Source organism: Rhizobium tibeticum (assembly GCF_900110205.1).
In the GTDB taxonomy this organism is placed as follows: Bacteria; Pseudomonadota; Alphaproteobacteria; order Rhizobiales; family Rhizobiaceae; genus Rhizobium; species Rhizobium tibeticum.
On record NZ_FOCV01000006.1, the window covers coordinates 1 to 115,343 of the forward strand.

Consider the following 115,343-nt stretch of genomic DNA (forward strand, 5'->3'; position numbering starts at 1 on the left):
TGGCTGAGCGCGAGCGTCAGAAAGACCCCCGACGGCAGCGTCCTTGTCTTCATCCACGGTTTCAACAACAGGTTCGAGGATGCCGTCTACCGCTTTGCGCAGATCGTCCATGACTCCGGCGTCCATAGTGCCCCCGTCCTGGTGACATGGCCGTCGCGCGGCAGTCTGCTTGCCTACGGCTATGACCGCGAAAGCACCAACTACACCCGCAACGCATTGGAGACACTCTTCCAGTATCTGGCAAAAGACCCCGAGGTGAAGGAGGTCTCGATCCTCGCGCATTCGATGGGCAACTGGCTGGCGCTGGAATCCTTGCGCCAGATGGCCATCCGCAACGGCCGCCTACCGGAGAAGTTCAAGAACGTCATGCTGGCCGCTCCCGACGTCGACGTCGACGTGTTCCGCCAGCAGATCGCCGACATGGGCAAGCAGCACCCGCAGTTCACCCTGTTTGTCTCCCGTGATGACAAGGCGCTGGCCTTCTCGCGCCGGGTCTGGGGCGACGTCTCCCGGCTGGGTGCCATCGATCCGGAGCAGGCCCCGTACAAGAAAGAGCTCGAGGACAACAAGATCATCGTGATCGACCTCACCAAGATCAAATCCGGCGACAGCATGAACCACGGCAAGTTCGCGGAGTCGCCGCAGATCGTGCAGCTCATTGGCCAGCGTATCTCCGAGGGGCAGACGCTCACCGACAGCAGGGTCGGCTTTGGCGACCAGATCCTCGTCGCGACGACGGGTGCCGCGGCGGCGGCTGGCAACGTCGCCGGTCTGGTTCTCGCCGCGCCGGTTGCTGTGGTCGATCAGGACACGCGTGACAACTACGCGACCCATGTCGGAGGCCTCGCGGGCGTAAACAACACACAGCCGGCTGCGGTCAAGGACTGCGATCAGACCAGACCGACGCCGAGCTGCAAACGTTGATTTCGCGGACAGATGCTACTGTAACATACATAGGCATGACCAGCTTTTGCGGCATTATTCGATCGGCACAGCGAGACGGCGATTGGGCGATTCCGTCGCAAGCAGATTATGAGGGAATGCATGCGGGTTCTATTGGTACAGGCCGCCGTCTTGTGCGCCGGCCTAGGCGTTGCGTCCTCAGCATATACGGCCGACATCGCGCCGGGCGTTCCGGAAGCCAAGGTGGTCGAGAGCGAAAGCGGCTGGACCTATACGGCAGCTCCCTATTTCTGGGCCGCCGGGCTATCCGGGGACATGGCCCAGTTCGGTCTTCCTGAAGTCCACATCGACTCCAGCTTCGGCGACATATTGGAGAACCTCGACTTCGCCTTCATGGCGGCCGGCGAAGCCCGGTACGACCGTTTCAGCATCTTCGCCGACATCATGTACACCAAGCTCGGAGCGGATGCGCACACGAGAGACGGAATTCTGGCGGACAGCGTCGATGTGACGTCGAAGACCTTCGCTGGATTGCTCGGTGCCGGATATTCCGTGCTCGAGAACCAGGCTGGTCATCTCGACCTTGTCGGCGGCGTCCGCGTGTGGTCGGTCGACACCACGATCCGGTTCAACGGCGGCCTGCTCGACGGACGGGAAGCGGACGACGGGGCGACCTGGGTCGACGCCCTTGCAGGTGTCAGGGGGAACTACTTATTCACCCCGGAAATCTACGTGACTGGCTGGGGTCTCGTCGGCGGCGGAGGAGCCGATCTCGATTGGGATGTCGCTCTGACGCTCGGCTACAAGTTCACCGACACGATCTCGGCGGTTGCGGGCTACCGGGCGGTCGGCGTGGACTACAACAACGACGGTTTTGTCTTCGATGTCGTCGAGCAGGGTCCGATCATCGGCGTCGCGTTCCGCTTCTAGGCGGCAGTCTACGTGATATCTGGGTTCAATGGAGACGGTATCAATGAACGGCATGACGTATCGGGCGGCGGTTGCCCTCGTGGCACTCGGGCTCGGCGCAGGATTTGCATACGCCCAGTCGAACGAGGATCTGGCAAAGAAGCTCTCCAACCCGATAGCGTCGCTCATCAGCGTCCCCTTTCAGTTCAACTACGACCATGGCTACGGACCCGACGACGGCGACAAGGCGACGCTGAACATCCAGCCTGTCATTCCCATCGAGATCAACGAGGACTGGAACGTCATCTCGCGCACCATTCTTCCAGTGACATGGCAAAACGACATCGCCGGGCCCTCAGGAACGCAGTTCGGTCTCGGTGACATCACCCAGAGCTTCTTCTTCTCGCCTTCGAAGCCGACCGCGAGCGGGATCGTCTGGGGCGTCGGTCCCGCTTTTCTCATTCCAACGGCGACGGACGAATTTCTCGGCACCGGCAAGTGGGGTGCCGGGCCGACGGCGGTCGTTCTCAAGCAAGAAGGTCCCTGGACGGTCGGAATGCTGGGAAACCACATCTGGTCGTTCGCCGGCCAGAGCGACCGTCCGGACGTGAGTTCGACGTTCCTCCAACCGTTCATCGCCTACACGACCAAAGACGCCTGGACGTTCTCCCTGAATACGGAATCCACCTATGACTGGGAAACGAAGGACTGGTCCGTCCCGATCAACTTCACGGTGGCCAAGCTGATCACCGTCAACAAGCAGCCGATCAGCCTGACGGCCGGGATCCGCTACTGGGCGGACGCCCCGGACAACGGCCCGAATGGTCTCGGCTTCCGGGTGGCGCTGACGTTCCTGTTCCCCAAGTAAGTCCTGCTGTCGTGGAGGTCTAACGCCCCCCGCAGCCGTCAAGGAGACTACCAATGAACTTCCTCAAGACGACCGCCAACATCCTTGCGACGATCTCGGTTCTAATGCTGATTTCCACACCGATACTCGGTCCGTCGCCGGCCGAAGCAAGGCGGGCGGCAGCGGCGTGCGGCCCGAGAGGCTGTGCTGCGGCCGGGTGTGGGCCGCGTGGTTGCGCGGCCGGAGCTGTTGGCCATCCCCCGGGTTATCGTCCGGTCCCGGTCCCGCGTCGTGGCGTGGTCGTTGTCGCTCCGCATCGCTACTGGAGGCCGGGTGGTGCGATCGCCGCCGGTGCCGCGATCGGCTTCATTGCCGGGGCGACGGCCGCCTCGATTGCTGGCACGCCGCCAAAGCCAGGCTATTGCTGGTACTATACCACTCCAGCCAAGACGACCGGCTTCTGGGATGTATGCCCCTCGTGAACGGCCAGGCGGAGGTTGAGATGACGACGTCGCGGGCGCGATATTCGTGGCTGCTGACGATGCAGGCGATTGGCTCGGCATCCTTGCTGAGTCAATGCTATCCCCTATACTCCCGATTGCTGGATGATCCAGGGCATGTGCAAGTGTACGCTGATATGCCGATAGTCACGGTTCTCGGGCTCGGCATCGCGCTGGTGCAGAGCGCGCACTGGTATCGGGTTTTCAAGGTTGCTTTGCCGGTCAGAGACGCGCACGTGGTCCTTGGTCAGCTTGTCCTATTCACCAGCCGCCTCGCCTTCATCATCGCAAGCGCCCTGTTTTCCCTCGTGCTATTCCGACATCTGCCGGAAATAGATTTCGGCCAGCACTGGGGCGGCTATGTCTGGCGCGGCCTGCTCCTTCTGGCGGTTTTGTTTTCCGTTTTCTGCTTCACCACCGAATTGGAACGCCTCGGGCTGGCGCTCCGCGGACAGGAGAGAACCCCAGACGATTGACGAGGCCAGGCGTCGTCGTTTTGCAGCGTTCGATTTCGGCCTGCGCCGCCTACTTCGCCAGCTCGATTTCGCCGGGAGGCTAGGTCTCGTTGACCCATGGCTCGAGGGTTCCGTACATCCGGAAGATCGTGAAGCAGCTTTCCAGGAACTGTCTGGAGCCCGTCGCCCTCTTCGCTTTGGGCCTTCGGCGCGAAGTAGATGTCGTACGACCCGCCCAGTTCTTCTCCATACCCTTGCACTGGCTGTCGGAAACTTTCGGCTGGTGGTCTGAAGCTGCGAGCCCCGCTCGTTCACAGGAACGCCGCAGATGGCGCCTGTACACCTTCGAGCCGTCAAACGGCTGTTTTCTTGCCCGCGCGAGTGGCGATCGCAGACGGAGGCCGGCACCCGGAGCCGTGAAGGGCCATGCGAAGTAGCGTTCGGTCACGCTCCAACGACGGATCTTTCGTGGAAACGCTCTAGGGTTCTTGCGGGTAAATTGTAACTGGAGCGTCTCGTATCATACCCCCGGCCTCGGGCGATTTAGCATGACGACTTCATGGCGGCGGCCGATCGGCGAGCGCTCAATCGAGCACCATCCACAACAGAACATACCAGATGTTACGGGCGTTCGGCAGCGCAATCGCATAGATTCGTGAGCACTTAGACAAAGGAGAAGTCATGAAGCGCCTGATCATAGCCATCGCCGCATTCGCGGCAGCCGCCGCCGTCGCATATGCACAAGATCCGATTGTTGGAACCTGGAAGACCGAGCTTGGAGATAGCGCCGCCATCGATTCCTGCGGCAGCGGCTATTGCATCACCCTGAAATCAGGCAAGCACGCCGGCAAGCAGATTGGCACCTTCAGAGGCAAGGACGGCAGCTACGAAGGCAAGATCACCGATCCCGACGCCAACAAGACCTACGACGGCACCGTGACAGTCTCGGGCAACGCACTGAGGCTAAGGGGCTGCGTCATGAAGGTCTTGTGTGAATCGCAGACTTGGCCTCGCCTCTGAGTCCATAGACCGCCACCGCAAGGTGAGCGGTGTGCCGATGCCCAGAAAACCGAGCTAGAGGCGGCCATGAAGAAGGCCAACGACCAATGACACCGGTCGCCGCCACCGGCGGCGGCACCGGCCGAGCGAATAGCTCAGGCAGCCCGGACTAGTCCAACGGCAAGCCCGTCTGCGGTTAGGTAGCGGGAACACAAGATAGTGGGCGAAAGGCACGCGACCGAACGGGGTGGCCACGATGAGGGCGAGTTTTCTTGAGAAGATGTTGCTTTGCCTGTACTTCTTGCTGTTGGTTGCACCGGCAAGCAGTTACGCGCAGACTGTTCAGGGCAGTCCGCCTTCCTCAACGGTCACACTCTCGAAAGAGCAGCTAGAGCAACTCGTCGACGAAGTTAGCAACGCTGTGATCCGCAGGCTGGCAGAGAAACCAATTGCTCAGGCGCCTGAATCCCACCCTCCAGTCCTTCCGGAGAAATCTGCAAGTATTCTGGAGCAAGATTTGGGCACAGGAACAAGCCGGTTCTTCCACCGCCTGGTTGCCGTTGTCACCGCACTTCCGCAACTGCCTCCGGTGTTTTCCAGTGCTTTTGATCAACTCGATGCGGCGAACTCGGGTGGCCGGGATGCCGGGGACTTCCTGCTGCTGGTCTTGTTCACTGCGGGCACCGCCATCTTCCTGCAATTCGTGGTTATCAAGTTCGGTGACCGGGTTTTGAGTCACAGGCTTTCCGCGGAAGAGGCTCCGACGCTTGTGACGGTCTGCTTGGCGGCGCTCGTCAATATCTTGGCGTTCGGGACAGCATGGGTCGTCTGCGACCTTGCGAAGGGCACCTGGTTTGCAGGAGCTGGAACTCAGGCGAGCGTTGGCAATCTGCTTCTCAATGTCGTGCTTGAATTGAGCTTCTATGTGCAGGTGATAGCGATCTGGTTCCGGCCACGAAGACCGGCCCTGCGGATTGTTGAACTCGATGACGATACGAACCGTGCGACATCTTGCTTTTTGGTTATGAACATCACAGCGAACGCGTTGCGGAAATGGATCTTGGTGCCCATGGCGGCGGGCGTTTCTTCCGAAGCCATTGCGGCCGGTCTCCTGATCAACGCGCTGCTGTTTGCCGCGATCCTCACATGGTCGGCCATTCATTGGCGTCGGGCGATCGGGAAATTGATCGTGACGAGCCTTGGATGGTGGAAGAGCGGTGAAGAGCGGGAACGGATCGTCGACGGCTGGCTAATTGTCGGACTGCCCCTGATCATCCTGCGGACCTTCGTGGATGCCTACGGTGGCGTGCAAGGCCACCATGTCGAGATGACCGCAATCAACGTGGTCGTCGGGGTCATCCTTGCCGAGTCCCTGTTCAAGTTTTCCCAGCGCAGGTTCGCGGCGAGAACCGCTGCGGGGTCCGGGGAGGCGCCGTCACCGCGCCTTTCCGGCATTCTCATGCGCGCCGCGCGTCTTGTTATCATCACCAGCGCGATAGTCTATCTCTTGCACATATGGCTCGGAGAGGCGTTGGGCATCTTTACGACGGCGCAGTGGAGCAATTGGAAGGATGCATTGGTCAGGGCCGGTGTCGTCGCGCTCGGCGCATATATCACCTGGGAGGCGATGAGGTTCATTGTCGACAAATATATGGCCACGGCAACGCTTCCACCACAGACAGCCGACGCACGCATTTCGGCTTCGGAGCGCACAAGGGCGTCCCGCATACGGACGCTTATGCCTGTCGTGCGGGTGAGCCTGAGTGTGCTGATCATCGTTGTCACGGTGCTGATGATCCTTTCAGAACTTGGGATCAACACGGCCCCTCTGATTGCGAGCGCTTCGATATTTGGTCTCGCCCTGTCATTTGGCAGCCAATCCTTAGTGCGCGACGTCGTTTCAGGAATTTTCTACCTTGCAGACGACGCTTTCCGGGTTGGAGAGTATATCGATTGCAACAAAGTGCGGGGAACAGTCGAAGGCTTTACATTGCGCTCGGTTCGCCTCCGTCATCAAAGTGGCCAGCTCCATACCGTCCCGTTCGGACAGCTTGGCCAGATCACCAATTTCAGCCGCGACTGGTCCACAGTCAAATTCCAGCTCAATTTCGCCCGTCACACGGACCTGGAGAGACTTCGGAAGATCACCAAGAGTGTGGGAGTCGAGCTGATGGACAGTCCTGACTACAAGGATGCCATCCTTGAGCCCCTCAAGTTAAAAGGCATCTCCGACATTACCGAGAACGCCCTCGTCGTCAGTTTCAAACTTGTCATTCGCGTCGACAGCGCGAGTGGTATCGACGCTGACGCCAAGTGGCGCATCCTCGAGGCCTGCCGCAGAGAGGGAATAGAACTATCCTCTTCGCTGCCGAGTTCGGCTCAACTCAAGCTCGACTTACCCGATGACCGATCAATGGCTGTCGCAACCCAGCAGCCGAGCGAAACCGATGTGACCCCTGTATCGGGCCGACCGCGCGCCCCATCATAAGCCCTCGTCGGATGGCGCTGGCTGTTTGAGCGCGGGAGGCGAGGGCATTGAGGAAGAGACGAACCAACCGAAAGCCCGGCGACAATGTAAGGCGCGGCGCGCCGACCACGCCTCCCCCGGCCGGGCCCACACGCCGAACGCCTGCAACGATTGCCACCGCCGCCATTGACGGCTGGTTCGGGCCGCATCGCAAAGGGTTCCAGAATTACGCCGAGGCCAGTGGCACAACGCCGCGGCGTGCGTTGCAAGGCATGCGAGACATCCTGGACATTCCGGAAGAAGGATTGTGATCTGCGCCAGACTCAGACGGGCGGCTGCGCGATCGTGTGACCGGAAGAAAAGGCAATAGAAGAGCAAAGGGACGAAAGCGGCCGCGGCGACGGGTGAACATGATCCAGCGAAACGAACGCATGGGCGATCCTGCGATGAGCAAGTCAAAGATGTCGCGCGGCCTCGCTTCGATCTGGCTGCGCATGCAGCAGATAAGATCTTTAGCCTGCGGATCAAGCCGTCGTGACGAGGGCGCCGTTTGCCGATTTCGCTGGCGAATTATCATTCCAGCCCGTACTTAATGGTTAGGCGTGTGCTGCGTGCGCCGGGGATCCCCCTGATCGACGGAGACTATGATCAACCCTTCCACCGAGGGAGCGAACCCATGTCGAGCACCGTCCAAAGCCATATCAGGTCAACTCTGCGCCAGTTCCTCGACAGCGAGGCCTCCGGCGGCCTGATCCTCATGGCCGTGGCCGCACTTGCGATCGTCGTCGCGAATTCTCCCGTCGCCGAGACATACTTCCACGCGCTGCATGTCTATCTAGGACCGCTCAGCATCCAGCACTGGATAAACGACGCTCTGATGAGCGTCTTCTTCCTGCTCGTCGGTCTCGAAATTAAGCGGGAGATGCTCGACGGGCAACTGTCGAGCTGGAGCCGGCGGATTCTTCCAGGCGCCGCTGCCGCAGGAGGGATGGCGGTGCCCGCGCTCATCTACATCGGCTTCAATCTCGGCGATCCGTCGACCTTGCGAGGGTGGGCAATCCCCACTGCGACGGACATCGCCTTCGCCCTCGGGGTCCTGTCATTGCTCGGCGACAGGGTGCCGACCTCGCTGAAGATCTTCCTGGCAGCACTTGCGATCATCGACGACCTCGGCGCCGTCATCGTCATCGCCGCGTTCTACACCGCCAACGTCAACTTCCTAGCGCTTGCCGCGGCGGCCGTCGTGATCGGCAACCTCATCATCCTGAACCGGGCCGGCGTGAAGAATATCTGGGCATATCTCGGGCTAGGCGTTCTTCTGTGGATCGCGGTCTTCCTGTCTGGGATTCACGCGACGCTTGCCGGCGTCGTGTTGGCGCTCGCCATTCCGCTGAAAGTCACCCCGGCGCGCCGCAGGCGTCGGATGAGGAATCGCCGCTACACAGACTGGAGCATGCGCTTCAGAAGCCCGTCGCATTCTTTATCGTGCCGTTGTTCGGCTTCGCAAACGCCGGCGTCTCCTTCGCGAGCACGCCCGTAGCGTTCTCGTGGAGGCGGTGACTGTCGGCATCGCCGCTGGACTCCTTCGAATACTCAAGGAATGTAGGCGCTAGCGCGTCTAGTCTCATAATCCGAAGCATGATCATACCCCTTACCGACATTGTTTCCGAAATCGCTCGCAGCGAGGATCGCACGGCGCTTCTTTTCGGAAGCGGACGGAGCCTTTCATATGCGGAGCTCGACGAGCAAACGCGACACTTCGCAAACCGCCTGGGTCTGGGCAAAAAGCGGCTCGTGGCCATTGCTGCAGAAGCCTCGGAGCATGCGATCGTCGCCTATCTCGCAGCACTGCGGGCGGGACACGCGGTTGCCATGCTGCCGTCCTGTGATGAGAGACCGTGGGATGATTTTCTTTGCGCCTTCCAACCGGATTTCATCTTCCGTCCAGCGGATGGCCGCTGGTGTCTGATCGAGGAGGTCCGGTCTGGCGACAGCCCGGCGATCCACCCCGATCTCACCCTGCTGCTCATGACATCAGGCAGTTCGGGCACGGCCAAAGCAGTGCGTCTCTCCTATACGAATCTCGACGCCAATTCACGTTCGATGGCGGCCTATCTCGAGCTCGCGTCCACCGACCGTGCCGCCTTGGTCCTGCCCCTCCACTATTCTTACGGACTGTCGGTTCTCAATTCCCATCTGATTGCGGGCGGTAGCATTTTCTTTCCAGGCACCTCTGTGATGGACGGCGACTTCGCCCGCATCATCGACGAGAACGGCTGCACAAATCTTTCCGGCGTACCCTATTCCTATGAACTCCTGGAAAGGTCGAACTTCCGCGCCGCGGAGATTAAGGCGCTGCGTGTCATGACGGTAGCGGGCGGCAAGCTCAACGCCGATCTGATCCGCCTTTTCCGAGACCATATGCGTACGACAGGCGGTCGCTTTTTCGTCATGTACGGCCAAACCGAGGCGACGGCGCGCATCGCTTTCGTTCCGCCGGAAAGCTTATCCGACGAGGAGGAGCGCATCGGGATTGCCATACCCGGGGGTAACCTCACCCTCGTCGATGATGAAGGTAAGTCGATTGCCCAATCAGGCATTGCAGGAGACCTCATCTATCGGGGCCCGAACGTAATGATGGGCTACGGCATGCGGCGTAGCGACCTTGCGCGCGGTGCCGAGATCGAAGCGCTGAACACCGGCGACATGGCCGTGCAAGAAGAGCAAGGCTTCTTCCGTATCGTTGGGCGAAAGAGCCGTTTTGCCAAGATTGCAGGCCACAGGATCGGCTTCGACATGATGGAACAGGCGTTGCTGCGCGAGGGCATTGCGGCCGCGGTAATCGGCGACGATGCGGGGTTGCAGGCCTACGTGATCGATGCGAACTCTGTGAAAAGAGCACGGCGCATCCTGGCGGAGGCCAGCCATCTTCCGGCCAATCTGATTTCCGCGGCAGCTCGCGACAGTTTTCCAAGGCTTGCGTCTGGCAAGACTACGCCTGCCTCCAGCAGGACGCGCAGAAAAGGCGGACGCAACCCCGCGTGGTGTCGGGCAATGTGCTGGATGCCTATGCCCGTGTATTCTTCCCCTCGCCGTCAGTCGCAAGGATACCTTCGTCTCACTCGGTGGAGATTCACTCCGTTTTCTGCAGTTGGTCATGGAGCTCGAACACCTTTGTGTCGATGTTCCTGACGGCTGGGAACACATAACAATCGCGGAGCTTGGCAAGCACCATCCGGCGGTGTTTTCGTCGAAGCGCAACGGAGCAAGCGGGTTGCCGACCGACTTGGTGCTAAGAGCAATTGCAATCCTGCTGGTGGTAATTCAGCATGAGACGCTCTGGCCTGTTCCCGGCGGCTCCGGCGTGATGATGCTGCTGGTCGGCTTTAGCCTGGCGCGCTTTCAATCGAGCAATTTGCTTGCCGGCCGGCTTAGCCTGGCCCTGAGACCCGCAATAAATGTCGTGATCCCATATTTCTTGATCGTCACCACTTATGCAGTCACCTGGCAGACGATTCCCTGGGCTTCGATCACGCTGACCGGCAATTTCGGCTATGCCGAGCCGGAGCGCCACGAGATGATCCCTTATCTCTACTGGTTCATCGAAGCCTATGCGCAGGTCCTTCTTGCCTTCTCGTTTATCTTCGCCGTGCCGGCTGCACGCAGGTTCGCGCAGACGCGGCCCTTCGCCTTCTCGCTCGGCCTGTTGGGTTTTGCTATTGCGGCGCGCTTTTCGCTGCCGCTGTTCATTGAAATCGGTCGGCGCCAGATCTTCGCAATCTATTGGGTCTTCCACCTCTGTGTTTTCGGTTGGTGCGCGGGCTTCGCCGACAGCCCGGCAAAGAGGCTGGTTTTGACAGCGTTAGCTGCTCTGGTGCTAGGCTATCTCGCCTTCTGGGAGACAGTCTGGACCGGGACGACGGTCAAATATTTGACAATCTTTGCAGCGCTTCTTGCTCTCGTTTATATGCCGCGCATTCGATTGCCGGCAGGGACAGCACGTCTCGTGACGCTGATTGCCACATTTCCCATCCACCTGTTGCACCGTTTCGTCCCGGAATTACTGATGGCGCGTGCGGCAGGCATTTTACCTGTTGCGGCCTCTCATCTCATGGCGATCGCAGGCGGCGTCCTGGCCGGCATTGCGGCCAACTACGCGCTGGCAGCGCTTCGCAAGCTGCTCAGCAGATATGAGATCGAGCGCCAAACGGAGTTCCGTTCAGCCTAGTTCCCGGCTGGCTTTGGCTAAAGCTCATCCTGTCGCAGGGCTGTGTGGCGACAGGAACAAGTTGCCAAGTGGCACACCGGACAGGGAGTGCCTCTTGCTTCCGCGCAATATTTCGACCCCTCTGCAACTTATAGGAGTACCGTAGGGGCAAGTATGCCGCGGCGCCGCGGTTCAAGATCCGGGCCTAAAGTGGGTCCATCTACTCTTCTTGTCGTGCTTCTGGGGGCAGTCTTCTTTCGCTCTTTAGCAAGGAAGCGCCTCCGGTCGTTCCTGCAAGCAACAGCGCCCAAACAAACCCACCGCTACCTCAAGCCATCGGTCCGGCAGAGCAATCGTCAACTATACAAAACAATGGCCGGGCAGAGCGCGAGGTCTTGCCGATGGCCCCGAGCAACAAACCACCATCGCGGTTTGTGAAAGGGCGAATGGTCGCGCTGCGAGGCGGACCGGGAAAGCAGTTTGGCATTGTCGATCGCTACGATACTGGCCGGCAAGTCGAGTTGCTGAATACGTGGGGCGAATGGTCGGAAGTGAGGGACACGTTTAGCCAACGCACTGGTTGGATATCGACGAGGCTCCTGGCTGAGAGGAAACCTGAGGAGGACGCACAGCGGGAAGACCCGACTCCGAAAGAAGGCATTTCCAAGCCCGCTCTTCCTCCTGCCCTGATTTCAGATACCGTCATCATTCAGCGCCTGATCGCAGAATCGATCTCCATGTATCCGGGTCTTGCGCGTGCCCCAACAATACCGACCGAGGCGGTCGCCGCTGTGGGAAGCGAAGCGCTTACAACGGGGTGGCGGCTATGCGCCGATCTGCTTTCCGGGCGACGTCTCCAGGGAAATGATCGCGTCCTTCCGCCAAAAAGACGGCCGGTGGGGGGCATCCCGCGCAACGAGAGCAACAGGCGATTTCGTCATGGCCTTCTCGATGGACAAACGCCCGAGATGAAGGCGCTGGATCTAGGTTTCGAGCTAGTCATCAGGGAAAGCAGCTAGTACCATCACAAGATTGAGGCGGCCCAGCCAACGAGCATAGCACTCGCCGGTCAGTTGGCTGAGCGAAGACGAGCGCTGAAGAGAGGGCGGTGGATCTCTTGTTGGAAGGTCAGTCGGCCCGCCAAAGCGTTACTTCTTCCGCTTGTGGATAGGATAGCACGATCGTCGAAATGCGATTTGTCGGCGAGTTACCCTCGGATCGAGAGCGAATATGGCGGGCAAATTCGCTGCCCGACACGGCGAGGTTGAGCGGAAACGTGCCCAATCTCGACGGGGACGATTGAAGCGCATCGCCGGTGGACACAGATCATCCTCTTACCGACTGCCGTCACTCAACGTCTTGCGCGCTGTAGTGCAGCCAACACTGCCCTCTCCGACTTGATGAGGTATGCCTCAAGCTGCGAAATCGCGGCGGCGGTGTCGCCTAGTTCGAGGGCGGCGACAAGTGATGCATTCAATTCGATATATGGCTCGTGGAGATGCGCTGAGTCTTCCAACTGCCCAAAGACAAGTCGGAGTTCAGCAAGCACCAGGTCGAAGCAGGCGCTGAGGCGTGGGCTGTCGCAGAGTTCCACCATTGTGCGATGGAACTCCATGTTGATGGTTCCTACTTGCCGCCAATCGCCGGTTCGAGCAAGCTCCCTCCCCTGCTCGGCCAATCTTCGCATGCGAATAAGCGTAGGGTGTGCTTTAGCGACGGCCTGCACGGCGCCCCGCTGAAGAACAAAGCGCACCCTGTAGATATCAATCACCGCTGCTTCATCGGGTGCTGCGACGAAAACGCCACGGTTGGGAATGTAGGTTAGCAGTCGTTGACTTGTGAGCAGTCGAAAGACTTCCCGGAGCGTGTTGCGAGAGATTCCAAAGTGTGCTGAGACCTGGTGCTCCGAGAGCTTCTGTCCCGGCGAAAACTCACCGGCAATCAGCAGTTGGCGGATGCGATCGGCCACCGCCTCAGTGAGGGATAGATCATCAGTGTGCAAGTTTTTTTCGTCCGCCATCAATCACCTACGAATCGCAAGCCGCCATATCGAAGATACATATTGTTGAACAATATTACTTATGTTATTCTACAATCGTAACCATTCAGGCGGACAAAATACGACATGGCCTATATCGACCTCAATAGCGATCTCGGTGAAAGTTTCGGGCCTTGGTCTATGGGCGACGATGTATCGATGCTGTCGATCGTCACCAGCGCCAACATAGCCTGCGGCTTCCACGCCGGCGATCCGGCCGCCATTCTTGGGGTCTTGAAGGAGGCGGCACGACGAAGTGTTTCGGTTGGGGCACATGTCGGTTATCGCGACCTGGTCGGCTTTGGCCGGCGCAACATGGATCCGTCCAGCGAAGAGCTCATTGGCGACACCATCTATCAGATCGGCGCACTGCAAGGGCTTGCCAAAGTGGCCCGTACGAGGGTGCGCTACGTAAAGCCGCATGGCGCGCTTTATAATACGATCGCCAATGACGCTCGGCAGGCAGCCGATGTGATCGCGGCCATCCAAGCCGTCGATTCGTCACTTATTCTAATGGCGCTTGCCGGCGCTCCCGTTGTCGCGCAAGCCCGCTCCTCGGGACTGACGGTTATTTGCGAGGCCTTTGCCGATCGCGCCTACAATGCCGACGGCAGCCTTGTAAACAGGCGACTGCCGGGCGCCGTCATCCATGATCCTGAGGTTGTGGCAGCGCGGATGTTGCGTCTCGTCACCGAGGGCCTCATAACCGCAATCGACGGTACGGAGATTGAGCTGGAGGCGCAATCGATCTGCGTCCATGGCGACACGCCGGCGGCCGTTTCGATCGCTCGAACGGTGCGGGACACGCTGGTCGTTGGCGGTATCGAGCTGAAGAGTTTCACCGATGGCTGAACGACTGCGCTTCCTGCCCGCTGGCAGCGACGCCTTCCTTATCGAACTCGATGACCTGGAGACGACGTTGACGCTGTTCGACGTCCTAGGGGTCGCGCGGCCCGAGGGCGTGATCGACCTTGTGCCAGCCGCCCGCACGATTCTGGTGCGTTTCGACCCGCACGCCACCGCTCGCGCCACGTTGGTTGAAGCGATCTCCAGTCTCGACCTTTCCGTTCGCAGCACCAGACAAGGCGAAACCCTCGAGATACCGGTTACCTACGACGGTGAGGACTTGGACGATGTTGCAGCTTTTCTCGGCTGGACGGTGGAGGAGTTGATCCGCCGCCACACGGAGGCGACCTATACCGTTGCCTTCACGGGCTTCGCGCCAGGCTTCGCCTACATGTCCTGCGACGATCCTGCCTTCGACATACCGCGTCGCAAGACTCCGCGTATGCGCATCCCGGCAGGCTCCGTCGCGCTCGGCGGCAAGTTTGGCGGTATTTATCCCTCTGACAGCCCCGGCGGGTGGCAGCTTCTCGGACGCACGCCATTGAAGATGTGGGATACGCGCCGGCCCCGTGCGGCGCTGCTTGCCCCCGGCGACCGGGTATGCTTCCGCGACATAGCCAAAGGAGCGACGGTTCCAGTTTCCACAATGCCGGACGAAACAACGGAGACAACAGGCAGTCGGGCGGGTCTCTTGGTGATCCGAGCCGACCGCCCTGCTCTCTATCAGGATCTTGGTCGTCGCGGCCAGGCAGGCCAAGGGGTGGCTGAATCCGGTGCGCTTGATCGCGCAAGCCTCATCGAAGCCAATCTCTGTGTCGGCAATCCACGCAGTGCCGCGGCCATCGAGATCGCTTATGGCGGATTTGCCCTTAAGGCGGATCGGCCGGTGACGCTTGCGCTCACAGGTGCGCCAGCGCCGGTGGCGATCGTTACCGTCGACGGGCGCAGGCTCAAGGCACCGTTCTACCAAGCTGTAGCCCTAGACGCCGGCGACGAGTTGACGCTTGAATATCCACCGGAAGGCACACGCAGCTATCTGGCGCTGCGCGGAGGGTTCGCCGTCGAGACGCTTGTCGCCTCGGCGGCAACAGACACTTTGGCGAAGGTAGGACCTGCGCCGATCATTGCAGGTGATATTCTCGTGCCGGCGAACGAGCCGGTCTCCGCCGTCAATCCACATCGACCCTCGCCGAGAAAGCTACCGAGAGCTGGTGATACCGTGAGGCTCGATGTGGTGCTCGGGCCTCGCACGGACTGGTTCAAGCAAGACGCGCTTGCATTGCTGCTCTCTCAGGAATGGCAGGTAACGGCACAATCAAGCCGTGTGGGCGCCCGACTTGCAGGAGCCCGGCCATTGGAAAAGTTGGACGCCACTGAACTCCCGTCTGAAGGCACACCGATCGGCTCCATCCAGGTACCCCACAACGGCCAGCCGGTGCTCTTCCTTGCCGACCATCCGCTGACTGGCGGCTATCCGGTGATCGGCGTCGTCGCACGCCATCATCTCGACCTCGCGGGCCAAATACCAATCGGCGCGAACATCCGCTTCGACGCAGTCACCGCTTTCGACCCGCTTATCAGGGAGACCCGATGAAGAACCTTCTGATCGCCAATCGCAGCGAAGTCGCCATTCGTATCGCGCGCGCGGCCCGTGACTATGGCATCGCCTCAGTTGCAGTTTATTCCGATGCCGATGCTGGTTCGCTCCATGTCGAATTTGCCGACGAAGCCTATGGTCTGGGCGCAGGTCGCCCGGCTGATACCTATCTGAATATTGCAAAGATCCTGGATACCGCCCGCAAGGCGGGCGCAGATGCCATTCACCCTGGCTATGGTTTCCTATCGGAGCGTGCCGAGTTTGCGCAGGCAGTCATCGATGCCGGCCTCACCTGGGTTGGTCCCGCACCGCATATCATTGCCGCGCTTGGCGACAAGGTCGAAGCGCGGCGGATCGCGGCCAAGGTTGGCGCGCCGCTGGTGAAGGGTTCGGATGGGCCGCTTGCCTCGGCGGCAGAGGCCATCGCCTTCGCAAAGCAGGTCGGCTTGCCGCTCGCAATCAAGGCTGCCTTTGGTGGTGGCGGCCGCGGAATGAAAGTCGCGAGAACCATGGAAGAAGTCGGCGAGCTTTTCGAATCCGCCGTGCGTGAGGCGACCGAAGCCTTCGGTCGAGGAGAATGCTATGCGGAGCAGTTCCTTGACAAGCCGCGCCACATCGAGGCGCAGGTCATTGCCGACAACCACGGAAACACCGTCGTTCTGGGAACGCGGGATTGCTCGCTGCAGCGGCGCAATCAAAAGCTCGTCGAGGAAGCCCCTGCTCCGTTCATTACCGAGGATCAGCGCACGTGCATCCATGACGCCGCAAAAGCGATCTGTATCGAAGCCGGCTACACCGGCGCCGGTACCGTAGAGTTCCTGCTGTCCGAGAACGATGTCATTTCCTTCCTCGAGGTTAACACACGCCTTCAGGTCGAACACCCGGTAACTGAGGAGACTACCGGCATTGACATCGTCATCGAGCAGTTGCGCATTGCGGACGGCCTGCCGCTTTCGCTAAAGGAGACGCCGGCACCGCGTGGGCACGCCTTCGAGTTTCGCATCAATGCCGAAGATCCCGGCCGCGGCTTCCTGCCAACCCCGGGCCTGATCACGCGCTTCCGCGCGCCATCCGGTCCCGGCATACGGCTCGACTCCGGCGTCGAAACCGGCTCAGAGATTCCTGGCCTCTATGATTCCATGATGGCCAAACTAATCGTCACCGGCAAGACGCGCGAGGACGCGCTGATCCGAGCCCGGCGGGCCCTTGCCGAGTTCCAGATTGAAGGCGTTGCCTCAGTGTTACCGTTCCATCGGGCGATGCTCAACGAGCGCGACTTCACCGGTGAAGAGGGCTTCCAGGTGCATACAAACTGGATCGAGACTGCGTTCCGGGGCGTCGAGCCTGCTCCGCGCGTTGACCCGGTCGAGGGAGGCGTCATTCGCAGCTTCATCGAGGTCGATGGCAAGCGCCACACGCTCGGCTTGCCGACCATACTCTTTTCCGGACTTACAGCACCGAAGGCGACGGTCGCTCCAATCGCAGCCGCAACACTGAGCGCGGTGACCGCGCCAGTTCCAGGCACTCTTCAGAAATGGCTAGTGGAGAACCAGGTGGAGGTTGCAGAAGGCGATGCAGTCGCCCTCATCGAGGCCATGAAGATGGAGACGCGTGTACTCGCGCCGAAATCGGGTCGCATCAGCATCAAGGCAGAAGCCGGGGCGATGGTCTTGCTCGGTGCTGAGCTAGCAACGATCGATTGACAATCTGAGCAATACCGCAAGCTCAGCACTCCTTGACTAAACGGAGAATCCACATGAAGCCCGATCCGATCACCTCAGCGCCGACGGACGCCGCTGCGCGCAAGGCAATCAAGCCGGTGATCTGTTACCCGACCGACACTCTGCCGCGCCCCGATCTTTCCGCCTACCGTGCGCTGCGCGATGGTTTGGAGTTGATCGAGACCGTCGTCGTACCGCCGCGGGACGCAGCAACCTGGGAGGTGCCGGCGGGGCACTTCTGTCGAATTGTTTGCAGCGAGGGTGCCCAGGTCGGTGACCTTAATCTGTTCAACCTCAGCAATTTAAGCGAACGTTTCTATAGTGGCAAAACCCGTGCGCTGAACGGAACGCATGTGGGTCTTGGCGATCAGCTCTTCTCTAACCTCCCCTATCTGCGCCCCATCGCCACGATCACCCACGATACGCTCGACTGGTACGGCTTCGACGAGTTCGGGGGCTCTGTGCACGACGTGATCGGCACGCGCTGCGATCCCTACACCCACAATCTCCTGACCAATGGCGGCCAATATCATCATTGCTGTCATTCGAACCTCACGCGGGCCCTCGCCAAGAGGACCGGCATGCCGCTAAGCGAGGCTGAAACGCATGTCCACGACGTACTGAACGTCTTCATGTGCACCGGCTTCACGCGCGATACGGGGCAGTATTTCATGAAGGCAAGCCCTGTGCGGCCCGGAGACTATCTGGAATTCTTTGCCGAAATCGACCTGCTCGGCTGCATGTCAGCCTGCCCGGGCGGGGACTGCTCGGCAGAGCACTCTTCCGATGCGGCATCGTGCTATCCGATGATCGTCGAGATCTACAAGGCCAACTTGGCTAAGGGATGGAAGCCACCCGCTGTAAACGGCTACGACCGGAGCCACGGCTTGAAGCAGAGGTGAACGCGCGGTAGCGAAGCATAAACTTCGGTTCGGACGATTGGAGCGATGAGGACGGGTCTCGCGGCTATCGCCCAACGTCAGAACCTGAACGTGCCCGGTGGCGGAATATTGCGCCTTTTCGTCCGGCTAGAAGTCATTGCTCAACGGGAAAGGCGGCTTTATTCCGCCTCCCCTTCGTCGGCAAGACCGCCAAAAAACAACCCTTTTGAAGTCATTGGCTTTTTTGGCTAACTTCCCAAATCTATGGTTCTCACCATCTATCGCCGATCACGGACGGGCGCTGCTGAGCTCAGCCGCTTAGGTTGTGCCGCCGATCCCGCGCCAACGCGCTCTAGTTGAGGCGTTGTCGCGCCAAACTAAACCGTCGGAATCAATGCCACACTAGTGGCACGACGAAGCAATTTGACCTGGCCCCCTGAACGTCCTCTGGAATAATTGTAAGCTTCGTGATACATATCCGGCCAATCTGTAGTGCGAAGGTGGCAAATGCCAACACCTCATAATCCTCCGGCCGCTGTGCGGCGTGCGCTGCGCAAGCTGGGCGCAGACATACACGACGCTCGTCGACGTCGCCGCCTGCCTATGGCTGTAGTGGCCGAACGCGCCTTTACCTCACGCTCAACGCTTCAGAAGATCGAAGCCGGCGACACCAACGTCAGCATCGGAATCTATGCTGGCGTCCTCCAGGCACTCGGCCTGCTAGATGGGCTGAGCCAAGTCGCCGACATCAGTAACGACAGCTTCGGGCAGTCTCTGGCCAGTGCGGAACTACCTAAGCACGCTCACCCGAAGCGATCGCCGGGATCGTCACGGGATGGCTGATTTTGAAGTTCATCTCGACCTTCACGGCCGCACACGTCCGATCGGACTGACGCGGAGCAATCGCGTCCGTGGCGCCGAGACGATCATGTTTGAGTATGACCGGGCCTGGCTCGAGGACCCCGACCGCTTCTCGCTAGAGCCCGCTCTAGCTCTGACCCGGGGAGCCTTCGCGCCACCCGCCGGCCTCGCAACTTTTGGCTCCATTGGCGACTCTGCACCCGATACCTGGGGCCGACGCCTCATGCAACGCTCGGAGCGGCGTACGGCTGAGCGCGACCGCCGGGCCGTGCGCACTCTGGCCGAAAGCGACTATCTGCTTGGCGTCGCCGACGAGACACGGCTCGGCGCGCTCCGCTTTCGCTGGGTCGGCGAAGAGCAGTTCCGAGCCCCGATCCGCGCGGGTGTCCCCGCCCTCATTGAGCTCGGCCGCCTGCTGCAGATCACCGAACGTATTCTGCGCGATGAGGAAACTGACGAAGACCTCCAACTTATCTTCGCGCCTGGTTCGTCGCTTGGGGGAGCACGCCCGAAGGCCTCTGTCATCGATCTGCATGGCCATCTCTCGATTGCCAAGTTTCCCAAGGAAACCGACGACTACAGCATGGAGACATGGGAGGAGATTGCTCTGCGACTGGCTGAACAAGCCGGCATTGTCACGCCCCTCCACGAACTCATCGACGTCGCCGGAAAGAAGGTCATGCTCTCGCGTCGCTTCGACCGCGATGGTGCCGTCCGGATCCCCTTTTTGTCTGCGATGGCGATGATGGGCGCAAAGGACAGCGAACGCGGCAGCTACCCGGAGATCGTAGACGCCCTGGCCGAACACGGCGCGCACGGAAAAACCGATGCCCACGCGCTTTTTCGCCGCGTCGCCTTCAATGTACTGATTTCCAACGTCGACGACCACCTGCGAAATCACGGCTTTCTGTGGCTCGGCAAAGCCGGTTGGTCGTTGTCCCCTGCCTATGACCTCAATCCAGTGCCTACCGACGTCAAAGCGCGCGTCCTGACGACCAACATCGATCTTGATGAAGGCACCTGCTCGCTTGATCTGCTGGAAGAAGCTGCCGGGTTCTTCGCCCTCACGCTCGCCCAGGCTCGAGCGATCATCAAGGAAGTCGCGACCTCCACCGCGACGTGGCGCGAGACCGCAAAAGCGGTCGGTGCGCGGTCGGCCGAGATCAACCGCATGGCCAGTGCGTTCGAGCACGATGATTTGCAGCGAGCGCTAGCCCGATGACCAGAACCCTCCTCCACAGTTTCGATCCGCCCTCGGCCAGCCCGTTCCCCTTGTTCTGTCATCCGTGAACATCGCAGACAGAGCGGGATACCCGCGATTTCGCGCGTACTCTCTAATCTAATTCGGGCTTCTTGTGAGCCAAGACCATCTCCTTCCTTGACTTGTTTCATCTGGTTGAAAACGCCGATAATGATGACTGGGGCGCCCTCATCAAAGAATGACCTAGGGCCTTAAGTCACACGCCATCTTGTCGGCCTTGTCTAGCAAAGTCTTGGTTTCCTGCATCGCCGCCTCCTTCGCGGACTCCAGATCGAGCCAGCTCTTAGGGCGTTTCTCGGGGGCGGCGCCTTCCTCGACGACCTCCATGAGAAAGACGCGCACCTGCATATCGGGGCCCGTCGGAGATGTCATCTTGACGATGTCGAGCGGTTTCACCACTCGCGCCCATGTTCCGGTCTCCTCCCGCACCTCCCTGATGGCCGTAAACTCAGTCTGCTCGCCGGCTTCGATGTGGCCTTTTGGGAGCACCAGCTTCGAGGGGTTGTCGGTCGCCCCGACCAGCAGATACTCGCGGCCGAATTTGCCTTTCCTGAAGACGATGCCCCCGGCATGGGTCAGCCCGTCCGGCCTGGCTGCCGGCGCCAGCTTACTATTCAGTCCCTCTTTCGTGATCACCAGCCAGTATGCTTGCTGGGTTGCTTTGAATCTCTGTTCGACGTAGCGGTACAGGGCGAGCACACACAGCACGGCCGCTATCACTGCACGCGTCCGGTCTTCCCTGAAAGCGTAGATCAGTCCGAAGATGGCAAGCGCTACCACGAAGCTGCGGAAGAACTTCGAGTCGGCTTCGAACCGCTGCACCTGGGCGGGGCCTTCCGGACTTTCGAGCGCCAGCCGTGCCTTGCACCACTGAAACGCGTTAATCGTGTTCTCGGCAGAGAGCTTCTGAAGGCCCGCTGTCTTCAATTGTTCTGCCTTCGCGACCGCTGCATCAGGGTTGCGGCCGAACAGCAGACGGGTGGGTACCAGCCTGCGCAAGAGCTTCGGAGAAAGCCTTTCTCCCTTAAATAGCCTTTTCGTTTGGGCGAGATCGGTCAACTTCCGCGTTCGATCGTCGACCCATTCGTCCAGCATGGCGCCGATCAGAAAGATGAAATGGCCGAGGAAATAGCTGACGAACAGGAAAACGCCCCACCCGACTTCGTTGGTTTCCGGGAACAGGGTGGAGTCATCGGGAACAAGTTCCCGTCCGAGATACGCGACGAACATTCCCGGCAGGATGATCGAGAAGAATTCGACCAGCCCAATGAAAAACTTCTGCGGTTCGAAGTTCATTGCCCACCCCTGTCGTAACCACGTTCTCGCAGGTAGCAAATATATTACACGTTGCTAATGTGAGCGAACTGTTTGCAGTGGCAATCACTTAGTCCAGAGCTTCATCGCTTAGGTATCTTGGCGGGGCGATTCTTTGCAGACGACGCCAACACGTCACTGATTCAAGAGCCGACAGTTCGGCGAATACATGATAAAGGGCTCTGTTGCAAATTTCCATTTTGGTCATAATGGCCATGGCCGTTGGTTGGGACGTCGATTACCTGGCAGCCCCGCGGTTCTCGAGACTCTGAGCGAGCAGTGCTACTGCCTCCGTCAGCACGCTTGGTCCGATGCCGAAGGCACGTTCAACAATGCGTGCTTCTCCACGGATGTCGCCCGTTAGGTTGAAAATCGCAGCCTGTCCTTTGCGCAAAGCGCGCATGACCTCGAAACCTTTGATCGTCGCATAGGCCGTTTTCAGTGTCTTGAACCCTCTCACCGGTTTGATCAGTTGCTTCAGCTTGCCGTGATCGGCCTCAACGACGTTGTTCAGATATTTGACCTGTCGGTGCACGAGTTCTACGGGACATTTGCTTTCGGCCTTCAATTGCGCAATGGCGATGCCATAAGTCGGGGCCTTGTCGGTGTTGATGACAGTTGGCTTTTCCCAGTCCTTCAGGCCATTCAAAGCCTTGCCGAGAAAGCGTTTGGCCGCTTTGGCATTGCGGGTCGGGGACAGATAAAAATCGATCGTCTTGCCGAATTTGTCGACGGCCCGGTAAAGATACGTCCATTGTCCACGGACTTTCACATAGGTTTCATCAACGCGCCAACTCGTTGACTGCGGCCGGCGCCAGTGCCAGCGTAACCGCTTTTCAATCTCCGGCGCATATCTCTGAACCCAACGATAAATCGTGGAATGGTCGACTGGCACACCTCGTTCGCCCATTTGCTCAAGGTCACGGTAGCTGACCCCATAGCGGCAATACCATCGCACCGCCCACAAAATCACTTCACCCTGAAAATGACGCCACTTGAAATCGCTCATCAATAGTCTCGCTGAAAATCTTCGGCGCTCTTTCCGACATCAACGGGATTTTTGCAACAGAGCCCAATCTACTGCTTGCAATACGGCCTGTGACGATACCGTCTGCGTAATCGATATCGGCAACTTCTCATTGTGCAAGTATCATTACAAGCTTCCGCCGATCCCGCCCCTCCGGTCACGAGGTTCAACCCAACCAGCCAACTTAGTGTTCTCATATGCAATCCTTCGCCCCCGGGACGACCAATGCCGCCGGAGTGCAATTCGAGATCGGCATTATCGAGGCAGCGTCGACTTATTGCATGCTTACCCCATGGCATGGTGAAAAGCTTTTGACCGCTTCTGTGAAGGGCTTCGGAAGAGGCTATCGTCGCCTGTCGACCCAAACCCGCCACACATTCCATGATCCAAAAGGACCATGCCACACATTCTATGACCCAGAAGAAAATGAGTGGGTTGCGGAGGTGAAACAGCGTCGAGCGAAGTTTCAGCTGCTTGACCCAAGAGCCGACGTTGGCGGACTTCGTGGTCTGGCGCGTTGGTTGGCTTCTAGGTTCGGCGCTTATCAAATTTGATTTGACTCCTACACCTACATACTAATTGGTCAGCGTTGGGCGGAGGTAAACTCCCCGGGAAAACGAGCTTCGTATGTTCAGAGTCCGTTATCCGAAAGGAGGACGCCTTGCCTAGATCATCGTTGTTCCTGTCGCTAGCGCTGTCTGTCGGCCTGTCCGTCACATCAATATCCTTGCCGACCGAAGCCAGCGCACAGACCCATATTTCCATCAGCGTTGGTACCAATCTCAATAGAGGCCGAGGGATTAGCTGTAGTCAGGGGGAGAGGCTGCTCCGCAACCGCGGATTTAGGGATGTCAGGCGGATCGACTGCCGTGGTCGTTTCTTCGTTTATCGTGCCTGGAGGGGCAGTAGCCGGTTCGAGATTGCCATACGGCAGCGCGATGGCCGCGTTGTAGATATGCGCCGCATCAGTGGAAGGCGATAGCGCGAAGAAAATGAGATTGGCGATCTCTACGCGATAAGTGATGCTTGCCCGGTTTTGGCGCATTTCAGCCACGTTCGTCGTCAGCGCTCGGCCCGAAGCGGTCACCCCTAGACTTCGGCATGTCCGCGATCTACTTTGATGCTTGGTGAGCCTGACATTGCATCAGGTCTCAGCCCCTCGCATCGCCTGCCGCAAGAATTGCGGTTCGGACCTGCGCTTCAGCCCTCACATTGCGGGCTGGGCTCGCTTCAGCGAGGTCCGCGCCCAATCACTGTCCCTACCGAACGATTCCCGTGCACCGGTACGTCGTGGAATGGTGACGGCATGGGGGATCGCGCCCGACCGAGATCGGGATCAGGCAGCGGTAGCGCGGGTCAACGACCAGATGTTCCCACATCGGGTTTGTGAGGTCCGCGACCAGCCCAATCCGGCCGGGCGTTTCCCCGTCCAGGCGCATTCCCTGGTGTGGCGCGGGAAGCCCCAGGGCATAGATTTGAGTAGACGACGACCATCTCTCTCGAAAACGATCAGACCCGGTCTCCCCTCGACTGTCTCGGTCTCGGTCGGCAGACTGATCGTTGGCGGATCGTCAACACCAAAATGCGCGGCGATCTCGTCGATCGTTCGGGCGACTGCGAAAAGCCTGGACATGGGTTCGCCTCACTGAAAATTCGCGCCAGACTGTTATGGCACAGAACATCGTTGGGGTCGCATCCGCCGATCTGCAGACCCTCACGTTCGGACGCTTCAAAGGACTTGGGTTCGACCGCGTCGTCATCTATCCCACGCAGGAGATGGTAGCCTGGCTTAAAGATGCGCGGCGCGCGTTAGAAACCCACGCGCGCCAAACTTTACGTTGCCCTCACATGCGCCCGGCATGTGGTGGCCGTAGTGCATGACCTCACCGAGGGTAGGGAAATTCCCGGTTTTTTCGGTCTTTCAATAGCAGAATCCTGCCAAATTTCTTTGAAGAATTCTTAAGAAAATCATAATTATGTTCCAAATTTTTCTTGATCAAAATTGCATGAAATTTGGAACAAATTGCATTCACCTTTATATTTTAGTATGGTAGGTTGCAGGAGCCATGGTCATGACGAAGTTACAGGAACTCAAAAGACATCTGCGATCCGGCAAGGTCTACCGGCGGGAGGACCTCGCGCAATGGTCGTCATCGGTCGATCGGCACCTGCAACATCTCCTTGCTGAAGGATACCTGACCAAACTATCGACCGGTGTGTATCACCGGCCGAAGCAGACGGCGTTCGGGAAGGCCCCGGCCGAAGATAACGCCCTCGTCGAGGCTTTCCTAAAAGACGACCGCTATCTCGTCACTTCGCCCAATGCCTATAACAGCTTGGGTGTCGGAGCGACGCAGCTCTATAACAAGACGGTCGTTTACAACCATAAGCGCCACGGCAACTTCACACTTGGCGGGCGAGAGTTCGAGTTCCGCAAGAAACCGGCGTTCCCCAAAACCCTGACCAAGGAGTTTTTGCTGGTCGACCTAGTCAATAATCTCGACCATCTGGCCGAGGACCGTGAACAGGTACTGGCCCGCGTGAAAGAGCGTGCGCTACAGGGCAACCGCAGCGCCCTCAACCGTGCCGCCAAGGAATACGGTATGGTGCGCACACGGAAGTTCTTCAACGGACTCGCAGCAGATACGCATGCCGGTTGATTTCCTGCATAACCATAAGGATTTCGCATCCCTGCTGCGCATCGTCGCCGAGGAGATGAAGGTGCAACCCGTGCTGGTTGAGAAGGACTATTGGATCATGCACTGCCTTTATGGCCTGCAGCAGCAGGGCATGGCGTTCGAGCTGAAAGGGGGCACATCGCTCTCCAAAGGATACCGGATCATCAACCGCTTCTCGGAGGATATCGATATCCGCATCGAGCCTCCGGCTGCGATGGATGTCAAAACCGGCTCCAATCATGATAAGCCCGCCCACCGGGAAAGCCGCAGGGCATTCTATGATTGGCTGGCTGCGACGATTACGATCGACGGCATTCAAAGCATCGAGCGCGATCCGGGATTCGACAACGAGAGCTATCGCAGCGGAGGCATCCGCCTCTATTATCCTGAGACGACCGGTACGAAATCGGTGCTCAAAGACGGCGTGCTGCTGGAGGCCGGATTCGATACGGTTGCTCCCAATATCGACAAGGACATCAGTTCCTGGGCTTACGATTTTGCGTCATCGCGCGTCGAGCTGATCGACAATCGCGCGCTGGCCGTGCCCTGCTACGAACCCGGCTACACCTTGGTGGAAAAGCTCCAGACCATTTCCACGAAATATCGCAAGCAGCAGGAAACCGGGCAGTTCCCCGCCAATTTCCTCCGGCACTGTTGCGATGTCTACTGCCTGCTGGACCAACCGGACGTGCAAGCGTTCATCGGCACGGAAGCCTATCTCACCCATAAGGCCCGGCGCTTTCCGAAGCTCGACAATCCGGATATCGCCAATAATCCGGCGTTCAGCCTTTCCGACCCCGAGATATTCGCTCTCTACGAAAGCGCTTATGAACGGACCGCGCCGCTCTATTATCACGGCAGGCCCAGCCTGAAGGAGATCCTCGCGCGCATCCGTTCATACGCAGATCTCCTCTAGCGATCCATGCAGTCCGACTGACCTTCCGCCAGACCTCATGGTCTAAGCGTCGGCGGCAAGCCTTCGGTGTGCGTGATGCGGTTTTGGCGACGCGACAAATGTCGATCACCACTGCGATTGGAAAGCGGCGGCGTCTAGGTTAGCCGGTCAATGGCTCCGCTGCTCGCGCTTACCAAAGAGCCACGATCGGTCCCGCTCGCTGCATCCGCACGAGAACTCGTCAGGGATTTGGCAGTGCCTATTCGAGTTCAATCTTGGCGTCGCGCACGACAGGTGTCCACTTGGCGATCTCCGCCTTTACATGTGCGCCGAGCTGCTCCGGCGTCGAACCCACGACAACGGCACTGAATTCGGCCATTTTCTTGCTAACTCCCGGATCAGCGAGCGCCTTGTTGGCCGCAAGGTTCAGACGAGCAACGACATCCGCCGGGGTGCCGGCGGGAGCAAACAGCGCGTTCCAGGTATAGGTTTCGTAGCCGGGAACGGTCTCGGCAACCGTCGGCACATCGGGGAAGGACGGTGCGCGCTGCTTGGTGGTGACCGCAAGTGCACGCAGCGTGCCGCTCTTGATGTGGCCGGACGACGACGGCAGGTTGTCGAACATGATCGGCACCTGATTGCCAAGAACATCGTTCAAGGCCGGGCCCGAGCCCTTATAGGGGATATGTTCCATGTCCACCCCAGCCATTGCCTTGAAGAGCTCTCCGGAAAGATGCAGCGGCGTGCCGTTGCCGGACGAGGCATAGCTGTAAGTGCCTGGATTGGCCTTGAGGAGTGCGACCAGTTCGGGAAGTGTTTTGACCGGCAGTGCGGGATTGACGACGAGAACATTCGGAACCAAAACCAGTAACGAGATTGGGGCGAAATCCTTTTCGGGGTCGTAGGGGGTCGACTTCAGAATCAACGGATTGAGCGCATGGGTCGCAACCGTCCCCATCAGGATCGTATAACCATCCGGATCGGCCCGCGCGACATTGTCGGCGCCAAGATTGCCACCGGCACCTGCCACATTCTGCACGATCACCTGCTGGCCGAGATCCTCGGACATCTTCTGCGCGAGAATGCGGGCAACCACGTCGGTCGATCCACCGGCCGCAAATGGCACGACCATGGTAACCTGCCGATCAGGAAAATCCGCCGCAAGCGATGGTGATCCAGCCACCAGCGTCGCTGCCAAAGAAAGGCCTGCAGCAAGCGTGCCTCGCCGCGTCAGGGTCAGTTTCGTCATCCTATTTCCTCCTCGTTTGCAGTCTGTTTTGTCAGCGCGATGCAATGGTCCGGTTTGCTCAGTCTTCTTCCTGGAAGACCTCCTCGCGCTTGGCTTTTACCGACGGCAAGAACACGACCAGCAGGACAGCGAGCGCAATCAGAAGCAGGATGGCACTGATTGGACGCGTCACGAACGTCATTGGATCGCCGCGGGAGAGGATCATGGCGCGCCTCAGGTTTTCTTCGAGAAGCGGCCCCAGCACGAAGCCAAGAAGCAACGGTGCCGGCTCGCAGCGCAGCTTGACCAGCAGATAGCCCGCCAGCCCGAAAAACGCGACGGCGTATAGGTCGTAAACGTTGGTGTTGACGCTGTAGACCCCGATAGAACAGAAGGCCATGATGATCGGAAAAAGCACGTAGTAAGGAATAGTCAGCAATTTCACCCAAAGGCCGATCAGGGGCAGATTGAGGACAACCAGCATCAGATTGCCGATCCACATCGAGGCGATGATGCCCCAGAACAGCGCCGGCTGCTCGATCGCCACGTTCGGACCTGGCACAATCCCCTGGATGATCATGGCGCCCACCATCAGCGCCATCACCGGATTGGCCGGAATTCCCAGCGTCAAAAGCGGAATGAACGAGGTCTGGGCACCGGCGTTGTTGGCCGATTCCGGTCCCGCAACACCGGCAATCGCCCCGTGACCGAACTCCTGCGGACGGTCGGAGATACGCTTTTCCACCGTATAGGAAGCAAACGCGGCAAGGATGGCACCGCCACCTGGCAGGATGCCAAGTGCCGACCCGATCGCCGTGCCGCGCAGCACCGGTGCGATCATCCGCCGGAAGTCCTCGCGCGTCGGCCACAGATCGCTGACCTTGGCCATCAATACCGTGCGGGTCTTCTCGCCCTCCAGATTGCGCAGGATTTCGGCAACACCGAACACGCCAACGGCGACGGCAACGAAATTCAGGCCATCGGCATATTCGCGAATGCCAAGGGTAAAGCGCGGCGTTCCCGTGTAGATATCCGTCCCGACCAATCCGAGCAGCAGGCCGAGCGCCACCATGGCAAGCGCCTTGACGATCGAGCCATGCGCAAGGGCGACCGAGGAAACCAGCCCGACGATCATCAGCGAGAAGTACTCGGCGGCACCGAATTTAAGGGCAAGCGCGGTCAGAGGGATTGCGAAGATCGCCACAAGAAAGGTCGAGACGGTGCCGGCAAAGAACGAGCCGAGTGCTGCAATCGACAGAGCCGCCCCGGCTCTGCCGCGACGGGCCATCTGATACCCGTCGATGGCAGTCACCGCCGAGGAAGATTCGCCCGGCATGTTGATGAGGATGGCCGTGGTCGAGCCGCCGTACTGGGCGCCATAGTAGATGCCGGCAAGCATGATCAGCGAGGAAACCGGCTCGAGCTGGAACGTGATTGGCAACAGCATCGCGATGGTCGCGGTCGCTCCGATCCCCGGCAGGACGCCGATCAAGGTGCCAAGCAGCACGCCGATCAGGCAGAAGAGAAGGTTTTCGGGCGAGGCAGCGGTGCTGAAGCCAAGCGCGAGATTACTGATGAGATCCATCGACGCCTCCTAGAACCGGACCCAAGGGCCGAAGCGCTCGAATGGCAAGCCAAGCGCGTAGCTGAAAACGGCGACCGAGAAGAGGGTTATTGCAGCTGCAAGTATGATCGCCAGCGGCACCTTCATCCGTGAGGAAGCGAAAGCTGCGATAAGCGCCACGACGAACAGCGACGGCACGAAACCGAGACCGCGCACCGTCAATCCAAAGACGATGGGTGCTGGCAGGATGAAGGCCATTCCGCGCAACGCGATCGGGCCAAGCGGTTCACCCTGGACCCTTGTCGCCTGGATCAGCACGATCAAGCCAAGAAATGTCAGGACGACAGCAAGCAGCAGCGGAAAATAGCCCGGGCCCATGCGCAGCGCAGTGCCGAGTTCAAGGTTCAGACATTGATAAATGAAGAAACAGCCGATCCCGATGAAGAGCGCGCCGCAAAAGGCGTTGGTGCTGTCGAATGTCAATGGTTTCATATCTCCCCCCATGGCGGTTGCCGTTGCGTTACCGCTGTCACGGCACGCAAAATCCAGACGTTGCCGCACAAACAGCAAGGGCGGCCAAGTGCGGCCGCGACAGCGCCGCCCGAAACGCATTCCGGGCGGCAACCGACGGTACTTAGTCGGCGTACTGGCCCGCCGCCTCGATCACCGGCTTCCAGCGGCCAATCTCGGTTTCGAGCTTGGCCTTGAGGGCCGCCGGTGTCGCGTCAGCTTCCGACGACGGCTCGGTGCCGAGTTCGGCAAAGCGGGCAACGACGTTTGGATCCTTGAGCGCAACCTGCAGCGATTTCGACAGCCGCTCGGTCACATCTGCCGGCGTGCCTTTTGGCGCATAAATCCCGTGCCAGATACCGACCTGGAAGTCGGCAAGACCGCCTTCGACGGCTGTCGGAACATCCGGCAGCACCTTCAGGCGTGCGGGCGAGGTGACGGCGTAAGCCTTGATCGTGCCGCCCTTGATCTGCTTGGTCGTGTTGGTGGTCTGATCGCACATGATGTCGACCTGGCCGCCGAGCAGGTCGGTCATTGCGGGGCCAGTGCCCTTGTAAGGAACCGTGGTCAACGGCGTTTGGATCGCGCTCATCAGCATCATGCCACACAGGTGGGACGCTGCGCCAATGCCCGCATTGGCAACGGTAACGCTATCCTTGTTGGCCTTGATGTATTCGACGAGGCCCTTGAGATCGGTCGGCTCGAAATCCTTGCGCGCAACGATGGTCATCGGCACGTCAGTCACGAGGCCCACATATTCGAAGGAGTTCAAAGTGTCATAGGCAAGCTTGCGGTAAAGCGTGGCGCTTGTCGCCATGCCGATATGATGCAACAGCACCGTATAGCCATCCGGGTCTGCCTGTGCGACGCGGCCTGCGCCAAGGGTGCCACCAGCCCCGCCGACATTTTCGACGACAATCTGCTGGCCGAGATCCTTCGACATCGACTCGGCCACGAGACGGGCCACAGTATCCGTCGGACCGCCGGCGGCGAACGGAACGACCATCGTGATGGTCCGTTCCGGGTAGGTTTGAGCGATTGCGGACGCGGACATGAACGAAACGGCAGCAACGGCCGTCATGCCGAACAAGGCGTTCAATATTTTCATTTCATCCTCCCAGTAACCGGCCGGAACGGCTCCCCCCGCCCCGGTCATCAATTGCTACTGTGGAGCGCTCAATGCGCCCGACAACCGCGCGAGGTGCTGCTTATCGCATTTTCCTGAAACATATAGCACAAGATGGGTAGGAAAGGGGACAAACGCGCGGAATCATGGGTAGATTTCCACCCATCACGCGTCGAGCTCGTCATCGCCCGCCCCTCCTTTCTCAAGCCCGTATTTCTGCATCTTCTCATAGAGCGTCTTTCGCGAAACGCCGAGCATCTCGTAGACCGGACGCAAGCTTCCACCGTGAGCGGCAAGCGCGCTGGCGATAAGGCCGCGCTCGTAAGCGGCAACCCTGTCGGCGAGCTTTTGGTTTTGCAAAGCCGCGTCCTCAGGCTGCAGGTCGAGACCGAGAACCAGTCGGTCGGCGGCGTTGCGCAATTCGCGCACATTGCCCGGCCAGCTTCGCGAGCCGATCTTTCCGATCGTCTCCGGCCGTACGTCCATGTCGCTGCGCCCGTAGCGGGCCGCCGCCTCTCGAACCAGCTGGAGAAACAACAGCGGAATATCGGCCTGTCGCTGCGCAAGCGAGGGCACGTGAATAGTCGCGACATTGAGACGGTAAAGGAGGTCAGGGCGAAAGCGCCCACGCGCCACTTCCGTCTCCAGATCGACCTTGCTCGTGGCGATGAAGCGCACGTCGAGCGATACGGGTTCGTTGGAGCCCAAACGGGTAATAATGCGCTCCTGCAGGACACGCAGGAATTTCGCCTGTAGATCGAACGGCATCGAACCGATTTCGTCGAGCAGGATCGTGCCGCCACGGCCATGCTCGAACTTGCCATATCGCGGTCGAAGGGCGCCGGGAAATGCGCCGGCTTCGTGTCCGAACAATTCACTCTCGATCAGGGTCTCGGGCAGTGCGGCGCAATTGATTGCGATGAACGGCTTGTCAGCCCGGGCACTGGTGTCGTGCAGCGCACGGGCGACGACTTCCTTGCCGGCGCCCGTCTCACCGATGATGAGAGTGTCGGCATCCGTGGCTGCAATGGCTCGCAGCCGATAACGCAGATCCACCATGGCCTGCGTGCGTCCCGGCAGACGAGCCTCGATGTCGTCGCGCTTGCCGGCCACCGCACGCAAACGCCTGTTCTCGAGAACCAGGCTGCGCCGATCCAGCGCGCGTCGGATGATGCCAACAAGGTGCTGTGCCGCGAACGGCTTTTCGACAAAGTCATAGACCCCGGCATGCATTGCGCTGACTGCGAGCTGCACGTCCGCATGTCCCGTCACCAGGATGACCGGTATCTCGGAATCCATCTCGCGTATGCGCTGCAAGAGCGTCATGCCATCCATGCCGGGCATCCGGATATCGCTAATCACCACGCCGTCGAAGCCATATCCGACACGTTCCAACACCGGTTCTGCATTGGCGAACGTAACGACGTCCAGCCCAAACAGGCTGAGTGCCTGGGCAGACGAGCGACGCATCTCCTCCTCATCGTCTATCAGAAGTATCCGGCTGCCGCTCATTCGGCCGCCTCGCTGATTGCCGGCGCAGCATCAAGCACGATACGGAATTCGGCTCCGCCATCCTGTGCATTGACAACCGAAAGGCTGCCGCCGAAATCCCTGATGATGTTGTAGGAGATCGACAAGCCGAGCCCGAGGCCGCGGCCAACGCCCTTCGTGCTGAAGAACGGATCGAAGATCCGATCGGCAATCGATGGGGGAACACCCGGCCCGTGGTCGCGGACAGTCAGGACCACTTTGGCCCCGTCGCTGGCGGCCACGACATGGATCCGCCTGTCGTCAAACCCCTCCACCGCATCAGCGGCATTGGTGATGATGTTGACAAGAACCTGCTGCAGGCGCACCGACCCTGCCTGCACGGCTGCAGATGGTTCGCCGAGATCGATAACGAGCGTCGCGTCCGCCACTTTCAGGCGTGCAGAAACGATTTCAAGAGTATCGGCCATTACGGCCGCAAGCGAAACTGGACCTATCTTCTCGTTCGGCTTGCGCGCGAAATTGCGCAGGTGCTTGCTGATCGACGCCATCCGGTCGATCAGAGCGGAGATGCGAGAAAGGTTGTCACGGGCCTCATCAACGCGATTGCGCGCAATCAGCATCGCGGCACTGTCCACATAGGTCTTGGCGGCAGCAAGCGGCTGGTTGAGTTCATGCGACAATGCCGCTGACATTTGCCCGAGGCCAGCAAGCTTTCCTGCCTGAATGAGGTCGGCCTGCGTCTGGCGGAGCTTGCGTTCCGTCAGCCGTCGCTCACCGATTTCCTCTTCGATGCGTTGATTGACACGTGCCAGATCAGCGGTTCGCTCCTCGACACGCTGCTCCAGCTCACTGCGAGCATCGATCTGCATGCGCATTCTCTCCTGCGCGCGTGCGCGACGCTGCAGCACGATCGCGACAACCAGCCCCGACAGACCGATGGAAAGCAGGACCGCAATGAGCATTGTGCGTGCCTGTGCATGCACGGAACTTGTGTCCATCAGGACACTGACGGTCCAGTCTGCGTCATCCATGTAGTGAGAAAGCGTCAGATATTCCCTCGTGGCGCCGACGTCGGCAATCGTGATCAGGCGATGACCACCCACGCGCTGCTCGCTAATCGGAAGCGGCTTTAAGACGGCTTCGGCATAGCGACGCGATGCCTGGGTGCGGTCAAGGCGCTCCCCTGTCAGGGGCAGAATGCCGGAATACAGCCACTCCGGGCTGCCGGTCATGAAAATAATGCCTTCCGGATCGGACACGAATATCTTGTACTCGCCGCCCTTCCACGACGCCTCGATCGAATCGATATCGACCTTGAAGACGATAACGCCGCGTATGGTTTCATTCACCCGGATTGGCGAGGCGAAGTAATAGCCTCGCTTCAGCGACGTGGTGCCGAGCGCGTAGAACCGCGCCTGACTGCCTTTTGCAGCATCCTGAAAGTAGGGCCGGTAGCTGAAATTCTCCCCCACGAAGCTCGTCGGGCCATCATGATTGCTTGCGGCGATGGTATCGCCATTCATCCTCATCACATAGATGTCGGATGATTCAAGCAGACTGTTGATCTCTTTCAGATAGGTGTTCGCTTTATCGCGCAGAGCCTGATTATCGGGATCACTCACGAGTTGCTTGATATCGTCGTGGTCGGCGATCAGCTCCGGGAGCGGTTCGTATCGGCTCAGATGCCCGGCAAGTGCCGAGACGGCAAGGCGCAAGGCCGAGCCGGCCTGCAATGAGGCCTCGTTCATATAGCTTCGCGTCGCCAATTCCCTGCCGGGAAAGATCGCAGCATAGCAAACGGCCAATAACAGGCAGAGCCCTACAAGGACACGAAATCGCTGCGTCACGAACGTGGGCTCCTCCCTTCCCTCGGCCCGCGGCTTTTTCCGGGCGCAGAGCAAGTCTAGAGTTCAAAGCCGCAGTTTCCAAGAGCGCACGTTAACAGCACAAGGCCGCTTAGACGCTCGGACGCGAGACGGTGGCAGATTGTGGGGGAATACCGCCCTTAAACGCAATCGTCGTGACGCGTTGACCGCGCCTCACTTCACCAGATGGTTACACGCGGTTTCATTCAGTGACGGAACGGCCCTTTGCAGCCGATCGTTTCCTTTTTGAAAGGAGACGTCATGAGCGAAGAATTGCTTGAAACATCGTACTCACCGGCCACATTGCAAAAACAATACTGCCTCGACAAGACAGAAGCACGAAGGCTGCTGACCAGTTTCGGGAGCTGCCAGCATGAAATGGACAGGCTGCTTGCGGCACGAGGCAGGACAAAATTGCATCGAAAGCGCGAAATTCACACCCCCATCTCGAGCGCTCCCTTCGGGATCGGATAGCCGTTGGTTCTGACGACGATCTCAGACGCCGAACGGCCCGGTGCACCTTAGCCCACTAATGCAAAGTGCTTTCAGACCGCGCTCGGTCCTCGAACGAAGCGACGAGCGAGATGCCGTGCTCGAGTAAAATGGTGGCCGCCTTCAGCTCTAGCGGTGAAAGGTCGCTGACCAGGCCGCGGATCGTTTTTGCAAGACAGGTCGAGTTGGCGGCATATGTGATGTCGCCGATTTCTCGCGCCTGCCCAGCGGTTTCTTCCAGCGCTTCGGCGACCAACGACATGATGTCGGAGCGTTCGCGCAGTGTCATTTCGTCAAGCGTCTTGCCAGGTTCCTGCATCGAGATCTCCCAAACGCGCACGACTGCGATGCGACCGTCCAGCCGCTACGCAATCTCTCTCATTGGCGGGTATCAACGGCGAGGATCGCCTCTCCCTCAAAATGGATATTGACATCTATCAAGACAAGGCGTGGCTTCCATGCAGCCCACACATGCCAAGACCGCTGCTCACAGAGACCGCCGCCGTCAATGCGAGAACCCTTCCTAAAGCAGCTGATCGTGACGAAATTTAGCAGTATGCACTTCGCCTCCAGATGACCCGGAACCGGTGACATCAGCATCATGGGGCTTTCGCAAGCTCATTTCGGCGCTATGCTATCACCAGACGGCAGCCCGCGAGACTTTCATGACCGAGCAACATCAAAGCCCATTGCAGGAACGGATGACGATCCTTGGTGATCTTGATGCCGCCTCCTTCATTCCATGGATTGAACGCCACGCGGCAAAGCTTGGGCTGTCGCAGGCCATATCTCATATGAGTGCCGATCGGATCGAACTGGAGGTCGTCGGGCCGACAGAACTGATCGACATGATGGAGATGGGCTGCTGTCTCGGGCCTATCGACGTCTGGGTCGAAACGATCCTTCGCACACCGGTCGACAGCGACGCAGACTGACCGTGCGCAGCCGCAGAATTATCCACTGCCCTTTATTTAATCAGCGTTGCCAATGCGAAATACTTATGCAAACCTGAAGGCTGCCTGGAGTAGGCCGCCCGCCTTTGGCGGCGCGTTTGCAACTGGCAAGCCATTGATAATATTTTGAAAGTTTAGCCATGCCACCCGATACGACGGACTGTTGGACGCCAGTCGCCCTTTCCGCGGATCTGCCGTCGGGAACGGTAATGCCGGCACGCACACCGGTCGGATCGATCGCGCTGTGGAGAAGCGAGGCAGGGCGTGCATCTGCATCGGCGGACCGATGTCCGCATCGTGGCATGCGCCTGTCCCACGGCTTTGTTCGCGGCGAGGCTTTGTCCTGCATCTATCACGGCTGGAGTTACGCACAGGCCGGACACTGTCTGCGCATTCCGGCCCATCCGGGCCTCATACCGCCGGAGACGATCCGCGTCGCAACACAACAGGTCGAGGAATCCGGCGGGGTGATCTGGGTAGCCGTTGGAGAGCCGGTCGACGAGCCACCGCGGTTTCAAGGCCTTCTCCCCCTGCGCTCGCTGACGGCTGATGCCGGCATTGCCGCCATTGAAGCCGCAGCCGGCGAAAAGAGGAGCGCCGACGGCCTTCTAAGGATCGCGCGGCATTCGAAAGAGACGTGGCTCTTGCTTCTCGCACAGGCGCAGTCCGAGACGCTCATTCATGTTCTTGTCAATGACGATGCCACGCCTTGCGAACGCATCTTGGCGTCCCACTCCGCCGAGACCGTGCGGCGCATGGCGGAAGATTTCGAAACAAAAGGGATCGCGTGATGGCACAGGGAGCGATGCTCGACGAGTGGTATCCGGTCGGTCTTTTCAGCCAGCTCCACGACAAGGCGTACAAGACCGTTTTGATGGGCGAACCGATCGAAGTCTCGCTCGACGACGGCGGCAGCGCTACAGTCACCTCAAGCGATCGGCGCGCGCTGCCCGTTTGCGTTCGCTATGGCCACGTCTGGTCCTCTCTCGGCGCCCCGCAAAAGGACTTGTTTTCGATCCCCGAGGCTGATCAGCCTGGTCGCCGATTTGTCGACGTTGGCGTCGTTCGCGTGCGGTGTTCGCCGCTTCGCGCCGTGGAGAACTTTCTCGACATCGCGCATTTTCCCTTCGTGCATACCGACATCTTAGGTGCGGAACCGCATACCGAGGTTCAGAACTATAAGGTCGAAATCCGCGAGGACGAGGTCTGGGCAACACAGGTGAAATTCTACCAGCCACAGGCTGCAAAATCGGCAAGCGGCGGCATCACGACGGAATACATGTATCGGGTACCGGCTCCGACCTGCTCGGTGCTTTATAAAACCTGCCCGCCGCGCCCCAGTGAATGGGACGTCATTACACTTTTCGTGCAGCCGCTTGCTGAGGATCTGTGCGACGTCTGGCCATGGATGGCGCTCTTTGACGATGTCACACCGATGACCGATCTCATCCACTTCCAGCAGACGATCTTCCTCCAGGACAGGTCGATCCTTGAAAACCAGATCCCGCGTCTTTTGCCACTCGACCCCGGCATGGAAATCCCGACGCGAGCCGACCTGACGTCGGTCGCTTACCGACGCTGGCTGAAACGCCACAACTACACCTATGGCGCACAGTTGGTGGCGCAATGAAGCTCTACGATTACATCCTTTCACCCAGCTGCTACAAAGTGCGTCTGATGGCGGCACTGACGGGCGTGAAGCTCGATCTCAGGCCGGTGGATTTTCATCCCGGCGCCGAGCATCGCGGGCTCGAGCTCATGGCGATTAACCCTGCAGGCTCCATACCGATCCTTAAAGACGGGGCGCTCATCCTGACCGAATCATCTTCGATGCTTGTCTATCTTGCGGCAAAGAGCGCTCCGGAGTGGCTCGGCGGCGGCACGGCCGAGGAAGCCGCCCGCGTGCAGCAATGGCTTTCCTTTTCGCACCGGCTGACGGCAAGTCTTGGCGGCGCGCGTCTGCATGAGATGTTGCTCCGGCCCGGGGATATTGCCGTCCTCCAGGCACAGGGCATCGCGGCGCTACGCGAGTTGGAAGCGGGGCTCGTCGAACAGAAGCTGCGCGGCATGCCGTTTCTCGCATCACACCATGCGACAGTCGCCGATATCGCCTGCTTCCCCTACGTGGCGCTCGCGCCGGACGGTGGCGTTTCACTCGATCCCTATCCCGCGATCCGCCTCTGGTCGCGCGCAATCCGCGCGCTTGACTCCTTCATCGAGATGCCGGGCATCCACCGGTTGCACGAGCTGAAGCCCGAACCTCAGATCGGGTCGGGCGAGGAGTGACATGGCCGGATATCTCCTGAAGAACTGCGCGGCTGTGATCGTTGACGAGGGCAAGGGCCCGACAGTCCAACGCAATGTCGACATTCTGACAAACGGCCGGGCGATCCAGGCCATCGGCGAAGATCTTGGCCAAAGCGAGCTGCCGGTCGGAACAATCGTGGAAGATGCCACCGGCTGGTTCGTCTACCCGGGGCTCGTCAACACCCACCATCACTTCTTCCAGTGCTTCGTGCGCAATCGCGCGGACCTCGACTGGACGAAGCTTTCAGTTATCGAGTGGCTTGACCGCATCTATCCGGTCTTCTCGCGGCTCAACGAGGATTGCTTCTACCACGCCTCGGTCACGGCGATGGCCGAGTTGATCAAGCATGGCTGCACCACGGCCTTTGACCACCAATATTGCTTCCCGCGACATGCCGGCAAACGGCTGATCGACCGCCAGTTCGAGGCAGCCGATCTTTTCGGGATGCGCTTTCACGCCGGTCGTGGCGGCAATACCTTGCCGAAGTCAAAGGGCTCGACCATTCCGGATCAGATGCTGGAAACGACGGACGAATTCATCGGTGATTGTGAGCGCCTTATCGACAGCTATCACGATGCGAGCCCCTTCAGCATGCGCCAGGTGGTGGTCGCCCCCTGCCAGCCGGTTAATTGCTACCGTGAGACCTTCGTCGAGTCGGTCGCGCTGGCACGCGATCGCGGCGTCCAGATGCACACGCATGTTGGCGAGGGCGAGAGCCCGGTCATTGCGGCGCGGCACGGAATGCGCACGGTCGACTATTGCGCGGAACTCGGCTTTGCCGGCCCAGATGCCTTCTATGCCCATTGCTGGGAACTGACACATGACGAACTGCGCAAAATGGCTGCAAGCGGCACCGGTGTTTCTCATTGCCCGGAGCCAGTCTATCTGGTTGGCGCAGAAGTGACGGATATCCCCGCCATGGCAGCGTTCGGCCTTCGGGTGGGGCTGGGCTGCGACGGAGCAGCCTCCAACGACAATTCAAATCTGATGCATTGCCTGCACTCAGCCTACATGCTGCAGTGCCTGGCGGCATCCACGCGCCTCCACCGGGTTCCGGCTCCGGTCGATTTCCTCGGCTATGCAACAACAGGCGGCGCTGCCCTGCTTGGGCGCAGCGACATCGGTCGACTTGCACCAGGTATGGCCGCTGATCTTTTTGCAATCGACACACGGCGCATGGACTATGTCGGCACACGCCACGATCCACTGAGCCTGATGGCCAAAGTCGGCATCGGCATGCCGACCGACTTGACCATGATCAACGGCCGTATCGTCTGGCAGAAAGGCGAATTCGCGGGCCTCGACGAAGCCCGGCTGTTTGCCGAGGCCGAGGCCGCTCTTTCGACTGTGGAATTTTAGGACACCAAAAAGGGGAACCAAACATGACAATGATTACCCGCAGAACCCTGATGCAGACAGCCGCCGCTGCAGGCCTCGCCGGCGCCATTGGCGGCCGCGCGGCGCTGGCGGCTGACAAACCGCTCGGCATCGCACTCGTCGTGCCCTCTCCGATCGGCGACGTTGGCTGGGGGCACGCGCTCGCTGCCGGCCTCGACCCCATCAAGGCCGCCTATGGCGACAAGGTGAAGGTGACGGTCGTCGAGAATATTCCCGAAGGCCCGGACGCTGACCGGATCATGAACAAGACGGTCGCCGACGGAAACACGTTCCTGATCGCCGGTTCCTTCGGGTATCAGAACGGTGCCCTGCAGATCGCCCGCCGCAATCCTAAAGTCACCGTATTGCATGCATCAGGCTTTCAGGTGGCCCCGAATTTCTCGCCATTTGCTGCCAAGTATTTCCAGGGCACCTATCTGCTTGGCATGGCGGCCGCCGCCTTGTCCAAGACCGGCAAGCTCGGTTCGGTTTCTGCCTTCGCCATCCCCGAGTTGATCACCTCCATCAATGCTTTCACGCTCGGTGCTCAGGCCGTCCGGCCCGATATCGAGGTTTCGGTCGTGTGGGTGAACTCGTGGTTCGATCCGGCCAAGGAGCAGGAAGCGGCGAAGGCCCTGATTGCCCAAAAATGCGACGTGATCTTCTCCAATGCGCAGGACACGCCCTCCGTCATTTCGGCATGTGAGGAAGCCGGCGTCTATGCCTTCAACCTCAACTCGTCGATGAAAAGCTACGCCCCGAAGACCTATCTCGGCTGCGTCTCCACCGACTGGTCACCGTTCTTCAAGGCCTCGGTCGATGCCCATCTATCCAACACGTTCAAGGGCGCAAATACCTTCCTTGGTGTTGCCGACAAGGTTGTCGAGGTCGTCGATTGGAACCCCGCGATCCCCGCCGACACGATGACCAAGATCAAGGCGGCAGAGAAAAAGATCGCCGACGGAAGCCTTTCGCCGTTTACCGGACCAATCACCAAGGCCGATGGCAGTGAGGGCGCTGCCTCCGGCAAAACCCTGACGGATGGCGAAATCGTGGCCATGGACTGGCACGTAAAGGGCGTGACCACGCCCCTGCCGAAGTAAGCCATGACCGTCCCGCTCCTGTCGCTTCGCGGCATTTCGAAGAGCTACGGCCCGATCCATGCCAATCAAGGCATCGATCTGGATGTTGCGCCGCAGTCGATCCATGCAATTCTCGGCGAAAACGGGGCGGGCAAATCGACGCTGATGAAGATGATCTATGGCGTCGAGCCGCCAGACAGCGGGACCGTTGTCTGGCAAGGCGAGCCCCTGGTCTTCGCCTCCCCCGCTGAGGCGAGGCGCAAGGGGATCGGCATGGTCTTCCAGCATTTTTCGCTGTTTGAGACCCTGACCGTCGTGGAAAATATTCAGCTGGTGGTTCCAGGCAGGAAAGCCGATCTCTTGCAGCGGATCGGCACACTCGGGCGTGATTTCGGCCTGGAGGTCGATCCGCTCGCCCATGTGCACGCGCTCTCCGTGGGCGAGCGACAGCGTGTAGAAATCATCCGTTGCCTGATGACCAATCCAAAGCTGCTGATCCTTGACGAGCCCACATCCGTTCTGCCGCCGCAACTCATAGAGACGCTCTTCGACACCTTGCGCAGGCTGCGCGATGGCGGCGTTTCCATCCTCTTCATCTCCCACAAGCTGGAGGAAATTCGCGCGATCTGCGACAGGGCGACGATCCTACGCGGCGGGCGTGTCACGGGACATATCGACCCACGCATGCATGATGCCCACGACCTCGCCCGCATGATGATCGGTCGCGACATGCCCGAGCCTATGCCGGCGCTGCCGCTCTCGGGCGGCGAGAAGCGGCTTGAGATCATCGGCCTTGATCACCGGCCCGAAGATCCTTTTGCCGTGCCGTTGAGCGATATCACGCTCACCGTTCGTTCCGGCGAAATCCTCGGCATTGCCGGCATTTCGGGCAACGGTCAAAGCGAGCTCGCCTCATTGATCTCTGGCGAGGTTGTGCTGCCGAAAGAACAGCGCGACAGGATCTACATGATGGGGCAGGACGTCGGACGGCTGAACGCCGCCGCCCGACGCCAGCTTGGATTTGCATTCGTTCCGGAGGACCGGCTCGGACGGGGTGCGGTTCCGGAAATGTCGCTGGTTCTCAACAGCCTGTTGACGGCCCACCCCTTGAGCCTCTTGCGCCATGGCCTGATCGACAAGGAAAAGGCCACGGCCTTCACGAATGACTGCATTCGCCAATATGACGTTCGCACGCCCGGCCCGGACGCCGAGGCCGGCGCCCTTTCCGGCGGCAATCTGCAGAAGTTCATTGTCGGCCGCGAGATCATGCTGGCACCCAAGCTGCTTTTTGTCGCGCAACCCACCTGGGGCGTCGATATTGGCGCAGCGTCTGCGGTGCGCCGCAGACTTGTCGCGTTACGCAATGACGGCATGGCCATTCTCGTGATTTCCGAGGAACTCGAGGAGCTTTTCGAACTGTGCGATTTCATCCAGGTGATGCACCACGGCACGCTTAGCCCGCCGCTCGTCACCAGGGATACCCGACCCGAGGAGGTCGGCCGTTATATGATTGGCGCACAGTCCTTGCCAATGAAGGTCATTGCATGAGCGCCCTGTCCGTTGCCTTTCTGCCCACGCTTGTCCGCCGGGAGCGCGCTTCGATTGCCGCAACGCTGGCAGCACCCTTCCTTGCCCTTGCGGCGGCCACCATCCTCAATCTCGGTCTCTACGTGCTGATGGGCCGCGATCCGGTGGATGTTGTCTACGCAATGCTGCTCGAGCCCTTTCTCTCCTGGGCTTCTTTTTCGGAGGTGCTGTTAAAGGCGGGACCGCTTCTGCTCATCGCACAGGGTCTAGCGATCGGCTTTCGCGCCAAGGTCTTCAACATCGGCGCCGAGGGCCAATTCATTTTGGGCGCCATTTTCGCATCCGCGATTCCCGTCTGGTTTCCTGAGGCAACCGGGCAGTGGATTTGGCCGGTAATGCTGCTCCTTGGCGTCCTCGGCGGCGCCTTTTGGGCTTCGCTCACCGCATTCTGGCGCGTCAGGCTCAATGCCAACGAAATCCTCGTTTCGCTTATGCTCAGCCTCGTTGCCGCGCAGCTTTTGAACTACCTGCTGCTGGGGCCATGGAAGGATCCGAACGGCTTCAACTTCCCCCAATCCGTGATGTTCCAGTATGATGCCATGGTGCCGATCCTGATTTCCGGTACGCGCGTCAACGTCTCGCTGCTGATTACCATCGCCCTTTCATTGGCCGCCTGGGTCTTCATGCAGAGGAGTTTCACCGGCTACAAGCTTCAGGTGGGTGGCCTGGCGCCGCGCGCGGCCGGTTATGCCGGCTTCAGGCAGGGCCGGGCGATCTGGCTATCGCTGCTGATCGGTGGCTGCGCAGCAGGCCTTGCCGGGGCGGCAGAGGTCGCCGGCCCCTTGGGACAACTGCAGCGCTCGATTTCTACCGGCTACGGCTATGCGGCCATCATCGTCGCCTATCTCGGCGGCCTGCATCCAATCGGCATCGTCGCCTCCGCATTGTTCATGGCAGCACTTTATATCGGCGGCGACAACGCCATGGTGTCGGCAAACCTGCCAATCGCTGCGGTCCGTGTTTTCCAGGGCAGCCTCCTGCTCGCCTATCTGGTTGCCACTGCCTTCGTTCGGTATCGTCTCGAATGGCGCCGGAGCGCCTACCGGAGCCAGCCATGAACGCCATCGAGTTCATCCTTGCTGGCATGCTCGCGGCTGCGACGCCGTTTCTTCTCGCCGCGCTCGGCGAGCTGGTGGTCGAGCGTGCCGGCGTTCTCAACCTCGGCGTCGAAGGTCTCATGGCCTTTGGCGCGGCACTCGCCTTCATCATCGTCTATCATGGCGGTGGACACCTCCTAGGGTTTGTCGTCGCAGGGCTTGGCAGCGCCATCCTTTCCCTGGTCTTTGGGGTTATCGCGCTTGGGTTTCGTGCAAACCAGGTGGCAACCGGACTTGCCATCGGCATCCTCGGCCAGGGTCTGTCTGCACTCTTCGGCAAAACCTATGAGAGCTTGACGGTCAAGGGAATTCCAAAGCTTGCCCTTCCCTGGTTGTCCGACATCCCGATCGTTGGCGGGCTCTTCCGCCAGGACGCCGTCGTGTGGCTGTCGCTCGTGGCAACGCTCGCCATCTGGGCAATGTTTGCCTATTCGAAGATCGGCCTCGTTGTGCGCGCCGTCGGCGAAAATCCCAAGGCCGCCCACGCGATTGGCTATCCCGTCATTGCCGTTCGCTTTGCCGCCGTCGCATTCGGCGGCGCGATGGCCGGGTTTGCCGGCGCCTATGCGGCAGTGGTCTATACACCGCTCTGGGCAGATGGGATGATCGCCGGGCGCGGCTGGATCGCGATCGCGCTTGTCGTCTTCGGAACCTGGCTGACCGGCCGCATTTTCCTGGGGGCATGCCTCTTCGGTGCCGTATCATTGATCAGCCTTGCCGCCCAGGCGACGGGATTGAACGTTCCGTCCCAGCTGCTTGCAAGTCTGCCCTATCTCGTCACGATCATCGTGCTCGGCATCATTTCGGCAGATCGTCGCCTGTTAAAGCTGAATGGCGTTGCCTCGCTCGGCGAACCTTTCGAACGTTGACCTTGGGGATTAAAGCCGGTGCTCTTGAAGCTTCTGTTTTTCGGTATTGGACAACGCGTGACACGACAGGGCGGCCACCATGATTTCAGCGGCTGCGAGCGTTGCGATGACGGCGGGACGCTTGTCCCTTATGGCCGTGCCGCCGATCGGGCAGACGAGGCGATCGACGAGCTCTTTCCTGCCGACTTCACGCGACAGCCAATTCTTGAAGGTCGCACGTTTTGTCTTCGAGCCGATCATCCCCACATAGGCGGCATCGCCCCGACGCAGTGCTTCGGCGGCAATCAGAAAGTCGAGCGCATGGTCGTGGGTAAGAATGACAAATGCGCTTCCCGCCGGCGCATCGCGCACGATCGCCTCGGGCATTGCCGTCAGGCACGTTTCAATGCCCGATGCACGCGACGCGGCAAGCTCGTCTTCACGGGTATCGACCAGCACCGTACGCAAGGGCGCCAGCGACAATGCCGTTGCCAAAGCGTCGCCAACATGACCGGCGCCAAAAACATAAACATGAGGCCTTCGGGCAATCTCGGCGTCGGCTCGTGCAATCAGCTGGTCGGCAACGTCGCGCGTCACTGCGGTGAACGATAGCCCGACCCGACCACCGCAGCATTGGCCAATTTCCGGACCGAGGGGAATGCTCATCGTTGTGGTCGGCTGCGATTGGCGAAGCGTGCGTCGTGCCTGGTCGATCGCCATATATTCCAGCTGCCCGCCGCCGATGGTTGAAAAGCAGCGGGTCTTGGCGACCAGCATCCAGGCATCGGTGTCGCGCGGCGTCGAGCCGACTGCCCCCGTCACTTCGACGAGGATGCAATCTGGCTCGTGGTGCAGAAAATCCCGCAAATCGTCGCGAGCGGCGGGCATACCGGTCAACCTTTCCTTTCAATTGCACGCATGCATTCGATGGCGATCAGCACACGCTCCGGCGTGGCTCGCGCATCGATGCAGGGAGGAACATGATAGACCGCAACGCTCGGCGCCGCCATGGAGATTGCTTCAAGCACGGAGATTGCGAGCATGAACGGCGGCTCGCCGGCGGCTTTCGACCGACGAATGGTCTCTTCGCGGTTGACCGACCACTCGGCAAGGCGAATATTGAATATTCCCGGCCGGAAGCCAGAGGGATCTTGCGGTCGACGGCGGAATTTCCATGGGCGTAAATCCGAGAGAAGTTGCGTATATTCTCAGCGTTATGATGGGGCGGCTGCGCTGCTCTGCCTGCGGAAAGCGTCCGGGCTTTTCGACATCCATTTGCGAAAGGCGCGGAAGAAGGCACTGGGCTCGGAATAGCCAAGCTGAGCGGCGATATCGCCGATGGTCTTCGACGTGTTGAGCAGCATGTCGATGGCAAGATCGCGTCGTATATCGTCCTTGATGCCTGCATAGCTCTGTCCCTCGTCACGAAGTCGGTGACGCAAGGTGGAAGGCGGCATGCGCATGTCCGCGGCAAGATCCGCGAAATTCTTCCATGCGGATGGAGACACCTTGTCGAGCCGCCGCCTGACGCTGGACGCGAGCCCAGCATCATAGCGATAGCGGACCAGAATATTGGCTGGCGCCCCTCGCAAAAACTGCTTCAGAGCCTGTTCCGTGCGCATGATCGGCAGCTCCAGCATCGCACTGTCGAAGCCAAGGCGGCTTATCGGTTGCCCAAACCTGACCGGCGCGCCGAAGAAGAGCCGATAGTCGGCCTCCTGCTTTGGTTCGGCGCAGCGGAAGTCGACGAGCCGGATCGGAATGCGCCGGCCAACCAGCCAGCAGATTATTCCATGGATGAGGATCCAATAGGTGCGATAGGCGAAGGCCGAACGCGGTCCACCGGCATCGGCAAGCTCGATCTGGGCAAGTCCATCCCTGACGACAAGCTGACCGCGCGGGTCATCCAGCATGACGTCGAGGAAACGCAGAGCCCGGCGCAGCGCATCGCCAAGCGTTCGTGCATGCAAGACGCAATGGCAAAGCAAGGTGAAGCTGCCGCTGCGCATCGGCCGCCCGCCCATCCCGAAAAACTCGTCATCGAGTTCTCGGGCGATGGCAAGCCAGAGAGCGCCGTAGGTTTCGGCCGATACCGGCTGATCGACCACCGCCGGCAGCCCCAGCGAAGAAAGCACCGGTCCTGTCGGCCGTCCCATCCGCCGTAGGCTATCGAGCGCCTCCTCGACGAATCCCGGCGCGATCATGCGCCTATCGATGTCAGCCACCAGTTTCCTCCCACAATGGCAAAACTGTCCGAAACAATGCAGCACTTTAGTCATCGCTTGCAATATGACGACGGAATAGAATCCACTGCCTTGGGGTCGTACCGGGAGGATGGCACTATCCCACAGGAGACGATCGCAAGGTGATGGGAGAAGGCCGATGCTGATCCGTGGAGCAACCTTTATCGTGACCGGCGGCGGGTCAGGCCTCGGTGCGGCAACGGCTCGTATGCTGGTTGAAAACGGCGCGCGCGTGGTCCTCGCCGACCTCAATGACACTGTCGGAGAGGCGATTGCCGCAGAGCTTGGCGCAGATGCCCGATACATCAAGGCCGATGTGACGAGTGCGGAGGATGGAGCCGCTGTGGTGGCAACCGCGCTGGAGTCTTTCGGCGGCTTGAGCGGGCTCGTAAACTGCGCTGGCGTGGCGCCGGGCGAAAAGATCATCGGCCGCGACGGCCCCCACAGTCTCGACAATTTCGTGCGGACAATCCGCATCAATCTCGTCGGCACCTTCAACATGATCCGTCTTGCGGCATCCGCCATCCAGCATCAGCAGCCGGACGTGGAGGGCGAGCGCGGCATCATCGTCAACACTGCTTCGATCGCAGCCTTCGACGGGCAGATCGGCCAGGCCGCATACGCTGCCTCCAAGGGCGGCATCGCCTCGATGACGCTTCCGATTGCCCGCGAGCTTGCCCGCCACGGCATTCGCGTCGTTTCGATTGCCCCGGGCATTTTCGAAACGCCGATGATGGCAGGCATGCCGCATGAAGTGCAGGAAGCGCTCGGCAAGAGTGTGCCCTTTCCGCCGCGTCTCGGCAGGCCGGCCGAATTTGCCGCGCTGGTGCGCCATATATGTGAAAACAGCATGCTGAACGGCGAGGTCATTCGCCTCGACGGCGCCTTGCGCATGAGCGCGCGCTGACCGTCTGTCTGGAAGGATTGAAAAAATGGCTTTGCAGGACCCTATCGTCATCGTCGGTGCGGCGCGCACGCCGATCGGCGGTTTCCAAGGTGAACTCAAAGAGGCAGCCGCACCCGAGCTCGGGGCCGCTGTTATCCGCGCGGCGCTTCAGCGCAGCCTGGTCGAGCAGGATGCCGTCGACGAGGTCGTATTCGGCTGTGTGCTGCCGGCGGGCCAGGGCCAGGCACCTGCCCGCCAGGCGGCGATCGGCGCAGGCCTGCCCTTTTCCACTGGCGCCAGCACGGTCAACAAGATGTGTGGCTCCGGGATGAAAGCCGTCATGCTGACGCATGATCTTCTGGCGGCGGGAAGCGCCATTGTCGGCGTCGCCGGCGGCATGGAAAGCATGACCAATGCGCCCTATCTCCTTGATCGTGCCCGTGGTGGCTACCGGCTTGGCCACGGGCGCATCATCGATCATATGTTCCTCGACGGGCTGGAGGACGCTTATGACAAGGGACGATTGATGGGCACCTTCGCCGAGGACTGTGCAGAGGCGTATCAGTTCACGCGCGAGGCGCAGGACCATTATGCGGTCACATCGCTGACGCGCGCACAAAAGGCCATCGAGGCCGGCTACTTCGACGCCGAGATCACGCCGGTCTCTGTCACGGCGGGAAAGGGCGAACAGATGGTCAGCCGAGACGAACAGCCCGGCAAGGCAAGGATCGACAAGATTCCGCTCCTCAAACCGGCCTTCCGCGACGGCGGTACCGTGACGGCAGCCAACTCCAGTTCGATTTCCGATGGTGCGGCCGCTCTCGTGCTGATGCGTCGTTCCGAAGCCGTACGCCGGGGATTGAACCCGCTTGCGACAATCAGCGGCCATGCCACGCATTCGCAGGCGCCCAATCTCTTTGCCACCGCTCCGATCGGTGCCTTGCAGAAGCTCTCCGATCGGACCGGCTGGCCGCTCGATACCGTTGATCTCTTTGAGATCAATGAAGCATTTGCCGTCGTCGCCATGGCTGCAATGCGCGACCTGAGGCTGCCGGCCGAAAAGGTCAATGTGCATGGCGGGGCCTGCGCCCTTGGACACCCGATCGGTGCGTCCGGCGCACGTATTCTCGTCACGCTGCTTGCTGCTCTCGAGCGCTATGACCTGAAGCGGGGCATGGCTGCCCTATGCATCGGCGGTGGCGAAGCAACCGCCGTTGCAATCGAGCGTCACTAGAAGGGCCTGGGAGGAGACGAGCATGATCCTTTCCGATCTGAGCCAACAAATCCGCGATCTCGCGCGCGATTTTGCCCGCGAGCGTCTTGCCCCGGGTGCGGCTGCGCGTGACCGGGAGCACAGGTTTCCACGCGAAGAACTCGAAGAGATGGGTGAACTCGGCATGCTCGGCATGCTGGTTCCCGAAGAATATGGCGGTTCCGACACCGGCACTGTCGCATATGCGGCCGCACTCGAAGAAATTGCCGCCGGAGACGGACCATGCTCCACCATCATGAGCGTCCACAGTTCCGTGGCCTGCGTGCCGATCTTGAAATTCGGCACCGATGAGCAGAAGCAGCGTTTCCTGCCCAAGCTTGCCAGCGGCGAATGGATCGGCGGCTTTGCACTGACCGAACCGCAAGCAGGTTCGGATGCGTCCAATCTGCGCAGCCGTGCTCGCCGCGATGGCGATCACTACGTGCTCGACGGTGCCAAGCAGTTCATCACCTCGGGCAAGAATGGTCAGATGATCATCGCCTTTGCCGTGACCGATCCGGATGCCGGCAAGAAGGGAATTACCGCCTTCATCGTCCCGACCGACACGCCGGGCTACGAAGTCATCCGGGTGGAGGAAAAGCTTGGGCTGCATTCGACCGACACCTGCCAGATCGCCTTCAACGGCATGCGCATCCCGGCCCAATTGAGGCTGGGTTCGGAGGGCGAGGGATATCGCATTGCACTCGCAAACCTCGAAGGCGGTCGCATCGGGATCGGCGCTCAGGCGGTCGGCATGGCGCGAGCTGCTTTCGAGGCCGCGCGCGACTATGCACGCGAGCGTACGGCTTTCGGCAAGGCAATCATCGAGCATCAGGCCGTCGCCTTTCGCCTCGCCGATATGGCGACCCAGATCGAGGCGGCCCGTCAGCTGGTATTTCATGCCGCGACGCTGCGCGACAATGGTCTGCCGTGCCTTTCGGAAGCATCGATGGCCAAACTCTTTGCGTCGGAGATGGCAGAGCGGGTCTGCTCGGATGCAATCCAGATTCATGGTGGCTATGGCTATATGGCCGACTATCCTGTCGAGCGTATCTATCGGGATGTCCGCATCTGCCAGATTTACGAGGGAACGAGCGACGTGCAGAAAATGGTGATCGCGCGCAATCTATAAGAACAAGAAATGCGGCGTTCCGTTTCTGAGGAGAGAAACAAAGATCGCAGCTGGGAGGGAAAAGACGATATGACGGACGCAGCTCAACTGAGCCTCCATGTTCCGGAACCCGCCGTCCGACCGGGCGGCCAACCTGATTTTTCCAACGTGAAGATTGCCAAGGCCGGTGTAGTGCCGCGCCCCGAGATCGACGTTGCGCCGGAAGAGATCCGCGACCTTGCCTATTCGATCATCCGCGTGCTCAATCGGGAGGGCGAAGCCGTCGGCCCGTGGTCGGGCATGCTTTCCAACGAGGAGTTGCTGACCGGCCTGCGCAACATGATGAAGCTTCGCGCCTTCGATGCCCGCATGCTGATGGCGCAGCGCCAGGGCAAGACGTCCTTCTACATGCAGCATCTCGGCGAGGAAGCCGTCAGCTGCGCCTTTCGCAAGGCCCTTCGCAAGGGCGACATGAATTTCCCGACCTATCGGCAGGCAGGCCTTCTCATCGCCGACGACTATCCCATGGTCGAGATGATGAACCAGATCTTCTCGAATGAAAGCGATCCGTTGCGCGGCCGTCAACTGCCGATCATGTATTCGTCGAAGGAGCACGGCTTCTTCACCATCTCAGGCAATCTGGCGACCCAATACGTGCAGGCCGTCGGCTGGGCCATGGCTTCGGCCATCAAGAACGACAGCAGGATCGCGGCGGCCTGGATCGGCGACGGCTCGACGGCAGAATCCGATTTTCATTCCGCTTTGGTCTTCGCCTCCACCTACAAGGCCCCGGTCATCCTCAATATCGTCAACAATCAGTGGGCGATTTCCACCTTCCAGGGGATCGCGCGTGGCGGCTCCGGCACCTTTGCCGCGCGCGGACTTGGTTTCGGCATTCCGGCCTTGCGCGTCGACGGCAACGATTACCTTGCCGTCTACGCCGTCGCTCGCTGGGCTACTGAACGAGCCAGGCGCAACCTCGGGCCGACCTTGATCGAATACGTCACTTACCGCGTCGGCGCCCATTCGACATCGGACGATCCAAGCGCCTATCGGCCGAAGACCGAGTCCGAAGCCTGGCCGTTGGGTGACCCGGTGTTGCGTCTGAAGAAGCATCTGGTCGTCAGGGGCGCATGGTCGGAAGAACGCCATGTTCAGGCCGAGGCCGAAATCATGGACGAGGTCATCCAAGCCCAGAAGCAGGCGGAACATCACGGCACGCTGCATGCCGGTGGCAGGCCCTCGGTGCGCGACATCTTCGAAGGTGTCTATGCGGAAATGCCACCCCACATTCGCCGCCAGCGGCAGAAGGCAGGTTTCTGAGATGGCCAGGATGACAATGATCGAAGCCGTGCGAAGCGCCATGGACGTCTCGATGGCCCGCGATGACGATGTGGTGGTTTTCGGCGAGGACGTCGGATACTTCGGCGGCGTGTTTCGCTGCACTCAAGGGTTACAGGCGAAATACGGCAAGACACGCTGTTTCGATACACCGATCAGCGAATCCGGCATCGTCGGCACGGCCATTGGCATGGCGGCCTACGGCTTGAAGCCCTGCGTCGAGATCCAGTTCGCCGATTATATGTATCCGGCCTACGATCAGATTACGCAGGAGGCGGCCCGCATCCGCTATCGCTCGAACGGCGACTTTACGTGCCCGATCGTCCTTCGCATGCCGACAGGTGGCGGCATCTTCGGCGGCCAGACGCACAGCCAGAGCCCGGAAGCGCTGTTCACGCATGTCTGCGGATTGAAGGTGGTAGTGCCCTCCAATCCCTATGACGCAAAGGGGCTGCTGATTGCCGCCATCGAGGATCCGGATCCGGTGATGTTCCTGGAGCCGAAGCGGCTCTACAACGGGCCGTTTGATGGCCATCACGAACGGCCCGTCACCCCCTGGTCGAAGCACGAGCTCGGCGAGGTGCCTGAAGGTCACTATTCGATTCCGATCGGCAAGGCCGACGTTCGCCGCCCGGGCTCGGCGGTGACGGTGGTCGCCTACGGCACGATGGTTCATGTCGCGCTGGCGGCCGCCGAGGACACCGGCATCGATGCCGAGGTGATCGATCTGCGCAGTCTGCTGCCCCTTGATCTCGATACCATCGTGCAATCCGTCAACAAGACCGGACGCTGCGTCGTCGTCCACGAGGCGACGCTGACATCGGGATTTGGCGGCGAGATCGCATCGCTCGTGCAGGAACACTGCTTCTACCATCTTGAAGCGCCTGTCGTGCGCGTCGCCGGCTGGGATACACCCTATCCGCACGCCCAGGAATGGGATTACTTCCCCGGCCCCGGACGTGTCGGGCGGGCACTTGCCGAAGTCATGGAGACCTGAGACATGGGCGAATTCATCATCAAGATGCCCGATGTCGGCGAAGGCGTGGCCGAGGCCGAACTCGTGGAATGGCATGTCAAGGCAGGCGACCCGGTAAAGGAAGATATGGTGATCGCCGCCGTCATGACCGACAAGGCGACCGTCGAGATCCCGTCGCCGGTCACGGGGACTGTCGTCTGGCTGGGTGCCGAGATCGGCGACAAAATCGCGGTTAAGGCGCCGCTTGTGCGCATCGAGACGGGCGGTGGTGGAGCGATCGAACGGGTCGACGCGCCTACCGCTGCTGCCGCCAAGGCTCCTGAGAGTGCGACCCCGGCAGTTCAGCCAAAAGAGACAGCTGCGCCGACGGTTGCCCCTTCACCACGACCTCAGGCCCCGGTTCCCGCAGAAAAACCGTTGGCGTCGCCATCCGTTCGACTCTTGGCAAGGGAAAGCGGCGTCGACCTGCGTCAGCTCAAGGGGTCTGGCCCCGCCGGCCGCATCCTTCGAGAAGATGTCGAGCAATTCATCGCACGCGGCGAACTGCCCTTTCTCCAACCGGCCATTGCGAAAAAGACTTCGACCGAGGAGGTCAAACTCACCGGTCTTCGGCGCCGGATCGCCGAAAAGATGTCGCTGTCGACCTCTCGCATTCCCCACATCACCTATGTCGAGGAAGTCGACATGACCGCGCTGGAAGAGCTGCGGGCCACGATGAACCGCGACCGCAAGCCGGAGCAGCCGAAACTTACCGTCCTGCCGTTCCTTATGCGGGCGATCGTCAAGGCGGTGGCCGACCAACCGAGTGTCAACGCGACCTTCGACGACGATAAAGGCATCCTCACCCGGCATGGCGCCGTCCATATCGGCATTGCCGCCCAGACACCCGCCGGACTTGTCGTGCCCGTCGTCAAGAACGCTGAGGCACGTGGCATATGGGATTGCGCGATCGAAATGGGCCGCCTGGCGGAGGCGGCGCGCGCCGGTACGGCGACCCGCGACGAGCTCAGCGGCTCGACGATCACCGTCAGTTCGCTTGGCGCGCTCGGCGGCATCGTCTCGACACCGGTGATCAACCACCCGGAGGTCGCCATTATCGGCGTGAACAAGATTGCCGTGCGTCCGGCCTGGGATGGCACGCAGTTCGTGCCGCGCAAGATGATGAATCTATCCTCAAGTTTCGACCACCGCATCATTGACGGATGGGATGCTGCCACCTTCGTCCAACGTGTCCGGGTGCTTCTCGAAACACCCGCCCTGATTTTCATCGAAGGTTAGGATCCATGAAAGAGATCGTCTGCAAGCTTCTCGTCATCGGCGCTGGTCCCGGCGGTTATGTCTGCGCCATTCGAGCCGGGCAACTCGGTCTCGACACCGTCATCGTCGAGGCTGACAAGCCGGGCGGCACCTGCCTCAACGCCGGATGCATTCCTTCCAAGGCCCTGATCCATGCGGCCGAGGAGTTTGGTGCTGCGAAGCAGATGCTGACCGGCGGGAACGCAATGGGCATCCGTATCGAGGGCGCAACCATCGACCTCGCCAAGACCATTGCCTGGAAGGACGGCATCGTCGGCCGCCTGAACAGCGGTGTCTCCGCGCTGCTGCAGAAGGCAAGGGTCAAGATCGTTCACGGCCGCGCGGCCTTCCGCGACGGTAAGACCGTCGAGGTCGAGACCGAGACAGGCATGCAGGTCATCCGCGCAGAGACCGTTGTTATCGCCACAGGTTCTAAGCCCGTGGAACTTTCCACCCTCCCTTTCGGCGGTCGGGTGATCTCGTCCACCGAGGCGCTCTCCCTCGGCGAAGTGCCGAAGAGACTGGTTGTCGTCGGAGGCGGTTACATTGGCCTCGAACTCGGTACGGCCTTTGCCAAGCTGGGGTCAGAGGTAACAGTCGTCGAAGCCATGCAGCAGATACTGCCGCAATATGATGCCGACCTGGTGCGACCCGTCGCGCGCCGGCTTGGTGATCTCGGCATTCGCATCCTGACGGGAGCGAAGGCAAAGAGCCTCTCGGACGACGGCAACGCGCTGGTCGTCGAGACATCGGACGGACAACAGCAACTGCTGCCTGCCGACCGGGTGCTTGTCACGGTCGGTCGGCAGCCGCGATCGGCAGGCTCAGGTATCGAAGAGCTCGATCTCGATCGGAGCGGGCCGTACCTTCGCATCGATGATCGCTGCCGCACGTCGATGCGGGGCGTCTATGCAATCGGCGACGTCACCGGCGAACCGATGCTGGCTCATCGCGCCATGGCACAGGGAGAAATGGTCGCCGAGATCATTGCCGGCAGGAAGCGCGCCTGGGACAAACGCTGCATTCCGGCGATCTGCTTTACCGATCCGGAAATCGTGACGGCTGGGCTTTCGCCGGACGAGGCACGCGCTCAAGGCTATGCGATCCGCGTCGGACAATTCCCGTTCAGCGCAAATGGGCGGGCGATGACCATGCTGTCGGAGGAGGGCTTCGTACGCGTCGTCGCCCGGGCCGACACCAATCTCGTCCTTGGCCTGCAGGCCGTCGGCGTCGGTGTTTCCGAACTCTCGGCGGGTTTTGCACTGGCCATCGAGATGGGCGCGCGGCTTGAGGATCTCGCCGGTACGATCCATGCGCATCCGACGCGCAGCGAAGCGCTCCAGGAGGCCGCCCTCAAGGCGCTTGGGCACGCATTGCACGTCTGAAGCGATTTCAGTCCCAGGCACGGATCGCAGGGCGCAATATCGGTTTGGGAGCTGGGGCATTATCTGATAGCTAGCGCGCTCCACCCTGACGGAGCAATTGAGAATGGCGGCCGCATTGTATCGAGACTACATCGTTGACCTGAAAGCCAGGATCGATGACCTTCACGTCAACGCGGAGCGCTATCAGACCTACGAGTTGACGATGGAACTGCTAGCCCAAAAGAACCTTGTCAGCTACTCCGCAAAGAAAGGGAAAGGTCTGACGGAGGGCCTGTCCTACCGCCGCGACTTTGCGACCGGTCAAGCCGTCCAGATGCAGCAGCAAGGTGCCTATGCTCTGTTCAGCGGATTTTTCAATCTCGGCCAGTTTCTGGCCTTCACCGGACAGGGGCGCGAGCAGGACGCGAAGCAGTTCGCCGAGCTTCTAACCGACAATTGGCAGTACCCGACCTGCGCGGTGCATTTCGTCTACCGCCAGAAGGGACAACCAAAGACAATGTCTACAAGGATGCATTTTGTTGGATTGAACGGAGAGGCGGAAGCCGCAGCCTACGAGCAGAAGGCTCATCGAGCGGGCAGCATGGTGCAGCACCGGCCCTTCTCGTCTAATCTATTCTGGGAATGGAAGTAACCGCCGCGCACGCAGTGCCAGGCATCGGCAAATTCGCCCGGCTTTCGGCGCCAGCCGCGTTCTGGATAGAGCCCTTCGAGCCAGGATCATGCTGCGCGGGAAGAGGGATTTCCGGCCCAATCGGCAGAAGATAAAAAAGAACCACGACAGTTCGCGCACCAAGCGTCTCTTTTATGATCCGGCCTTAGGGGTCGGACGTGACTGCCAAGACGCGCAAAGCGAGGCTCGGCGATGGGAAACTGAGTGCAGCGGCTCGCAGCACCTTTTATTGTTCGTCATCCTTGCCACCTTGGCTGGAGCTCCTTTTCACCAGAAGCATGCTGCAGAGCGCTGACATTCTCTACGCCTCTTTCGGCGTGTGGCGCGATGGGAGGGGATTTTCTTGAGGCGCATTCGCTAGCCGCCCCGAATCGAGCCCCGCCAAACAAGCTCGGCATGAAGTCTGATTGACTGCGCGCAAATGGTGTCATCGTTTTGCGGTTGCGGTTGCGGTTGCGAAAGCCACTCCACCGCCTTGGAAGCTATCGCTGAAACCGGCTGGGCGAAGGTCGTCAGGTCGTAGGAAGACCATGAGGCCTGCTCGATATCGTCGAAGCCGGCAATGCAGAGCTGGTCGGGCACCGACATCGAAAACTGGTGGCGCGCGGCGTCCATGAATCCACAAGCCAGCAGATCGGTTGCGCAGAAGACCGCGTCCGGGCGCTCGGTGCGTGTCAACATTCGCTGTGCCAGGACTTTCCCCGCTTCGTAGCCCGTCCAGCCATGGCGTTCGACGGAAACCTTGATTCCGAGCGCATTCGCTGCCGCGACGAATCCCCGTTCTCGGGCCATCAGGCTTGGTGTTCCAGCTTCCGAGTTGGCGAAAGCGAGCTTTCGGCATCCCGCCCTGACGAACGCCGTAACCACACGTCCGGCCGCCTCGTCATCGTCGAGATTAATCCGCAAAGGACCGGGCTGTTCGTCATCGCGATTGATGAGGACAAGCCGCTGTCCACTGCGCAGACAGAGTTGCGCGATGGATTTGTCCGGCATTCCCGAGAGCATGATCGAGGCATCCGCGCGATAGCGGATCGCCTGGCGAAGTGCGCGATCAACGCTGCCGTCTGAGCGATCCGTATTGATCAGCATGGCGACCTTGCCGGCGTTCTGAAGCAATAGTGTCAGTTCGCGCAGCAGAGCAGAACGATAGGGTGTTGCCACATCCGACACGATAAGACAAACAATGCCGCTCTCATTGCGCATGAGACCGCGGGCGAGCTCATTGACGTGATAGCCGAGCGCTTCGGCGGCCTCGAGCACCTTGCGCCGGGTCTCCGTTGATACGCTTGCACCCGGCGTGAACGTCCGCGATACCGCCGATCGCGACACACCCGCCCTCTCGGCGACCTCCTGGGCGCTAACAAATAGCTTTTCGGACACGCAGTTGGATCTCCGGTTTCGATGAGTTTTGCACGTTGCTGCAAGAGCGTGCAAGCTTCCCGGTCGACAGCGACATATGAAACTTTCATGACAGACGCTGCCAGGGTCGGCTTCACGAGAGCCCGCATTTGCACGCGCTTGCAGTGTCGAATCGGCGACGGCCGCTGATTGCGACATGAAGCAGGCTTGTGCAAAACGGCCGAAAAGGGTGACGTTAGATCTGCATGTGAAAACGGGGCGGCTCTTGCCCGCACCCGTCTATCTCAGCCGCCTCGACGATCTCACGGGGGGAGTTCGCGTCTTTGGCAGCGGCCTCTCGTGTCACAGCCTGCGCCCTGTCGGTGCTGAACGAACCCGGGATCTGAAAAGGCCAGGGACCCACATTTGAGGCTGGTTCGGCTTCAAGATTGTCGGTCACGAGGCTGATGGCAAATTTCTTGATGGACGTTCGTGCCATTGATCGACCGCCTGCAAGGCCGTGACCAATGGCTGGTCGTCGAGCTTGGCGGTAAGCAGCGCGCGCGCTGTCGGAATGAGCAGGTGATGCAATTGGACGCACCTACTCATCTCGCGACTGGCACCACCAAATGAAGATCAGTTGATGAAGCGGATTGCCAGCATCAGCCGATCGCCACGGGTGGGAGGAGATGCCCTGTGGAAGCAGGAGGTGTCCTGAACGAAGCCCGTGCCGGCAGGCCCCTCGATGGTAATTTCATTCTCCTGACCATATTGCCTGTGGACCGCCTCCTGGCTTGCACGCGCCGACCCGAACAGCATTCGCAAGGGCTTGCGCTTGTGCGAGCGTTTCATCATCACGTGCGCTCCCGAATAGCGGTCCGTGTCCGTGATGTAGAAACTCGCATAAACGAAATTGTAGCCCTCGACGTCGTAGTGATAGTCGATGACGCCATGTTTCAAGCGGCGTCGTTCCTCGTCGCTCATCGATGATGCGAAGCTCCAATCGAGAATCGTAGTGATCTTTCTGGGCTCGTGACCGAGATACTTGCGAACGATTGAACGCAACACCGGATCATTGATGACCTTCTGCACTGCAGGGCATCGCGCAGGGTCTGATACGCCACCAATCGGCATAGGTCTTCCGTCGGCCGCTACCCCGCCTGAGACATCAAAATAGCGAAAGGTCGGTCCTTTCGGATCATAGATCGCGTGCAAAGGCTCAGAGAGCGCGAAGGTCTTGATCTCGTCGACGATATGACCGGGCAGGTTCAAGCCGACGAAGACGGCTTCATCTCGGATGGTTTGAACAATATCGGCAATCTTTGCATCGCCAAAGAGGGTCGGCATCAGCCACTTGCCCGTGCTTTTGCGCGGGGGTCTGAGAAACTCGACTGCACCTCGACCTGAGCTGTATGCCACGCGAACGGTTCTGAAGCGTCCTAGTATATAAGCGAGATTTTTTTCTCTAATTCGCCTTGCAATGCTGGCGATACCCATTGCTTTATTCCTCCCTTGGGACTCTCAACCCCCAGCCCCGACGCAATTTAATATGACTATTCATGTCTTGGAATTTATCAAAGCATCGTGAGTTGATGCCTAAAGAGGTATTTCGAGGTCAACTTTATGGCGTACGGAGGGAGAGTTTCGCCCCCACCGGGAACTCTTCCTTAGCGGTTTGGTGCGCGCGCAGGTAGTGCAAGATGTTCGAGCGGCCGTTCGCGGTTCATGACGCAAAAGCCGCCACGCTGCCCCGACCGTCGCCACCCAGATGAGGCCTCCTCATCTCTGAAACTGTCCCAATCAAATCTCTCGTTAAGGTAGATGCGCTCACCCTGACACTCGCGACTGCGTCCGGCGCGATCGGTACGCCCGGGAAATATGCGGCCCGTGAAAAGGATCGGATTTCAAAACGATACCAATCCTCTTCGGGCAAAGGGTTGGCCGCCGACATCCGGTAGGCCCTCAGCGCCTCATACACGCACCAATAAGCCTATCGGGGTATGCCCTGCCGTGCCGGATACTGCGGATTACTGTCGTTCTCTCTCGCCACAAACGTGACAGGATAGTGCCCGTGGACATGTGTCGCATTGCGATTGGGGGCGTTTGGAATGTTGAGGATCAGCATCAAAAACCGCGATTATTTGAGCGCCTACGGTGGCACCTCGAGTGTTTACAGCGCAGCGACTGCGGGCAGTGCTCTCCTCGTGAACGCAACGATGGTTTCGTCGACTGGCGGCGACCGGCCGATTGCTGACCTGGGTGCAGTGGGATCGGTGAACGCCTCGCTGACGGGATCTCCGGCTGCGGCATCCCCTCTCCTGAATGGGGAGGCCGCGCAGCAAGTGTCGCCACAAGCAAGTACCGTTTCACCGGTCGACAGCAGTGCCATCTTCGCATTGGATGCCGCAACAACGCCAACAACGAGCTCGACGGATGTTTCCCAACCAGCAGCAAAGCCACGCACCGTCCTGCCACCCGACCCCACCACTGCTATAGCCACAACGTCTCTGGAGCCCGCTTTGTCGGACGCTCCCACTGCCTCGTTAGTCTCGAGCGTGAGTGATACGTCGAGTGCTCCCATCATGCAGCTCTCCTCGGCTGCAAGTGTTGAAACGACAAGTGTTGAAGCGACAAGTGAGGATATTTCCTCCGCTTCGACGTCTGCGCCCACGGCCACAGCGACGACGGCTCCGCTGGCGTTTGTAACAACGGCGGCTGTCGCCGCCCCCGTCACGAACAAGATCGCCGACGAAAACAAGAAACAGGGCAATCCGATCAGCGAGTGGGGCCTCGACGGCGACGGCGGCGGCACGATTCAGGGCTTTGCAACCGAAATCAGCACCAACATTGGCCAGACAGTCGACTTCAAGATCGCGACTGACTCGACCCACTACCGCATCGACATCTATCGTCTGGGCTACTACGGCGGCGACGGTGCACGCAAGGTTGCCTCGATCGACAAGTCACTGACGACGGCGCAGATACAGCCTCACCCGATCGTGGACATGTCTCTTGGCCTGATCGACTGCGGAAACTGGTCTGTTTCGGCGAGCTGGCAGATTCCGGCAGACGCCGTATCGGGTGTCTACATCGCCAAGCTGGTCCGTGAGGACGGCACGGAAGACGCAAGCATTATTCCATTCGTCGTGCGTGACGACGCCTCAACCAGTGACATCGTCTTCCAGACCTCGGACACCACTTGGCAGGCTTACAATGCGTGGGGTGGGGCAAGCCTTTATTACGGAGAGGTTCCAGTCGATCCTGCTGATATGATCGGCTACCTGCCGCCCAATTGCAGTTGCGGCCTGACGGCGATCGGTCGTGCATCTGCGATCAGCTACAACCGTCCGATTATCACGAACACAAGCCCGATCGGCGGAACGTGGGATTACATTTTCGGCGTCGAGCATTCTGCTATCCAGTGGCTTGAGCAGAACGGCTACGACGTATCCTATGTCACCGGAGTCGATGCGGCACGAAATGGCAATCTGCTCCTCAACCATCAAGCATATCTGTCGGTCGGACACGACGAGTACTGGTCTGCCGAGCAGCGTGCCAATGTCGAGGCCGCACGTGACAGCGGCGTCAACCTCGCCTTCTGGAGCGGCAACGAATGCTACTGGAAGGTTCGTTGGGAAAGCAGCATCGACGGCAACGGTCAAGCCTATCGCACGATGGTGTGCTACAAGGAGACCTGGGGAACGAGCAGCGATCCGAGTGACATCGGCACCGGCACATGGCGGGATCCACGCTATGCTGATCCCGGACAGGAGCCGGAGAATTCACTGACCGGAACCATGTTCACAGTCGACAGCTACCGCGCCGACACCATTTCCATACCGTTCGACTATTCAAATCTTCGTTTCTGGCGCAACACGGACGTTGCCAACCTTCAGCCTGGCGAAACCTATAATCTCGTTCAGAACCTGCTTGGCTACGAATGGGATTCCGACGTCGAAAACGGGTTCAGACCGGACGGCCTGATCAACCTGTCACTCTCTTCGGTGGCGGTTAACACTTATCTTCGTGACTATGGCACAAGCGTTGGCGATGCTGTCGCAAACCACAGCCTGACAATGTACAGAGCCGAAAGCGGAGCCTTGGTATTCGGCGCCGGCACCGTCTTCTGGTCATGGGGACTGAACGACCAACACCAGGGTACGTCCACGCCAACCGACCCTAATGTCCAGCAAGCCATGGTCAACATGTTTGCAGACATGGGAATCCAGCCAACCACGCTGGACGCCAGCCTTATCCTCGCCACGCAATCAACCGACAGCGTCAAGCCAACATCGACGATCACGTCGCCAATCATTGGTGCGAGCTTCGTCGAAGGCCAGCATGTGACGATCACTGGCACCGCCCAGGACTTCGGCGGGGGCATCATCGCCGGCATCGAGGTTTCGACCGACGGCGGACAGCATTGGTTCAAGGCAACCGGCCGCGAAAACTGGAGCTACAACTGGGTCGTCCAGGCGAGCGGTACCTACACGATCATGTCACGTGCTGTGGATGACAGTGTCAACCTGGAGACGCCATCCTCCGGAAAGCAGGTTGCCGTAACCCTGCCCGATACAACGAGTCTTTGGACGCTGGCATCTAAACCCGCGCTCGAAACTGCGATCGACCGCGACGGTGTCGAACTCGGACTGCGCTTTCAGTCGACCACGGGCGGCTACATTGAGGGGATCCGCTTCTACAAGGGATTCTACAACATCGGTGAGCATCCGGTCAGTTTGTGGGACGCCAATGGTACGCTGCTTGCGACCGGTGTGTCGACGGGCGAATCTCTTTCGGGCTGGCAAACAGTCATGTTCTCCTCGCCGATTCATATTTCGGCTGGAACGACCTATGTCGCCTCCTATCACAGCAATGGTTATTACTCTGTCACCGAGAACTACTTCACCTCGGGCTCGACCTACAGCAGCGGCGTGCTGAAGGCAGTCGATGGCGGCAGCGCCTATGCATACGGCGCCACCGGCACTTTTCCGGGCAATAACTCTGGCGGATCGAACTACTGGGTTGACGTCGTGTTCGACGCCGGTCCGAACACTGCACCCGTTGCAACCGACGATGGCGGCTTCACCATCTCGCGCAACGGCAGTTTGACAGTGTCATTTGCCTCTCTTGTAGCAAACGATACCGATGCCAACGGCGATGCCCTGACGATCATTGGCGTCGGCAACGCAGTCAACGGAACGGTTGCTCTGGACACTCAAACTGGCAACGTCATCTTCACACCGAACGCGAACTACACCGGTCCGGCCAGCTTCGGCTACACGCTTTCCGATGGGCGAGGAGGAACGGATCAGGGAAGCGTAACCGTCTCTGTGGAGGAGATTGCGGCCGGTGTCTCGCTGTTTCAACCAAACGAAGGGCCAACCGGGCAAGCCTTTAGCGACAATTCCGCCATCGAGTTGGGTATGAAGTTTACGGCATCGAGCAGCGGTTCGATCACCGGAATTCGATTCTACAAGGCGGCCGGCGCTACCGCCACTCATACTGGCTCCATCTGGAGCGCCGATGGCACGCTGCTGACCACGGTAACGTTCATAAATGAGTCTTTAAGCGGCTGGCAGACTGCGAAGTTCTCCAATCCGCTCCAAATCCAGGCCGGGGTGACATATGTGGCGTCCTACCACACGACCGGGACCTACGTTGCGACAGCGGGCTACTTCAACTCTGCGCATACCAATGGTGCTCTGACTGGCCTTTCGGCGACGGCAAGCGGCGGGAACGGTGTCTATTCCTATGGAACTGGCACGACTTTCCCAACGTCTAGCTATCAGGCATCCAATTACTGGGTCGATGTCGTATTCAACCAATCGACGGTGAATTCAGTGCCCGTTGCAGCTAATGACAACGGCTTCAGCACATACGCAAATACGGCATTGTCAATCGCCTCGGCAGCTCTTCTAGCAAACGACAATGACCCGGACGGCGATCCACTGTCGATTACGGGCGTTGCGAACGGGGTAAACGGCACGGTCACCTTCGACAGCATCACGAATACGATTATGTTCACTCCGACGGCAGGCTACGTCGGAGCAGCAAACTTCTCCTACACTATTGCTGACGGCCGGGGTGGAACTGCCTCCGCAACGGTCAGCTTAACCGTTGGCCCGCAGCCAACGGGCACTGGTCTGTTTTCGTCGAGCGACACACCGACCAATCTCGCGGAAAACGATCCAGGATCCGTCGAGCTCGGCGTCAAGTTCGTTTCCTCCGAACGAGGCGAGATCACCGGCCTGCGCTACTATAAGAGCGCGCAGGATACAGGTACGCATACCGGTTCGCTGTGGAGCAGCACGGGGGTCCTTCTGGCGTCGGCAACATTCACGAACGAAACAGCAAGCGGCTGGCAGACGGTAACCTTCTCGCAGCCTGTCAGCATCTCGGCAGGCGTGACCTATGTGGCGAGCTATCACTCGAACGGCTTCTATGCTGCGACCCCAAACTATTTCGCCAGCAGCCATTCCAATGGCGCTCTGACGGCGTCGTCAAGCGGCAACGGTGTCTATGCCTACGGTACAGGCAGCCTGTTCCCGACTGCGACCTACAACGCAACAAACTACTGGGTGGACGTACTTTATCAAACGGCAACTCAAAACGCAGCGCCTCTGGCTGCGAACGACACCGGGATTTCGGGCGCAGCGAATACGCCGTTGACGATCCTTGCGTCAGCCTTACTCGCCAATGACAGCGATCCCGACGGTGACGCAATTTCCATTACCGGCGTCGGCAATGCAGTGAACGGAACGGTGTCCTTCGACAGCCAGTCGAACATGATCACGTTTACACCGTCGACGGGCTACACCGGATCTGCAAGCTTCTCCTACACGATCATCGACGCGAATGGCGCAACGGCCACGGCGCAGGCATCCCTCGCCATTTCCAACCAGGGTAGCGAGCAGAACGTCTTTGCCGCCGGTACGACGCCTGCGATCATCTCGGTCAATGACAACAGCCCGGTCAATCTCGGCATGAAGTTCCAGTCGGACGCGGCAGGCTGGATCACGGGCATTCGTTTCTACAAGAGTGAGGAAAATACCGGAGCCCACACGGGCTATCTCTGGACTGCAAGCGGCACATTGCTTGCGAGTGCGACCTTCACCAATGAGAGCGCAAGCGGTTGGCAATCCGTCAATCTCTCGCAACAGGTCGCAATCGATGCCGGCACGACATACGTCGTCTCCTACAGCACGAATGGCAATTATTCGGCAACGGGCAACTACTTCAGTGACAGCACGACAAACGGCAATCTGCAGGCCATGTCGTCAGCGCTCAGTGGTGGCAACGGCGTCTATGGATACGGCTCCAGCGGGCTGTTCCCGACAAGCACATACAACAGCACCAATTACTATGTGGACGTGGCATTCAGGCAGCAGCTCGCAGCGTAATGGCGAGTGGGGGAGTATCAATGACAGGTGGCGACAAGCGCCTCCCAGTAACGGTTTTGGCGGGTTTCCTCGGCGCGGGAAAGACAACCATCCTCAACCATGTTTTGCGTAACCGGGAAGGACGCCGGGTCGCCGTGATCGTCAACGACATGAGCGAGATCAATATCGATGCCGAGCTCGTTCGTGATGGTGGCGCCAATCTGTCGCGCACCAGTGAAACGCTGGTCGAACTGACCAATGGGTGCATCTGCTGCACGCTGCGCGACGATCTCTTGAGCGAAGTGCGTCGGCTTGCTGGCGACGATCGCTTCGACTACCTGCTGATCGAGGGCACCGGCATCGCCGAACCTCTGCCGATCGCCGCCACATTCTCCTTCCGCGACGAAAATGGCAGTGCGCTCTGCGACGTTGCGCGGCTGGATACGATGGTTTCTGTCGTCGACGCAGCGAACCTGCTTGCAGACTACTCAAGCGCAGATTTCCTGAGCGATCGCGGGGAGACCCGCGACACCGATGACGAACGGACACTCGTCGATCTCCTGGTGGAGCAGATCGAATTCGCCGATGTCGTCGTCATCAATAAGATCTCTGAGGTTAGTTTAGAAATGCGCGCCACGGTGCGGAAGATCGTTGCCGCGCTAAACCCCGACGCCCGCGTCATCGAGACAGACTTCGGCGACTTGCCACTTTCTTTCATTCTGGATACCGGTCTGTTCAGCGAAGCCAAGTCGGCTCGTCATCCGTACTGGCACAAGGAGCTCTATGGCTGGGGCGATCATGTCCCAGAAACCGAAGAGTACGGTATTTCGAGCTTCGTCTATCGCGCACGCCGCCCCTTCGACCCCGCAGCGCTCGATCGCTTTCTCGCGCAGCAATGGCCGGGCCTCATTCGCGCCAAGGGGCACTTCTGGCTGGCAACACGGCCGAACGAAATCGGACTGCTTTCCATTGCCGGCACACAGCGGCGCACAGACACCAAGGGCTTCTGGTGGGCGAGCGTGTCCAAGGCACATTGGCCACGCTATCCGCAATTCCGCCAGCTGCTCGACCGTCATTGGGACACGATCTGGGGCGATCGCCGCCAGGAACTCGTGTTCATCGGCGCAGGCCTTGATCAGCAGGCAATCAGCGCCGCACTTAACGACTGCCTGATCGGAGAAGAGGCAAGCTTTGACCCTGATCTCGGCAAACGTCTCACGGATCCGTTCCCGGCGTGGCAACACGCGCAGCATCACCATCCATGATCACTTATCAAAACGAGGAGACGACAATGAGCAATGAACTCTACGCAGACGGAATTGGCGAAATCACCGTCACCGGCACCATCGTGCGCATCGATCTGATGTCGCTGTCGGCCACCGAGCGCGATGCGAGCAACAACCCGAAGCCTGTCTTCCGGCAACGCATCATCATGCCGGTCGACGCTTTTGCGAACGCAGTCGACCTGATGCAAAAAGCACTGGCCGGACTTGTGGAAGCCGGGGCCGTGCGCCGTATCAACGATCTGCCATCAAGCCCGAAGGCTGAAATCATCCAGCCGTCTGGTGCGTCGGCAAACGCATCGCCGAACTTCAACTAACCTTCATCTGGTTTTCAACGCAGACGCTCGGGTGGGCCATGAGTACGTTTTTGCACACCAATCTACACTGCCTTGCACTCGTCGCGCGCCATCACGGCGTCGATCTGTCCCCCGAACGCCTGCAGCACGACTATGCTGTCGACGAGCGGCCGGTCGAAGTCCGGCAGTTGCTGCGGATGGCCAAGGATGCCGGTCTTCGCGCCCGGCAGATCAGCCTCAACTGGTCGTCGCTACTCCAGTTGGGCGAGGCCTTCCCGGTTCTGGCCCAGCTTGAAAACGGTAACTGGATCGTCATTGCCGGACCCGCGATGGGTGAGGAAGAAGCAAAGATCAGGGTCCTCGACCCCTTGGCCGAGCGCCCCGACTTCATTCTTCTGAACGAGGAGCAGTTCACCAGATCCTGGCGTGGATCCGTGGTGATGCTAAAGCGGAACTATAGTCTGCATGACGCCGACCAGCCGTTCGGCTTCCGTTGGTTCATTCCCGAAATCATCAAGCAGCGCAGCTTCTTCCGCGACGTTGCGCTTGCGGCCATCGTCCTTTACGGGCTTGGCCTGACGACCCCGATCTTCTTCCAGCTCGTCATTGACAAGGTGCTGGTCCATCAAAGCTATGCAACGCTGACGGTTCTCACAGCCGGCATTGCCATTGCCCTTGTTTTCGATGCCGCGTTCAGCTTCCTGCGGCGCTATCTGCTGCTCTATGCGACGAACCGGATCGATATCAGGATCGCGACGCGGACCTTCGGACATCTGCTCAATCTTCCGATTGCACTCTTCGAACAGGCATCGGCGGGCGTTCTCGTCAAGCATATGCAGCAGACCGGCCGCATTCGCGAGTTCCTGACGGGGCGCCTCTTTCTGACCCTTCTCGACGGCGTGTCTTTGCTGGTCTTCATTCCGATCCTGCTTCTCTACAGCGTGAAGCTCACGCTCGTCGTCATGGGTTTTGCTGCCCTCGTCGGCCTCGTCGTCATGCTTCTTGTCGGCCCCTTCCAGCGCCGCCTGCAGGCGCTCTACAAGGCCGAAGGCGACCGGCAGGCCCTGCTCGTCGAAACGGTGCACGGCATGCGTACCGTCAAGTCACTGGCGCTCGAACCGCGTCAGCGCCGCGCCTGGGACGACTACTCGGCGCAATCGATATCCGTGCGTTTCCGCGTCGAGAAGATCTCCACGGTCGCTCAGTCGATGACCGGGCTTCTCGAGAAACTGATGAGCGTCGCCATTATCGGACTTGGCGCGCTCGACGTCTTCAGCGGCGCCATGACGATCGGCGCGCTGGTCGCATTCAACATGCTGGCTGGGCGGGTCTCTGGTCCGCTTGTCCAGATCGTGACGATGGTGCACGAGTACCAGGAGGTTGCGCTTTCGGTACGCATGCTTGGCGAGATCATGAACCAGCGCCCGGAGCAAGCCGGCCGCGGTCGCGGCATCCGCCCGCATCTTAGAGGCAACATCGAATTCGACAAGGTAACGTTCCGCTATGGGCCGGATGGGGCCCCTGCGCTCGACGACGTCTCCTTCAGCATTCCGGCCGGCTGCGTATTTGGCGTTGTTGGCAAGAGCGGTTCCGGCAAAACCACGATCACTCGCCTCATCCAGGGTCTTTATCAGAACCAGCAGGGCATTATTCGAATGGATGGTTATGACAGTCGGGAGATCGACCTCGTGCATCTGAGAACGAGCACCGGCGTCGTGCTGCAGGACAACTTCCTTTTCCGGGGCACCGTTCGCGAGAACATCGCGGCAGCAAAGCCCGACGCCAGCATCGAGGAGATCATGGAGGTTGCGCGTATCGCCGGCGCCGAAGAGTTCATCGAGCGGCTTCCACGCGGCTTCGACACCATGCTGGAGGAAAACGCCTCGAACCTGTCCGGCGGGCAGAGGCAACGCCTGGCAATAGCTCGGGCATTGATCACCGATCCGAAACTCCTGATCCTCGATGAGGCCACCAGCGCGCTTGACCCCGACAGCGAGACGATCATCCGCCAGAACCTCAGCCAGATCGCGGCCGGGCGAACAGTGGTCATCGTTTCGCACCGCCTCTCCACACTTGTCGATGCGGACGCCATCCTGGTCGTCGAACGAGGCAAGATTGCCGATATCGGCAGGCATGATCAACTCGTGACGCGCTGCATGACATACCGTCACCTGTGGTCACAGCAGATGAGGCAGGTAGCATGACCGCGCGCGCTGAAAAACCAAGAGAGAACCTGCCTGTTCCAACGACTGCCCCAGTCACGCAACCAGCACTCAGGCGCTCGTTGCCGGCCGCGATCGCGGAATTCCAGTCCGATGCTGTGGAGCTTGAAGAGCGGGCTCCGCCAAGGGTCGCCCGCATGACGCTCTACGGCATCACTGCGCTCATTACCGCGATCATCGTCTGGGCGTCCGTTTCGTCGATCGATGAGGTGGTCGTTGCGCCCGGCAAGCTGATTACGACGATGCCGACCATCGTGGTGCAACCGCTCGAGACGTCGATCATTCGAACGATCAATGTCACGGCCGGAGAGATCGTCAAGAAAGGCCAGGTGCTCGCCACGCTTGACGCGACGTTCAGCCAGTCTGACGTCGACCAGCAACGGGCAAAATTCATAGCGCTCGACGCCCAGGTGAAACGCCTGGAAGCCGAGCTTGCCGGCACGGACTACACCAAGACGGCGGGCTTATCGCGCGACGAACTGCTTCAGATGCAATTGTTCGGGCAGCGCCGCGCCTATTATGCGGCACAGTTGCAGAACTACGATCAGCAGATTGCCGCCCAGGCGGCGACGATTGCTTCAAGCCGGAACCAGGAGGCAGTTCTTGCGGATCGACGCAAAACGCTGTCACAGATCGAGGGCGCCAGGGAACGGCTGTATGATCGCGAGAGCGGGTCTCTGATTACGCTTCTGGGATCGCGTGATGCCCGTCTTGACGTGGAAACCACCCTTACGGCGGTCCAAGGCAAGGCTGATGAAGCCGAACACACCTTGTCCAAGCTCAAGGCCGACCGGCAAGCGTTCATCGAGGACTTCCGACGCGCAGCCATGGAGCAGCTTGTAGACCTGCGTAGCCAGCGCGACACTGCCGCCGAGGAACTGAAGAAGATGGAGCTTCGGCGCGACATGGTAGCGTTGACCGCACCAGCCAATGCGGTCGTGCTTGACCTCGCCGCGCGCTCCGTCGGCTCGGTGGTTCGAGAGGCTGAGCCCATCGTGACGCTGGTTCCGCTCAACGTACCGCTGGAGGCCGAGGTCTCGGTCAACACGCGCGACATCGGCCGCATTACCACGGGCAAGGAAACCCGGATCAAGTTCGATGCGTACCCGTTCCAAAAATATGGCACCGCGTCTGGAACAGTGAGAACGGTGAGCCGCGATGCATTCACCCCGTCACAGCAGGAGGCGGCGAACCAAACGCCCGCTCCCTACTTCAAGGCACGCATACCGCTTGCAGATCCAAGGCTGAAAGGCTCGGATGAGCCCGTGCGACTGCTTCCTGGCATGACAGTTTCAGCCGAGATCATGGTCGGCCGACGCACCGTCATCTCATACTTCCTCTATCCGATACTGCGTGGGCTTGATAGCGCAATCCGGGAGCCGTGAGAGGATGGAATGGTAAGATCGGCTGCAAGGCTTCCGCCGTCCCGGAAGCCTTGCAGCTCCGCATACTGCGGCTGCACGCCGTAAACGGGTGCAGCTACCCCTTTAATGTGATAGGCCGCGCCGGCACGTTCCAAGGAGGAATCGGTGACGGCAGCGACCAATCAAGCAGACGTCCAGGCAAGGGAACTGATAGGAACCATTCTTGCCGAAAGTCCCCTCAAGGCAGCCGGTTTCATCGTGACGATCTACGGCGACGTCGTCGAACCGCGCGGTGGTGTGGCATGGATCGGCAACCTGATTGAAACCTGCGCCGAAGTCGGCATCAGCGAAACCCTCGTGAGAACCGCCGTGTCGCGACTGGTCGCCTCGGGGCAGCTCCTCGGTGAAAGGGAAGGACGGCGAAGCTACTATCGCCTATCCCAGTCTGCCGGGCGCGAGTTTGCCGCAGCCGCCATGGTGCTCTTCGAACCTTTCGAGGATCACGGCTGGCAGTTCGTCCATATGACAGGCTTATCTGCCGACGAGCAGATGCAGGCGCTCCAGCGCGCCGGCTTTGCGCGTCTTGGACCCCGCCTGGCAGTTGGACCTGCAGGGCCACTACCGGCAACGATTGCCGGCACGGTCTTTCGTGCCGAAACCGCGTCCGGTCAAAAGGCATTGGCGGCCTTCGTCGCGGATTATTGGGATCTTGCTCCGCACGCTGCTGCCTACCGGCAATTCCTCGTGCAATTTGAGCCTATCGCCCGATTCCTGGAATCTGACGCACCGGCTCCGAAGACGTCTTTGGCGGTGCGGCTGCTTTTGACGCATCGCTTCCGCAGTGTCTTGCTGCATGATCCGAGACTACCCTCCCCCGCCTTGCCAAAGGATTGGCCCGGACAGCGGGCAAGGCGACTCTTCGCTTGTCTTTATCGAAAACTCTCGCCCGCCGCTGACGCCCATGTGGCGCGCAACTTCGTCGCGGCGGTAGGGCCGTTGGCGATAGCGACCGCTGCGACCGACCGTCGACTGACCAGCCTTTCTAAGCAGATCATCTAGCGTCCGAGCCCGTCCTGGCCTCTTGCCGAGGTGTTTGTGATATACTCAACAGGCACAGCCGCAAACATCACAATTTTTGTCTCATGGTCTGTTGATGTGTGACATATGGCATGCTAATAGATGACCGATCGGTCGGTTAATCAATGTTGGATTGATCGACCTTGCGGGAAGCAGGAGGAAATCGCGCATGTCGGAAGATGCTGTCCGCACACCCATCGGCCGCTATGGCGGTGCGCTTGCGGCGGTGCGCGCGGATGATCTGGCAGCCCTTCCACTCACCGCCTTGATGGAGCGTCATGCGGATGTCGACTGGAGTAAGGTCGACGATCTCATCTATGGCTGCGCCAACCAGGCGGGCGAAGACAACCGCAATGTCGGCCGCATGGCCGTGCTCCTGTCCGGCATGCCCGTCACTGTTCCGGCAACAACCGTCAATCGCTTGTGTGGATCCGGCATGGATGCCGTCGGCATGGCGGCAAGGGCAATCCGCGCCGGCGACTGCGACTTCGTGATCGCCGGTGGCGTCGAGAGCATGAGCCGCGCGCCCTTCGTCATGCCGAAGGCAGACAACGCTTTTTCCCGGAGCAATGCGGTCCACGACACGACGATCGGCTGGCGCTTCGTCAATCCAAGGATGAAGGCGCAGTTCGGCGTCGATTCCATGCCTGAGACAGCCGACAACGTGGCGGCCGATTTTGGCGTCAGCCGCGCCGACCAGGACGCGTTTGCGGCTCGCAGCCAGGCCCGCTGGGCAGCGGCTCAGGAGGCTGGCCTGTTCGTCGACGAACTGGTCAGCGTCAAGCTTGCGCAGAAGAAGGGTGATCCCGTTGTCGTCGACCGCGATGAACACCCACGCCCGGGCACGACGGCCGAGCAGCTTTCAAAGCTCAAGGGGGTAAACGGCCCGGACCTCAGCGTTACGGCGGGCAACGCGTCAGGCGTCAATGACGGCGCTGCCGCCCTCATTGTCGCGAGCGAGGCGGCTGCAAAAGCGCAGGGTCTGAGGCCTAAGGCGCGCATCGTCGCAATGGCTGCAGCCGGCGTCGAGCCGCGCATTATGGGCGTTGGTCCAGCCCCTGCCGCGCGCCGCGTGCTGGAGCGCGCTGGGCTTGCAATCGGCCAGATGGACGTGATCGAGTTGAACGAGGCATTTGCCGCCCAGGCGCTCGCCGTGCTGCGCGATCTGGACCTCCCCGATGATGCGCCCCATGTCAATCCGAATGGCGGCGCCATCGCGATCGGCCATCCGCTCGGCATGAGCGGCGCCCGGCTGGTCACCACGGCAACCTACCAATTGCAGCGCCAAGGCGGTCGCTATGCGCTTTGCACCATGTGTATCGGCGTCGGTCAGGGCATCGCAATCATTCTCGAGCGCGTCTGACGCGCGAAGGCAAAGGAGACGAACCGTGTACGCACAGATGGTCAAAACCGACAGCGCCCGTGTCAAGACGCTCGACGAGCTGGACCCGGTCGAACGCGCCTTTCAGGAACGAATTGACGCCGGCCAGAAGGTCGAGCCGAAGGAGTGGATGCCGGAAGGCTACCGCAAGACGCTGGTGCGACAGATCAGCCAGCATGCTCATTCAGAGATCGTCGGTCAGCTGCCGGAAGGCAACTGGATCACGCGCGCCCCGACGCTGGAGCGCAAGGCCATCCTGCTTGCCAAGGTGCAGGATGAAGCCGGTCATGGATTATACCTCTACTGCGCGGCCGAAACACTCGGCATCAGCCGGGACGAGATGTACGAGCAGCTGCACAGTGGCAAAGCGAAGTACTCCTCGATCTTCAATTACCCGACGCTCAGCTGGGCCGATATCGGCGCGATTGGCTGGCTGGTCGACGGTGCAGCCATCATGAACCAGGTGCCGCTGCAGCGCTGTTCCTACGGGCCTTATGCTCGCGCCATGGTTCGCATCTGCAAGGAAGAAAGCTTTCACCAACGCCAGGGTTTCGACATCCTGATGAAGATGGTGAAAGGCACGCCCGCCCAAAGGGAAATGGTCCAGGACGCGCTGAACCGCTGGTGGTGGCCGTCGCTAATGATGTTCGGCCCCTCGGACGATGCCTCGGTGCACTCGGCCCAGTCGATGGCCTGGAAGATCAAGCAAAACTCCAACGACGAGCTCCGCCAGAGGTTTGTCGACCAGACCGTGCCACAAGCCGAGTATCTCGGCCTGACGGTGCCGGATCCCGATCTGACGTGGAACGAGGAAAAGGGCGGCTACGATTTCGGTGAGCCTGATTGGACCGAGTTCTTCGCCGTCATCGCCGGCAATGGCCCGTGCAATGCCGAGCGCCTCAATGCCCGACAGAAGGCATGGAACGACGGCGCGTGGTTCCGCGATGGTCTCGTTGCCCATGCCGAGAAGATGACGTCGCGCCGCGCCGCAGCGCCCACCGCCGCCGAGTAATGTGCGCACGCCCCTTGGGCGTCCGCTTTGAGCAGTCGCAATCGTAACAAATACGCGATCTCCGGGGCCCTTTGGCCGCGAGAGCGCGAGCAGGGAGAAACATCGATGCCCAGCGAATGGCCCCTTTGGGAAGTTTTCATCCGCGGCCAGCACGGCCTCAATCACCGGCATGTCGGCAGCCTGCATGCGCCGGACGCCGAAATGGCCATCAACAACGCCCGCGACGTCTATACCCGCCGCAATGAAGGGGTGAGCATCTGGGTGGTGCGCTCGAGCGAAATCACCGCAAGTGCTCCATCGGAGAAAGGGCCGCTGTTCGACCCGTCAAACTCCAAGGTCTACCGCCACCCGACGTTCTTCGACATTCCCGATGAAGTGGGGCATATGTGATGAGCGCTCCCTCCAACACGGCCGTCAGCCCGACGGCACTCTTCGAGTTCCTGACGCGCATCGGCGATAACGCGCTCATCCTCGGCCACCGCGTGTCCGAGTGGTGCGGGCATTCGCCGGCACTGGAAGAGGACATCGCGCTTTCCAACACCGCGCTTGATCTGATCGGGCAGACCCAGCTCTGGCTCGGTCTTGCCGGTGAAATCGAAGCTCAGGGCCGCAGCGCCGACAATCTTGCCTATCTGCGCGATGCCCGCGACTTCCGCAACGTGCTGCTCGTCGAGCGCCCGAACGGCGATTTTGGAAAGACGCTGATGCGTCAGTTTCTGTTCGATGCCTGGCATTTCCTGATGTTGAGGGCCCTGCGCTCGTCGACGCACAAGCGTATCGCCGACATCGCGGAAAAAGCCTCGAAGGAAGTTGCCTACCATCTCGATCGCAGCCGCGATCTGATCATCCGTCTTGGTGACGGCACCGCCGAAAGCCACCGGCGCATGCAGGAGGCGCTTGACGATCTCTGGGCCTATACCGGCGAACTTTTCGTCGGCGACGCGTCCGATGCCGAGCTTGCTGCGGCCGGCATTGCACCGGAGCCCGAAAGCCTGAAGGCCGCGTGGGACGAGTTGGTTGATGACGCGCTTTCAGACGCGACGCTGAAGAAGCCGGCCGACGGCTTCATGCATAAGGGCGGCAAGCGCGGCGTTCATACCGAGCACATGGGCTTCATCCTCGCTGAACTGCAGTTCCTGCAGCGCGCCTATCCGGGCGCGAGCTGGTAAACGGAAGGAGGCGGTTATGATAGCCGCGACGTTGCCGTCGATCGCCGATATCTGGCGGTGGCTTGAAGAGGTGCAGGATCCGGAAATCCCGGTGATCTCGCTTGTCGATCTTGGCATCATCCGCGGTGTCGCATGGAAGGAGGACACGCTGGTCGTGACGGTGACGCCCACCTATTCCGGCTGTCCGGCGACCGCGCTCATCAACCTCGATATCGAGCGGGCGCTAAAGGAAAAAGGGATCGAAAAGCTCAGACTGGAGCGCCAGCTGTCGCCGGCCTGGACGACCGACTGGATCAGCACCGAGGGTCGCGAAAAACTGCGCGCCTACGGCATTGCGCCGCCCGTGGACGGAACGGCGATAGACGGCATCCTGCGCCAGCGCGTCGACCGGCTCTCCGGCCGCTCCAATCTGATGATCGTCTGTCCGCGTTGCGGCTCGACGAACACGGAAAAGATCAGCCAGTTCGGCTCGACACCGTGCAAGGCGAGCTATCGCTGCACCGATTGCCTGGAACCATTCGATTATTTCAAGTGCATCTGACCCTTTGCCTAGTGAGGTCCGCAATATGGCACGTTTCCATTCCCTTCAGGTCACCGACATCCGGCGCGAAACACGCGATGCCGTCGTCGTCACGCTTACCCCGCAGGACGAGGACCGCAGCGCGTTCGATTTCACGCAAGGCCAGTACCTGACCTTCCGCCGCAAGTTCGACGGCGAGGAGTTGCGACGTTCGTATTCGATCTGTGCGGGGCGGGATGAGGGCTTGCTCAGGGTCGGCATCAAGCGGGTCGATGGTGGCTGCTTTTCGACATGGGCGAACGAAGAACTCAGCGTCGGCGACACCATGGAAGCCATGCCGCCGATGGGCGCGTTCTTCACGGCGATCGAGCCTGATGTTTCCAAGACCTATCTGGGATTTGCCGGCGGAAGCGGCATCACACCGGTCCTTTCGATCATTAAGACGACGCTCGCTCGCGAGCCACGTTCACGCTTCACGCTGGTCTATGCCAACCGACAAATCAGCTCGATCATGTTCCGCGAGGAGCTGGACGACCTGAAGGACACCTATCTCGGCCGGCTGTCGATCTTGCACATTCTGGAAAGCGAGGCGCAGGATATCGACCTCTTTACGGGTCGCGTCGACGTCGAGAAATGCGCCGGCCTGTTCAAGCACTGGATCGATCTGAAGGCCATCGATACGGTCTTCATCTGCGGACCGGAACCGATGATGCTGTCGATTGCCGCCGCACTTCGCGATCACGGGATGCGCGAGGAACAGATCAAGTTCGAACTCTTCGCATCCTCCCAGCCGGGACGTGCGCGCCGCAGGGCGGAAAGTGCTGCGGGCGTCGACAAGGACACGGCCTGCCAGGCAACGGTGATGCTCGATGGCGCAACCCGCGTCTTCAAGATGCCTAAACAAGGGCAAACGCTGCTCGAGGCGGCGCTCGAAAACAACATGGACGCGCCCTACGCCTGTAAGGCAGGCGTCTGTTCCACTTGTCGGGCCAAGGTCCTGGAGGGTGAGACCGAGATGGAGGTCAACCATGCGCTCGAGGACTACGAGGTCCGCCAGGGCTACGTCTTGACCTGCCAGTGCTATCCGCTGAGCGACCGCATCGTCGTCAGCTACGACCAGTAATCGGTCGAGGACCGAGGGAGGAATGCCGATGCCCGATACGATGCCGATCGAGGAGTACCTGCTCAAGGGGGGCGTGCTGACGTCGCCGGACAATGCGCCGCCGCGCTATCGCGGCGAGCTCTTGCGCCTGATGGCGAGTTTCGTCGACAGCGAGCTTGCGGGTGCGGCCGGCTTTGCCGATACGATCAACGATGCGCCTGGTATCAAGGAGCGCATCGCGTCTGCCAAGATCGTTCTTGAAAAGACCGACCATGCCGGACGCGTGCTCGAGATCATGGGTAGCTTCGGCGCCGATAGCGGCCGCTATGCCGCGCACCATCCATGGGACGCCCGCCTGAAGCGCGACACCGACATCGGTGCAGCACGCCAGGGCGGCGACATGCGCCTTTCCGTTTTCCACTATCCCCTTGAGGGCTGGATCGATGCAGTCGTTATGAATGTGCTGATGGGCACTGCAAGCACCATCCAGTTGCGGGAGCTCACTCACGTCTCCTACCAGCCACTTGCCGAAGTGTTCCGCGCCATTCTGCCGCGAGAGGCGCATCACACCGATCTCGGCATCGAGGCGCTGAAGCGGATTGCCGAAGATGAGGAAGGGGCGAAGGCCGCGCGTGAAGCGATCATCTATTGGCGGCCGCGCGTTGCCGCAAGCTTTGGACTCTCCGGATCGGCGCGCTACCAAACTCTGTCCCGTTTCGGCCTTCGCCATACCCCTAACGAGACGCTGCTGTCTGAATGGCAGGCGGCCATCGACGCGCAGCTTGCTGCGCTCAATCTGAACTGACCGGAAGGATTAAAACAATGAACGTTCTGGTAATGGAGCCACGCCGCCTCGAAAGCTATGTCTATGGCCGCTGGGTTCCCGGCACGAAGGATGGCGCTGAACTGCGCGATGCCTCGACGGGCGCACCGGTGGCGCTGATCGATTCTACCGGTGTCGATTTTGCGTCGTCTCTGGCCTACGGCCGCGAGAAGGCAGGTCCCGCACTCAGGCGCATGTCGTTTCATGAGCGCGCCGCCATGCTGAAGGCACTTGGCCAGGCGCTGATGGACCGGAAGGAGGAGTTCTACGCCCTGTCGTCGGCGACTGGCGCCACCAGGACAGACAGCTGGATCGATATCGACGGCGGCATCGGCACTCTGTTGTCCTATGCCTCAAAGGGTCGACGCGAGCTGCCCAATACGCGCGTACTCGTTGATGGCGACGTGGAAACCCTGTCGCGCGACGGAACGTTCTCGGCCCGGCACATTCTGTCGCCGCTGCAGGGCGTCGCCATTCACATCAATGCCTTCAACTTCCCGGTCTGGGGCATGCTGGAGAAGCTGGCGCCGACCCTCATCGCCGGCATGCCGGCGATCGTCAAGCCGGCAAGCCAGACGGCCTATCTCACCGAGCTTGTCGTGCGTCGCATGATCGAAACCGGTCTTCTGCCGGAGGGCGCCGTGCAACTGGTCTGCGGTTCGGTCGGCGATCTCCTCGACCATGTCGACGGGCAAGATGTCGTAACCTTCACCGGTTCGGCCTGGACGGGCCGCAAGCTGAAGACCCATCCGGCGATCATCGAAAATTCGGTGCGCTTCACCATGGAGGCAGACAGCCTCAATGCGACTGTCCTCGGCCTCGACGCGGGCCCCGGCACGGAAGAGTTCGACCTCTTCGTCAAGGAAGTCTCTCGAGAGATGACGGCAAAGGCCGGCCAGAAGTGCACGGCCATCCGCCGCGTCATCGCGCCACGCGCCTATTGCGACGCGCTGGTCTCCGTCCTTGGCGAGCGTCTTGGCAAGACCACGCTCGGCAATGCCGCCGATGAAACCGTCCGCATGGGCCCGCTTGCAAGCCTTGCTCAGCGTGACGAGGTCCGCGCGCGCATCGGCGATCTTCTCGCCGATGCCGAGATCGTCGCCGGCGATCCGGACAATCCGCGCGTTGTGTCGGGTGACGCGGAAGCCGGCGCCTTCCTCAATCCGGTCCTGCTTTATTGCGACAAGCCCTGGCAAGCCAAGGCCGTGCACGACGTCGAAGCCTTCGGCCCGGTCAGCACGGTCATGCCTTATGACAGTGCCGAGGAGGCGGTGGATCTTGCCCGCCGCGGCAAGGGAAGTCTCGTTTCCTCCGTCTTCACCAACGATCCCATCTTTGCCGAAGACGTGGTCCTCGGCATGGCGCCGTTCCACGGACGGGTGCTGATCGGCAACCGCACGAGCGCCAAGACGTCGACCGGCCACGGCTCGCCGCTGCCCGGTCTGGTGCATGGCGGTCCAGGACGCGCCGGCGGTGGCGAGGAATTGGGCGGCCTTCGCGGGGTCATGCATTACATGCAGCGCACGGCGGTGCAAGGCGCACCGACGCTTCTGTCTGCCGTCACCGGCCGCTGGGTTGCCGGTGCCGACGTGCGCCGTGATGGCGAGCACCCGTTCCGCAAGTCGCTTGCAGAACTGCAAATCGGCGACCAGCTGGTAACAGGTACGCGCACGGTCACGCTTGAAGATATCGAGCATTTCGCCAAATTCACAGGCGATACCTTCTATGCCCACATGGACGAGGAAGCCGCACGCGCCAATCCGTTCTTCGACGGCCGCGTCGCCCACGGCTATCTGATCGTCTCCTTCGCCGCCGGTCTATTTGTTGACCCGGCCCCTGGCCCGGTTCTCGCCAATTATGGGGTCGACAACCTGCGCTTCCTCACGCCGGTCAATCCGGGCGATACGCTGCAGGTCCAATTGACCTGCAAGGAGATCAACCCGCGCATCGGCGCCGAGCATGGCGAAGTGCGCTGGGATTGCCGTGTGAGCAACCAGAGTCGTGCGACGGTTGCCCAGTACGACGTGCTGACGATGGTGGCCAAGACAAGGGACTGATTAATATGGCGCAGGTCTATTCCTATGATGGCGTCGTGCCGGTGATCCATCCAACGGCTTTCGTCCATCCGGCCGCCGTGGTGATTGGCGACGTCATCATTGGACCGGCCTGCTATGTCGGCCCGTGCGCCGTATTGCGCGGTGATTTCGGGCGGATCGTCATGGAACGTGGCTCGAACGTCCAGGAGACCTGCGTCGTTCATAGCTTTCCTGACGTGGAGGTGGTGATCGGCGAAGACGGTCATATCGGCCACGGCGCCGTGCTGCACGGCTGCCGCATCGGTCGCAATGCCATGGTCGGAATGAATGCCGTGGTCATGGACGAAGCCGTGATCGGCGAAAATTCCATCGTTGCCGCCATGGCTTTCGTCAAGGCAGGCGCTGAAATCCCGGCAAACAGCCTGGCGGTCGGATCCCCTGCCAGGGTCATTCGCGAACTAAGCGAAAAAGAAATCGCCTGGAAGCGTCAGGGAACGGGGGTCTATCAGCGCCTCGCACTGGAAGCCAAGGACAAGCTTCGACCCGTCGAACCGCTCCGCGAACCGGAAGCAGACCGTCGGCGCATCCAGGCTCCCGAATATGACCCGCTGATCCTGGAGCGGCTAAAATTCGGGGATTGAGCCAAAGCATGTCCCGTACGGGAACGGGTTTCGGGACAAATGCGATCCCGCCTGTCCGCGTATCATGGCTTGCCTGGAGCGGTGCGGTACCTATAAGGCCGCCAATGATGCAGCCGCTGCCGGCTGGATGCTATCGGCCATTCAAGAGCGGATAGGTGAACGCGATCTTGCAGGTTGGAAAAAGCTCAAGGCCATCGTGGATAAGCAGCGCAACTCACCTTGGCGCCAAGCAGTTATGTGCATTAATCCAGGACCAAAACCGAAAGCCACGCTCAGCGAGCAGGTGCGCGCGTCAGAACATAAAGGTTGCCGCCCAGCTCGGAAACGACGATCAGCCGCTCGTCCCAGACAAGCACAGACACTGGGCGGGTCAGGCCCTCGAGAATAACCGTCCGTTCCCGTGCCTTTTTATTGAACTTCAGCAATCTCCCACTCGCCTTACGAAATCCTTCCTTCTGGTCGTAGATGCCGTGTTCGAGGACAAGCATCTCTCCACCGTTGTCGAAAGCAACACTCACGGGCGCATTAAGCGCTTCGACGTCAATCTGCGGCGTTGACTGATCGCCAGCCTCGGGAATCGAAACGATCTTTCCGGCTCCGGTAAGGAAGGGAAAGCCGCCGAACAGCGCTATATAGAGGCGCCCGCCGTGAAGGGCGATACCGGCTGGCACCGCATCGGTTTCGTAGCTGTTGCCTTCGGCGAACTCGGTCGGTGAAAGGCTGCGGAGCGCCGTGGCCGCCTGCTCCATGCGGCGGAATGTCAGAAGCGTGCTTTTGTGGCCGTCGGGCTGTACGCGTTCGACACTGTTTCGAGCGGAGTCGATCACGTAGTAGCGTCCGCTCGCCGCAACGAAGTCGAACGGATTCCAGAAATCGTTGCTGATGACACGGACCTGACCGGCCGCGTTGAGCGCAACGAGCGCGTGGTCAAGCGGCCCCTCCTTCGAGCCGACTGGCGTCCATCCCTGGGCGACGACAAGTCCATCATCGGCGCGGACGACACGATATGGACCGGTCGGGTCACCGATCACGTCGAGGCCATGGGGAAATACCGGACCGAATGCGACAAGCTTGCCGTCCGCGCCGCGCCGGTAGAGCCGGCCGCTGGCGAGATCGCTGACGAGCAGGTCTCCGGCGTCGCGAGATAGGCCGGCGAAGGCGGCACCAGGCGTGTTGAAGGTCTCGAGCGTGTAGCCGGGCGGCGCCGTCGGTTCAGCACCAGTACCGGTGGCTGGGAGCAGAAAACCGGTGACGATCATCAAGGTGTAGAGCGGACGCATCTGAAGCCACCATTGGCTGAGAACCGGAATTCCGGATCATAGGCGAGCCGATAGGTCGTTGTCAGGTGGTTTGGGTCGCTGTTCCAGGAGCCCCCACGAAGCACGCGGTACAGCCCGGCGCTCCTCGCCGCGGTCCCGCCTTCATACGGCGCGTAGCCATCACGGGTCCACTCCCAGACATTGCCGACAAGATTGAGGACGCCCTCTTTGCTTGCGCCATCGGCGAAGGACGCCGCCGGTGCGGTCATCGGATACCCATCGCGCGCGTCGCCGGAACAACAGGCATCCGCTCCAGAATTTGCGCGCGCATTGCCCGGCGGGACCTCGCCCCATGGGAACGCGCTGCCCTTCGTTCCTCGCGCCGCACGCTCGTATTGTTGTTCCGATGGAAGAACCAACCCGTAGTGACGGCAAAATGCATCGGCGTCTTCCCAACTCACCCCGACGACCGGCCGGTCGTCCAATCCCAGGATTGGGTGATTGGCGTAGAAGGCCGCCCGATGGCCGGTCTCCTTGACGAAGAGCCCATATTGCTGGTTTGTAATCTCGGTGCGATTGATCGCAAACGCCTGCCCCTCCAGTTCGCGCCGCGGGCGTTCGTTTTCAGGGCCATCGTCGCGGCCGAAGATGAACGTCCCCGCAGGAATTTCAATCAGCGGATTTTCAGCGATGAGGCCGCCATCGGCAGCGGTCGCGCCAAATGCAAGGGTGATCACCATCGCTGACGTCCAACGGCTAGAAGTCAACACGATCTTGAGTCTCGCCATTGAACAGAAACACGCGATCCGTCGCGACCTTGACGCCGATCTGCTGGTCGATCTGACCCGTGAAATTCTTGTCGGCACGCAAGGTCATGAGTTGACCCCCCAACCGCAGGCTCACAAGCGTATTCTCGCCGGTGAGCTCCGCCGAATAGATCGGCGCGACCAGATTGACGTCTACATCACCGGCATCAGTCGGGTGGACGTCCTCGGGGCGGACGCCGAGGACCGCTCGAGAGACGTTTGCCTGGCCGATACCCCCGACCCTGAGGCCGGCACTAACGAACACACCGTCTCTCACTTCTCCCGGAATGAGGTTCATCGGCGGCGAGCCAATAAAGCCGGCAACGAAGAGCGTGCGCGGATCGTTATAGATCTCCCGTGGCGTCCCAAGCTGCTCGATGACGCCCTTGTTCATCACGGCCACGCGATGGGCAAGGGTCATCGCTTCTATCTGGTCATGGGTGACGTAGATCGTCGTGACCTGCAGCTCATGTTGCAGGTGCTTCAGCTCGGCGCGCATCTGCGTGCGAAGCTTGGCATCGAGATTGGACAGCGGCTCGTCCATCAGAAAGACGCGTGGTGTGCGCACGATAGCGCGAGCAAGTGCCACGCGCTGGCGCTGACCGCCGGAAAGTTCCTTCGGCAGCCGCGACAACATCGAGTCGAGTTCCACACGCCGTGCGACTTCGGCTATTCGTCGCTTGCATTCAGCGGGCGGCACTTTGCGGATCTTCAGCGGGTAACCGATGTTGTCTTCGACGGTGAGGTGAGGATACAAAGCATATGACTGGAATACCATTGCAACGTCGCGATACTTGGGAAGGACACCGTTGACGCGGTCCTCGTCGATGTAGATGTCGCCGAATGTCGCTTCCTCGAGACCCGCGACCATCCGCATGGTCGTTGTCTTGCCGCAACCGGAAGGTCCGAGCAAAACGAGAAACTCCTTGTCCCTGATCTCGAGGTTGAAATCATTGACGGCAACGAATTCGCCGAACTTCTTGCAGACGTTTTTGAATGTGACGGACGCCATAGGTCTCAACCTTTGACGGCACCCAGGGACAATCCCCGGACGAGATGCTTCTGGACGATGAAGGCGAAGATGACGATTGGCACGCAGGCCATGAACCCCGCCGCACTGATTTCACCCCAATAGGTGTTGTATTGCGTTACGCGCCCGGCAATGCCGATCGGCAGCGTCTGCGACTGCTCGGTGAGCGTGATGATGAGGGAAAGTAGAAACTCGTTCCACGAGATGATCAGACAGAAGATGGCGGTGGCTGCAAGCCCAGGCCGGGCAAGAGGCAACGCCACGTGTAGGAATGCGCCCCACCGTGTGTCGCCGTCGACCATCGCCGCCTCCTCAAGCTCGACCGGAAGATCCTGGAAATAGCTCTTCATCATCCACGTCGCGAAGGGCAGATTGAAGGCGGTGTAGGCGACAATGAGAGCCGACTTCGTGTTGAGCATGTCGAAATAGTTGAAGAACAGGTAGAGCGGAATGATGCTGACGATGGGCGGCATCATGCGCGTTGACAGGATCCAGAACGAAATCTGCTTCCGCCACTGCCAGGGGTAGCTGAACCGTGCCAAGGCATAGCCGGCCATTGTGCCGAAGGTCAGGGAAACGATCGTCGTTCCGACGGCGACGAGAAAGCTGTTCAGCGCGTAGCCTAGGAACGGACGCTGGATAAACGCTTCGTTGTAGTGTTTTAGGGTGGGGTTGCGCGGCAGCCACTCCGGCGGCACTGCGAAAATGTCGATATCATATTTAAGCGAGTTGGTCGCGATCCAATAGATCGGAAAAAGTGTGACGACCAGCGCGACAACGATCGTCAGATAGGCCAGCAGGCGGATGAGCACGTCTGTGGTCCGGCTGCGCGCGTGTATTTTTTTTGGCAGTGTCATGGTCATTCCGCCAGCCGCATGCGTTTCATGAACCAGGTGCTTAAAACGATCGTTACAAACAGCACGAAAAGCGACATCGCCGCCGCGTAGCCTGGATCGGCGAAGCGGTAGGCGACCTGATAGATATACAGGCTCAGGACCTTGGTCCGGTCAGCCGGACCCCCGCCTGTCAGTATGAAGACCAGATCGAAAAGACGCAGTGCATCCATGACACGCAGGAGAAGCGCAATGGCGATAACCGGCTTGAGGAACGGCAGCGTCAGGTCCCGGAACTGCTGCCAGGACGAGGCTCCGTCGAGCGCGGCGGCCTCGTAGGGTTCGACCGGCAAGCTCGCCAACCCCGCCAACATGAGAAGGAATATGAAGGGTGTCCATTGCCAGACATCGGCGACGATGATCGAGAACATCGCAAGGTTCACGTCGCCCGCCCATGCCTGCAATGGCAGACCGAGGCGGAACATGATTTCGTTCAGGACGCCGAACTGAGGCTCATAGATGAGCTTCCATGTGATCGCGACCGCGATCGGCGGCAGCATCATGGGGATCATCAGGACGGTCTTCAGAAAGGTCAACTTGCGAATGAATTTATCAAGGAGCAGCGCCAGGCCGAGACCGAGGATGAATTCCGCCGTCACCGCCGCGACCGTAAATATGGTGGTGTTCCAGAGCGCGACGTGAAATTGCGTGTCGGAAAAAAGCCGCGCGAAATTACCGGCACCGACGAACGTCCAGGGCAGATCGGGATTCGGGCTGATTTTGTGGACCGCCGCATAGAACATGTAGACGCTGGGAAAGATCGTCAGGCCCAGGAGTATGAGTACTGTCGGCGCAAGCATGAGGAAGCGCAAATGCCGCTCTACCCATCGCTCCAGACCGCCACCTGGTCGAAGCGGCGCGGCCACGGTTCCGCTTTCCGACGTCAACATTGACCTCTCCCGTAAACCTGCCCCGGCGCGCCTGAATTCTCGGGTTTCAAGCTCATCGGGCGCGATTGCCGGCGCAGTAACGGAGCGGCGTCCGAAAACCCCGCTCCAAATAGCAGTTGCCTAGTAAAGGTTCGTAATCCGTGAGACCGCCTCCTGCGAGCTCTTCAGAGCCTCTTCCGGCGTGATCGTGCCTGCGACCGCCTTGGAAAGCTCGATGCCGAAGGCATTCTCGATCTCTGGCCACTTCGGGTGACGCGGACGGGGCGTCGAGGCCTGGATCGCCTCCATCAATACCGGATAATGCCGGAACTTCTCTTGCGAGGTCAGTTCCGGGTCGGTGAAGACCGAGGTCCGGACAGGCGGATTGCCTCGTAGGGCCGAAACCTTGATCTGTTCGGGCGAGGTCGCCCACATCATGAAGTCGAAAGCTTCCTGCTTATTCTTGGAAGCCGACATGATGCCCATGGTCCAGTGGCCGATTTCCGAGCTGCCCGGTTTCGTTCCAGCAGGAATGGGACTGTAGGAGATCTTGCCGACCATCTTCGATTGGGTCGGATCTTCAAAGGTCGCAACGTAGTTCGGCCAGTTGATCGATGAAGCAGCAGTACCGGCGGCTAGCGCGGTGCCAACCTCGTTGGCGTTGTAGCTCTCCACGCCCTTCGGCGAAACATCGCGCAGCGCCATGAATGTCTTCATGGCAGCGGCCCCTTCAGGCGTGTCGATCGTTACCTTGGTTCGGTCGGCGTTGAACATGTCAGCGCCATAGGACCAGAAGATCGGCATGAAATCGGCAACCACCGGATTTCCCTGGCCGCCTCGGAAGACGTAACCGAAATAGCGGCCACCGCCGTTTTCCGTCAGCTTCTTGCTCGCCTTCAACACGTCGTCCCAGGTCTTTGGAGCATCTACGCCAGCTTCCTTGTACTTGGCAGCGTCATAGAAAAACATCTGCGCATTGCCCACATAGGGCAGACAGACATAGGGTCCCGTATTGTAGGGATTGCGGCAGACCGCCAGCGACTTCGAAAGGAAGTCACTGTCAGGCCCCTCCATTCCGGCCTTCTTGAAGTAAGCGGTCAGATCCTCCAGATGTCCGTTCTCGGCGAAAAACGGAATCCACGGATCGTCCATGAGGATAATGTCGAAGACACCGGACTTGGTCGCGCCGGCATTGGCGCCTTGCTCGAACACGTTGGCATAAGGCGCCTGTACAGCCTCCACCTTCGTGCCCTTCAACTTTCCGTAGTCGTCGGCAGCGGCCCTGAGACCGTCGCCCTCGGTGCCCGATGGCACGAGGATCGTGATGTCGGCCCATGCGGCGCCGTTGATCGCGAGTGCGGACGTCGCAATAGCCAGGGTGAGAAACAATCTGCGAAGCATTGTACACCTCTCATTCCGAGATGTTATCTTGAGGCCTCTTTATCGGGGGCTTCACCCTTTCCGGCATAGCGGAAACGCTACCTCGACACCCAGGCGAACCACTCTGCGAAAAGTCGAAACGTCGCCCGGCATCTCATCCTCGAGCGAGTTGCAAATTCTATCACATCGGGAGCTATATTTAGAGTGGCTGTATTAGCATTTTCTTGATTTTTGCCCTGGTAGTCATCGCAGTTATTGGGGTCGGTTTGCCGCCGCATCAGGTAGCAAAGACCACCAAAAGCGGCTTACACATCTGAATTGGAAGAGCGATCAATTCCAGCCAAACTTCCGGGACTGCCTCCTGGCCTTGATCGCGCTAGTGGCAGCCTTGCGTGTGAGCCGTCGTCGGGCTTCGTCCGGAAAGCCACTTCCGGACCTTTGCCCTTAGTGCCGCGAAGTCGCGTCTCGAGCCTAATGCAGAAGTTCCGCTGATCCCCGCAAACTCTCGCTAACGGCCTTACGCGGACCTGTGCGTGGGAGGCAATATTCCAAGCGAAGTTCGATAGCAGCCGTATGTTACTGTAACGTACTTGCCATTTCTCGATGCCGTGGGAAGATGACGCTGCAAGTTCTGCGAGCAAGCTGATTGTGAGCTGCAGCCGCCAATACTGTGCGAAAGATATAGGTCCCGTCCGTGTTGTTTTGGGGCATGAAACGTGCATGCGCAGTCCGTTCCAACCTAGAAGAATTATAGTGGAGGGAATGACATGGCATCGACAGCAAGCAGCCTTTCCTTTTTGGTTTTTCTCCTCGCGACAACTGGTCTCAATGGCGGAAGCATAGCCTCCGCCCAGACTGCTGCTGAAATTCCCCCGGCGATCACCACGCCGGACAAGGTCGAGACGCGCATTGGCACGCTCGACTTCAAGGACGGCATGCCGAGCAAGGAGACCATCGCCAAGGTCTATGACAATCTGGACTTCACGCATGCGTTCGAGGCGTTCGTGAACACCCTGCAAGGAGTCAGCATCCACGCCCTCCACAAGGGCTTTCTGAGCATCGGGGTCAAGGATAACGAAGTCCTTGTCTTCTCCGAACTGATGGATGCCAAGTCGCTGTACCTGACTGCCAATGCGGACACCGTCTACTACATGGGCATGCTCGACCTGACCAAGGGTCCTATGGTGCTCGAGGTGCCACCCAAGGCGCTTGGCGCGATTGATGACTACTGGTTCCGCTGGGTCGTCGACATCGGGCTGCCTGGGCCTGATCGCGGCCAGGGCGGGAAATACCTCATTCTGCCGCCCGGCTACGATGGTCCGCTGCCTGATGGATTCAATATCGCCCGCGCCCGGACCAGCCTCGTCATATGGTTCGCTCGCTCGTTCCTGGAGAACAACGATCCGAAACCGGTGGCCGAATCGATCAGAAAGTTCACAAAGGTCTATCCATACGAGGCCGGCGGCGTTGGCACCCCCATCGCCGACTTTCTGAGCGGCAAGGCTAAGCTTGGAAAAGTCACGCCACCGTCGCCGACCGTGTTCCATGAAGGTACCGGCAAGGTGATGAACACCATCCCACCCAACGACTTCAGCTTTTACGAGATGCTCAATGAGGTCGTGCAGCAGGAGCCTGCAGGGTCACTCGATCCCGAGTTGATGGGCCCGGTCGCCGCCATCGGCATCATCAAGGGCAAACCGTTCGCACCGGATGCGCGGATGAAGAAGATTCTCGCCGAAGCGCTTGCGCTCGCCAATGCCACCTCGCGCACCCTGTTTATGGCACCTCGCGATCCGGCTTTATACTACTACCCCGGTTCGGGTTGGCAGAACATGCTGTTCGAAGTCGGCTACGAGTTCGAGACGCCGATCCCGCTGGTGACGCCCGAGGGCGTCAAGCCATTCCCGCCCACCGGCTATCGCACGCTCGACGCGCGGACGGACTTCTTCTACGGCGTCACCGGGATCACGCCCGCGATGGCCATGCGGCTGCCCGGCATCGGCTCGACCTACTTATGGACGATGGTCGATGCAAACAAGGAGCCATTCGACGGCGGCAAGACCTACAAGGTGACGTTGCCGAAGGACATCCCGCAGGCGAACTTCTGGTCGTTCACGCTCTACGACAACATGTCGCGCTCGATGCTCGACACGCCGCAGCGCTACCCGCGCGCCGGCAGCCAGAGCTTTCCGTCGCCGGCAGCCGAGGCGGCGGCCGACGGCACGACGACGGTTTACTTCGGCCCGACGCAACCAGCGAATGTCAAACGAGGCAACTGGATTCAGACCATGCCCGGTAAAGGTTTTATCCCGTGCCTGCGGCTCTACAGCCCGCTTGAGCCGTTCTTCACCAAGTCCTGGCGGCCGAGTGAGGTCGAAGTCGTTAAGTAGTCAGCGAGCGAACGCGATAGCATCGTGTCAGGGATCTGCTACCTCCTGGTCGATCCGTCCATCCTCGATTTCGAACGGCTGTTCGCGGGACTACGTCCTGCACTTCGACAAGAGAGAATTGCCACCAGTGGACGCTTTCTGGTCCGTCACTGCCTACGACAGCGACGGGTATTTCATTCCGAACCCACTGAAGCGGCAGGCGATCGGTGATCGCGACAAGCTCGTTGCCAACGCCGACGGGTCTGTTGATCTGTATATCCAAGCTGACTCGCCTGGCACCGAGAAGGAGAGTAACTGGCTCCCGGTTGGAAAAGAACCGTTCACTTTGTTGATGCGCCTCTATTCACGTCGGGAAGAATTCCTTGAAGGCAAATGGGAGCGCCAGCGGTCAACAGACAATAGTGCCGCTCTTGGGCGCTTTCAGGACCAAGACGTCGATGGCGCGTGCGCGGAGCCGCATTACGCGCCGTTGCTAAAACTACCCAACACGAAAATCGGCCCGAATTGTCCTTAGATTCAAGTAGGCAGGCCACGTTTGGTGGTTTTTGCTACGCAATGCCGGTTTTAGCTGTCTAATGAAGGGGTAGCGGCAACAATCGGGATTGCGCTCGAGAGCCCATCTGAGGCTTGAGGCGTCGCATCCTCGAAAGCGAAGCTGACCGTACGAGCGAAAGCTTGAGCGTTGCGTTCGTCTTTGGGCGCGCCCCTTGGACGCTTTCCTTTCACTTTGTGATTTCTGACATATATTAGAAATCATGAGCGTTCCGCAGGTGGTAGCGCTGAGCTTAAGGTGTTGGCGGTGGCTACCGCCAATCCTGATCTCGTTGTTCTCGCTGCTCTCAGCTCTGGGCCCGACGACCCTGCTGGCATCGGAATCGAAGCGCGCGGCTATAGTCCTGAAGGTGAACGGCGCCATCAGTCCGGCGGCTGCCGACTATGTGATGCGAGGCCTTCAACGTGCCGGCGAACGTGGCGCGGGCCTGATTGTCCTACAGATCGACACACCAGGCGGTCTCGACGCCTCCATGCGGGAAATCATTCGCGCGATCCTTGCGTCGTCCGTGCCTGTGGCAAGTTTTGTGGCACCGAGTGGGGCGCGGGCGGCCAGCGCTGGCACCTATATTCTCTACGCAAGCCACATCGCGGCAATGGCGCCAGGCACCAATCTCGGCGCTGCGACACCGATCGCACTTGGCGGAAAGCCCTTCGGCGGCGAGCCGGAGCCCAACAAGGACAATCCGAGCGGAAAGCCGCCGCAGCCTCCCCGCGACGCCAGCGAAGCGAAAGCTATCAACGACGCGGTGGCTTACATTCGAGGGCTTGCGGAATTGCGCAATCGCAACGCCGACTGGGCAGAAAAAGCAGTGCGCGAAGCTGCGAGCCTTTCATCGACCGCTGCCGCGCGCGAGCACGTCATCGATTTCACCGCAGCTACCGTTGGCGATCTGTTGACCCAGGCCCAGGGACGCATGGTACGGGTCGGTCAAACAGATGTTCGGCTCGATACCGCCGGTCTTGTCGTGGAGGAATTCCAGCCGGATTGGCGAACGCGCCTACTTTCCGTGATTACCGATCCAAACATCGCAATCATCCTCATGATGGTCGGAATCTATGGCCTGATCTTCGAATTTTTTGCGCCTGGGACAATGCTTCCCGGCACGATCGGTGGCATCTGCCTCCTTCTTGGTCTCTATGCTCTGGCGTTGCTGCCGGTGAGTTTCGCCGGCATCGGGCTGATCATCCTCGGCGTGGGGCTGACGGTGGCAGAGGCGCATTCGCCAACGTTCGGCGCGCTAGGCGTCGGCGGCGGTGTGGCCCTGGTGCTCGGCGCAACCATTCTGTTCGACACGGATATACCCGGCCTAGAAGTTTCCTGGCCCGTACTAGGTGCGATCGCAGTCGCCAGCCTCGTTTTCAGCCTTGTCGTTGCCCGCCTCGCATTCACCTCGCGCGGGCGCGAGGTCGCCACGGGTGCAGAGCAGATGATCGGGATTTCGGGAAAGGTTGAGAGCTGGGCCGGGGCAAGGGGTTACGTCATCGCGCATGGCGAGCGGTGGAAGGCGATGTCTGCCGAGCCACTCGCCGCTGGTGACGGCGTCACGGTGACCGGCCGGAACGGGCTGACGCTCGAAGTCGCACGCAGCCTGCAGGAGATCTAACGGCCTTAGGAAGCAGGAGAAGAAGAAATGGGTATGTTTGCAGATCTCGCCTTCTATCTTGTGGCGATCCTTATCTTGCTGGCCATCGTCGCATCCGCGGTCAAGATCCTCCGGGAATACGAACGCGGCGTCGTTTTTACACTTGGCCGCTTTACCGGCGTCAAGGGACCCGGCCTGATCCTGCTCGTCCCCTACGTCCAGCAGATGATACGAGTCGATTTACGCACGCGGGTACTCGATGTCCCCAGCCAGGACGTCATTTCTCACGACAACGTCTCGGTGCGCGTCAGCGCGGTGATCTATTTCAGGGTCATCGATCCCGAGAAGTCGACGATACAGGTCGAGGATTTCATGATGGCGACAAGTCAGCTTGCCCAGACCACATTGCGCTCGGTACTCGGCAAGCACGACCTCGATGAGATGCTGGCCGAGCGCGACAAGCTCAACTTGGACATTCAGGAAATCCTTGACGCCCAGACGGATGCGTGGGGCATCAAAGTTGCCAATGTCGAGATCAAACATGTCGATATCAATGAATCGATGATCCGCGCAATTGCCCGCCAAGCGGAAGCAGAACGCGAGCGTCGCGCCAAGATCATCAATGCCGAGGGCGAGCAGCAGGCCGCAGCGAAGCTACTCGAAGCGGCCGAAATCTTGGCCAGGCAACCGGAGGCTATGCAACTTCGCTATTTGAGCACTTTGAACGTCATCGCCGGTGAGAAGACTTCGACGATCTTATTCCCCTTTCCGATGGAGCTCGGCAATCTACTGCCCGTCAAACCGAAATGATGAACCGTTTAGGTCCAGGCAGCATCCGTTATTGCTATCTTTTGCTGCGATCTAGCGGATAGCTCCCTCCGGTCAGCAGCTGCATCGCCTTAGGGCAATTGCTCATTGGAAGGCCGCCACCAGCGTAACCGCCCGATCCAGGCATCTGCCCAAAAGGCTTCCAGCGGAATATAACCTGGCATCACCAGAAGCGTTACGGTCGGATCGCCGACAAGGGGCATCGGCGAACTCAGCGAGAAAGAGATCGCCGAGAAGCGCCGGGGAGCCGGGATACGATCCATCCATTGATGCTGGAGCAGCTGAAATTCGGCGATTAAGGCTTAGCGCTCAGCGTACCGCCTTGACGCCCTCGAGGATCAGGGTGGTGGCAATATCGGCATATTCGTCGCGGCTGACAGGACCGCCCGGTCGAAACCACATATAGACCCAGTTCATCATGCCGAAGAGTGACATCGTCACCGGCATCAGCAACGGCTTGTTCGCGTTGAGATCCGGATTGATCTCGATGATGGTGTTGGAAAAACGCTTAATGATCCGCCGTTCGATGGCACGCAGCTCGTCAAGTTGCTCTGGCGAGAGCGCGCTCGTACCGTTCAGCTGCACCTTGTGCTCGTTGTCGGCGCCGCGATAGTTTTCCAGTACCTGGCGAACGAGAAGCCGCAATCTTTCCTGAGGAGAGACGCCGGGTTTATCCGCGCCAGCAACGGCAGCTTCCAACTCTTCGAGATGGTTGCGAATGATATCGAAGATCAGGGCGTCCTTGCTCGGGTAGTAATGGTAAAGCAGGGCTTTGGAAACGTTGCTGCGCGAGGCGATGTGAGCCATGGAGGCTTTCTCCATCCCCATCTCTGCAAAGACGGCAGCGGCGCTGCTCAAGAGGCTGCGTTGTTTCTCTTCAAAGTCGATCGCGCGCGTTCGTGCCATATTACCCTGCGTTCCTGTTCTTCCTCCGCGCCCTCCACGCGACGAGCTTTCGACAGCTCTTGTTCGGTGCTTCCCGGAACGTCACCACGCCGGGAAGCAATCGGCTTCATTCCTTCGGCCTGTTGTCGACGACCCGCTTGGCCTTACCCTCGGACCGTGCGACTCCACCCGGGTCGCGAATCTCGATCCTTGTGGTAACACCAACGACGCTCTTGATGTAGTGGGCAAGGGCTCTTGCCGAGGAAGCGCGCGCAATTTCGTCGGCGGCGCCAGGCGTGCACTCGACATGGACGGTCATCTGATCCATGCGGCCCGCACGGCTGAGCTCGATCTGGAAGTGGGGCGCGAGCCCCCGACATTTGAGGATCTGCTCCTCGATCTGCGTCGGGAAGACGTTGACGCCGCGCAGGATCATCATGTCGTCCGAGCGGCCGGTGATCTTTTCGATGCGCCGCATGGAGCGTGCCGTGCCGGGCAAGAGCCGCGTGAGGTCGCGCGTGCGATAGCGGATGATCGGCAGGCCTTCCTTCGTCAGCGTCGTGAAGACGAGCTCGCCCATCTCGCCATCGGGCAGAACCTCGCCCGTCGCTGGGTCGATAATCTCGGGATAAAAATGGTCTTCCCAGACATGCAGCCCGTCCTTGGTCTCGACGCACTCACTGGCAACGCCGGGCCCCATGACTTCCGAGAGGCCATAAATGTCGACCGCATGCATGTCGAAAGACTGCTCGATCTCCTGACGCATTGCGTTCGTCCAGGGTTCGGCGCCGAAAATGCCGACCGCCAGCGAGCTCTTGCGCGGGTCGATATCCTGGCGGCGGAATTCGTCGAGGATGGAGAGCATATAAGAGGGCGTCACCATGATGATGCGTGGCTTGAAATCCTGCATCAGCGTGACCTGCCTCTCCGTCATGCCGCCGGACATCGGCACGACGGTACAGCCAAGCCGCTCGGCGCCGTAATGGGCACCCAGGCCGCCGGTGAAGAGCCCATAGCCGTAAGCGACATGGACCATGTCGCCACGACGGCCGCCGGCGGCGCGGATCGAACGCGCCACGACGTCTGCCCAGATGTCGATATCCTTCTGCGTGTAGCCAACCACCGTCGGCTTGCCTGTTGTACCCGACGAACCATGAATGCGCGTCAGTTTCTCGCGCGGCACGGCAAACATGCCGAAGGGATAAGTGTCACGAAGATCCTTCTTGGTCGTGAACGGGAACTTCGCCAGATCGGCCAGCGATTTCAGATCCGACGGAAGGACGCCCACCTCGTCAAAGCGCGCGCGGTAGAAGGCGGAGTTCTCATAGGCGTGGCTCAACGACCATTTCATCCGATCGAGCTGGAGTGCTGCAATCTCATCGCGCGAGGCGGTCTCGATGGCGTCGAGGTCGCCGGGGCGGGGTGAGAGGTCTTCCATGTCTGTCTCCTCCAAGATGAACGGGCGGTGGCTTTAAGGCCGCTCCGGCAAAAGGGTGCCCTTGACGGTGCGCGAGTGACCGCGAAATTCGGCTATCTGCTCGCCGTTGTGATTGGTCACGTTGATGTCGTAGATGCCGCCGCGACCGCGCCGCGAAACCTCGCGCGCCGTTGCCGTCAACCGGTCGCCCGCAATGGCCGGTGCGATGTAAGTGACCGAACAATGTTGCGCGACGGCCCGCTGGTTGTAGGTGTTGCAGGCAAAGGCAAAGGCGGAATCGGCCAGCGTGAAGATATATCCACCATGGCAGGTTCCGTGACCGTTGGTCATCTCAGGCTTGATAACCATCGAGATCACCGCCACGCCCGGCGCTACCTGCTCCACGGCCATGCCGAGATGACGCGTGGCGTTATCCTCGCGCCACATCGCGTCCGCGCAGGCATCGGCAAGCTCCTGCGCCGTCAGACCGAGCGTGTCGGTCATTGTCCCCCAAACTCCGGCTTGCGCTTTTCCAGGAAGGCGGAGACGCCCTCGGCGTAGTCGGCGCTGCGTCCGGCCTCGCGTTGAAGATCGCGTTCGAGTTCCAGCTGCTCATCCAGCGAGTTGGTCGCGGCGGCCTGAATGGCACGCTTGGTCATGCCAAGGCCCCTTGTCGGCCCGGCGGCAAGACTGACAGCAAGCGCGGTGGCTTCATCAAGGAGTGTGGCATCTTCGACGACCTTCCAGATCAGGCCCCAGCTTGCCGCCGTTTCCGCGTCGAGCGGCTCGGCTGTCAGTGCGAGCGCCTTGGCACGCGCTTCACCAAGCAGCCGTGGCAGGCTCCAGGTCCCGCCGGAATCAGGCACCAGGCCGATCTTGGCAAAGGCCTGAATGAAGCGCGCCGAGCGCGCAGCCAGGGTGATGTCGCAGGCAAGCGCAATGTTGGCGCCAGCGCCGGCTGCGACGCCGTTCACGGCGCAGATGACGGGCTTGTCGAGTGTCCTGATGAGGCGGATCAGCGGGTTGTAGAAGAGCTCGATCGTGCGCCCGAGGTCGGGAGCAGCGCCGCCCTTGCTTGGATCGCGATCGCCGAGATCCTGCCCCGCGCAGAAGCCTCGACCAGCTCCGGTTAGCAACACGGCGCGCACGGACGCATCGTCATGCGCACGCTTAAAACCGGCGCGCAGAGCCAGATGCATTTCCTCGTTGAAGGCATTGAGCTTGTCGGGGCGGTTGAGGGTCAGCGTAAGGACGCCGTCGGCAAACGCCGATAGGACGGTGTCGGATTCGAACATGTTTCCTCCAGTTCCGCCAGGATCAGGCGGTTCATGGAAAAAACTCTTGCATAAACCGACCGGCCGGTCAATTATAAATCCAGAGCATGAGAGGACCATGTGAATGCACACCCTGTTTGCCCGCCACGAGCCTACACTTGCCGCAGCCCTGAAGGCAGCGCAGGAACGCGCCTACTGGTCGGCCTATCCCGAAGTCCCGAGTGGCAAGATCTATGGCGAAACCGCCACGGACGATGGTCTGTCCTCCTACAATGCCCGGCTTGGCACGCCCTTCGATCTGCCCGGTCATCCGGCAACGGTAACGGTTGGCACTGAGGTTTCGCCGTTCGGCCCGCCCCTCGGCATCACCTATCCGGCTGTGGACGCCATAACGCTGATTGAAGCCTCGAGGGCTGCGGCTCCCGCATGGGCTGCGGCATCAGCGGAAACGCGCGTCGGGATCTGCCTTGAAATTCTCGCCCGCCTCAATCGGATCAGCTTCGAAATGGCCAACGCCGTCATGCATACGACCGGGCAGGCGTTTGCCATGGCGCTCTTGGGAGGAGCACCTGATTGCCGATAATCGCATTCGCGAAGCTACCTGGGAATATGACATCATGACCGTGACCATCGAACGCGCCGGCGACGTCGCCATCGTCACCATCGACAACCCGCCCGTCAACGCCCTGTCGCAGGCGCTGCGGCAGGATTTGTGGAATGCGGCTGAGACGCTGGACGCCGATCCATCGGTGCGCGCAGTGGTTCTGATCTGCGAGGGGCGGACCTTCATCGCCGGTGCCGACGTCAACGAATTCGGAAAGCCCCCGACACCCCCTCACCTACCGGATCTCGTCGCACGCATCGAGACGGCAGCCAAGCCATGGGTTGCCGCAATTCACGGCAGTGCGCTTGGCGGCGGATTCGAAGTAGCGCTCGGCTGCCGTTTTCGCGTGGCGGTACCGTCAGCGAGCGTCGGCTTGCCCGAAGTCCGCCTCGGCATCGTACCAGGCGCCGGCGGCACGGTGCGGCTGCCACGGCTCGTCGGGCCGGCGCTTGCCGCGGAAATGGTCACAACCGGCACCCCGGTGGCCGCGCCGAGGGCCCGTTCGCAGGGTTTGATTGACGCGGTCGTCGAAGGTGATCTGGAAAAGGGGGCGATCGACTTTGCGCGCGCGGCCCTCGATCAGTCTCTTCCGCTTCCACTTCGCCAACGAGGTGTGCCCGCGGTGGACGCAGCGTTTTGGGAAACGAGCACGACGGCGGTTGCCGGCCGCGCTAAGCGCGAGGACGCGCCGCTGCGTGCACTCGCCTGCGTGCGCACGGCGGCTGAGGCCGATTTCGAGGCTGCAATGGCCTTCGAACGCCAGACGTTTCTCGAGTTGCGCGGCTCGTCCCAGGCTTCTGCCTTGCGCCATGTTTTCTTCGCGGAACGTGCAGCCCTGAGGCCGCCGGAGCTTGGCGGTGTCGAGCCCCGGAGGATCCGTTCTGCCGCTGTGATCGGTGGCGGAACCATGGGTGCAGGAATCGCGGCAGCCCTTTGCGACGCGCGATTGCCCGTCACGCTGGTGGAGCGTGACGAGGTTGCGCTCGAACGCGGCCTTTCCAACCTGCGCTCGATTATTGACGGTTTGGTCAAGCGCGGTAAGATCAGTTCCGAAGCCGCGGCCGAGCGGCTGTCGGCCGTAACGGGCACGACACACTATGGCCTTCTCGCCGGAGTCGACCTCGTCATAGAGGCGGTATTTGAGGATATCGACGTCAAGCGCGACGTCTTCAGCAGGCTGTCTGCAGTTTGCCGCGCTGACGCCGTGCTTGCCACCAACACCTCCTACCTCGATCCCGAAGAGATTGCGGCCGGCATCAAGCATCCAGAGCGCTTTGTCGGGTTGCACTTCTTCAGCCCGGCTCATGTCATGAAACTGCTGGAGATCGTGCCGACAGCTCAAACCACGCCGGCGACACTCGCGACGGGTTTTGCGCTCGCCCGCATGCTGAACAAGATTCCGGTGCGCGCCGGCATCTGCGATGGCTTTATTGGCAACCGGATCCTGAAAATCACCCGCGCCCAGGCCGAACGCCTGTTGCTGGCAGGCGCGACACCACAGGCGGTCGATGCGGCGATGCGCGCCTTCGGCCTGCCGATGGGGCCCTTCGAGGCACAGGACCTCGGCGGCCTCGACATTGCCGCCTTCCAACGCCGGGCGGCGCGTGCGCGCGGCGAGACCCCCTTCGCGCCAATCGCGGAACGACTTTGCGCGTTGGAGCGTCTGGGCCAAAAGAGTGGCGGTGGATGGTACGACTACGCAAAGGGCGACCGCACTCCACAACCCTCGGAAATCGTCGCCGGGATTATCGCCGAGGAAGGCAGCGCAAGGCCGCAGCGACAGTGGGACGAAGCCGGAATCATCGACTGCATCGTCTTGCCGATGGTCAACGAGGCCGCGAAGATCCTGCAGGATAAGGTCGCGCTCAGGGCAGCCGACATCGACCTCGTAGAAATCCACGGATATGGGTTCCCTCGCTGGCGGGGTGGTCTGATGCATTATGCTGAAGAGCGCGGACTGACAGAAATTGCTGTCAGGCTCAACGAGCTCGCGGCAGATGGTCTGGCCGAGCCGCCCTGCAATCAGTTTGAGCGATGGGTTGAATAGGGAGCAGGACTATCCGGGCCGCGGCTTGTCTCAGTAGCCGTATTGCGTCTGACTGTGTTGGCTCTTGTTGAGGACAACGCCTAACACGTTCGTCTTCTCCTGCAGGCTCTGCTCGCAAATATCCACTTCGCTCATCGTGCTTTGGTCGGAAGCAGCAACGAGGATGACGCCGTCTACATTCGGCAGGAAGGCAAGTACATCATCGGTCGACAGCATTGGCGGCAAATCATAGAGGATGACGTCCGGTTTTACCTCCTGACGCATCGCTTGTAGTGATTGAGATGCCGCGCCACTTTGAAGGAGTTCGGCCGAGAAGCGCATTGGCTGTCGGTTTGGCGCAATCGCGAGGTTGTCTCCGTATCGAAAGAACGTTTCGCGTAAGCCAGCGTCCCCCTTCAGGAAGCTCTCGATTGAGCCTGAATTTTTGATGCCAAGGGCCTTGCCGATCTGCGGGCGCCGTAGATCGAGATCGACGAGCACAGTTCGACAATCCCCCTGATTGGCCAGACTGAATGCGAGGTTCAGCGCAACGCAGGTCTTCCCGCACGAAGGGGTCGGAGACGTGATGGCAACCGAGGTCCACTTGTTCTCCCTAAGGAGACGCAGCAGCTTTGTGCGCATCATGTCAAAGGCAGCATGAGCCGGGGATGACCCGTTCAAAGTGATGACGCGATTGTTGGCAGCTGCATCGTGGTCAACAACAAGCGGGGGTAGTCCCTCCCATGCGCCTCGCACAATATCCAGCGGTTCCGGCAATGCCGGGCTCCGATCGTCCATCTCGGCAATTCCTCTACTGCGCGACGATCTGCCAACAAATTCCATTGCATTTCCTCAATCATTGCGTCGAAGCATGACGCTACTCGGGTTCACTTTTTGGCCAGCAGTCCGGGAAGACGGCAGTCATCCCACGACGTCAACGGTGGCTGAATATTCGCGTGACGCTATTGAGCTTCCTTTTCAATGGTGGCGTTCGGGTTTCGTAGGGGGTGTTGATGAAAGGGATCACCGCAAGTGGCTGCGCCTGGAGCATCTGGACCAATTCAGCCGGCCGGCGGATCGTCTTGTTCAGTATTTCAAGCAATGCGATGACTGCGAGACTCAAGCCAAGCCCTGCGAGGATGCCGCCAATAACGATGAGACGACGTTTCGATCGCAGTGGCTGTTGCGGTTGGGTGGCTTCCTCCAAAAGCGAGAATCGCCCGCCGTCAGAACGTGCCTCCATCTGCTGACCCAACGAGGCTTCTGCCCGTTTGGCAATTGCCGTGTTGTACTGCGTTTGCGTATTCGCAAGCGTGCGCTCAAGGGCGTTCAGTCGAATATCGGTGGCTGGCGTGGCGCGGATGGATTGCGTCAGTTCTTCAATCTTCCCTGTTATCTGCGCCCGCTCCTGTTCGATCGCTTCAATCCGCCTGTCCACGTCGGAGAGCTGAAAATCAAGACCCGATGGCGCCTTGGTGTCGCCACCCTCTTGCTTCTTGGGGACCACCTTGCCGCGCAGTGCGGCGATGCGCGCCCGCAGCGCGACTATGTTTGGGCTCGTTTCCGAGAATACCGTAAGCTGATCGGAAAGGGCCTTGTTCAGATCGAGCAGCATTTGTTGTTCCGCAGTCAAAGGCTCGCCGGTGGGATATTTGCCGGTGACCATGTAGGTTTCAACCAGGAGACTGCGTCTTGTGCGAAGATCCGATTGCTCCCGCTCGAGCGATATCAACCGTTCCTGCAATGAGCTCTGCTGTGTGCGACGAAACCCGAGGCTTTCGGGAAGCGTTTCTCTGTTTTCGTTCTTGAATTTCAGGAGTTCCGCCTCGATACGAGCAAGGTCGCCATCCAGTCTTTTCACCTCGTCGTCGAAGAACTCCAGAGTATTTCCTGCCCTGTCTGTTCTTTGTTTCTGATTGCTGGACAGGATCGATGTCGCAAGCTCATTGGCGACCTGCGCTGCCAGGAGCGGGGACTTGGCCTCGAACCCAATCGTGAATACCGATGCACCGTCGCCGCCGCTCAATTCTGTTTCTTCAAAAATGATGCGGGAACGCATGTTTTTTACAAGGTATTCGACCGGCGGCTGTTCCTTTTCGCCGGCGTAGATGTCGAGCTTTGCTGCGAGTTTGACAAGATTGTCCCGCGTCGTCACCTGCTGCTGGATTATTTGCAACTGGCCCATCGAACTGGTCTGGACAGTGGACCGGACAAGGTTGACGGGGATCTGCGGCGCCTCGACCAGGATCTTTGCCGACGACTGATAGGTGCGTGGCTGAAATACCGCAAAAATAAGCGCCAGAACCGTAGTCGCTGTTACGCACAGCAGGATATACGGCAACCTCCGTCGAAGAATTGAAAGGTAAAAGCGGACATCGATGTCACCCATTACGAATATATCCGAACTTGAAAACTCGAGCGGCGTAGTGCGAGGTGTCATCTTCGACCAGATTTGAAAGGCATGATAGTTGGTCGATAGTGTATATGGCATGGTCGTTTGCTAGTCCATTTGGGTAGCTTTCAATCTTGCCTTGCCGTCATGTCTCGTTACTGATTCCAGTCAATCAATTCTTTTGAGCATCGAGAAGACTAACTCCTATTGATTACTTTTGGCATATTGCCCCGAAAGATGACGATACCGTAGGATGAAAGAATAAAATCGTCGCTGTACGAGACAGCACCCACGGCAGCTCCTGCTTCAGCTCGAGGTGTCGCGAAATCTTGTTGGAGCGTTACATGATATTGCACACAGGTTTCGACAAGCTTCCGCGCGCTGTCCCACGGCTTGTTGCAACTGCGAGTGCTTTGCTGTTTGTCCTGAATGTCGGCGCAGCCCTCGCCTCCCCAATTTTCCCCAACACGAAGATTCGGCTGACGCTTGTCCAGTGGATGCCAACGAAGGGAAGTTACGAGCAATGGGCTGCCGTGGGGGGGGAATATACAGTCTCGGACCAGGGGACAATCATTGTCCCACTGCTTGGCGCCGTGTCCGTTGAAAACAAGGACGAAGCGGCTCTGGCATCGGACATCTCCAAAAAGCTGAAAGAAAAGATCGGGCTGGTCGACGAGCCGGCCGCTACCATCGAAATCCTGAAATACCCACCGATCTATGTCGTGGGCGACGTCAAAAATCCCGGCGAATATGAATTTCGAAATGGGATGACGGTTCTTCAAGCCTTGGCGGTGGGCGGAGGCCAGATCCGGGCACGGGATGCGACCGAAAGCCCACAAGCGGTTTTCAAACTGGTCGGCGATGCAAAGGAGATCGATGACTCGATCATGCGCTGTGCCGCAAAAATTGAGCGCCTGGAAGCAGAAATGGCGGGTCAGACAACGTTCCGATCCAAACAGAAACAATCGGACGATGGCGATGGCGCTGCCGTATACCAGCAGGAAGAGGCCATATTCTCGGCGAGGGCAAACGAGCTTACGAGGCAGACGAAATCATTGAATGCGCTTCGCGATCTCCTCTCAAGCGAGATCAGCGTGCTTGAAGTGAAGATAAAGAGTACGGACGCAAACATAAACTCAGCGCAACAGCAGCTCAATAGCACCATTGCCCTCATTGAACGCGGCGCACTTGTCGCAACACGACAAGCAGAAGCCGAGCGCGTGATAAGAGCTTACCAGAACGAGCGCCTTGATCTTACCGTCCTGATAATGCGGGCCCGGCAAAGCATCAGCCAGACGACGCGTGATCTTGAAGGACTTGCAGACAGAAGACAGACAGAAATTGCTTCGGCTTTGCAGTCGGAGCGCGCCGTCATGAGCAGTTTGCAGGTTAAGAAGATCACAACTCAGAAAGTGCTTATGGAAACCCTGGCATCGGGCGCGTCGTTGGGGCCTGTTGGGAAACCAAAGCTTGAGTACACCGTCGTCCGCAACAGTGGTGGCAAGAGCACCGAGACACCCGCTTCCGAGGCCACGTCAATGGGGCCGGGAGACGTCTTGAAGGTCACCCTTATCGCAGCGTCCCAAACACCTGCGCCAATATCGCCGGATATGTCCGCATCGACACCACAGGGCGTCGGCCAATGACCTGCGTATTTATCATTGCGAAGCAATCTCAATGAAACCTGGTTCTCTAAATCCGACGCCCACTACCCTTCCCAGCGGTCAAGGTAGCAAGAGTTACAATCAGATCATCAGGTCCACCATGCTGATCGGTGGCTCGTCCGTCATCAATGTGGTGTTCTCCATCGCCCGAAACAAAGCCATGGCGCTGCTTCTCGGACCCGAAGGCATAGGCATGATGGCGCTCTACAATTCAGTCGCAGATATCGCTCAGACCGTCGCAGGTCTTGGCATCAATGTTAGTGGTGTTCGGCAGATAGCGGCTAGTTCCCAGGATACCACGCGGATATCAGAGGTTGTCGCGGTGCTGCGCCGCGTTTCCATCATCCTGGGCTTGGTGGGAGCGGCACTCTTGCTTCTTTTTTCCGGACCTGTGGCAGAGTTCACCTTCGGAGATCGCCAGCATATGGTCGGCGTGATGATCCTGTCGCTCGCGGTGTTCTTTCAGATTGCAGCTGCAGGAAGAGGAGCGCTAATACAGGGTGTGCGCGACATTTCCAGTCTCGCCTGGTTGAGTGTGCTCGGGGGCCTCTTCAGTTTGGTCGTTGGGGTGCCGATCATTTATTTCCTGGGCTCGCGTGGGATCGCGATAGCACTCGCGGCAGCAGCTTTCGCAAGCTTCGTAGCCTCGTGGTGGTTCAGCCGGAGGATTGATATCCCTAGCGTCTCTCTGTCAGCGGGACGGGCACTGCAGGAAACGAGCGCGCTATTTAAGCTTGGCATCGTATTTATGGCGAGTGGCTTTTTGACGATGGGCAGTGCCTACGCCATTCGTCTCATCGTCTCGTCGGAAAGCGGGTTGCATGCGGCCGGCCTCTATCAGGCAGCATGGTCCTTGGGAGGCCTTTATGCTGGCTTCATCCTGCAGGCCATGGGAACCGACTTCTATCCACGCCTTACCGCTGTTGCCGAGGACAACGCAGAATGCAACCGACTGGTCAACGAACAGACTGAAGTGAGCATCCTATTGGCAGGTCCAGGTCTGATCGCAACACTGACGCTGGCCCCGGCGGTCATGGCGCTTTTTTACTCCTCGGAGTTCCAGGGGGCGGTCGAAATTCTGCGCTGGATTTGCCTTGGAATGATGCTGAGAATTGTGGCCTGGCCGATTGGATTCATCGTACTTGCCAAGGGCGCTAAGGCGATTTTCTTCTGGTCAGAAGTCGCCGCGACCGTTGTTCATGTTGGACTTGCTTGGCTGTGTGTGCCTAAATTCGGCGCTGCAGGGGCAGGCTTTGCGTTCTTCGGCCTCTACGTTTGGCACGGCATCCTGATATATTGTGTTGCGCGACGCTACACGAATTTTCGCTGGTCACCGGCCAATCGCAAACTGATCATCGCCTATCTTCCGATATCAGGATTGGTGTTTGGCGCCTTCCAGTTTTTGCCGCTCTGGCAAGCAACCAGTCTCGGGCTGGCGATTGCGATCATGGTCGGCCTCTACTCCCTGAGGATGCTTGCAGGTCTGCTACCTGAACACGCGTTTCCGCGACTGATCCGGCCCCTTCTAAACATGCGAGGGGTTTGAGGCAGACCCGTCAGTCGCAATCATGCAGATTGGCAAACCCTTCTTCACGTCGCATCACCTTGCGACAACGAGGCGACTTTTCAGCGTTATACGCCTGAAATAGACTGGTCGTTGGCAACATCCACCAGGGATGGCTGCAATCAGTGACAAAGTGCCGGGCACTCGGTCCTGCGGCCGAGCAGAACACATGCTTTTTTGAGCGAGGAGCTTAACATCTTCCCGGCCGCTTCGACGGCGGCGGTGTATTGTGGCATTGTGGTCGCGGGCGACCTCGCCGATGATTTCTTCATGCGATAGATCGCATCCGTGCCAGGCGTTCAATGACCTAACTGGCGACACGTCCACCTATTTGCTGGAAGACTTTTGCTCGCCGCCACTCGCTGGCGAGCAGCACAATGACAATCCCAGCCATCTCCAGTATCCAGTACCATTTGAGGCCTAGGAAACGGCTTCTAAAGAAGCTGTCGAGATGATGGAAAGATGCCGCACGAATTAGCACGTACCCGAGCACAAACGTCGAGCCGACCAATGCAATCCACATCTGAATTGGAGACGATCTAACCCAGTAGATAAAGGCTGGTATAATGGCCAGGCACACAGCGGCAACGCTAACCACGAAATAAATTTGAACAGCCTGGCGTCGTTCATACCAGCCCTCCGAGTAAGCAAGCATGCGGCCAAGCTCTGTCATGCCAGACTGAAGGTCTAGCTGCTTATTTATGCCGAGAATGAAAAAGAATACTGAGATAATGCGCCAGATGCGCGCGTCGGATTTGTCGTTCCAATTTTGCCGACGGACGCACCCCATAGTCATCCAGCAGCTGACGCTGGCAAGCAAGTAGAGAGCGACTGTAACCCATCCACCGATCGTGGGGTCGCCAATGCCGGGGTGCCAACTGAACTCATAATTGTCTACCAACTCCCGACCCCCGAAAAGTGCATGCGTTTTTGAAGTGCCAATCTTCACGGTTTTCATCTTCGTCGGCAAGTTCGCCTTTTGGCGAACTGTTCCCAGCGCCGAAAAGAAACGAACGGGTGTCCGCCGGCTGCGTTGCTAGACGCCACTTTCCGAACGGTGGAGACTTCCGCGAACCCAACCAAACCGGGATGCGCTGCAGGTTTTGGAAAATCCGGACTTGGAAAATCCGGACAAGGATTCCACTGAATTTGGGACAGCGATTTCAATGTCTCACTATGGGGTGCATTCCACTAATCCCGGTAAATCCGGGACAAGGCTTCGGCACAAACGGCCGACCTTGGCCGACGCCGGTTCTTATTCTGTCTCTGATTTGAACGTGTAAAGCATGGGGCGATCCGATCGATTCTGAGACTGACGCACGAGCCAGATCGTCCGGCTCCCGCGATATCGGAGCGGATGAACATCAGCAAGACAATTGGCAAATACGCCGCCTAACTGTCAAATCGAACTCGATGCAAGAGAGCGCACTACCGTCGAGGAGATGTCGAACGCCATCCCTTGCTGTGCGCCAAAGGGGCGAAGTTGGTGTCGGCAATCGCCAGGTCGGGCCAGACAAGCCGGATCGTTTACATTGACTGGGGAATCCGGTCAGGCCTTTTCCCAGATCACTTCAGTCAGACGGCGGCCGCAAGCTGCAGGTGGGAAATCAACCCACCCGCTCAATCGCCAAATGGGGCGAGACAGAGGCCTGCACTGCCTCCACGACGCAGGTCACATCGCTCCCTTCCATCTGCGCAAACAGTGGCAGAATGATCGAGTGCTGCTGTGCTGCGACGCTTTGCTGAAGGCTCGTCACAACCCGGTGTGACCCAGGCTCGGAATAGGCGCCCTCGAGGTGAATGTTCATGATCCCACGTCTTGTCGAAACCCCTCGGTCAAGCAGCTCCTGCATGACATCGCGCTGATCCAAATATGATGCCAATTTGAGACAGAAGCTCTGCCAATTACTACGAGCCCAAGTGGGCTCGTTGGGCAGCTCGACATCCGCTGCCGAAGAAAGCTTCTCGGTGTAATGGCTTGCGATCTCGCGCCGCCGCGCGATGATCGCCGGAAGGCGCTTGAGTTGTTCTCGACCGACGGCGGCCTGCATATCGGTCATTCGATAGTTGTAACCAAGCTCGGGATAGGATTCGAAAATGACCTGCTTGGAACCGTGCCGTACGGCATCCGTGACACTCATGCCATGCTGCCGCCACAGGCGAAACTTTCGGTCATACTCGGGATTGGCGGTCGTCAGCATACCGCCATCGCCCGTTGTCACTACCTTACGGGGATGAAACGAAAAGCAAGCAATATCGCCATGGGGCTTGCCAATCTTTTCCCAACGACCCTTCCAGAGGATTTCGCTACCAGTCGCGCAAGCAGCATCCTCAATCACCGGGATGGAATGACGGGCTGCGATCGCAACAATACGATGCAGGTCGCAAGGCATTCCGAGCTGATGGACGCAAACGATGGCCTTGGTGCGGGGCGTGATGGCCGCTTCGATCAGGTCAGGATCGATGTTGTAGCCATCTTTCTCGATATCAACGAAGACCGGCACGGCGCCACAATAGCGGATCGCATTTGCGGTTGCGATGAACGTGTGGCTAACGGTTATGACTTCATCGCCAGCGTCGACCCCGACCGCCTTGAGAGCAAGGTGAAGCGCGGTTGTGCAATTTGAAACGGCGCATGCGTGCCTAGCACCAACAAAGTCGGCAAACTCTTCTTCGAAGGCAGCCACCTCAGGCCCTTGTGTAACCCAGCCCGATAAAATAACGCGTCGGACCGCCTCGACTTCATGCTCATCGAGAACAGGCTTGGCAACCGGAATCTGGCTCATGCCGCCTCTCCTGCCTTCACGCTTTTTTCCTGGCGCCACCACTCCACAAGATCACGCAGGCCCTCTTCCATTGTCACCTGTGAGCTAAAGCCCAGGAGCTCCTCGGCCTTGGCAGTCGAAGCAAGGCGTCGCGGCACGGCATTGACTTTGCGCGCCGGCCCAAATTGGGGCTCTAACGATGAGCCCATTACCTTGGTCAGCAGGGCCGCAAGCTCGCGAAGGCTCGTCTCGCTGCCGCTTGCCACATTGAAGACCTCGTCAGTCACATCGGATTTCGCAGCAAGCAGATTAGCCCGCGCAATGTCGTACACATGCACGAAATCCATCGTCTGCGTACCATCGCCGAGGATGATCGGCGGCAAGCCGCCGGCAATCCGTTCCATCCAACGGATCAGAACTTCCGTGTAGGCGCCGTAGACATCCATGCGGGGACCGTAGACGTTGAAGTAGCGAAGCGCCACGTAGCGCAGACCGTACATCTCCGCAAAGCTGCGCAGCAGACCTTCGTTGAAAGCTTTGGCGGCACCATAGATTGTACGATTGTTGTAGGGGTGATGCTCCTCCGTGGTCGGGAAGGTGTCGGCCAGTCCAAGGACTGACGCGGAGGACGCTGCCACAACTTTCGACACCCGTGCCTGCACCGCCGCTTCAAGCACGTCGAACGTCCCGCCTGCCAGAACGTCAAAAGCAAGCCGCGGCTCCTCAGCGCACTGCGTGATGCGAATGGCAGCTTGGTGGAAGACAACATCTATGCCATGGTTGAGCTCCTTGAGAAGCGCGCGATCCCTGATGTCGCCTTCGACGATCGTCACCGGCGCCTTGTCGACGGCGTCAGCGAGGTTCTCACGTCGGCCTCGGACAAAATTGTCAAGGATAAGTATCTCTTTCGGTTCCTCGCGAGCGACGAGATCGGCAATGTGCGAGCCGATGAGGCCGGCGCCGCCGGTGATCAAAATCCGTTTGTCCTTCATACTCTAACTCTCCGAATTTGGTTCGCTCGAATCCTGATCCGTTCGCCAGCGGAGGAATTTTGCAGGAACGCCGGCAACGACCGAAAAGGGTGCGACATCGTCAACGACGACTGCGCCCGCACCGACAATTGCGCCTTTGCCAATGGTCACGCCGGGAAGGATGGTGGCGTTGGTGCCTATGTCTGCCCATGCGCCAATGCGGACCGGCCTGATTTCGAGGTCGGTGCGGATAATCGGCATGTCGACTGGCATTGCAGTATGGCTCGAACCCAGGACCTTCGCGCCAGGGCCCCACCCGACATGATCTTCAAGCACGAGGTCACGCGCGTCAAAATAGGCTTGGGGCCCGATCCACACGTTGTTGCCGATCCGGCAGGTGCCGTCGAATCTGCCCTGAATGTAGGATTGTGCGCCGATAAAGACCCCCTCGCCGATCTCGAACGTTTCCGGATGCTTGAAACCAGCGCCGCTACCGACCTGCAAGCCGTTCCCGCAGGTGCGCGCCAGGCTTTTCCAGATCGCCTTACGCATGAAGCTGTCAACGAACCCATCGCCGGTCGCAAACCGTGCGTAGAGTTCAATGAGGCCTGCGGTGCCATACGTGCGCGTCAGCTCTTCGGCCAGCTGAACGACATAGTCGGGGTCCAAGGCGGGTTGCTGGCGCCCGTGCACGGCCAGGACAAGACGCACACCGGTGACGGGGTCAGCTGACATAGGCGTCCTGCTCCACAGCAGCGGCAATCTGATCGACTTGTTTTATTGTGAGCTCCGGATAGATCGGCAACGAGAGAACTTCACGCGCTGCGGCCTCAGATATCGGGAGATCTCCGGAACGATAGCCAAGATCGGCGTGCGCCTTTTGGAGATGGATTGGTATCGGGTAGTGGAGCCCGGTATGAATGCCCTCTGACCGCAACGAGTGCTGCAACCGCTCGCGGTCGTGGGTGCGCACGGCGTAAACGTGGTAGACATGACGACGATCCATCATCGCAATGGGGACGCGCACGGATCGCGAGCCGGCCAAGAGCTTTGAGTAGCGATCGGCGCGAACTCGTCGTGCTTCTGTCCAGGCTTCGAGATGTCGAAGCTTGATGCGCAGGATTGCGCCCTGGATTTCATCCATACGATAGTTGAAGCCCTTCATCGTGTGGTGATAGCGTTGTTCCTGGCCCCAGTCCCGTAACATTCGGATTTTCTTGGCATGCTCGTCGTCGTTAGTGACGACGATGCCCCCTTCGCCACAAGCGCCGAGATTCTTGCCCGGATAGAAACTGAAGCAGCCGGACACACCGATGCTCCCCGCCCGCCGTCCCTTGTATTCGGCCCCATGCGCCTGGCAGGCGTCCTCTATCACGGGAATTCCGTGCTTGTCGGCGATAGCCTTGATTGCGGCCATGTCGGCCATCTGGCCGTAAAGGTGGACCGGCATGATGGCCTTGGTCCGCGGTGTTATTGCAGCTTCGAGCTTGGCCGGATCCATCGTGAGCGTTGCCGGCTCGACATCAACGAAGACCGGACGGGCACCCGTGTAGCAAACTGCGGATGCGGTCGCGACAAAGGTGAAGGAAACGGTGATGACCTCGTCACCGGGACCGACGCCAGCAGCAAGCAAGGCAAGATGCAATGCGCTTGTACCGGTGTTCACCGCGATGGCATGCTTAGCATCACAGTAGGCGGCAAATTCCTCCTCGAAGCCGGCAACTTCCTCGCCAAGCACATAGTGGCCCGACGCGAGCACCCGCAATACGGCGGGCTCGACCTCGCTTCTGATGGAAGCATATTGGGCCTTGAGATCGAGAAGAGGTATCATGCAATCATCCTCGCCGGCTCGAGTTCGATGACACGCCCGCGCTGCGCGAGGGACTGGGTGGCAGCCTCAAGAATGCGCACAACCCGAAGTCCCGCATGGCCATCGGCGATCGGCTGGCTATTCGTGACGACGCAGTCGACAAACTGCTTGAGTTCGCGGCCAAGCGCTTCCGTCATATCGAGTTGAGGTGCATACATGTCACCCGTTCGATAGCCCACGCGCATATCGTAGACCTTCTCACCGTCAGCTTGCGGATTGCCGTTAAGCGTGATGCCCTTGTCGTAAACCTTGATCTTCTCGCTCGGCTCCAGGTCGTCGTAGACGATCATCTTGCTACTGCCGCCGATCAACGTACGGCGCACCTTGACTGGTGCCAGCCAATTGACGTGGATGTGGGCAATCATCTTACTCTCGAAGAAGAGCGTCAGATAGGCGATGTTCTCCGGTTCGCCCACGACATGCCCCATGCCTGTGGCCGAAACCGCCACCGGCTTTTCCGGCAGAACGTAGTCCATAATTGATAGATCGTGGACGGCGAGATCCCAGATGACGCTGACGTCGTGCTGGAAAAGGCCGAGATTTACGCGCACGGAATCGTAGTAGTAAATGTCTCCCAGACCGTTCTCGATGATTTCCCGCATCTTGCGGACCGCACCCGTGTGGATGAAGGTGTGGTCAACTGCGAGAATAAGGCGTCTTCGCGCGGCCTCTTCCACCATCCGACGAGCTTCTTCAGAATTCGAGGCCATCGGCTTTTCGACAAACACGTGCTTGCCGGCCATCAGCGCTTTCATTGCCAGCATGTAGTGCGCCGATACTGGGGTCGCGATGGCGACCGCATCAACGCGAGGGTCACGCAACACCTCGTCGAAGTCATCGGTGATCTGGACTGTCGGGTAGCGCAGCTGGACGCCTGCTAGGCGGTCCTTCTTGAGATCACACACCCACATAAGCTTTGCGCCAGGCGTTTCCGCTAGATTCCGGACCAGGTTCGGTCCCCAATACCCGTAACCGACGACGGCAACCCCAATCATCTTGCTCTCCCGGATGAAATGATTTCGACTGGCGCATCCTTTGCGCGGCCGATGATTCTTGCCGGCACGCCTGCTACAATTGCGTAGGCGGGCACATCCTTGGTGACGACCGCACCCGCGCCAATCTGTGCGCCCTCTCCGATCGTTACCCCCCCGACGATGGTGGCGTTGCTGCCTATCGACGCGCAACGCTTGACGAGCGTCGGCACGACTGACCAGTCCGCGTCGGACTGAACGCTACCATCCAGGTTGACCGCACGTGGATGCAGGTCGTTGGTGAACATCACGCCGTGACCTACAAAGACGCCGTCTTCGATTGTGACGCCTTCGCAAATGAAAGAGTGGCTGGAGATCTTGCAGTTTTCTGCAATCGAGGCATTTTTCTGGATTTCGACAAAGGTGCCAATACGCGTTCCAGCGCCAATGGAACAACCATATAGATTTACCAAATCCGGATGATGAATAACGACGCCGTCAGCCAAGGTGACGCTCGGTGCGATCATGTCGTTAAGGTCCCCTGCTAGATTAACTCAGAAACGTAGGAGCATCAGTGAGCCGGAAATTGCCTTTGCCGTTGCTTCACTATCGGCCCGTATAAAAAGACAACTTTGCCGCTCTGCAGTAAAGCGAGCAAAAATCGGTATTTAGTCTACCCGAAAGTCGTAGAACTAGCGTATTGTACGCGGCCATATCGATGTATTTTAAATATATATTCAAATAAAATAATTATCGAAAGTTGGTGTTGATGTTACTTCGTCACCCAGAAAATATACAAGCTTGATGCGTGGTCGGACAAATCTGTCGAAAGCGCTCTTAATGGAGGGGTGTATTGCGTATTCTTGTATATCCTCACGATTTGACGCTCGGCGGTAGTCAGATAAACGCAATTGATCTTGCTGCTGGGGTTGCCGAAAGGGGTCACGAGGTTATCGTTTACGGCATTCCCGGGCCTCTCGTTGATTACATAGAGGAAAGGGGTCTTCGCTTCCTGCCAGCTCACGACCTTAAATACCGACCTGCGCCGTCGCGAATTGCGCAAATTGCGGCAATATCTCGTCGCGAGCGACTTGATCTCATCCATGCGTACGAATGGCCGCCGTGTCTAGATTCTTATTTTGGCGCGGCTCTGGCTCTGCGTGTTCCGCTCCTATGCACGGTTTTGAGCATGCAGGTCATGCCACACATTCCGGCATCGGTTCCGTTGATTATGGGAACGGCTGACCTCGGCGACGAAGCGCGTAAGCGTCATCGGGCGAATGTCTGGGTGCTCGAGCCGCCAATCGACGTCGAACGTGACAATCCGCAAATCAGCGGAAGAGAGTTTCGGTCCGCACACGGCGTAGGAAACGAAGAGTTTTTGATCGTAAGCGTCTCACGTCTGGCGCTCGATCTTAAGCTGGATGCACTGGTAAGAGGTATCGACGCAGTGGATCAGCTTGCAAGCTCACACCCAGTGAAACTCATTCTGGTCGGAGATGGCCCGGCCCGTGGTGCGCTGCAATGTCGTGCGGATGACGTAAATAGACGCCACGGGCGAGAGGTGGTTGCGCTAATTGGCGCTGACCCCGATCCACGCAGCGCTTATGCGGCAGCCGATCTTGTGATTGCCATGGGGAGTTCGGCACTTCGAGCGTTGGCAATCGGGCGCCCGCTCATCGTTCAAGGTGAGCAAGCTTTCTCTGAACTGTTCGACCAAACCAGCTGTGAGCTTTTCTTAAGACAAGGCTTCTACGGACTGGCAGATGGTGCATCCGGCCCCAGTCGATTGGTGGCACAAATCGCGCCCCTTATTCAACAGCCAGACCGACGCAGTGAACTCGGCCAATTTGGCAGAGAGTTCGTGAGTGAGCGTTTTGCATTGCACCGAGCTGTCGATTTTCAATTGGATGTGTATAAGTCCGTGCTCAAAGCCTCCCCCGCAGCTCGGATCAGCGAAGCAGTCCGCGCCGCAGGTTTGGCAGCGTCGGTGGAAATCGCCAATCACAACCCTTTTCAAAAGCGTCGAAATCGAAACCTCCAAAAGACAATACTATCAGCAGCACGATCTGGTGAATGGCCCCCCTCTTTTTGATGTTTTGACGACTGCGATCGATGGCATGCCACACGTGTCGACAACGACCATCATGCCTCCTTCTTCGTGAGCGTGACGACTGCAGCACGATATCGAGTGTGGACATTGGCTAAACGCTATTCAGCCTCGGAAAGCCTTCGAACACCTCGTCATTAAGCTTCGGCCGCGCGTGTGAAGCTCGGCCGTATTCCCCAAGCTGCAATCGGCATGTCTTCCTCCACACCTCTCGTTCATCCTTCCAGGGTCAGGGCAAGAGTGTCTCTATTCGTTACGCCATCAGCTTGCCAGGCAGGCGAGCCTGTCGGGAAGTATCTGCGCCGTCTCATATGAAACCTCCCGGTGCGCACCACCCTGTCTCCTTATTGCCCTCCAAACGAAACCGAGTCCGCGCGCACGGTCCCCAAAATCAGTACAGCGTTAGATCCGATTGTGACCGGGGGACCGACCGAGTTCCTGGTCTGCAATTTCAGTCACTATCTCTTTGGGAGATCAGGACGGCTACCACCTAATGGGCAAATTACATTGCAAGCCAAAGAAGACTAGGATGGCTGCGAATGCCGAACCTGCGCACAGGAGCCTTTATGCCTAACATCGTCTCGGTGATACTTCCAACCTATAACAGAAGTCGCAGTTTAGTCGCTGCGATGAATAGCGTCCTTGTTCAATCGCATAAGGACCTTGAACTGATTGTCGTTGACGATGCCTCAACCGAAGATATTGAAAGCGTGGTGCTGGGAGTAGGCGATACTCGGGTCAGGTATGTAAGGCGAACACAAAACGGCGGTGCAGGTGCTGCGCGGAATACGGGCCTTGCTCATGCCACAGGTGATTACATAGCTTTTCAAGACAGCGACGATATTTGGCTGCCCAACAAACTCGAGCGACAGCTTCAACTTCTTGCGTCACTACCCGAGCACGTCCGGGTCGTGACGGGATCAAAAATTGTTTACTATGGCCCCACGCGCATGTTGCAAGCGCCGCCACCAGAAGGACCGCTTCGTATAGACGAGAATCAGCTGGTCCGACTTTTGACGGAGAACCGGATCAGTGTTCAAAACGCGCTGTTCCAGAAGGGTTGCTTCCCCGGAACGGATTGGTTCGATGAGTGCGCGAGTGCCAATGAGGATTGGGAGTTCGCAATTCGGCTGGCTCAGCACACGACCATATACGAGGATATTGAACCGGTCGTGCTTGGCTTTATCTCAGCCGATAGCATATCCATGAATGATCGCAGAGAACTAATTGGATACCTGCGTATACTGAGGAAGAACAGAACAATACTTAGAAAATTGAAGATTCAACGATCGCTGTTAATGATCGGAGCTAGTAGATACTTTCTAAAGCTTGGGAAAAGATCCACTGCGAGAAAGTTTCTTGTGGCAAGTTTTTTGGATAATCCACCAAATATCAGGCTCCTCATATCGCCCATGGTCAAGAGGGCGATGCATTTAAGTTCTTGGCGGCCAACCCGGGCGGGAGCGTGACGATTTTGCCGACGGTCGCGACGGAGAGGCCGATGAAGAAACTTGCAGCGTTGATAGCGTCGGCATCGATGTTCGCCACCAGCGCGGCTGCGACCCCGGCGGTAGCGACAGCGACCGTCAATTTTCGCTCAGGGCCAGGCACGGGCTATGGCAGCTTCGGAAACATCCAGGAGGGCAGCCCGCTCGACGTCTCCGAATGTGATGCCAGCGGGGCTTGGTGCACCGTCAAGTTTTTAGGCAGGGATGGATTCGTCAACGGCAAGTACATCAATCGCACGGAACCCGACACACCGCCGTGGCCGCGCAGCTTCATGCCGGGCAACAGTGCGACGCTGACGCTTTTCCAGCCACAATTCACCGACTGGCCCGCGTTCACCGAGCTCAAAGCCAGCGATGCCGCTAAGCCGATCTACGGTGTCATCAGCGTCAGCGGAAAGACCGTCGCACACGACGATACGAACCAGGTCGTCATCACTGACATCAAAGCGACACAGGTGGACTTCTCGACCCTGGACCGGAAAGAGCTCACCGATCTAGCCCTCGAAGTCCGCAAACTGATGCCAACGGGTCCGATTACCGTGTCACAGGAACGGCTGGCGGACAGCCTTCCCACCTCGACCTCCAGGCCCGCCCCCACGGGTGGCATCGTGGTCCTCGGACGCAGCTTCCCGAACGAAACCAACACGGGCGTCCCGGACGACCTCAAGTCGAGCCTGACTCCGTACACCGGGTCCTGCACGATCACCGCAGCAGACGTGAAGATCGACCGCAAGGTTATCACCTGCGATCAGCTCCGGCTCCTTGGCCCTAACACCGCCATCACAAACTCGATCATCATCGGCACGGTGCACTCCGACTGTTGCTACCTGAACGGATCCTACAGCCTGACAGACTCCGAAGTTCGTGGGCCAGACTCCACGGCCACCGTGGTCGGTGAGGCCAGGTTCAAGCTCCTCCGCGTCGAGGTGTCAGGTGGCTCTCGTTCGGTGAACTGCAACACCACCTGCGAGATCCGCGACTCCTACATCCACGGCCAGTACGGTGACAAGCGTGGCATCGACCACGAGTCCGGCATCCGGCAGGACGCACACGGCACGTTCGTGCACAACACGATCTCCTGCGACGCCATCGCCTACCCCAACCCCACCGGTGGCGAAGGATCGGGCTGCTCTGCCGCAGTCTCCGGCTATGGCGACTTCGGCACGGTGAACAACAACACGTTCACCGACAACCTGATCGAGTCCCGCGAGGGACTCACCGGTCAGGCTGCCAGCTCGTACTGCGTGTACGGCGGCTCCACGACAGGGAAGCCGTACCCGAACGCGCATCACATCGTGTTCACCGACAACATCTTCCGGCGCGGCGGCATGGGCAAGTGCGGCATCTACGGACCAGTCACCTCGTTCGACTCCAACGCTGAAGGCAGCCTCTGGCAAAGCAACGTCTGGGACGACGGCGCGACCGTTCCGCCCGCCAACTAGAGCGCGTCCGCTTTAATCGAGGTCATATCCTGTAGCTGCGAAGTAGTTTGCACATTCCTGCGGTTTGAAAAAGGGGGCCGATTTTCCCGACGGTATCCCACAACGCATCAACCGACCGCTCGGCCTTTGCCCGCAGAAGCGCTTTCAGTTGGAAAAGGCCATTTCAATGGGTTGAAGTCGGGACTGTAGGGCGGGAGATAGAGCAGCCTCCCGGGCGGACACCGTCGGATTTATGGCAAGTTATCCATGATGACGATATCGGCACGAGAACCTGTTTGAGTAGGCCAGGAATGCTTCACCGTTCATCGGCCGTCGAAAACCATCGGTGCCGTCATGCCGGAAAGCCAGAAGCCGCAAGAACACGGCTGCGAAGATCATCGCTTAGACCACGCGACATCCATACCTCGTGATTCGAAGGCCGGGAATCACGGCAAACAACGCCTGTCACCCAATTCCGATTCCGTGTTCAATGGACGTGCTCCAGGGCCTTCTGATTGCGCCCAAACGGGGCGCATCCCGGACATCCCGGTCTTCGCGGCGTCCGCGTCGAGCTTCTAAAAAACGCAGCTATACACGCAAAAGCATCCTCGTATACGTATAGTCCTCCCCCTACTTGCGTTTTCATCCAAATAGATGACCCCCGTGTGCGTTTACGCTCATGAACACTATCGGGTAAACTTGGAAAACTTCGCCTGGGGATGCGTCGGATCTGCATTACTTAGGCATCCTCCTCCAAGGAAAAAAGACATGTTGCTGCCAGGACCAGATAACTTTGATGGACAGTTCGTCATTTCGACTGTCGCCAAGCCCTGCCCACACGGCTGGCAGCAACGTCAACTCGGTACGATTTTCCTGAACTTGGCTCCAACAACGCCTGTTGTGCCGGTGGTGGATGCCGACAACCGGTCCATCGGCTTGCTGTTAGGTATGCCCATCGACCTTGATCGAGGCACTATTGTCGACGGGCAGTACAGAGTCGACTGCAAGCTGGATGACGTCCAAGACCTGGATGATTTCGTTGAGAAGAACATTTATCGATTGGCTGGAAGCTTCCTGTTCGTCCTCAGCGCGCTCGGATCGAGACGTATCTACCTTGATGCCAATGGCACACTCTCGGTGGTATATGATCCAGAGGCAAGAGTTGCTGGCGCGACCGCTTCGGTTCTTCTCGACGCCGTCGAATATAAGAAGCGTTTTCGAACAGAACTTTACAAAACCCTCGACATTGAGGACGCTGGTTGGTTCACGGCCGGCCTCACGGCACACGAGGGCATCGACCGTCTTCTTTGCAATCACTACCTGGATTTAGACAGCTGGACGGCAAGCCGCCATTGGCCGGTCGCCACAATCGAGGTCTCTCCCGATCCAGTGTCGACTTGCGCAAGAATCTGCGACCGCATTTCTAAAACGATAGAGATCCTTGCACGCGCCGGCAGTACCAGTGTGGCGCTGACTGCAGGCAATGACTCGCGCCTTCTGCTGGCATGTTCCCGGCACATGCTCGCGAACCTGACTTTCGTGACTGTGGCGGCGCCGACAGCAGATTTGGA

At 59.5% G+C, this 115,343-nt stretch carries 99 protein-coding genes and 3 pseudogenes (1 of these 102 running past the window's edge); 65 read left to right on the forward strand and 37 right to left on the reverse strand.

From position 1 onward, the window contains the following. From BSG20_RS08320 to BSG20_RS36365, 11 genes and pseudogenes are all read left to right on the forward strand, one after another. The coding region (locus BSG20_RS08320) for an alpha/beta hydrolase (RefSeq protein WP_093041068.1) at nt 1-924 on the forward strand (924 nt) is incomplete at its 5' end. Nucleotides 925-1,044: 120 nt separating this feature from the next. Beyond that, nucleotides 1,045-1,833 (forward strand): hypothetical protein, encoded by a 789-nt coding sequence (locus BSG20_RS08325; protein ID WP_072373413.1) that lies wholly within the window; start codon nt 1,045-1,047, stop codon nt 1,831-1,833. A gap of 43 nt (nt 1,834-1,876) precedes the next feature. Beyond that, nucleotides 1,877-2,680 carry a hypothetical protein gene (locus BSG20_RS08330; RefSeq protein ID WP_093041072.1) on the forward strand — a complete coding sequence of 268 codons (804 nt, stop codon included), beginning with the start codon at nt 1,877-1,879 and terminating at the stop codon, nt 2,678-2,680. Nucleotides 2,681-2,733: 53 nt separating this feature from the next. Then, the gene (locus BSG20_RS08335) at nt 2,734-3,141 is read left to right on the forward strand and encodes a hypothetical protein (protein WP_072373419.1); all 408 of its coding nucleotides are present in this window, start codon (nt 2,734-2,736) and stop codon (nt 3,139-3,141) included. After that, nucleotides 3,138-3,635 (forward strand): hypothetical protein, encoded by a 498-nt coding sequence (locus tag BSG20_RS08340; RefSeq protein ID WP_143147467.1) that lies wholly within the window; start codon nt 3,138-3,140, stop codon nt 3,633-3,635. Before BSG20_RS08335 ends, BSG20_RS08340 begins: the two co-directional genes overlap by 4 nt. 660 nt (nt 3,636-4,295) lie before the next feature. After that, complete coding sequence (locus BSG20_RS08345; RefSeq protein ID WP_072373422.1) at nt 4,296-4,634, forward strand: DUF2147 domain-containing protein; 339 nt, start codon at nt 4,296-4,298, stop codon at nt 4,632-4,634. 496 nt (nt 4,635-5,130) lie between these two features. Continuing rightward, a complete protein-coding gene (locus tag BSG20_RS08350) occupies nt 5,131-7,101 on the forward strand; it encodes a mechanosensitive ion channel family protein (protein ID WP_072373425.1) in 1,971 nt (656 codons plus the stop codon). A gap of 655 nt (nt 7,102-7,756) precedes the next feature. After that, nucleotides 7,757-8,663, forward strand: a pseudogene (nhaA, locus tag BSG20_RS08360) (Na+/H+ antiporter NhaA); the annotation flags it as partial. Nucleotides 8,664-8,718: 55 nt separating this feature from the next. Beyond that, complete coding sequence (locus BSG20_RS37290) at nt 8,719-10,272, forward strand: AMP-binding protein (RefSeq protein WP_244541283.1); 1,554 nt, start codon at nt 8,719-8,721, stop codon at nt 10,270-10,272. Next, complete coding sequence (locus BSG20_RS37295) at nt 10,238-11,308, forward strand: hypothetical protein (protein WP_244541284.1); 1,071 nt, start codon at nt 10,238-10,240, stop codon at nt 11,306-11,308. Before BSG20_RS37290 ends, BSG20_RS37295 begins: the two co-directional genes overlap by 35 nt. Nucleotides 11,309-11,733: 425 nt before the next feature. After that, nucleotides 11,734-12,306, forward strand: a complete 573-nt coding sequence (locus BSG20_RS36365; protein WP_072373430.1) for an SH3 domain-containing protein — start codon at nt 11,734-11,736, stop codon at nt 12,304-12,306. Nucleotides 12,307-12,638: 332 nt separating this feature from the next. On the opposite strand, the gene BSG20_RS08375 is transcribed toward BSG20_RS36365, so the two are convergent. Further along, entirely contained in the window at nt 12,639-13,307 is a 669-nt protein-coding gene (locus tag BSG20_RS08375; RefSeq protein ID WP_072373433.1) for a GntR family transcriptional regulator, read from the reverse strand. A 105-nt stretch (nt 13,308-13,412) separates the two neighbouring features. On the opposite strand from BSG20_RS08375, the gene BSG20_RS08380 reads away from it, so the two are divergent. The 6 genes from BSG20_RS08380 to BSG20_RS08405 all read left to right on the forward strand — a co-directional run bounded on the left by BSG20_RS08380 (nt 13,413) and on the right by BSG20_RS08405 (nt 20,453). Then, on the forward strand, nt 13,413-14,177 hold the full coding sequence (locus tag BSG20_RS08380; protein ID WP_072373435.1) for a LamB/YcsF family protein: 765 nt from the start codon (nt 13,413-13,415) through the stop codon (nt 14,175-14,177). Then, the gene (locus BSG20_RS08385) at nt 14,170-15,765 is read left to right on the forward strand and encodes a 5-oxoprolinase subunit B/C family protein (protein WP_072373438.1); all 1,596 of its coding nucleotides are present in this window, start codon (nt 14,170-14,172) and stop codon (nt 15,763-15,765) included. The genes BSG20_RS08380 and BSG20_RS08385 overlap by 8 nt, the downstream gene beginning before the upstream one ends. Further along, the gene (locus BSG20_RS08390) at nt 15,762-17,471 is read left to right on the forward strand and encodes an acetyl/propionyl/methylcrotonyl-CoA carboxylase subunit alpha (RefSeq protein ID WP_072373441.1); all 1,710 of its coding nucleotides are present in this window, start codon (nt 15,762-15,764) and stop codon (nt 17,469-17,471) included. The genes BSG20_RS08385 and BSG20_RS08390 overlap by 4 nt, the downstream gene beginning before the upstream one ends. Nucleotides 17,472-17,524: 53 nt before the next feature. After that, nucleotides 17,525-18,391 carry an urea carboxylase-associated family protein gene (locus BSG20_RS08395; RefSeq protein ID WP_072373444.1) on the forward strand — a complete coding sequence of 289 codons (867 nt, stop codon included), beginning with the start codon at nt 17,525-17,527 and terminating at the stop codon, nt 18,389-18,391. Nucleotides 18,392-18,877: 486 nt separating this feature from the next. Further along, nucleotides 18,878-19,213, forward strand: coding sequence for a helix-turn-helix domain-containing protein (locus BSG20_RS08400; protein ID WP_072373446.1), 336 nt, complete (start codon nt 18,878-18,880; stop codon nt 19,211-19,213). Continuing rightward, nucleotides 19,206-20,453 carry a type II toxin-antitoxin system HipA family toxin gene (locus tag BSG20_RS08405; RefSeq protein ID WP_072373449.1) on the forward strand — a complete coding sequence of 416 codons (1,248 nt, stop codon included), beginning with the start codon at nt 19,206-19,208 and terminating at the stop codon, nt 20,451-20,453. The genes BSG20_RS08400 and BSG20_RS08405 overlap by 8 nt, the downstream gene beginning before the upstream one ends. A 222-nt stretch (nt 20,454-20,675) precedes the next feature. Here the strand turns inward: BSG20_RS08405 and BSG20_RS08410 are convergent, their stop codons facing one another. Together BSG20_RS08410 and BSG20_RS08415 are read right to left on the reverse strand one after the other, a co-directional pair. After that, nucleotides 20,676-21,788, reverse strand: coding sequence for an NUDIX domain-containing protein (locus tag BSG20_RS08410; RefSeq protein ID WP_072373452.1), 1,113 nt, complete (start codon nt 21,786-21,788; stop codon nt 20,676-20,678). 256 nt (nt 21,789-22,044) lie between these two features. After that, entirely contained in the window at nt 22,045-22,815 is a 771-nt protein-coding gene (locus tag BSG20_RS08415) for an IS6 family transposase (protein ID WP_072373455.1), read from the reverse strand. A 215-nt stretch (nt 22,816-23,030) separates the two neighbouring features. Here BSG20_RS08415 and BSG20_RS35530 point away from each other — a divergent pair, with 215 nt between their 5' ends. Further along, nucleotides 23,031-23,387: a hypothetical protein gene (locus BSG20_RS35530; RefSeq protein WP_143147468.1), complete on the forward strand. Its 357-nt coding sequence runs from the start codon at nt 23,031-23,033 to the stop codon at nt 23,385-23,387. Nucleotides 23,388-23,551: 164 nt separating this feature from the next. Here BSG20_RS35530 and BSG20_RS36370 read toward each other — a convergent pair whose 3' ends face one another. Beyond that, the gene (locus tag BSG20_RS36370; RefSeq protein WP_167371553.1) at nt 23,552-23,887 is read right to left on the reverse strand and encodes a hypothetical protein; all 336 of its coding nucleotides are present in this window, start codon (nt 23,885-23,887) and stop codon (nt 23,552-23,554) included. A 1,012-nt stretch (nt 23,888-24,899) separates the two neighbouring features. Between BSG20_RS36370 and BSG20_RS08435 the strand changes: the two genes are divergently transcribed. Both BSG20_RS08435 and BSG20_RS08440 read left to right on the forward strand, forming a co-directional pair. Then, nucleotides 24,900-25,493: a DUF6088 family protein gene (locus BSG20_RS08435; protein ID WP_244541285.1), complete on the forward strand. Its 594-nt coding sequence runs from the start codon at nt 24,900-24,902 to the stop codon at nt 25,491-25,493. After that, complete coding sequence (locus BSG20_RS08440; RefSeq protein WP_072373458.1) at nt 25,483-26,427, forward strand: nucleotidyl transferase AbiEii/AbiGii toxin family protein; 945 nt, start codon at nt 25,483-25,485, stop codon at nt 26,425-26,427. The genes BSG20_RS08435 and BSG20_RS08440 overlap by 11 nt, the downstream gene beginning before the upstream one ends. A gap of 238 nt (nt 26,428-26,665) precedes the next feature. Here BSG20_RS08440 and BSG20_RS08445 read toward each other — a convergent pair whose 3' ends face one another. The 6 genes from BSG20_RS08445 to BSG20_RS08470 all read right to left on the reverse strand — a co-directional run bounded on the left by BSG20_RS08445 (nt 26,666) and on the right by BSG20_RS08470 (nt 34,172). Beyond that, entirely contained in the window at nt 26,666-27,655 is a 990-nt protein-coding gene (locus tag BSG20_RS08445; RefSeq protein ID WP_072373461.1) for a Bug family tripartite tricarboxylate transporter substrate binding protein, read from the reverse strand. A 58-nt stretch (nt 27,656-27,713) separates the two neighbouring features. Continuing rightward, nucleotides 27,714-29,219: a tripartite tricarboxylate transporter permease gene (locus tag BSG20_RS08450; RefSeq protein WP_072373465.1), complete on the reverse strand. Its 1,506-nt coding sequence runs from the start codon at nt 29,217-29,219 to the stop codon at nt 27,714-27,716. A gap of 9 nt (nt 29,220-29,228) precedes the next feature. Further along, on the reverse strand, nt 29,229-29,690 hold the full coding sequence (locus BSG20_RS08455) for a tripartite tricarboxylate transporter TctB family protein (protein WP_072373468.1): 462 nt from the start codon (nt 29,688-29,690) through the stop codon (nt 29,229-29,231). A gap of 142 nt (nt 29,691-29,832) precedes the next feature. Next, nucleotides 29,833-30,816: a tripartite tricarboxylate transporter substrate-binding protein gene (locus BSG20_RS08460; RefSeq protein WP_072373471.1), complete on the reverse strand. Its 984-nt coding sequence runs from the start codon at nt 30,814-30,816 to the stop codon at nt 29,833-29,835. A gap of 183 nt (nt 30,817-30,999) precedes the next feature. Further along, nucleotides 31,000-32,346, reverse strand: a complete 1,347-nt coding sequence (locus BSG20_RS08465) for a sigma-54-dependent transcriptional regulator (RefSeq protein ID WP_072373474.1) — start codon at nt 32,344-32,346, stop codon at nt 31,000-31,002. Continuing rightward, entirely contained in the window at nt 32,343-34,172 is a 1,830-nt protein-coding gene (locus tag BSG20_RS08470) for a sensor histidine kinase (RefSeq protein WP_072373476.1), read from the reverse strand. Before BSG20_RS08470 ends, BSG20_RS08465 begins: the two co-directional genes overlap by 4 nt. A gap of 279 nt (nt 34,173-34,451) precedes the next feature. On the opposite strand from BSG20_RS08470, the gene BSG20_RS08475 reads away from it, so the two are divergent. After that, entirely contained in the window at nt 34,452-34,664 is a 213-nt protein-coding gene (locus tag BSG20_RS08475) for a hypothetical protein (RefSeq protein WP_072373478.1), read from the forward strand. Between the two features lie 55 nt (nt 34,665-34,719). Here BSG20_RS08475 and BSG20_RS08480 read toward each other — a convergent pair whose 3' ends face one another. Continuing rightward, a complete protein-coding gene (locus tag BSG20_RS08480; protein WP_072373480.1) occupies nt 34,720-35,001 on the reverse strand; it encodes a hypothetical protein in 282 nt (93 codons plus the stop codon). 346 nt (nt 35,002-35,347) lie between these two features. Between BSG20_RS08480 and BSG20_RS08490 the strand changes: the two genes are divergently transcribed. The 9 genes from BSG20_RS08490 to BSG20_RS08530 all read left to right on the forward strand — a co-directional run bounded on the left by BSG20_RS08490 (nt 35,348) and on the right by BSG20_RS08530 (nt 43,955). Continuing rightward, nucleotides 35,348-35,617 carry an acylphosphatase gene (locus BSG20_RS08490; protein ID WP_072373486.1) on the forward strand — a complete coding sequence of 90 codons (270 nt, stop codon included), beginning with the start codon at nt 35,348-35,350 and terminating at the stop codon, nt 35,615-35,617. Nucleotides 35,618-35,775: 158 nt separating this feature from the next. Further along, nucleotides 35,776-36,426, forward strand: coding sequence for a Rieske 2Fe-2S domain-containing protein (locus BSG20_RS08495; RefSeq protein WP_072373489.1), 651 nt, complete (start codon nt 35,776-35,778; stop codon nt 36,424-36,426). After that, a complete protein-coding gene (locus BSG20_RS08500; protein WP_072373492.1) occupies nt 36,426-37,265 on the forward strand; it encodes an aromatic ring-hydroxylating oxygenase subunit alpha in 840 nt (279 codons plus the stop codon). Before BSG20_RS08495 ends, BSG20_RS08500 begins: the two co-directional genes overlap by 1 nt. Then, nucleotides 37,262-37,921: a glutathione S-transferase family protein gene (locus BSG20_RS08505; protein WP_072373495.1), complete on the forward strand. Its 660-nt coding sequence runs from the start codon at nt 37,262-37,264 to the stop codon at nt 37,919-37,921. The genes BSG20_RS08500 and BSG20_RS08505 overlap by 4 nt, the downstream gene beginning before the upstream one ends. Nucleotide 37,922: 1 nt before the next feature. Further along, complete coding sequence (locus BSG20_RS08510; RefSeq protein WP_072373498.1) at nt 37,923-39,302, forward strand: amidohydrolase; 1,380 nt, start codon at nt 37,923-37,925, stop codon at nt 39,300-39,302. 23 nt (nt 39,303-39,325) lie between these two features. Beyond that, nucleotides 39,326-40,423 carry a BMP family ABC transporter substrate-binding protein gene (locus BSG20_RS08515; RefSeq protein ID WP_072373500.1) on the forward strand — a complete coding sequence of 366 codons (1,098 nt, stop codon included), beginning with the start codon at nt 39,326-39,328 and terminating at the stop codon, nt 40,421-40,423. Nucleotides 40,424-40,426: 3 nt separating this feature from the next. After that, on the forward strand, nt 40,427-41,950 hold the full coding sequence (locus BSG20_RS08520) for an ABC transporter ATP-binding protein (protein WP_072373503.1): 1,524 nt from the start codon (nt 40,427-40,429) through the stop codon (nt 41,948-41,950). Further along, nucleotides 41,947-43,047 (forward strand): ABC transporter permease, encoded by a 1,101-nt coding sequence (locus BSG20_RS08525; RefSeq protein ID WP_072373506.1) that lies wholly within the window; start codon nt 41,947-41,949, stop codon nt 43,045-43,047. Before BSG20_RS08520 ends, BSG20_RS08525 begins: the two co-directional genes overlap by 4 nt. Next, the gene (locus BSG20_RS08530) at nt 43,044-43,955 is read left to right on the forward strand and encodes an ABC transporter permease (RefSeq protein ID WP_072373509.1); all 912 of its coding nucleotides are present in this window, start codon (nt 43,044-43,046) and stop codon (nt 43,953-43,955) included. Before BSG20_RS08525 ends, BSG20_RS08530 begins: the two co-directional genes overlap by 4 nt. A 9-nt stretch (nt 43,956-43,964) precedes the next feature. On the opposite strand, the gene xdhC is transcribed toward BSG20_RS08530, so the two are convergent. The 3 genes and pseudogenes from xdhC to BSG20_RS08545 form a co-directional block, all read right to left on the reverse strand. Next, nucleotides 43,965-44,822, reverse strand: a complete 858-nt coding sequence (gene xdhC, locus BSG20_RS08535; RefSeq protein WP_072373511.1) for a xanthine dehydrogenase accessory protein XdhC — start codon at nt 44,820-44,822, stop codon at nt 43,965-43,967. Between the two features lie 5 nt (nt 44,823-44,827). Next, nucleotides 44,828-45,070 (reverse strand): annotated as a pseudogene (locus BSG20_RS37300) (xanthine dehydrogenase molybdopterin binding subunit); the annotation flags it as partial. Nucleotides 45,071-45,148: 78 nt separating this feature from the next. Beyond that, nucleotides 45,149-46,213 (reverse strand): AraC family transcriptional regulator, encoded by a 1,065-nt coding sequence (locus BSG20_RS08545; protein WP_072373515.1) that lies wholly within the window; start codon nt 46,211-46,213, stop codon nt 45,149-45,151. Nucleotides 46,214-46,316: 103 nt separating this feature from the next. Here BSG20_RS08545 and BSG20_RS08550 point away from each other — a divergent pair, with 103 nt between their 5' ends. The 8 genes from BSG20_RS08550 to BSG20_RS08585 all read left to right on the forward strand — a co-directional run bounded on the left by BSG20_RS08550 (nt 46,317) and on the right by BSG20_RS08585 (nt 55,055). Then, nucleotides 46,317-47,084, forward strand: coding sequence for a 3-hydroxyacyl-CoA dehydrogenase (locus tag BSG20_RS08550; protein ID WP_072373518.1), 768 nt, complete (start codon nt 46,317-46,319; stop codon nt 47,082-47,084). A gap of 25 nt (nt 47,085-47,109) precedes the next feature. Next, a complete protein-coding gene (locus BSG20_RS08555) occupies nt 47,110-48,297 on the forward strand; it encodes an acetyl-CoA C-acyltransferase (RefSeq protein ID WP_072373521.1) in 1,188 nt (395 codons plus the stop codon). Nucleotides 48,298-48,319: 22 nt separating this feature from the next. Further along, the gene (locus BSG20_RS08560) at nt 48,320-49,447 is read left to right on the forward strand and encodes an acyl-CoA dehydrogenase family protein (protein ID WP_072373523.1); all 1,128 of its coding nucleotides are present in this window, start codon (nt 48,320-48,322) and stop codon (nt 49,445-49,447) included. Nucleotides 49,448-49,516: 69 nt separating this feature from the next. Next, entirely contained in the window at nt 49,517-50,749 is a 1,233-nt protein-coding gene (locus BSG20_RS08565) for a 3-methyl-2-oxobutanoate dehydrogenase (2-methylpropanoyl-transferring) subunit alpha (protein ID WP_072373526.1), read from the forward strand. 1 nt (nt 50,750) lies between these two features. Continuing rightward, entirely contained in the window at nt 50,751-51,764 is a 1,014-nt protein-coding gene (locus tag BSG20_RS08570; RefSeq protein WP_072373529.1) for an alpha-ketoacid dehydrogenase subunit beta, read from the forward strand. A gap of 3 nt (nt 51,765-51,767) precedes the next feature. Then, the gene (locus BSG20_RS08575) at nt 51,768-53,021 is read left to right on the forward strand and encodes a dihydrolipoamide acetyltransferase family protein (RefSeq protein WP_072373531.1); all 1,254 of its coding nucleotides are present in this window, start codon (nt 51,768-51,770) and stop codon (nt 53,019-53,021) included. 5 nt (nt 53,022-53,026) lie between these two features. After that, complete coding sequence (lpdA, locus tag BSG20_RS08580; protein ID WP_072373533.1) at nt 53,027-54,424, forward strand: dihydrolipoyl dehydrogenase; 1,398 nt, start codon at nt 53,027-53,029, stop codon at nt 54,422-54,424. Between the two features lie 103 nt (nt 54,425-54,527). Continuing rightward, nucleotides 54,528-55,055, forward strand: a complete 528-nt coding sequence (locus BSG20_RS08585) for a hypothetical protein (protein WP_072373536.1) — start codon at nt 54,528-54,530, stop codon at nt 55,053-55,055. Nucleotides 55,056-55,451: 396 nt separating this feature from the next. On the opposite strand, the gene BSG20_RS08595 is transcribed toward BSG20_RS08585, so the two are convergent. The 3 genes from BSG20_RS08595 to BSG20_RS37305 form a co-directional block, all read right to left on the reverse strand. Next, nucleotides 55,452-56,474, reverse strand: coding sequence for a LacI family DNA-binding transcriptional regulator (locus BSG20_RS08595; RefSeq protein ID WP_072373545.1), 1,023 nt, complete (start codon nt 56,472-56,474; stop codon nt 55,452-55,454). 594 nt (nt 56,475-57,068) lie between these two features. After that, the gene (locus tag BSG20_RS08605) at nt 57,069-57,779 is read right to left on the reverse strand and encodes a phytanoyl-CoA dioxygenase family protein (protein WP_244541286.1); all 711 of its coding nucleotides are present in this window, start codon (nt 57,777-57,779) and stop codon (nt 57,069-57,071) included. An 823-nt stretch (nt 57,780-58,602) separates the two neighbouring features. Further along, nucleotides 58,603-59,016 carry a hypothetical protein gene (locus BSG20_RS37305; RefSeq protein WP_244541287.1) on the reverse strand — a complete coding sequence of 138 codons (414 nt, stop codon included), beginning with the start codon at nt 59,014-59,016 and terminating at the stop codon, nt 58,603-58,605. On the opposite strand from BSG20_RS37305, the gene BSG20_RS08610 reads away from it, so the two are divergent. From BSG20_RS08610 to BSG20_RS08680, 15 genes are all read left to right on the forward strand, one after another. Beyond that, entirely contained in the window at nt 59,015-63,832 is a 4,818-nt protein-coding gene (locus tag BSG20_RS08610; RefSeq protein ID WP_244541288.1) for a DUF4082 domain-containing protein, read from the forward strand. The two genes, BSG20_RS37305 and BSG20_RS08610, sit on opposite strands and share 2 nt — an antisense overlap. Before the next feature lie 20 nt (nt 63,833-63,852). Further along, on the forward strand, nt 63,853-65,076 hold the full coding sequence (locus BSG20_RS08615) for a GTP-binding protein (RefSeq protein ID WP_072373557.1): 1,224 nt from the start codon (nt 63,853-63,855) through the stop codon (nt 65,074-65,076). A 26-nt stretch (nt 65,077-65,102) separates the two neighbouring features. Then, the gene (locus BSG20_RS08620) at nt 65,103-65,411 is read left to right on the forward strand and encodes a hypothetical protein (protein ID WP_072373986.1); all 309 of its coding nucleotides are present in this window, start codon (nt 65,103-65,105) and stop codon (nt 65,409-65,411) included. Nucleotides 65,412-65,449: 38 nt separating this feature from the next. Beyond that, on the forward strand, nt 65,450-67,594 hold the full coding sequence (locus BSG20_RS08625; protein ID WP_072373564.1) for a peptidase domain-containing ABC transporter: 2,145 nt from the start codon (nt 65,450-65,452) through the stop codon (nt 67,592-67,594). After that, nucleotides 67,591-68,997 (forward strand): HlyD family type I secretion periplasmic adaptor subunit, encoded by a 1,407-nt coding sequence (locus tag BSG20_RS08630; RefSeq protein WP_072373567.1) that lies wholly within the window; start codon nt 67,591-67,593, stop codon nt 68,995-68,997. The genes BSG20_RS08625 and BSG20_RS08630 overlap by 4 nt, the downstream gene beginning before the upstream one ends. A gap of 144 nt (nt 68,998-69,141) precedes the next feature. Next, nucleotides 69,142-70,035, forward strand: a complete 894-nt coding sequence (paaX, locus tag BSG20_RS08635) for a phenylacetic acid degradation operon negative regulatory protein PaaX (protein WP_072373570.1) — start codon at nt 69,142-69,144, stop codon at nt 70,033-70,035. 187 nt (nt 70,036-70,222) lie between these two features. Beyond that, a complete protein-coding gene (pcaF, locus tag BSG20_RS08640) occupies nt 70,223-71,416 on the forward strand; it encodes a 3-oxoadipyl-CoA thiolase (protein ID WP_072373573.1) in 1,194 nt (397 codons plus the stop codon). 25 nt (nt 71,417-71,441) lie between these two features. Continuing rightward, a complete protein-coding gene (gene paaA, locus BSG20_RS08645) occupies nt 71,442-72,446 on the forward strand; it encodes a 1,2-phenylacetyl-CoA epoxidase subunit PaaA (protein WP_072373576.1) in 1,005 nt (334 codons plus the stop codon). 105 nt (nt 72,447-72,551) lie between these two features. Next, entirely contained in the window at nt 72,552-72,836 is a 285-nt protein-coding gene (gene paaB, locus BSG20_RS08650) for a 1,2-phenylacetyl-CoA epoxidase subunit PaaB (protein ID WP_037118848.1), read from the forward strand. Then, nucleotides 72,836-73,615: a 1,2-phenylacetyl-CoA epoxidase subunit PaaC gene (gene paaC / locus BSG20_RS08655; RefSeq protein ID WP_072373579.1), complete on the forward strand. Its 780-nt coding sequence runs from the start codon at nt 72,836-72,838 to the stop codon at nt 73,613-73,615. The genes paaB and paaC overlap by 1 nt, the downstream gene beginning before the upstream one ends. Before the next feature lie 16 nt (nt 73,616-73,631). Beyond that, a complete protein-coding gene (paaD, locus tag BSG20_RS08660) occupies nt 73,632-74,156 on the forward strand; it encodes a 1,2-phenylacetyl-CoA epoxidase subunit PaaD (protein ID WP_072373582.1) in 525 nt (174 codons plus the stop codon). 25 nt (nt 74,157-74,181) lie between these two features. Further along, entirely contained in the window at nt 74,182-75,258 is a 1,077-nt protein-coding gene (gene paaE, locus BSG20_RS08665; protein ID WP_072373584.1) for a 1,2-phenylacetyl-CoA epoxidase subunit PaaE, read from the forward strand. Nucleotides 75,259-75,286: 28 nt separating this feature from the next. Further along, nucleotides 75,287-76,042: a Phenylacetic acid catabolic protein gene (locus BSG20_RS08670; RefSeq protein WP_072373587.1), complete on the forward strand. Its 756-nt coding sequence runs from the start codon at nt 75,287-75,289 to the stop codon at nt 76,040-76,042. 17 nt (nt 76,043-76,059) lie between these two features. After that, a complete protein-coding gene (gene paaZ, locus BSG20_RS08675; protein WP_072373590.1) occupies nt 76,060-78,117 on the forward strand; it encodes a phenylacetic acid degradation bifunctional protein PaaZ in 2,058 nt (685 codons plus the stop codon). 5 nt (nt 78,118-78,122) lie between these two features. Continuing rightward, nucleotides 78,123-78,737, forward strand: a complete 615-nt coding sequence (locus BSG20_RS08680; RefSeq protein ID WP_072373593.1) for a transferase hexapeptide repeat family protein — start codon at nt 78,123-78,125, stop codon at nt 78,735-78,737. 272 nt (nt 78,738-79,009) lie between these two features. Here BSG20_RS08680 and BSG20_RS08685 read toward each other — a convergent pair whose 3' ends face one another. From BSG20_RS08685 to BSG20_RS08710, 6 genes are all read right to left on the reverse strand, one after another. Continuing rightward, a complete protein-coding gene (locus tag BSG20_RS08685; RefSeq protein ID WP_072373596.1) occupies nt 79,010-80,017 on the reverse strand; it encodes a ScyD/ScyE family protein in 1,008 nt (335 codons plus the stop codon). After that, complete coding sequence (locus tag BSG20_RS08690) at nt 79,996-80,736, reverse strand: formylglycine-generating enzyme family protein (protein ID WP_072373599.1); 741 nt, start codon at nt 80,734-80,736, stop codon at nt 79,996-79,998. Before BSG20_RS08690 ends, BSG20_RS08685 begins: the two co-directional genes overlap by 22 nt. Before the next feature lie 16 nt (nt 80,737-80,752). Beyond that, nucleotides 80,753-81,814 (reverse strand): ABC transporter ATP-binding protein, encoded by a 1,062-nt coding sequence (locus BSG20_RS08695; RefSeq protein WP_072373602.1) that lies wholly within the window; start codon nt 81,812-81,814, stop codon nt 80,753-80,755. Between the two features lie 5 nt (nt 81,815-81,819). After that, on the reverse strand, nt 81,820-82,695 hold the full coding sequence (locus tag BSG20_RS08700; protein ID WP_072373605.1) for a carbohydrate ABC transporter permease: 876 nt from the start codon (nt 82,693-82,695) through the stop codon (nt 81,820-81,822). Next, nucleotides 82,692-83,615, reverse strand: a complete 924-nt coding sequence (locus BSG20_RS08705) for a carbohydrate ABC transporter permease (RefSeq protein ID WP_072373608.1) — start codon at nt 83,613-83,615, stop codon at nt 82,692-82,694. Before BSG20_RS08705 ends, BSG20_RS08700 begins: the two co-directional genes overlap by 4 nt. Before the next feature lie 120 nt (nt 83,616-83,735). Beyond that, nucleotides 83,736-84,995 (reverse strand): ABC transporter substrate-binding protein, encoded by a 1,260-nt coding sequence (locus BSG20_RS08710; protein ID WP_072373611.1) that lies wholly within the window; start codon nt 84,993-84,995, stop codon nt 83,736-83,738. Nucleotides 84,996-85,741: 746 nt separating this feature from the next. On the opposite strand from BSG20_RS08710, the gene BSG20_RS08715 reads away from it, so the two are divergent. The 4 genes from BSG20_RS08715 to BSG20_RS08730 all read left to right on the forward strand — a co-directional run bounded on the left by BSG20_RS08715 (nt 85,742) and on the right by BSG20_RS08730 (nt 90,312). Beyond that, nucleotides 85,742-87,364: a DUF1254 domain-containing protein gene (locus BSG20_RS08715; protein WP_072373614.1), complete on the forward strand. Its 1,623-nt coding sequence runs from the start codon at nt 85,742-85,744 to the stop codon at nt 87,362-87,364. Continuing rightward, nucleotides 87,342-87,878, forward strand: a complete 537-nt coding sequence (locus BSG20_RS08720) for a DUF1214 domain-containing protein (RefSeq protein ID WP_280142177.1) — start codon at nt 87,342-87,344, stop codon at nt 87,876-87,878. Before BSG20_RS08715 ends, BSG20_RS08720 begins: the two co-directional genes overlap by 23 nt. Before the next feature lie 241 nt (nt 87,879-88,119). Further along, the gene (locus tag BSG20_RS08725) at nt 88,120-89,523 is read left to right on the forward strand and encodes an NfeD family protein (RefSeq protein ID WP_072373617.1); all 1,404 of its coding nucleotides are present in this window, start codon (nt 88,120-88,122) and stop codon (nt 89,521-89,523) included. 27 nt (nt 89,524-89,550) lie between these two features. Then, nucleotides 89,551-90,312 (forward strand): slipin family protein, encoded by a 762-nt coding sequence (locus tag BSG20_RS08730; protein ID WP_072373620.1) that lies wholly within the window; start codon nt 89,551-89,553, stop codon nt 90,310-90,312. A gap of 327 nt (nt 90,313-90,639) precedes the next feature. On the opposite strand, the gene BSG20_RS08740 is transcribed toward BSG20_RS08730, so the two are convergent. From BSG20_RS08740 to paaG, 4 genes are all read right to left on the reverse strand, one after another. Continuing rightward, on the reverse strand, nt 90,640-91,236 hold the full coding sequence (locus BSG20_RS08740; RefSeq protein ID WP_072373626.1) for a TetR/AcrR family transcriptional regulator: 597 nt from the start codon (nt 91,234-91,236) through the stop codon (nt 90,640-90,642). A gap of 106 nt (nt 91,237-91,342) precedes the next feature. Beyond that, nucleotides 91,343-92,653: a phenylacetate--CoA ligase PaaK gene (gene paaK / locus BSG20_RS08745; RefSeq protein ID WP_072373629.1), complete on the reverse strand. Its 1,311-nt coding sequence runs from the start codon at nt 92,651-92,653 to the stop codon at nt 91,343-91,345. 33 nt (nt 92,654-92,686) lie between these two features. Beyond that, a complete protein-coding gene (gene paaI / locus BSG20_RS08750) occupies nt 92,687-93,136 on the reverse strand; it encodes a hydroxyphenylacetyl-CoA thioesterase PaaI (protein WP_072373632.1) in 450 nt (149 codons plus the stop codon). Next, entirely contained in the window at nt 93,133-93,927 is a 795-nt protein-coding gene (gene paaG, locus BSG20_RS08755) for a 2-(1,2-epoxy-1,2-dihydrophenyl)acetyl-CoA isomerase PaaG (protein WP_072373635.1), read from the reverse strand. Before paaG ends, paaI begins: the two co-directional genes overlap by 4 nt. Nucleotides 93,928-94,030: 103 nt before the next feature. Between paaG and BSG20_RS08760 the strand changes: the two genes are divergently transcribed. After that, the gene (locus BSG20_RS08760) at nt 94,031-94,489 is read left to right on the forward strand and encodes an aldehyde dehydrogenase family protein (protein ID WP_244541291.1); all 459 of its coding nucleotides are present in this window, start codon (nt 94,031-94,033) and stop codon (nt 94,487-94,489) included. Nucleotides 94,490-94,523: 34 nt separating this feature from the next. Then, on the forward strand, nt 94,524-96,557 hold the full coding sequence (locus BSG20_RS08765; protein ID WP_072373638.1) for a 3-hydroxyacyl-CoA dehydrogenase NAD-binding domain-containing protein: 2,034 nt from the start codon (nt 94,524-94,526) through the stop codon (nt 96,555-96,557). Between the two features lie 30 nt (nt 96,558-96,587). On the opposite strand, the gene BSG20_RS08770 is transcribed toward BSG20_RS08765, so the two are convergent. Then, a complete protein-coding gene (locus BSG20_RS08770) occupies nt 96,588-97,334 on the reverse strand; it encodes a CpsD/CapB family tyrosine-protein kinase (RefSeq protein ID WP_029710243.1) in 747 nt (248 codons plus the stop codon). Between the two features lie 136 nt (nt 97,335-97,470). Beyond that, the gene (locus BSG20_RS08775) at nt 97,471-98,925 is read right to left on the reverse strand and encodes a GumC family protein (RefSeq protein WP_072373989.1); all 1,455 of its coding nucleotides are present in this window, start codon (nt 98,923-98,925) and stop codon (nt 97,471-97,473) included. Between the two features lie 332 nt (nt 98,926-99,257). On the opposite strand from BSG20_RS08775, the gene BSG20_RS08780 reads away from it, so the two are divergent. Together BSG20_RS08780 and BSG20_RS08785 are read left to right on the forward strand one after the other, a co-directional pair. Beyond that, nucleotides 99,258-100,574, forward strand: coding sequence for a polysaccharide biosynthesis/export family protein (locus tag BSG20_RS08780; RefSeq protein ID WP_244541292.1), 1,317 nt, complete (start codon nt 99,258-99,260; stop codon nt 100,572-100,574). A 31-nt stretch (nt 100,575-100,605) separates the two neighbouring features. After that, a complete protein-coding gene (locus BSG20_RS08785) occupies nt 100,606-102,138 on the forward strand; it encodes an O-antigen translocase (RefSeq protein ID WP_072373641.1) in 1,533 nt (510 codons plus the stop codon). Nucleotides 102,139-102,463: 325 nt separating this feature from the next. On the opposite strand, the gene BSG20_RS08790 is transcribed toward BSG20_RS08785, so the two are convergent. From BSG20_RS08790 to BSG20_RS08820, 7 genes are all read right to left on the reverse strand, one after another. Further along, nucleotides 102,464-103,114 (reverse strand): hypothetical protein, encoded by a 651-nt coding sequence (locus BSG20_RS08790; protein ID WP_244551808.1) that lies wholly within the window; start codon nt 103,112-103,114, stop codon nt 102,464-102,466. 649 nt (nt 103,115-103,763) lie between these two features. Next, nucleotides 103,764-104,942, reverse strand: coding sequence for a DegT/DnrJ/EryC1/StrS family aminotransferase (locus BSG20_RS08795; protein ID WP_072373644.1), 1,179 nt, complete (start codon nt 104,940-104,942; stop codon nt 103,764-103,766). Next, a complete protein-coding gene (locus BSG20_RS08800) occupies nt 104,939-105,913 on the reverse strand; it encodes an NAD-dependent epimerase/dehydratase family protein (RefSeq protein WP_072373647.1) in 975 nt (324 codons plus the stop codon). Before BSG20_RS08800 ends, BSG20_RS08795 begins: the two co-directional genes overlap by 4 nt. A gap of 3 nt (nt 105,914-105,916) precedes the next feature. Beyond that, on the reverse strand, nt 105,917-106,627 hold the full coding sequence (locus tag BSG20_RS08805; RefSeq protein WP_072373650.1) for an acyltransferase: 711 nt from the start codon (nt 106,625-106,627) through the stop codon (nt 105,917-105,919). After that, a complete protein-coding gene (locus BSG20_RS08810; RefSeq protein ID WP_072373653.1) occupies nt 106,617-107,723 on the reverse strand; it encodes a DegT/DnrJ/EryC1/StrS family aminotransferase in 1,107 nt (368 codons plus the stop codon). The genes BSG20_RS08805 and BSG20_RS08810 overlap by 11 nt, the downstream gene beginning before the upstream one ends. Further along, complete coding sequence (locus BSG20_RS08815) at nt 107,720-108,757, reverse strand: Gfo/Idh/MocA family protein (RefSeq protein ID WP_072373656.1); 1,038 nt, start codon at nt 108,755-108,757, stop codon at nt 107,720-107,722. The genes BSG20_RS08810 and BSG20_RS08815 overlap by 4 nt, the downstream gene beginning before the upstream one ends. Then, entirely contained in the window at nt 108,754-109,260 is a 507-nt protein-coding gene (locus BSG20_RS08820) for an acyltransferase (protein ID WP_072373659.1), read from the reverse strand. The genes BSG20_RS08815 and BSG20_RS08820 overlap by 4 nt, the downstream gene beginning before the upstream one ends. A gap of 326 nt (nt 109,261-109,586) precedes the next feature. Between BSG20_RS08820 and BSG20_RS08825 the strand changes: the two genes are divergently transcribed. The 3 genes from BSG20_RS08825 to BSG20_RS08835 all read left to right on the forward strand — a co-directional run bounded on the left by BSG20_RS08825 (nt 109,587) and on the right by BSG20_RS08835 (nt 113,793). Beyond that, on the forward strand, nt 109,587-110,828 hold the full coding sequence (locus BSG20_RS08825; protein WP_072373662.1) for a glycosyltransferase family 4 protein: 1,242 nt from the start codon (nt 109,587-109,589) through the stop codon (nt 110,826-110,828). Between the two features lie 554 nt (nt 110,829-111,382). After that, on the forward strand, nt 111,383-112,312 hold the full coding sequence (locus BSG20_RS08830) for a glycosyltransferase family 2 protein (protein ID WP_244541295.1): 930 nt from the start codon (nt 111,383-111,385) through the stop codon (nt 112,310-112,312). 32 nt (nt 112,313-112,344) lie between these two features. Next, nucleotides 112,345-113,793, forward strand: a complete 1,449-nt coding sequence (locus BSG20_RS08835; protein WP_072373668.1) for an SH3 domain-containing protein — start codon at nt 112,345-112,347, stop codon at nt 113,791-113,793. 12 nt (nt 113,794-113,805) lie between these two features. On the opposite strand, the pseudogene BSG20_RS35535 reads toward BSG20_RS08835, so the two are convergent. Further along, nucleotides 113,806-113,999 (reverse strand): annotated as a pseudogene (locus tag BSG20_RS35535) (IS630 family transposase); the annotation flags it as partial. A gap of 541 nt (nt 114,000-114,540) precedes the next feature. Between BSG20_RS35535 and BSG20_RS08840 the strand changes: the two are divergent. Then, on the forward strand, nt 114,541-115,343 hold the 5' portion of the coding sequence (locus BSG20_RS08840; protein WP_072373671.1) for a hypothetical protein. 694 nt of this gene lie beyond the right edge of the window; 803 of the gene's 1,497 nt are visible here — the first part of the coding sequence; its start codon is at nt 114,541-114,543; its stop codon lies off the right edge, out of view.

Excerpts from the sequence above, each read along its gene's own strand:
- BSG20_RS08325 (WP_072373413.1), top strand. The coding sequence starts at position 1,045 with ATGCGGGTTCTATTGGTACAGGCCGCCGTCTTGTGCGCCGGCCTAGGC.
- BSG20_RS08330 (WP_093041072.1), top strand. The coding sequence starts at position 1,877 with ATGAACGGCATGACGTATCGGGCGGCGGTTGCCCTCGTGGCACTCGGG.
- BSG20_RS08335 (WP_072373419.1), top strand. The coding sequence starts at position 2,734 with ATGAACTTCCTCAAGACGACCGCCAACATCCTTGCGACGATCTCGGTT.
- BSG20_RS08345 (WP_072373422.1), top strand. The coding sequence starts at position 4,296 with ATGAAGCGCCTGATCATAGCCATCGCCGCATTCGCGGCAGCCGCCGCC.
- BSG20_RS37290 (WP_244541283.1), top strand. The coding sequence starts at position 8,719 with ATGATCATACCCCTTACCGACATTGTTTCCGAAATCGCTCGCAGCGAG.
- BSG20_RS37295 (WP_244541284.1), top strand. The coding sequence starts at position 10,238 with ATGGAGCTCGAACACCTTTGTGTCGATGTTCCTGACGGCTGGGAACAC.
- BSG20_RS36365 (WP_072373430.1), top strand. The coding sequence starts at position 11,734 with ATGGTCGCGCTGCGAGGCGGACCGGGAAAGCAGTTTGGCATTGTCGAT.
- BSG20_RS08375 (WP_072373433.1), bottom strand. The coding sequence starts at position 13,307 with ATGGCGGACGAAAAAAACTTGCACACTGATGATCTATCCCTCACTGAG.
- BSG20_RS08380 (WP_072373435.1), top strand. The coding sequence starts at position 13,413 with ATGGCCTATATCGACCTCAATAGCGATCTCGGTGAAAGTTTCGGGCCT.
- BSG20_RS08385 (WP_072373438.1), top strand. The coding sequence starts at position 14,170 with ATGGCTGAACGACTGCGCTTCCTGCCCGCTGGCAGCGACGCCTTCCTT.
- BSG20_RS08390 (WP_072373441.1), top strand. The coding sequence starts at position 15,762 with ATGAAGAACCTTCTGATCGCCAATCGCAGCGAAGTCGCCATTCGTATC.
- BSG20_RS08395 (WP_072373444.1), top strand. The coding sequence starts at position 17,525 with ATGAAGCCCGATCCGATCACCTCAGCGCCGACGGACGCCGCTGCGCGC.
- BSG20_RS08400 (WP_072373446.1), top strand. The coding sequence starts at position 18,878 with ATGCCAACACCTCATAATCCTCCGGCCGCTGTGCGGCGTGCGCTGCGC.
- BSG20_RS08405 (WP_072373449.1), top strand. The coding sequence starts at position 19,206 with ATGGCTGATTTTGAAGTTCATCTCGACCTTCACGGCCGCACACGTCCG.
- BSG20_RS08410 (WP_072373452.1), bottom strand. The coding sequence starts at position 21,788 with ATGAACTTCGAACCGCAGAAGTTTTTCATTGGGCTGGTCGAATTCTTC.
- BSG20_RS08415 (WP_072373455.1), bottom strand. The coding sequence starts at position 22,815 with ATGAGCGATTTCAAGTGGCGTCATTTTCAGGGTGAAGTGATTTTGTGG.
- BSG20_RS35530 (WP_143147468.1), top strand. The coding sequence starts at position 23,031 with ATGCAATCCTTCGCCCCCGGGACGACCAATGCCGCCGGAGTGCAATTC.
- BSG20_RS08435 (WP_244541285.1), top strand. The coding sequence starts at position 24,900 with ATGGTCATGACGAAGTTACAGGAACTCAAAAGACATCTGCGATCCGGC.
- BSG20_RS08440 (WP_072373458.1), top strand. The coding sequence starts at position 25,483 with ATGCCGGTTGATTTCCTGCATAACCATAAGGATTTCGCATCCCTGCTG.
- BSG20_RS08445 (WP_072373461.1), bottom strand. The coding sequence starts at position 27,655 with ATGACGAAACTGACCCTGACGCGGCGAGGCACGCTTGCTGCAGGCCTT.
- BSG20_RS08450 (WP_072373465.1), bottom strand. The coding sequence starts at position 29,219 with ATGGATCTCATCAGTAATCTCGCGCTTGGCTTCAGCACCGCTGCCTCG.
- BSG20_RS08455 (WP_072373468.1), bottom strand. The coding sequence starts at position 29,690 with ATGAAACCATTGACATTCGACAGCACCAACGCCTTTTGCGGCGCGCTC.
- BSG20_RS08460 (WP_072373471.1), bottom strand. The coding sequence starts at position 30,816 with ATGAAAATATTGAACGCCTTGTTCGGCATGACGGCCGTTGCTGCCGTT.
- BSG20_RS08465 (WP_072373474.1), bottom strand. The coding sequence starts at position 32,346 with ATGAGCGGCAGCCGGATACTTCTGATAGACGATGAGGAGGAGATGCGT.
- BSG20_RS08475 (WP_072373478.1), top strand. The coding sequence starts at position 34,452 with ATGAGCGAAGAATTGCTTGAAACATCGTACTCACCGGCCACATTGCAA.
- BSG20_RS08480 (WP_072373480.1), bottom strand. The coding sequence starts at position 35,001 with ATGCAGGAACCTGGCAAGACGCTTGACGAAATGACACTGCGCGAACGC.
- BSG20_RS08490 (WP_072373486.1), top strand. The coding sequence starts at position 35,348 with ATGACCGAGCAACATCAAAGCCCATTGCAGGAACGGATGACGATCCTT.
- BSG20_RS08495 (WP_072373489.1), top strand. The coding sequence starts at position 35,776 with ATGCCACCCGATACGACGGACTGTTGGACGCCAGTCGCCCTTTCCGCG.
- BSG20_RS08500 (WP_072373492.1), top strand. The coding sequence starts at position 36,426 with ATGGCACAGGGAGCGATGCTCGACGAGTGGTATCCGGTCGGTCTTTTC.
- BSG20_RS08505 (WP_072373495.1), top strand. The coding sequence starts at position 37,262 with ATGAAGCTCTACGATTACATCCTTTCACCCAGCTGCTACAAAGTGCGT.
- BSG20_RS08510 (WP_072373498.1), top strand. The coding sequence starts at position 37,923 with ATGGCCGGATATCTCCTGAAGAACTGCGCGGCTGTGATCGTTGACGAG.
- BSG20_RS08515 (WP_072373500.1), top strand. The coding sequence starts at position 39,326 with ATGACAATGATTACCCGCAGAACCCTGATGCAGACAGCCGCCGCTGCA.
- BSG20_RS08520 (WP_072373503.1), top strand. The coding sequence starts at position 40,427 with ATGACCGTCCCGCTCCTGTCGCTTCGCGGCATTTCGAAGAGCTACGGC.
- BSG20_RS08525 (WP_072373506.1), top strand. The coding sequence starts at position 41,947 with ATGAGCGCCCTGTCCGTTGCCTTTCTGCCCACGCTTGTCCGCCGGGAG.
- BSG20_RS08530 (WP_072373509.1), top strand. The coding sequence starts at position 43,044 with ATGAACGCCATCGAGTTCATCCTTGCTGGCATGCTCGCGGCTGCGACG.
- xdhC (WP_072373511.1), bottom strand. The coding sequence starts at position 44,822 with ATGCCCGCCGCTCGCGACGATTTGCGGGATTTTCTGCACCACGAGCCA.
- BSG20_RS08545 (WP_072373515.1), bottom strand. The coding sequence starts at position 46,213 with ATGACTAAAGTGCTGCATTGTTTCGGACAGTTTTGCCATTGTGGGAGG.
- BSG20_RS08550 (WP_072373518.1), top strand. The coding sequence starts at position 46,317 with ATGCTGATCCGTGGAGCAACCTTTATCGTGACCGGCGGCGGGTCAGGC.
- BSG20_RS08555 (WP_072373521.1), top strand. The coding sequence starts at position 47,110 with ATGGCTTTGCAGGACCCTATCGTCATCGTCGGTGCGGCGCGCACGCCG.
- BSG20_RS08560 (WP_072373523.1), top strand. The coding sequence starts at position 48,320 with ATGATCCTTTCCGATCTGAGCCAACAAATCCGCGATCTCGCGCGCGAT.
- BSG20_RS08565 (WP_072373526.1), top strand. The coding sequence starts at position 49,517 with ATGACGGACGCAGCTCAACTGAGCCTCCATGTTCCGGAACCCGCCGTC.
- BSG20_RS08570 (WP_072373529.1), top strand. The coding sequence starts at position 50,751 with ATGGCCAGGATGACAATGATCGAAGCCGTGCGAAGCGCCATGGACGTC.
- BSG20_RS08575 (WP_072373531.1), top strand. The coding sequence starts at position 51,768 with ATGGGCGAATTCATCATCAAGATGCCCGATGTCGGCGAAGGCGTGGCC.
- lpdA (WP_072373533.1), top strand. The coding sequence starts at position 53,027 with ATGAAAGAGATCGTCTGCAAGCTTCTCGTCATCGGCGCTGGTCCCGGC.
- BSG20_RS08585 (WP_072373536.1), top strand. The coding sequence starts at position 54,528 with ATGGCGGCCGCATTGTATCGAGACTACATCGTTGACCTGAAAGCCAGG.
- BSG20_RS08605 (WP_244541286.1), bottom strand. The coding sequence starts at position 57,779 with ATGCCGACCCTCTTTGGCGATGCAAAGATTGCCGATATTGTTCAAACC.
- BSG20_RS08610 (WP_244541288.1), top strand. The coding sequence starts at position 59,015 with ATGCAGCTCTCCTCGGCTGCAAGTGTTGAAACGACAAGTGTTGAAGCG.
- BSG20_RS37305 (WP_244541287.1), bottom strand. The coding sequence starts at position 59,016 with ATGATGGGAGCACTCGACGTATCACTCACGCTCGAGACTAACGAGGCA.
- BSG20_RS08615 (WP_072373557.1), top strand. The coding sequence starts at position 63,853 with ATGACAGGTGGCGACAAGCGCCTCCCAGTAACGGTTTTGGCGGGTTTC.
- BSG20_RS08620 (WP_072373986.1), top strand. The coding sequence starts at position 65,103 with ATGAGCAATGAACTCTACGCAGACGGAATTGGCGAAATCACCGTCACC.
- BSG20_RS08625 (WP_072373564.1), top strand. The coding sequence starts at position 65,450 with ATGAGTACGTTTTTGCACACCAATCTACACTGCCTTGCACTCGTCGCG.
- BSG20_RS08630 (WP_072373567.1), top strand. The coding sequence starts at position 67,591 with ATGACCGCGCGCGCTGAAAAACCAAGAGAGAACCTGCCTGTTCCAACG.
- pcaF (WP_072373573.1), top strand. The coding sequence starts at position 70,223 with ATGTCGGAAGATGCTGTCCGCACACCCATCGGCCGCTATGGCGGTGCG.
- paaB (WP_037118848.1), top strand. The coding sequence starts at position 72,552 with ATGCCCAGCGAATGGCCCCTTTGGGAAGTTTTCATCCGCGGCCAGCAC.
- paaC (WP_072373579.1), top strand. The coding sequence starts at position 72,836 with ATGAGCGCTCCCTCCAACACGGCCGTCAGCCCGACGGCACTCTTCGAG.
- paaD (WP_072373582.1), top strand. The coding sequence starts at position 73,632 with ATGATAGCCGCGACGTTGCCGTCGATCGCCGATATCTGGCGGTGGCTT.
- paaE (WP_072373584.1), top strand. The coding sequence starts at position 74,182 with ATGGCACGTTTCCATTCCCTTCAGGTCACCGACATCCGGCGCGAAACA.
- BSG20_RS08670 (WP_072373587.1), top strand. The coding sequence starts at position 75,287 with ATGCCCGATACGATGCCGATCGAGGAGTACCTGCTCAAGGGGGGCGTG.
- paaZ (WP_072373590.1), top strand. The coding sequence starts at position 76,060 with ATGAACGTTCTGGTAATGGAGCCACGCCGCCTCGAAAGCTATGTCTAT.
- BSG20_RS08680 (WP_072373593.1), top strand. The coding sequence starts at position 78,123 with ATGGCGCAGGTCTATTCCTATGATGGCGTCGTGCCGGTGATCCATCCA.
- BSG20_RS08685 (WP_072373596.1), bottom strand. The coding sequence starts at position 80,017 with ATGCGTCCGCTCTACACCTTGATGATCGTCACCGGTTTTCTGCTCCCA.
- BSG20_RS08690 (WP_072373599.1), bottom strand. The coding sequence starts at position 80,736 with ATGGTGATCACCCTTGCATTTGGCGCGACCGCTGCCGATGGCGGCCTC.
- BSG20_RS08695 (WP_072373602.1), bottom strand. The coding sequence starts at position 81,814 with ATGGCGTCCGTCACATTCAAAAACGTCTGCAAGAAGTTCGGCGAATTC.
- BSG20_RS08700 (WP_072373605.1), bottom strand. The coding sequence starts at position 82,695 with ATGACCATGACACTGCCAAAAAAAATACACGCGCGCAGCCGGACCACA.
- BSG20_RS08705 (WP_072373608.1), bottom strand. The coding sequence starts at position 83,615 with ATGTTGACGTCGGAAAGCGGAACCGTGGCCGCGCCGCTTCGACCAGGT.
- BSG20_RS08710 (WP_072373611.1), bottom strand. The coding sequence starts at position 84,995 with ATGCTTCGCAGATTGTTTCTCACCCTGGCTATTGCGACGTCCGCACTC.
- BSG20_RS08715 (WP_072373614.1), top strand. The coding sequence starts at position 85,742 with ATGGCATCGACAGCAAGCAGCCTTTCCTTTTTGGTTTTTCTCCTCGCG.
- BSG20_RS08725 (WP_072373617.1), top strand. The coding sequence starts at position 88,120 with ATGAGCGTTCCGCAGGTGGTAGCGCTGAGCTTAAGGTGTTGGCGGTGG.
- BSG20_RS08730 (WP_072373620.1), top strand. The coding sequence starts at position 89,551 with ATGGGTATGTTTGCAGATCTCGCCTTCTATCTTGTGGCGATCCTTATC.
- BSG20_RS08740 (WP_072373626.1), bottom strand. The coding sequence starts at position 91,236 with ATGGCACGAACGCGCGCGATCGACTTTGAAGAGAAACAACGCAGCCTC.
- paaK (WP_072373629.1), bottom strand. The coding sequence starts at position 92,653 with ATGGAAGACCTCTCACCCCGCCCCGGCGACCTCGACGCCATCGAGACC.
- paaI (WP_072373632.1), bottom strand. The coding sequence starts at position 93,136 with ATGACCGACACGCTCGGTCTGACGGCGCAGGAGCTTGCCGATGCCTGC.
- paaG (WP_072373635.1), bottom strand. The coding sequence starts at position 93,927 with ATGTTCGAATCCGACACCGTCCTATCGGCGTTTGCCGACGGCGTCCTT.
- BSG20_RS08760 (WP_244541291.1), top strand. The coding sequence starts at position 94,031 with ATGCACACCCTGTTTGCCCGCCACGAGCCTACACTTGCCGCAGCCCTG.
- BSG20_RS08765 (WP_072373638.1), top strand. The coding sequence starts at position 94,524 with ATGACCGTGACCATCGAACGCGCCGGCGACGTCGCCATCGTCACCATC.
- BSG20_RS08770 (WP_029710243.1), bottom strand. The coding sequence starts at position 97,334 with ATGGACGATCGGAGCCCGGCATTGCCGGAACCGCTGGATATTGTGCGA.
- BSG20_RS08775 (WP_072373989.1), bottom strand. The coding sequence starts at position 98,925 with ATGGGTGACATCGATGTCCGCTTTTACCTTTCAATTCTTCGACGGAGG.
- BSG20_RS08785 (WP_072373641.1), top strand. The coding sequence starts at position 100,606 with ATGAAACCTGGTTCTCTAAATCCGACGCCCACTACCCTTCCCAGCGGT.
- BSG20_RS08790 (WP_244551808.1), bottom strand. The coding sequence starts at position 103,114 with ATGAAAACCGTGAAGATTGGCACTTCAAAAACGCATGCACTTTTCGGG.
- BSG20_RS08795 (WP_072373644.1), bottom strand. The coding sequence starts at position 104,942 with ATGAGCCAGATTCCGGTTGCCAAGCCTGTTCTCGATGAGCATGAAGTC.
- BSG20_RS08800 (WP_072373647.1), bottom strand. The coding sequence starts at position 105,913 with ATGAAGGACAAACGGATTTTGATCACCGGCGGCGCCGGCCTCATCGGC.
- BSG20_RS08805 (WP_072373650.1), bottom strand. The coding sequence starts at position 106,627 with ATGTCAGCTGACCCCGTCACCGGTGTGCGTCTTGTCCTGGCCGTGCAC.
- BSG20_RS08810 (WP_072373653.1), bottom strand. The coding sequence starts at position 107,723 with ATGATACCTCTTCTCGATCTCAAGGCCCAATATGCTTCCATCAGAAGC.
- BSG20_RS08815 (WP_072373656.1), bottom strand. The coding sequence starts at position 108,757 with ATGATTGGGGTTGCCGTCGTCGGTTACGGGTATTGGGGACCGAACCTG.
- BSG20_RS08820 (WP_072373659.1), bottom strand. The coding sequence starts at position 109,260 with ATGATCGCACCGAGCGTCACCTTGGCTGACGGCGTCGTTATTCATCAT.
- BSG20_RS08830 (WP_244541295.1), top strand. The coding sequence starts at position 111,383 with ATGCCGAACCTGCGCACAGGAGCCTTTATGCCTAACATCGTCTCGGTG.
- BSG20_RS08835 (WP_072373668.1), top strand. The coding sequence starts at position 112,345 with ATGAAGAAACTTGCAGCGTTGATAGCGTCGGCATCGATGTTCGCCACC.